Source organism: Methylobacterium phyllosphaerae, from assembly GCF_001936175.1.
In the GTDB taxonomy this organism is placed as follows: domain Bacteria; phylum Pseudomonadota; class Alphaproteobacteria; order Rhizobiales; family Beijerinckiaceae; genus Methylobacterium; species Methylobacterium fujisawaense.
Map to the genome: position 1 here is coordinate 57,672 of NZ_CP015368.1, position 86,496 is coordinate 144,167.

Annotated in this window: 70 protein-coding genes and 9 pseudogenes (1 of these 79 cut by a window edge); 41 read left to right on the plus strand and 38 right to left on the minus strand. The window is 62.0% G+C overall.

Annotated features, from left to right (window positions below):
* The 4 genes from MCBMB27_RS27970 to tnpA all read left to right on the plus strand — a co-directional run.
* Positions 1-7,902: the 3' portion of a non-ribosomal peptide synthetase gene (locus MCBMB27_RS27970; RefSeq protein ID WP_075382172.1), read on the plus strand. It extends 2,436 nt beyond the left edge of the window; the window shows 7,902 of its 10,338 coding nt (coding positions 2,437-10,338); the start codon falls outside the window, past its left edge; its stop codon occupies positions 7,900-7,902.
* Between the two features lie 67 nt (positions 7,903-7,969).
* The gene (locus MCBMB27_RS27975) at positions 7,970-8,173 is read left to right on the plus strand and encodes an MbtH family protein (protein ID WP_075382173.1); all 204 of its coding nucleotides are present in this window, start codon (positions 7,970-7,972) and stop codon (positions 8,171-8,173) included.
* A gap of 370 nt (positions 8,174-8,543) precedes the next feature.
* Positions 8,544-9,505 (plus strand): IS630 family transposase gene (locus tag MCBMB27_RS28975; protein WP_107646922.1). Its coding sequence is split into 2 segments (ribosomal slippage): positions 8,544-8,895 and positions 8,895-9,505, totalling 963 coding nucleotides; the frame shifts between segments, so codons are not numbered across the junction.
* 203 nt (positions 9,506-9,708) lie between these two features.
* Entirely contained in the window at positions 9,709-10,086 is a 378-nt protein-coding gene (tnpA, locus tag MCBMB27_RS27990; protein ID WP_075382176.1) for an IS66-like element accessory protein TnpA, read from the plus strand.
* Here tnpA and MCBMB27_RS27995 read toward each other — a convergent pair.
* Positions 10,061-10,702 (minus strand): annotated as a pseudogene (locus MCBMB27_RS27995) (IS3 family transposase); the annotation flags it as partial. The gene tnpA and the pseudogene MCBMB27_RS27995 sit on opposite strands and share 26 nt — an antisense overlap.
* A 131-nt stretch (positions 10,703-10,833) precedes the next feature.
* On the opposite strand from MCBMB27_RS27995, the gene istA (MCBMB27_RS28000) reads away from it, so the two are divergent.
* The gene (gene istA / locus MCBMB27_RS28000; RefSeq protein ID WP_075381867.1) at positions 10,834-12,072 is read left to right on the plus strand and encodes an IS21 family transposase; all 1,239 of its coding nucleotides are present in this window, start codon (positions 10,834-10,836) and stop codon (positions 12,070-12,072) included.
* Positions 12,072-12,854 carry an IS21-like element helper ATPase IstB gene (gene istB, locus MCBMB27_RS28005; protein WP_170861908.1) on the plus strand — a complete coding sequence of 261 codons (783 nt, stop codon included), beginning with the start codon at positions 12,072-12,074 and terminating at the stop codon, positions 12,852-12,854. Before istA (MCBMB27_RS28000) ends, istB (MCBMB27_RS28005) begins: the two co-directional genes overlap by 1 nt.
* 70 nt (positions 12,855-12,924) lie before the next feature.
* Here the strand turns inward: istB (MCBMB27_RS28005) and MCBMB27_RS29325 are convergent.
* From MCBMB27_RS29325 to MCBMB27_RS29930, 9 genes and pseudogenes are all read right to left on the minus strand, one after another.
* Positions 12,925-13,454: pseudogene (locus MCBMB27_RS29325) on the minus strand (IS3-like element ISMra4 family transposase); the annotation flags it as partial.
* A 220-nt stretch (positions 13,455-13,674) separates the two neighbouring features.
* Positions 13,675-13,932: a hypothetical protein gene (locus tag MCBMB27_RS29925; protein ID WP_139231686.1), complete on the minus strand. Its 258-nt coding sequence runs from the start codon at positions 13,930-13,932 to the stop codon at positions 13,675-13,677.
* Positions 13,933-14,238: 306 nt separating this feature from the next.
* The gene (locus MCBMB27_RS28020; protein WP_075382178.1) at positions 14,239-15,045 is read right to left on the minus strand and encodes a metallophosphoesterase; all 807 of its coding nucleotides are present in this window, start codon (positions 15,043-15,045) and stop codon (positions 14,239-14,241) included.
* Positions 15,046-15,405, minus strand: a complete 360-nt coding sequence (locus MCBMB27_RS28025) for a DUF6634 family protein (protein WP_075382179.1) — start codon at positions 15,403-15,405, stop codon at positions 15,046-15,048.
* Positions 15,402-15,983, minus strand: coding sequence for a metallophosphoesterase (locus MCBMB27_RS28030; RefSeq protein WP_083683954.1), 582 nt, complete (start codon positions 15,981-15,983; stop codon positions 15,402-15,404). The genes MCBMB27_RS28025 and MCBMB27_RS28030 overlap by 4 nt, the downstream gene beginning before the upstream one ends.
* A 91-nt stretch (positions 15,984-16,074) precedes the next feature.
* Positions 16,075-17,064 (minus strand): metallophosphoesterase family protein, encoded by a 990-nt coding sequence (locus MCBMB27_RS29330; RefSeq protein ID WP_075382181.1) that lies wholly within the window; start codon positions 17,062-17,064, stop codon positions 16,075-16,077.
* Complete coding sequence (locus MCBMB27_RS28040) at positions 17,064-17,663, minus strand: 3'-5' exonuclease (protein ID WP_075382223.1); 600 nt, start codon at positions 17,661-17,663, stop codon at positions 17,064-17,066. The genes MCBMB27_RS29330 and MCBMB27_RS28040 overlap by 1 nt, the downstream gene beginning before the upstream one ends.
* A 75-nt stretch (positions 17,664-17,738) precedes the next feature.
* A complete protein-coding gene (locus MCBMB27_RS28045) occupies positions 17,739-18,101 on the minus strand; it encodes a hypothetical protein (RefSeq protein WP_053622516.1) in 363 nt (120 codons plus the stop codon).
* 186 nt (positions 18,102-18,287) lie between these two features.
* Entirely contained in the window at positions 18,288-22,232 is a 3,945-nt protein-coding gene (locus MCBMB27_RS29930) for a tetratricopeptide repeat protein (RefSeq protein WP_139231685.1), read from the minus strand.
* A gap of 378 nt (positions 22,233-22,610) precedes the next feature.
* On the opposite strand from MCBMB27_RS29930, the gene MCBMB27_RS28055 reads away from it, so the two are divergent.
* The 3 genes from MCBMB27_RS28055 to MCBMB27_RS29935 all read left to right on the plus strand — a co-directional run bounded on the left by MCBMB27_RS28055 (position 22,611) and on the right by MCBMB27_RS29935 (position 24,864).
* Entirely contained in the window at positions 22,611-23,342 is a 732-nt protein-coding gene (locus MCBMB27_RS28055; RefSeq protein WP_159020403.1) for a M12 family metallopeptidase, read from the plus strand.
* Positions 23,343-23,844: 502 nt separating this feature from the next.
* Positions 23,845-24,492 (plus strand): recombinase family protein, encoded by a 648-nt coding sequence (locus tag MCBMB27_RS28060; protein ID WP_075382184.1) that lies wholly within the window; start codon positions 23,845-23,847, stop codon positions 24,490-24,492.
* 12 nt (positions 24,493-24,504) lie between these two features.
* Positions 24,505-24,864, plus strand: a complete 360-nt coding sequence (locus tag MCBMB27_RS29935) for a hypothetical protein (protein ID WP_075382185.1) — start codon at positions 24,505-24,507, stop codon at positions 24,862-24,864.
* Between the two features lie 48 nt (positions 24,865-24,912).
* On the opposite strand, the gene MCBMB27_RS28070 is transcribed toward MCBMB27_RS29935, so the two are convergent.
* Both MCBMB27_RS28070 and MCBMB27_RS28075 read right to left on the minus strand, forming a co-directional pair.
* A complete protein-coding gene (locus tag MCBMB27_RS28070; protein ID WP_075382186.1) occupies positions 24,913-25,473 on the minus strand; it encodes a hypothetical protein in 561 nt (186 codons plus the stop codon).
* Positions 25,470-26,255, minus strand: coding sequence for a hypothetical protein (locus tag MCBMB27_RS28075; RefSeq protein ID WP_139231684.1), 786 nt, complete (start codon positions 26,253-26,255; stop codon positions 25,470-25,472). The genes MCBMB27_RS28070 and MCBMB27_RS28075 overlap by 4 nt, the downstream gene beginning before the upstream one ends.
* A 246-nt stretch (positions 26,256-26,501) precedes the next feature.
* Between MCBMB27_RS28075 and MCBMB27_RS28080 the strand changes: the two genes are divergently transcribed.
* The 4 genes from MCBMB27_RS28080 to MCBMB27_RS28100 all read left to right on the plus strand — a co-directional run bounded on the left by MCBMB27_RS28080 (position 26,502) and on the right by MCBMB27_RS28100 (position 30,094).
* Positions 26,502-26,765, plus strand: coding sequence for a hypothetical protein (locus MCBMB27_RS28080; protein WP_075382187.1), 264 nt, complete (start codon positions 26,502-26,504; stop codon positions 26,763-26,765).
* A gap of 61 nt (positions 26,766-26,826) precedes the next feature.
* Positions 26,827-27,642, plus strand: coding sequence for a hypothetical protein (locus MCBMB27_RS28085; protein WP_075382188.1), 816 nt, complete (start codon positions 26,827-26,829; stop codon positions 27,640-27,642).
* A 92-nt stretch (positions 27,643-27,734) separates the two neighbouring features.
* Positions 27,735-28,055: a helix-turn-helix transcriptional regulator gene (locus MCBMB27_RS28090; protein WP_075382189.1), complete on the plus strand. Its 321-nt coding sequence runs from the start codon at positions 27,735-27,737 to the stop codon at positions 28,053-28,055.
* A gap of 1,556 nt (positions 28,056-29,611) precedes the next feature.
* Entirely contained in the window at positions 29,612-30,094 is a 483-nt protein-coding gene (locus MCBMB27_RS28100; RefSeq protein WP_075382191.1) for a hypothetical protein, read from the plus strand.
* 160 nt (positions 30,095-30,254) lie between these two features.
* Here the strand turns inward: MCBMB27_RS28100 and MCBMB27_RS28105 are convergent, their stop codons facing one another.
* Positions 30,255-31,169, minus strand: coding sequence for a LysR family transcriptional regulator (locus MCBMB27_RS28105; protein ID WP_075382192.1), 915 nt, complete (start codon positions 31,167-31,169; stop codon positions 30,255-30,257).
* Positions 31,170-31,249: 80 nt separating this feature from the next.
* Here MCBMB27_RS28105 and MCBMB27_RS28110 point away from each other — a divergent pair, with 80 nt between their 5' ends.
* Together MCBMB27_RS28110 and MCBMB27_RS29940 are read left to right on the plus strand one after the other, a co-directional pair.
* The gene (locus MCBMB27_RS28110) at positions 31,250-32,416 is read left to right on the plus strand and encodes an MFS transporter (protein ID WP_083683961.1); all 1,167 of its coding nucleotides are present in this window, start codon (positions 31,250-31,252) and stop codon (positions 32,414-32,416) included.
* 197 nt (positions 32,417-32,613) lie between these two features.
* On the plus strand, positions 32,614-33,015 hold the full coding sequence (locus MCBMB27_RS29940; RefSeq protein WP_139231683.1) for a hypothetical protein: 402 nt from the start codon (positions 32,614-32,616) through the stop codon (positions 33,013-33,015).
* Between the two features lie 48 nt (positions 33,016-33,063).
* On the opposite strand, the gene MCBMB27_RS29945 is transcribed toward MCBMB27_RS29940, so the two are convergent.
* The gene (locus tag MCBMB27_RS29945; protein WP_139231682.1) at positions 33,064-33,585 is read right to left on the minus strand and encodes a hypothetical protein; all 522 of its coding nucleotides are present in this window, start codon (positions 33,583-33,585) and stop codon (positions 33,064-33,066) included.
* Positions 33,586-34,065: 480 nt separating this feature from the next.
* Between MCBMB27_RS29945 and MCBMB27_RS28980 the strand changes: the two genes are divergently transcribed.
* The 6 genes from MCBMB27_RS28980 (at position 34,066) to MCBMB27_RS28125 (ending at position 41,976) form a co-directional block, all read left to right on the plus strand.
* Positions 34,066-35,613, plus strand: a complete 1,548-nt coding sequence (locus tag MCBMB27_RS28980; RefSeq protein ID WP_083683963.1) for an SPASM domain-containing protein — start codon at positions 34,066-34,068, stop codon at positions 35,611-35,613.
* A 253-nt stretch (positions 35,614-35,866) separates the two neighbouring features.
* On the plus strand, positions 35,867-37,966 hold the full coding sequence (locus MCBMB27_RS28120) for a prolyl oligopeptidase family serine peptidase (protein ID WP_043350109.1): 2,100 nt from the start codon (positions 35,867-35,869) through the stop codon (positions 37,964-37,966).
* An 863-nt stretch (positions 37,967-38,829) separates the two neighbouring features.
* Positions 38,830-39,378 (plus strand): hypothetical protein, encoded by a 549-nt coding sequence (locus MCBMB27_RS29950; protein WP_139231681.1) that lies wholly within the window; start codon positions 38,830-38,832, stop codon positions 39,376-39,378.
* 1,076 nt (positions 39,379-40,454) lie between these two features.
* Positions 40,455-40,601 carry a hypothetical protein gene (locus tag MCBMB27_RS29955; RefSeq protein WP_159020406.1) on the plus strand — a complete coding sequence of 49 codons (147 nt, stop codon included), beginning with the start codon at positions 40,455-40,457 and terminating at the stop codon, positions 40,599-40,601.
* 76 nt (positions 40,602-40,677) lie between these two features.
* Positions 40,678-40,959 carry a hypothetical protein gene (locus tag MCBMB27_RS29960; RefSeq protein WP_139231680.1) on the plus strand — a complete coding sequence of 94 codons (282 nt, stop codon included), beginning with the start codon at positions 40,678-40,680 and terminating at the stop codon, positions 40,957-40,959.
* Between the two features lie 105 nt (positions 40,960-41,064).
* On the plus strand, positions 41,065-41,976 hold the full coding sequence (locus tag MCBMB27_RS28125; RefSeq protein WP_075382225.1) for a phosphotransferase: 912 nt from the start codon (positions 41,065-41,067) through the stop codon (positions 41,974-41,976).
* A 73-nt stretch (positions 41,977-42,049) separates the two neighbouring features.
* Here MCBMB27_RS28125 and MCBMB27_RS28985 read toward each other — a convergent pair whose 3' ends face one another.
* From MCBMB27_RS28985 to MCBMB27_RS28150, 5 genes are all read right to left on the minus strand, one after another.
* Entirely contained in the window at positions 42,050-42,742 is a 693-nt protein-coding gene (locus tag MCBMB27_RS28985) for a nucleotidyltransferase family protein (protein ID WP_083683965.1), read from the minus strand.
* Between the two features lie 8 nt (positions 42,743-42,750).
* Positions 42,751-42,897: a helix-turn-helix domain-containing protein gene (locus tag MCBMB27_RS28135; protein WP_083683967.1), complete on the minus strand. Its 147-nt coding sequence runs from the start codon at positions 42,895-42,897 to the stop codon at positions 42,751-42,753.
* 32 nt (positions 42,898-42,929) lie between these two features.
* Positions 42,930-43,712 (minus strand): IS21-like element helper ATPase IstB, encoded by a 783-nt coding sequence (gene istB / locus MCBMB27_RS28140; protein ID WP_170861908.1) that lies wholly within the window; start codon positions 43,710-43,712, stop codon positions 42,930-42,932.
* The gene (istA, locus tag MCBMB27_RS28145; RefSeq protein ID WP_075381867.1) at positions 43,712-44,950 is read right to left on the minus strand and encodes an IS21 family transposase; all 1,239 of its coding nucleotides are present in this window, start codon (positions 44,948-44,950) and stop codon (positions 43,712-43,714) included. Before istA (MCBMB27_RS28145) ends, istB (MCBMB27_RS28140) begins: the two co-directional genes overlap by 1 nt.
* Before the next feature lie 91 nt (positions 44,951-45,041).
* Positions 45,042-45,938: an AraC family transcriptional regulator gene (locus MCBMB27_RS28150; protein WP_236953030.1), complete on the minus strand. Its 897-nt coding sequence runs from the start codon at positions 45,936-45,938 to the stop codon at positions 45,042-45,044.
* 192 nt (positions 45,939-46,130) lie between these two features.
* On the opposite strand from MCBMB27_RS28150, the gene MCBMB27_RS28155 reads away from it, so the two are divergent.
* The 5 genes from MCBMB27_RS28155 (at position 46,131) to MCBMB27_RS29970 (ending at position 50,271) form a co-directional block, all read left to right on the plus strand.
* Positions 46,131-46,574 (plus strand): cupin domain-containing protein, encoded by a 444-nt coding sequence (locus MCBMB27_RS28155; RefSeq protein WP_075382195.1) that lies wholly within the window; start codon positions 46,131-46,133, stop codon positions 46,572-46,574.
* 28 nt (positions 46,575-46,602) lie between these two features.
* The gene (locus MCBMB27_RS28160; protein ID WP_083683971.1) at positions 46,603-47,148 is read left to right on the plus strand and encodes a DUF2380 domain-containing protein; all 546 of its coding nucleotides are present in this window, start codon (positions 46,603-46,605) and stop codon (positions 47,146-47,148) included.
* Positions 47,149-47,364: 216 nt separating this feature from the next.
* Positions 47,365-47,607, plus strand: coding sequence for a hypothetical protein (locus MCBMB27_RS30945; protein WP_159020408.1), 243 nt, complete (start codon positions 47,365-47,367; stop codon positions 47,605-47,607).
* A 586-nt stretch (positions 47,608-48,193) separates the two neighbouring features.
* Complete coding sequence (locus MCBMB27_RS28170; RefSeq protein ID WP_075382197.1) at positions 48,194-49,372, plus strand: Fic family protein; 1,179 nt, start codon at positions 48,194-48,196, stop codon at positions 49,370-49,372.
* Between the two features lie 134 nt (positions 49,373-49,506).
* Positions 49,507-50,271: a hypothetical protein gene (locus tag MCBMB27_RS29970; RefSeq protein WP_139231692.1), complete on the plus strand. Its 765-nt coding sequence runs from the start codon at positions 49,507-49,509 to the stop codon at positions 50,269-50,271.
* A gap of 6 nt (positions 50,272-50,277) precedes the next feature.
* Here MCBMB27_RS29970 and MCBMB27_RS28175 read toward each other — a convergent pair whose 3' ends face one another.
* From MCBMB27_RS28175 to MCBMB27_RS29975, 3 genes are all read right to left on the minus strand, one after another.
* The gene (locus MCBMB27_RS28175) at positions 50,278-51,558 is read right to left on the minus strand and encodes a Y-family DNA polymerase (RefSeq protein WP_075382198.1); all 1,281 of its coding nucleotides are present in this window, start codon (positions 51,556-51,558) and stop codon (positions 50,278-50,280) included.
* Between the two features lie 4 nt (positions 51,559-51,562).
* Positions 51,563-52,000 carry a LexA family protein gene (locus MCBMB27_RS28180; protein WP_083683973.1) on the minus strand — a complete coding sequence of 146 codons (438 nt, stop codon included), beginning with the start codon at positions 51,998-52,000 and terminating at the stop codon, positions 51,563-51,565.
* Positions 52,001-52,694: 694 nt separating this feature from the next.
* Positions 52,695-53,912, minus strand: coding sequence for a hypothetical protein (locus MCBMB27_RS29975; protein ID WP_139231693.1), 1,218 nt, complete (start codon positions 53,910-53,912; stop codon positions 52,695-52,697).
* Positions 53,913-54,200: 288 nt separating this feature from the next.
* On the opposite strand from MCBMB27_RS29975, the gene MCBMB27_RS28185 reads away from it, so the two are divergent.
* Positions 54,201-54,470: a hypothetical protein gene (locus tag MCBMB27_RS28185; RefSeq protein ID WP_075382200.1), complete on the plus strand. Its 270-nt coding sequence runs from the start codon at positions 54,201-54,203 to the stop codon at positions 54,468-54,470.
* 90 nt (positions 54,471-54,560) lie between these two features.
* Here the strand turns inward: MCBMB27_RS28185 and MCBMB27_RS28990 are convergent, their stop codons facing one another.
* The 5 genes from MCBMB27_RS28990 to MCBMB27_RS28210 form a co-directional block, all read right to left on the minus strand.
* The gene (locus MCBMB27_RS28990; RefSeq protein ID WP_159020416.1) at positions 54,561-57,023 is read right to left on the minus strand and encodes a type IV secretory system conjugative DNA transfer family protein; all 2,463 of its coding nucleotides are present in this window, start codon (positions 57,021-57,023) and stop codon (positions 54,561-54,563) included.
* 149 nt (positions 57,024-57,172) lie between these two features.
* Positions 57,173-58,243, minus strand: a complete 1,071-nt coding sequence (locus MCBMB27_RS29980; protein WP_139231694.1) for a hypothetical protein — start codon at positions 58,241-58,243, stop codon at positions 57,173-57,175.
* A 608-nt stretch (positions 58,244-58,851) separates the two neighbouring features.
* Positions 58,852-63,003: a MobF family relaxase gene (gene mobF, locus MCBMB27_RS28200; RefSeq protein ID WP_075382203.1), complete on the minus strand. Its 4,152-nt coding sequence runs from the start codon at positions 63,001-63,003 to the stop codon at positions 58,852-58,854.
* Between the two features lie 18 nt (positions 63,004-63,021).
* Entirely contained in the window at positions 63,022-63,363 is a 342-nt protein-coding gene (locus tag MCBMB27_RS28205; protein WP_139231696.1) for a hypothetical protein, read from the minus strand.
* A gap of 53 nt (positions 63,364-63,416) precedes the next feature.
* On the minus strand, positions 63,417-63,746 hold the full coding sequence (locus tag MCBMB27_RS28210; protein ID WP_139231697.1) for a hypothetical protein: 330 nt from the start codon (positions 63,744-63,746) through the stop codon (positions 63,417-63,419).
* Positions 63,747-64,298: 552 nt separating this feature from the next.
* On the opposite strand from MCBMB27_RS28210, the gene MCBMB27_RS28215 reads away from it, so the two are divergent.
* From MCBMB27_RS28215 to istA (MCBMB27_RS28250), 9 genes and pseudogenes are all read left to right on the plus strand, one after another.
* Positions 64,299-64,565 carry a hypothetical protein gene (locus MCBMB27_RS28215; RefSeq protein WP_075382206.1) on the plus strand — a complete coding sequence of 89 codons (267 nt, stop codon included), beginning with the start codon at positions 64,299-64,301 and terminating at the stop codon, positions 64,563-64,565.
* Positions 64,566-64,592: 27 nt separating this feature from the next.
* Entirely contained in the window at positions 64,593-65,480 is an 888-nt protein-coding gene (locus MCBMB27_RS28220) for a nucleotide-binding protein (protein ID WP_139231698.1), read from the plus strand.
* Positions 65,481-65,547: 67 nt separating this feature from the next.
* On the plus strand, positions 65,548-66,405 hold the full coding sequence (locus tag MCBMB27_RS28225; protein ID WP_075382208.1) for a hypothetical protein: 858 nt from the start codon (positions 65,548-65,550) through the stop codon (positions 66,403-66,405).
* A gap of 150 nt (positions 66,406-66,555) precedes the next feature.
* Entirely contained in the window at positions 66,556-66,978 is a 423-nt protein-coding gene (locus MCBMB27_RS29985) for a hypothetical protein (protein ID WP_139231699.1), read from the plus strand.
* Between the two features lie 87 nt (positions 66,979-67,065).
* Complete coding sequence (locus MCBMB27_RS28230; protein ID WP_075382209.1) at positions 67,066-67,326, plus strand: hypothetical protein; 261 nt, start codon at positions 67,066-67,068, stop codon at positions 67,324-67,326.
* Between the two features lie 117 nt (positions 67,327-67,443).
* Positions 67,444-67,959, plus strand: a complete 516-nt coding sequence (locus MCBMB27_RS28235) for a hypothetical protein (protein ID WP_075382210.1) — start codon at positions 67,444-67,446, stop codon at positions 67,957-67,959.
* A gap of 190 nt (positions 67,960-68,149) precedes the next feature.
* Complete coding sequence (locus MCBMB27_RS29990) at positions 68,150-68,290, plus strand: hypothetical protein (protein ID WP_159020418.1); 141 nt, start codon at positions 68,150-68,152, stop codon at positions 68,288-68,290.
* Between the two features lie 398 nt (positions 68,291-68,688).
* Entirely contained in the window at positions 68,689-68,901 is a 213-nt protein-coding gene (locus MCBMB27_RS28245; protein ID WP_075382212.1) for a hypothetical protein, read from the plus strand.
* A 201-nt stretch (positions 68,902-69,102) separates the two neighbouring features.
* A pseudogene (gene istA, locus MCBMB27_RS28250) lies at positions 69,103-70,399 on the plus strand (IS21 family transposase); the annotation flags it as partial.
* Between the two features lie 146 nt (positions 70,400-70,545).
* Here the strand turns inward: istA (MCBMB27_RS28250) and repC are convergent.
* The 3 genes from repC to repA all read right to left on the minus strand — a co-directional run bounded on the left by repC (position 70,546) and on the right by repA (position 74,140).
* Positions 70,546-71,751 carry a plasmid replication protein RepC gene (repC, locus tag MCBMB27_RS28255; protein WP_075382213.1) on the minus strand — a complete coding sequence of 402 codons (1,206 nt, stop codon included), beginning with the start codon at positions 71,749-71,751 and terminating at the stop codon, positions 70,546-70,548.
* Between the two features lie 176 nt (positions 71,752-71,927).
* Positions 71,928-72,935: a plasmid partitioning protein RepB gene (gene repB / locus MCBMB27_RS28260; protein WP_075382228.1), complete on the minus strand. Its 1,008-nt coding sequence runs from the start codon at positions 72,933-72,935 to the stop codon at positions 71,928-71,930.
* A complete protein-coding gene (gene repA, locus MCBMB27_RS28265; RefSeq protein WP_075382214.1) occupies positions 72,932-74,140 on the minus strand; it encodes a plasmid partitioning protein RepA in 1,209 nt (402 codons plus the stop codon). The genes repB and repA overlap by 4 nt, the downstream gene beginning before the upstream one ends.
* 371 nt (positions 74,141-74,511) lie before the next feature.
* Here repA and MCBMB27_RS28270 point away from each other — a divergent pair, with 371 nt between their 5' ends.
* Both MCBMB27_RS28270 and MCBMB27_RS28280 read left to right on the plus strand, forming a co-directional pair.
* Positions 74,512-74,763 carry a thermonuclease family protein gene (locus MCBMB27_RS28270; protein ID WP_075382215.1) on the plus strand — a complete coding sequence of 84 codons (252 nt, stop codon included), beginning with the start codon at positions 74,512-74,514 and terminating at the stop codon, positions 74,761-74,763.
* Positions 74,764-75,538: 775 nt separating this feature from the next.
* Positions 75,539-76,029, plus strand: a pseudogene (locus MCBMB27_RS28280) (IS5 family transposase); the annotation flags it as partial.
* 101 nt (positions 76,030-76,130) lie between these two features.
* Here MCBMB27_RS28280 and MCBMB27_RS28285 read toward each other — a convergent pair.
* Both MCBMB27_RS28285 and MCBMB27_RS28290 read right to left on the minus strand, forming a co-directional pair.
* Positions 76,131-77,285 (minus strand): annotated as a pseudogene (locus MCBMB27_RS28285) (IS110 family RNA-guided transposase).
* A gap of 165 nt (positions 77,286-77,450) precedes the next feature.
* Entirely contained in the window at positions 77,451-77,738 is a 288-nt protein-coding gene (locus tag MCBMB27_RS28290) for a hypothetical protein (protein WP_075382217.1), read from the minus strand.
* Between the two features lie 62 nt (positions 77,739-77,800).
* On the opposite strand from MCBMB27_RS28290, the gene MCBMB27_RS28295 reads away from it, so the two are divergent.
* Entirely contained in the window at positions 77,801-79,078 is a 1,278-nt protein-coding gene (locus tag MCBMB27_RS28295; protein WP_083683977.1) for an IS110 family RNA-guided transposase, read from the plus strand.
* Here MCBMB27_RS28295 and MCBMB27_RS30745 read toward each other — a convergent pair.
* From MCBMB27_RS30745 to MCBMB27_RS30000, 4 genes and pseudogenes are all read right to left on the minus strand, one after another.
* On the minus strand, positions 79,056-79,436 hold the full coding sequence (locus MCBMB27_RS30745; protein ID WP_236953031.1) for a hypothetical protein: 381 nt from the start codon (positions 79,434-79,436) through the stop codon (positions 79,056-79,058). The genes MCBMB27_RS28295 and MCBMB27_RS30745 overlap by 23 nt on opposite strands.
* A gap of 213 nt (positions 79,437-79,649) precedes the next feature.
* A pseudogene (locus tag MCBMB27_RS31070) lies at positions 79,650-79,988 on the minus strand (IS3 family transposase); the annotation flags it as partial.
* Positions 79,989-80,141: 153 nt separating this feature from the next.
* A complete protein-coding gene (locus MCBMB27_RS29995) occupies positions 80,142-81,092 on the minus strand; it encodes a hypothetical protein (RefSeq protein WP_159020422.1) in 951 nt (316 codons plus the stop codon).
* A complete protein-coding gene (locus tag MCBMB27_RS30000; RefSeq protein ID WP_159020424.1) occupies positions 81,055-81,822 on the minus strand; it encodes a hypothetical protein in 768 nt (255 codons plus the stop codon). The genes MCBMB27_RS29995 and MCBMB27_RS30000 overlap by 38 nt, the downstream gene beginning before the upstream one ends.
* 444 nt (positions 81,823-82,266) lie before the next feature.
* Between MCBMB27_RS30000 and MCBMB27_RS28305 the strand changes: the two are divergent.
* Positions 82,267-83,807: pseudogene (locus MCBMB27_RS28305) on the plus strand (porin).
* A 318-nt stretch (positions 83,808-84,125) separates the two neighbouring features.
* On the opposite strand, the pseudogene MCBMB27_RS28310 reads toward MCBMB27_RS28305, so the two are convergent.
* Together MCBMB27_RS28310 and MCBMB27_RS28315 are read right to left on the minus strand one after the other, a co-directional pair.
* Positions 84,126-84,467: pseudogene (locus tag MCBMB27_RS28310) on the minus strand (integrase core domain-containing protein); the annotation flags it as partial.
* A 51-nt stretch (positions 84,468-84,518) separates the two neighbouring features.
* Positions 84,519-86,213 carry an ISL3 family transposase gene (locus MCBMB27_RS28315; protein WP_083683984.1) on the minus strand — a complete coding sequence of 565 codons (1,695 nt, stop codon included), beginning with the start codon at positions 86,211-86,213 and terminating at the stop codon, positions 84,519-84,521.
* Positions 86,214-86,316: 103 nt separating this feature from the next.
* Between MCBMB27_RS28315 and MCBMB27_RS28995 the strand changes: the two are divergent.
* Positions 86,317-86,495, plus strand: a pseudogene (locus MCBMB27_RS28995) (transposase); the annotation flags it as partial.
* Position 86,496 lies beyond the last annotated feature (1 nt).

The window sequence follows — 86,496 nt, forward strand, 5'->3', positions numbered from 1 at the left end:
TTGTACATCGCGGGCTCGGGTCTGGCGCGGGGATACCTGAACCGACCTGGACTGAGCGCGGAGCGGTTCGTGGCCGACCCGCACGGGGCACCGGGCAGCCGGATGTACCGGACCGGGGATCTGGCGCGGTGGCGCGCGGACGGGGTTCTGGAGTTCCTGGGCCGGGCGGATCACCAAGTTAAGATCCGCGGGTTCCGGATCGAGCCGGGCGAGATCGAGGCGGTGCTGGCGCGCCATCCCGACGTGGCGCAGGTGGCGGTGGTTGCGCGGGAGGACGGCCCCGGCGACCGGCGGCTCGTGGCCTACGTGGTCGGACGGACCGGTGGCGCGGTGGACGGATCGGCGCTGCGCCGTCACGCGGGCGAGCATCTGCCGGACTACATGGTGCCCTCGGCGGTGGTGGTGCTGGAGGCGCTGCCGCTGACCCCGAACGGCAAGCTCGACCGACGCGCCCTGCCCGCCCCTGACGGTGAGGCCTACACGTCGGGGACGTACGAGGCGCCGCGCGGGCATGTGGAAGAAGTGCTGGCGCGGATCTGGTCGGAGGTGCTGCGCGTCGAGCGGGTTGGCCGCCACGACAACTTCTTCGAGCTGGGCGGGCACTCGCTGCTTGCGGTGCGCGTGCTGGAACGGATGCGCAGGGAAGGTCTGCACGGCGACGTCGGGATGCTGTTCACGACGCCGAGCCTGTCGGCTCTGGCCCGTGAGGCAGGCACTGCCGAGGCCGAGCTGGAGATATCACCGAACCTTATTCCTGCGGATTGCGCGGCGATCACGCCGGACCTTCTGCCGCTGGTGAGCCTGAGCCAGGCGGAGATCGACCGGATCGTCGCCACGGTCCCGGGAGGGGCAGCCAACGTTCAGGACATCTACCCGCTCTCGCCGCTGCAGAACGGGCTCCTGTTCCATCAGCTGATGGCAGGCAAAGATTTTACTTACTTGCACTACAATCTGATGAGCTTCTCGGACCGTGGGCGATTAGACGCCTTCGTGTCCGCGCTGGAAGCGGGGATTGCTCGTCACGATATCTTCCGCACGGCGATCGTGTGGGAGGGATTGTCGGAGCCGGTGCAAGTGGTGTGGCGTCAGGCTCCGCTGATCGTGGAGGAGGTGGATCTCGAACTCGGCGACGGCGATGTTGTCGATCATCTCATCGATTGTTTCGATCCTCTTCGATGCCTGCTCGACCTTCAGCAGGCTCCCTTGATGCGGCTGATCGTAGGTGAAGCGCAAGGAAATTGGTTCGCTGCATGGCCGATCCACAACTTGGTGGATGACTACACCTCATCGAATGTTTTTCGTGCAGAGCGGCGGGTTCACCTGGCAAATAAAGCCGAGGCCCTACAAACCCCAACACCTTTTCGTGGCTTCGTGGCGCGCGCTTGCCATGACTTAAAAGTACATGAGAAGGACCACGAGAATTTTTTTCGTCGGATGTTGGGAGATGTGGAGGAGCCGACGGCTCCATTTGGGTTGTTGGAGGCGGTTGGGGCGGGCAGCTTCGCGCGACTGGGCGTTGGCGGCGATTTGGGCGCACGCCTGCGGGCGCGAGCCAGAGCTTTGGGCGTGGGCGCAGCGAGTCTTATGCACGTCGCCTGGGGTCAAGTCGTAGCCCGGACATCCGGCCAGCAGGATCCGGTGTTCGGGACGATCTTGTTCGGTCGCATGGCGGCTGGGCCCGGTGCGGACCGGGCGATGGGCCTATTCATCAACACGTTGCCGGTGCGGCTGCGGCTCGGCGAGGTTGGAGTCGAGCAAAGCGTGCGCGAGACTCACCGGCTGCTGGCCGAACTCCTCCAGCATGAGCACGCTCCCCTACTTTTAGCCCAACGCTGCAGCGCCCTCCCAGCGCAGACGCCCCTGTTCTCCGCGCTGCTAAATTGCCGCCAGAGTGGTTGGAACGCTCTGCCGTCCGATCTGAAGGCGGTCGACGTTGGGCAGGCCGAGGAGGGAATCAGGCATCTCGAATATGACGAGCGGATTTACTATCCCCTCTTCTTAGAAGTCGACGATCTAGGTTCTGAGTTCCGGCTGACGGTCCGGGCTGGAGAAGGAATAGATCCGGCGCGTATCTGTGCCATGACCCATCGGGCGTTGGAGAGCCTGGTGGAGGCGCTGGAGCGGACGCCCAACGCCCCGGTCGGGCGACTGGACGTGCTGACCGATGGGGAGCGCCACCAGATCCTGGAGGAGTGGAACGCGACGGCGCATGCGCTGCCGGCGGAGGAGACGCTGCCGGCGCTGTTTGAGGCGCAGGTGGCGCGTACGCCGGAGGCGGTGGCGCTGGTGTTCGAGGACCAGGCGCTGACCTACGGCGAACTCGACGCGCGGGCCAACCGGCTGGCGCATCACCTGATCGCTCGCGGGGTCGGGCCCGAGAGCATCGTAGGGATGGCGCTGCCGCGCTCGCTCGAGTTGGTGGTGGGCCTGCTCGGCATCCTGAAGGCGGGAGCCGCCTACCTGCCTCTGGACACGGACTACCCCGCCGAGCGGCTGGCGTTCATGGTGGAGGACGCTCGGCCGGTGTGCGTGGTGAGCACGGGCGCGGTGGCCGGGCGGCTTCCCGAGGCGCCGGTGCTGCTGCTCGACGAGCCGGGCACGCAGGAGGCCTTGGCCCGGGAGCCCGCGTACGCGCCGAGCGACCGAGACCGCACGCGGCTGCTGGCCCCCGAGCATCCCGCCTACGTGATCTACACCTCCGGTTCCACCGGACGGCCCAAGGGCGTCGTTGGTCTACATAATGGAGTAGTTAATCGGCTTCTCTGGGGAGGTGAAGTCAATCCCTATCTTCCCGAGAATCCGGTTTTAGCAAAAAGCTCGATGAGTTTTATGGATGGTTCAACAGAATTGCTTGGTCCGCTGGTTCACGGTGCAAGGGTGATCATGGCTGAGCAATCAATTTCGAAAAGTTCTTATGAACTCGCTCGGCTGATTGATCGCTATCGTGTGGGTTGTATTACGCTCGTGCCAGCACTTTTGTTAGCTATTCTCGAGGAAGACCGGAGGCTGATCGAAAATTGTGGAATGTGGATTTGCAGTGGTGAGTCCTTGACTGGGACCCACACGGCCGAATTTGCAGATGTGCTTCCAAATTCTCAGCTATTCAATTTCTATGGAGTTACAGAAGCCAGTGGCGAAAGCTCTTTTGCAATGTGCGATGGAACTGCGCCACTGATTGGCTGTCCGGTCTGGAACACGCGGCTGTACGTTCTGGACGAGGGTCTGTCGCCGCGCCCGATCGGGGCGCCGGGGGAGCTGTACATCGCGGGCGTCGGGTTGGCGCGGGGGTACCTGAACCGGCCGGGTCTTACCGCGGAGCGGTTCGTGGCCGACCCGCACGGGGCACCGGGCAGCCGGATGTACCGGACCGGGGATCTGGCACGGTGGCGCGCGGACGGGGTTCTAGAGTTCCTGGGCCGGGCGGATCACCAAGTTAAGATCCGCGGGTTCCGGATCGAGCCGGGCGAGATCGAGACGGTGCTGGCGCGCCATCCCGACGTGGCGCAGGTGGCGGTGGTTGCGCGGGAGGACGGCCCCGGCGACCGGCGGCTCGTGGCCTACGTGGTCGGACGGACCGGTGGCGCGGTGGACGGATCGGCGCTGCGCCGTCACGCGGGCGAGCATCTGCCGGACTACATGGTGCCCTCGGCGGTGGTGGTGCTGGAGGCGCTGCCGCTGAGCCCGAACGGCAAGATCGACCGACGCGCCCTGCCCGCTCCGCAGTTCACCGCAGTGAGCGCGCGCGCGCCGCGCACGCCGCAGGAGGAGGTCCTGGCGCAGCTGTTTGCCGAGGTGCTGGGCCTGGAGGTGGTCGGGATCGACGACAACTTCTTCGATCTGGGCGGCCATTCGCTGCTGGCGACGCGGCTGATCAGCCGGATCCGCTCGACCCTGGGCGTCGAGCTGGCGATCCGCACCCTGTTCGAAGCACCCACCGTCGCCGGACTTGCCAGCCGTCTCGGCGAGGGTGGCGAGGTGCGCGGCACGCTCCGGGCGATGGAGCGCCCGTCGGAGCTTCTCCTCTCGTATGCGCAGCGTCGGTTGTGGTTTCTGTACCGCTTGGAGGGGCCGAGCCCGACCTACAACATCCCGCTGGCCCTTCGCTTCAAGGGAAGGTTGGAGGCGGACGCTCTGGAGGCTGCCCTGGCAGACGTGGCTGGGCGCCACGAGAGCCTGCGCACAGTCTTCCCCAGCGTTGAGGACACGCCCCGCCAGGAGATCCTGGCGGCAGAGACCGCACGTCCGGTGCTCGCGTGCATTGAGACGAGCGAGGCGGAGCTGCCCCGGCGCCTGTCGGAGGCGGCGGGTTACTGCTTCGATCTGGACCGGGAGATGCCGTTCCGGGCTTGGCTGTTCCGGCTGGACGACGAGCAGCAAGTGCTGCTGTTGTTGTGCCATCACATCGCCAGCGACGGCTGGTCGATGGCACCGCTGGTGCGCGACCTTGGCACGGCCTACGCGGCGCGCTGCCGGGGTGAGGTGCCGGGCTGGCGGCCGCTCGCAGTGCAGTATGCGGATTACACGCTCTGGCAGCGCGAGCTCCTGGGGGACGAGGCGGACGAGCACAGCCTGATCGCACGCCAGCTCGCCTACTGGGGTGAGGTGCTCTCAGGGCTCCCCGAGCAACTCGATCTTCCCGCAGACCGCCCGCGTCCCGCGGTCGCGAGCTACCGGGGCGGTCGCGTGCCGCTGCGGCTGGAGGGCGAATTGCACGGCCGGCTGCTGCGGCTGGCGCGCGATGGCCAGGCGAGCCTGTTCATGGTGATGCAGGCGGGGCTGGCAGCGCTGCTGACGCGGCTCGGGGCGGGCGAGGACATCCCGTTCGGAAGCCCGATCGCGGGCCGCACGGATGACGCGCTCGACGATCTCGTGGGGTTCTTTGTCAACACGCTGGTGCTGCGCACGGACACGTCGGGCAATCCGAGCTTTGATGAGCTTTTGGGCCGCGTGCGGACGCGGGACCTCGAGGCCTACGGGCATCAGGATCTGCCCTTCGAGCGGTTGGTGGAAATGCTCAACCCGCCCCGCCAGTTCGGTCGGCATCCGCTGTTCCAGGTCATGCTGGTGCTGCAGAACAACGCGCGCGCCTCGCTGCAGCTTGCGGGTCTGGAAGCGACACCCCAGGGGGTGGGCAGCGAGCGGGCGCTGTTCGACCTGCACGTGAGCTTGAGCGAGCGGCGCGGGTCGGACGGGTCTGCGCAGGGGATCGTGGGTTGGATCGAGTACGCGAGCGACCTGTTCGAGCGCGAGACGGCGGAGCGCCTGGCGGCGAGCTACGTGCGGTTCCTGGAAGGGATCGCTTTGGATCCGACGCGGCGGATCGGTGATATCGGGCTGCTCTCGGATCGGGAGCGTCACCAGATCTTGGAGGAGTGGAACGCGACGGCGCAAGCACTGCCGGAGGGGATGACGCTGCCGGGGCTGTTCGAGGCGCAGGTGGCGCGTACGCCGGAGGCGGTGGCGCTGGTGTTCGAGGACCAGGCGCTGACCTGCGGCGAACTCGACGCGCGGGCCAACCGGCTGGCGCATCACCTGATCGCTCGCGGGGTCGGGCCCGAGAGCATCGTGGCGGTGGCGCTGCCGCGCTCGCTCGAGTTGGTGGTGGGCCTGCTCGGCATCCTGAAGGCGGGAGCCGCCTACCTGCCGCTGGACACGGACTACCCCGCCGAGCGGCTGGCGTTCATGGTGGAGGACGCTCGGCCGGTGTGCGTGGTGAGCACGGGCGCGGTGGCCGGGCGGCTTCCCGAGGCGCCGGTGCTGCTGCTCGACGAGCCGGGCACGCAGGAGGCCTTGGCCCGGGAGCCCGCGTACGCGCCGAGCGACCGAGACCGCACGCGGCCGCTGGCCCCCGAGCATCCCGCCTACGTGATCTACACCTCCGGTTCCACCGGACGGCCCAAGGGCGTCGTGGTGGCCCATGCGAGCGTGAGCAACTTCCTCGAGGCGATGCGCGCCGAGCTGGCGCTCGGAGCGAGCGACCGGATGCTCGCGGTCACGACGATCGCCTTCGATATCGCCGTGCTCGAGTTGTTCGTGCCGCTGCTGAGCGGAAGCCGGGTTGTCCTCGTCTCGAAGGAGACGGTCCAGGATGCGCCGGCTCTGGCACGGGTGGCGAAGGCCGCCGGTGCCACGATCATGCAGGCGACGCCGACGCTCTGGCAGAGCCTTCTCAGCGAGGCCGCTCACGATCTGCCTCGGCTGAGGCCTCTGGTCGGCGGAGAGGCTCTGTCCCAGGAGACTGCCCGCCTTCTGCAGCGGTTCGGTGGACAGGTCACCAATCTCTATGGCCCGACCGAGACGACGATCTGGTCGGCGTCGGCGTGCTTGCGGGATGAGATTACGAGCCCGCCGCCGATCGGTCGCCCGATCTGGAACACGCGGCTGTACGTTCTGGACGAGGGTCTGTCGCCGCGTCCGATCGGGGCCCCGGGGGAGTTGTACATCGCGGGCTCGGGTCTGGCGCGGGGATACCTGAACCGACCTGGACTGAGCGCGGAGCGGTTCGTGGCCGACCCGCACGGGGCACCGGGCAGCCGGATGTACCGGACCGGGGATCTGGCGCGGTGGCGCGCGGACGGGGTTCTGGAGTTCCTGGGCCGGGCGGATCACCAAGTTAAGATCCGCGGGTTCCGGATCGAGCCGGGCGAGATCGAGGCGGTGCTGGCGCGCCATCCCGACGTGGCGCAGGCGGCGGTGGTTGCGCGGGAGGACGGCCCCGGCGACCGGCGGCTCGTGGCCTACGTGGTCGGACGGACCGGTGGCGCGGTGGACGGATCGGCGCTGCGCCGTCACGCGGGCGAGCATCTGCCGGACTACATGGTGCCCTCGGCGGTGGTGGTGCTGGAGGCGCTGCCGCTGACCCCGAACGGCAAGCTCGACCGACGCGCCCTGCCCGCTCCGCAGTTCACCGCAGTGAGCGCGCGCGCGCCGCGCACGCCACAGGAGGAGGTGCTGGCGCAGCTGTTTGCCGAGGTGCTGGGCCTGGAGGTGGTCGGGATCGACGACAACTTCTTCGATCTGGGCGGCCATTCGCTGCTGGCGACGCGGCTGATCAGCCGGATCCGCTCGACCCTGGGCGTCGAGCTGGCGATCCGCACCCTGTTCGAGGCGCCCACCATCGCCGGACTCGCCAGTCGCCTGGATTGTGTGGTTGCCGAGCCTAAAACGTTCAGTCTTATTCTGCCAATCCGTGATAACTCTGAACAAGTGCCATTATTTTGTGTGCACCCCATCAATGGGCTAAGTTGGTGTTACTACGGGCTGACAGAGTATCTTACTGCAAGTTCAATTTATGGCTTGCAGTCGCACGGGTTAGCCGGCCGACTTAGGTTTCCGGAATCGTTGCATGAAATGGCGTCAACGTACGTGGCCGAGATCCGAAAAATTAGACCGAAAGGTCCCTATAATCTGCTCGGATGGTCATTTGGTGGATATGTTGCCTTTGAGATGGCAAACATGATGAACTCCATGAGCGAACGGGTTAATAAGTTGATATTGCTCGATGCTCATCCATATGGCGCCGCAAATGAATATAACTTTGAGGACTTGTGCATAGATGAAAGTATAAATGCTCTCATGGATGTTGCTCCGGGCATGATGGAAGATTTACCTATGCAGATAATTCGAGAAGACGATATGGATCTGCTGCGCAGGAGGATGGCCTTATTCGAGGCGTATCAACGCAAGCTGATGAAAACATTCAGACCAGTCCCCTATCAAGGAAGTGCTTTGATGTTCGCTTCACTAGATGCTAAAAAGGGAGCTTCCAACGACAGTTGGAAAAATAATATCTTGGGGGACGTAAAGGTCTATAACGTAAACTGTGGTCATTACCACATGATGGATGCCTCGTCTCTCAAAGAGATTGGTCCAATAATTTCCCATGAGTTATCGAAGTCATAAAGTCCACGCTCCCGAGCTGCGTAGTAATCATTTCGGTCTCAACTTCCCGAATCAATAGGTGACGATTATGACAAATCCTTTCGAGAACGAGGGTGGTAATTTCTTTGTGCTGAAAAATCATGAAAATCAGTTTTCTCTTTGGCCGGAAAAAATCGCCATTCCGGAAGGCTGGAATGCTGTTTGCGGCCCCATTGTTAAGGCAGAATGCCTAGCTTTCATCGAGAGAGAGTGGGTGGACATGAGGCCTAAAGCTCTAGTAGAGAATTTTTGATGTTGGGTATTTTTGGCCTATGTTCACAAATTCAATAATCAGTCGGTGCTTTAAAATATATATCATTGCTAACTGAAGCTGCGCTCAAATGGTATGAAACAAGAAGTGCGCTGAAATCTGCTTCGGTGATGGATGGCGCCAATATCTATAGGTCTATCCTCGACTCGCGGCAACGCGTAGTTCATGCCGTTGAAAGCTGTGCGTCGCTACACTTGGTGCACTAACGGCATTCGGAAGGCTCACGTTGGGCGTGAGCCATGCGTGTCTGACGCATGGCTCACGCCGTCTACGTGATCATCACCTAGAGCCGTGCCCGGCGGTGTTGGCGACAGGACGGTGGCTGGAGCGTTGACGGGTGAAGGAGCCAGCGATGCCTTCACCGTTGTCTGTCGATCTGCGCGAGCGCGTCGTGGCGGCCGTGACAGAGGGCGCTTCCTTCCATCAGGCGGCGGCGCGGTTCGGGGTGAGCGTGTCGAGCGCCAGCCGCTGGTCGCAACGGTTTGCGCAGCAGGGTCACGTCGCCCCCAAACCGACGCACGGCGACGACCGCCTGCCGGCGATCGAGGCGCATGCGGATCTGATCCTCTCCCTCGACGAGGCCCGGCCCGAACGCTTCCTGCGCGAGTTGCGCGACGCCCTGGCCGAGCAGGGCGTGCAGACCAGCACGAGCGGGCTGTCACGCTTCTTCGCTCGCCATGGGATCACCCGTAAAAAGGGGCGCTGTACGCCACTGAGCAGGAGCGGGCTGACGTGAAGGCGGCGCGTGAGGCGTGGTTCGCGGCTCAGCCTGACCTCGACCCCGACAAGCTCGTCTTCCTCGACGAGACGGCGGCCGCCACCAACATGGCCCGCCGCTACGGTCGCGCCCCGTGCGGCAAGCGCTGCCGGCTCCTCGTGCCCCAGGGCCATTACAAAACGACCACTATCACCGCCGCTCTGCGCACCACCGGCCTGTGCGCCTTCGACCTCGCGGATGGCGCTACCAATGGCCAGCGCTTTCGCGACTACGTCGCCAACCGCCTCGTCCCGGTGCTGCGGCCCGGCGACGTCGTGATCCTCGACAACCTGCAAGCTCACAAGGTCAGCGGCATCCGCGAGCGGGTCGAGGCGGCCGGCGCCCGGCTGCTCTACCTTCCGCCCTATAGCCCCGAGTTCAACCCGATCGAACAGATCTTCGCCAAGCTGAAAGCCCTGCTGCGGAGCGCAGCCGCCCGCACCGTGCCAGACCTCTGGAACGCCATCCGGCACGCTTTCACCCGCTTCACCCCAGACGAGTGCCGCAACAGCCTCGCCGCCGCCGGCTACGACAACGACTTGGCCGTCGCTACGTAAGCGGGAACGGCTCTAGGCTGAGTGGACTTGCCTCGCTTTAGTGGCTCTTCGTCATTTCGTGTGGGTCAAAGGTAAGCGATGTTCCGGCCCCATCTTCTGTGGGGCAACCTGACCGGGCAGTTTGACGATCCGCACGAGAGGATCATTTTGTGTCTTGACTTGACCTTAGACTTGAGCCGGAGGGGACGGTCCGGCGTTTCGAGGTGATCGACGGCGCGGTCGGCCGCAGGCGCTGGAGCGCCGACGACCGGGCGCGGATCCTGGAGGAGACGTTCGTTCCGGGTGCGGTGGTGTCAGTGGTGGCCCGCCGCCACGGGTTGACCCCGCAGCAGCTGTTCACGTGGCGGCGCGAGGCGCGCCAGGTCGCGGCGCTGCCGGCTTTCGTGCCGGCGGTGACCGCACCCGAGCCCATGGCGGTGGATCCCGCCCGGGCGGACCCGCCACGCCGGCGCATCAGACGATCCTCATCGCGCCGCCGCGCGGTGGGGATCGAGGTGGAGGCAGGCGGCATCACGGTGCGGATCGGCGACGGCGCCTCGCTGGACTTGCTCCGGTTTAATGGAGAGCGGTTTGGTGGGTGAAGCCCCTCTCGAACTGGATAGGGCTGGTGTAGCCCAGCGCCGAGTGACGGCGGCGGGGATTGTAGAAGCCATCGATGTAATGGGCCAGCGCGACGGTGGCCTCGGCTCGCGTCTGGAACGCGGTGCGCCAGACCAACTCGCTCTTCAGCGTCTTGAAGAACGTCTCGACCATCGCGTTGTCAAAGCAATTTCCCTTGCCAGACATCGAAATCACGATGCCATGTCCTCGTAGTTCTGCCTGATACTCGTTCGAACAATACTGACTGCCGCGGTCGGAATGATGGATCAGATCTGATCCGGGCTGCCGGACGACGAGGGCTCGTCGCAGCGCGGTCAGCGCGAGTTGCTTGTGAAGACGGTCGCCCGCCGCCCAGCCGACGACCCGTCGAGAGTACAGGTCGAGGACCACCGCCAGGTACAGCCAACCCTCCCGCGTCCAGATGTAGGAGATGTCGCTTCCCCACTTGCGATCGGGCCCGGCCGCCGCGAAGTCTTGATCGAGGTGGTTGGGCGCGATCGGGAAGGCGTGGCCGCTGTCCGTCGTGCGCCGGAAGCGCCGCGGCTGGCGAGCCTTGAGCCCGTTCTCCCGCATCAGCCGGGCCACGCGTCTTCGGCCTTGTCAGGCGACACGGCAAACTGACCCCCTGACGCCATGAGGACCTGACCCCCTCGATGAGCGAGGAGGTCGAGATGATCAGGAACGAAGATCAGGCTCTTCAGCGGACAGACGATCCGCGGAGGGCCGAGATGAAGACGCCGGACGACGTATCGGCGATGGTGCGGCTGAAGGCGCTGGGCTGGGGTGCCAAGCGGATCGCGACCGAGCTCGGCTGTTCGAAGAACACGGTCAAGCACTGGCTCCGTCAGGGTGATTGGCGCCCCTCTAAAACGCCTTCACGATCGAAGCGGCTCGACGGCTTGACGGACTGGTTGGCCGAACGGTTCCGGCAGCATGCCGGCAACGCCGACGTCGTGCGCCAGGACCTCGCCAACGAGAAGGACATCCACGTCAGCCTGCGCACCGTGGAACGGGCTGTGGCGCCGTTGCGGCGGGACCTGGTGATCGCCGCGCGGGCGAGCGTGCGGTTCGAGACGCGGCCAGGCGAGCAGATGCAGATCGACTTCGGCGAGCGGCGGATCGAGATCGGCGGTGTGCCAACCCGGGTCTCGCTGTTCGTTGCGACGCTCGGTTACTCGCGTCGACTGCACGTGCGCGCCTTCGGCCACGAGCGGCAGGAGGACTGGTTCGCCGGATTGGAGAGCGCCTTCCAGGCCTTCGGCGGTGTGCCGCGTGAGGTGCTGCTCGACAATGCCCGCGCCCTGGTCCTGCACCATGACCCGATCAGCCGCGAGGTCATCCTGCATCCGCGGTTGCACGCCTTCTCCCGGCATTGGGGCTTCCGGGTGCGGGCCTGCGCCCCGTACCGGGCGCGCACGAAGGGCAAGGACGAGCGCGGCGTTGGCTACGTCAAAAGGAACGCTGTAGCCGGCCACCGCTTCGCGAGCTTTGCCGCCCTGGAGGCGCATCTCGATGCCTGGACGCGGGATGTGGCCGACCGGCGCGCGCACGGCACGACCGGTGAGGCGCCGGGCGCGCGGTTCGCCCGGGACGAGGCCCGGGCGCTGCAGCCCCTGGCGGGCGTGCCGCCGTTCTCCGCCGCACGCGATCTCGTGCGCCGGGTCGGGGCAGACTGCGCGGTCAGCGTCGACGGCAACGCCTACTCGGTGCCGTGGCGGCTGATCGGCGAGCGGGTTCGCGTCACCGTGAGCGGAGCGGTGGTGCGCGTCCACCACGGCGGACGTGAGGTCGCCGTGCACGCCGCGTTGAAGGGGCGCCACGGCCGTGTCGTCGACGATGCCCATCTGGCCGGGCTTGTGGGTAGCCGAGAGCGACCGGCTCACCGGCTCGACCCGTCGCCCATCATGCCGCCGGCGCTGTTGCGGCCGCTGGCCGAGTACGAGGCGGTCGCCGGGGGAGGCTTCTGATGGACCATGACCACCTCACCCTGCTGCTCGACCGCCTGAAGCTGACGGCCATGCGCGATCAGCTCGATAGCCTGATCGACGAGGCCGGCCGGGGCGAGCTGACGATCCGTGAGGCGCTGACCCTGTTCTGCGAGCGTGAGGTCGCTCGGCGTGACCAGCGCCGCATCGACATGGCCTTTGGTCTGGCTCGCTTCCCCTTCGTGCGGGACCTGACCGGCTTCGACTTCGGCGCCCAACCCTCGCTGGACAAGGCGCAGATCCGTGAACTCGCCACCGGCCGCTTCATCGCCAATGGCGAGGCGGTGCTGTTCCTCGGGCCGCCCGGCGTGGGCAAGACGCACTTGGCGGTGGCGATCGGGCGCGCGGCGATTGTGGCCGGCTATGGCGTGCTGTTCACCCCGGCCACGACGCTCGTGGCGCAGCTGGCCAAGGCGCATGCTGAGGGTCGGTTGGAGGAGCGGCTGACGCACTACGCCAAGCCGAAACTGCTGATCATCGACGAGCTCGGCTATCTGCCGTTCGAGCCGGATGCCGCGCATCTGTTCTTCCAGCTCGTCAGCCGCCGCTACGAGCGGGGCGCGATGCTGGTGACGTCGAACCGAGCGGTAGGCGAGTGGGGGAGCGTGTTCGGCGATGCGGTGGTGGCCACCGCGATCCTCGATCGGCTGCTGCACCACAGCCACGTCGTCACCATCCGCGGCGACAGCTACCGGCTTCGTGAGAAGCGTCGCAGCGGCCTCCTGCAAAAGGCGGCTGCGGTCCCCCAACCCACACCCGTCTAGGCGTGTGAAATTAGCATAGGGGTCAGATCCTCATGACGCGAAGAGGTCAGTTCCGGATGTCGCTTGATAGGCCTGCCGCCAAACCCTGCTCACGCAACTCGTGGGTCATGCGTGGGCTGCCGTACGTCTCGTGCGAGAGCGTGAAGGCGGATCGGACATGGGCGAGTAGCACGAGGTCCTCGCGCTGCCGCGTCGAGGCCGGACGGTTCTTCCAGGCGAAATAGCCGCTCGGACTGACATCGAGGACCTTGCACAGGCGCGCGACCGGGAAGTCCTTCTTCGCCGCGTCGACGAGGCGAAACCTCATCGACTTCCCTCCTTGGCGAAAAAAGCCGTGGCCCGCTTCAGGATCTCTCGCTCCTGGCGTAGCACCTCGTTCTCGCGCCGCAGGCGCTTGAGCTCGGCGGCCATGTCCTCCTGCCGATCGGCCGGCGGGTTGTCCATCTCCCGCTCACGCCGGCCGTCGATCCAGTTGCGCAGCGTCGAGAGCCCGACGCCGAGATCGGCGGCGACCTCGCGGCGGGACCGCCCGCTCGTCTGCGCTAATCGCACCGCCTCAGCACGAAACTCGGGGGTAAAGGTTTGCTTCCGGTCTGCCATCGGAACCCCCCTCCTTCAGGAAAAGAGCTCTCCACTTTTGCGAAGCAAGTCCATCTAGGCGATGCGGCAGAAGAGCGATCTGATGACGATCCGCGACACCAACGAACCGCGTCATACAAGCCTCCACCGTCACGCCGAGACTATCAGAACCGCAGCGTTTTCACACAGCCTCCACCCTTCTCAGACGTCAATGAGGGGCAACCCAGAGGCAGACAACCCTTCAATCCTGGAGATCGGGATTGTCGAAAGCTAGACGGGCATGGGGCGACGCCGTCGTGAGGCCGACGATGTTGCAGCCGGGCCCGCGCTTCGGGGCTGGGCCGGCCAGCTCGATCTCGCCGTCGCCAGGGCCGACAAGGCGGATATGGCCCTCCACTCGATAGGGCGCAGGGGCGCAGCCGTCCTTGAACGTGCGCGCGGTCCCAATGATGCGATCGCCCTGTCGGATGCCCTCGAACAGTAGTGTTCCGCGAGGCATCGTTGGTCCACGGGGCGATGGGGACGCACCGTTGTAGACCATAGAAATCCGACCGCCGGCGCCTTCCGACATGGTGATCTGGCTCCGCCCGTGGGTCCAGTGCGTTTGAGGTGGCACGTCAAGCGCGATGGCCGGCGTTGCCGACAGAGCGAGAAGGACGGGGAAGGAGGCGGGACGCATTGCGGAGGTCTACCTTCGTGCAGTGAACGCTGGGTTTAGAGGAGGCCATGACGCTGTTAGAGCAGCGGTGCTCGGACAACCCGCCTTCCCCTTCGTCCTTTGGCGACCCTGGTCGCAGATAATGGCCTACCTTCCAGCATTAGGCCCGAACGAGGGTGTCGGGATCGGTTCATCGACCTCGACGATCAGGCTTTCGGCAAAGGCCGGGTTCGAGTCGTTCTCCCCGCGTGGGTTCGATAGGATTCGTGTTCCGTACCCCGGCACGAAGTCCACCGACCTGGGGATATGTCCGCAAATCCACAGGTGGACCGCGCCGACATCCGTGAGGTGGCCGAGGTCCGAAGCCGACGCCGCAGCTGACGGCTGATCCCAGAGGTGTCTGGGCAGAACCTCAATGTGGGGCGCGTAGTGCGTGACGACGATCCGCGGACCTTCGGGCGCTACGTCTGGATCGAGGATGGCCTCGAGCACGTCGACCTCGGCCCTGTGTCGGCGGGCTATATCTCGGCCTTTGGCTCTACGATCGATGCCTGGGCCGCGAACATCGATGGGGTCACCGAACTCGCGTGGGTAGAGGATATGCCCCGCGGGCTGGTTCAGCTCGAGATCGGTCCATAGCGTTCCACCGGCGAAATGGCCGCCGGCGACGGCCATCCAGCCTTGACCATTTAGCAAGGTGACGCCTTCCTTCTGAGCTCGACGTTCCGCCCGCTCGAGCTCGTCCTCGATTGTGCGCCCCCAGAACTCGTGATTGCCCGGAACGAAGACCGCGGGGCGGCCATCGGCGACCTGTGCGGTCCAGAGGATCGAGCGCTCGATATCCGAGTCGTAGACGTCTCCGGCGATGACAAGCGCATCGAACTCCGGCCGCACGCTGGGAAACCAGGGGGCGTCAGGCGCCGTGTGGAGGTCGGAGAGGACCCATAAGCGCATTCACCTCGCTCCCGCGTCTAGGATGTCGGGTTCGCCCAGCCGGTAGAAGCGTGTCGATGTCCGTGCCCATGCCAGGTCGATCGCGATCGCCCTGAGCGCACTTGTTCGAATCAGACCGTCGGCCAGGGTAGGGTGTTCTGAGACGATGCCGGCGAGCACCGTCTGCCGGAACCAGTTCGTGGTCTGACGCCACGCCTGTAGCACCGGAGCCCTGGCGAGCGTTTCCGGTGACGGCTCACAACCGCCGGCGATCGCCGCCAGCGCAACGGCGGTGTCCGCTTCATGGACGATATCGTGCCGCCAAAGCCGAAAGGTCGGGGCAAGGTCGCAGAGGTCGACGTTCAGTCTGAGCTGGTTCATGGCCTCGGTCCCGCCTCCGGCACCTCCTCCTCGACAGCCTCCTCCGGCTCATGGTCGGGGGAATGGAGCGGAGGCAGCGATGCCAACCGGACTTGGATCTCGTCCCAACTGGCCGGGCGGAAATCCCAGCAGTCGACGCCGACGTCCAGGCTCTGGCTGTTGCCGGGCATCCGACCATGCGAGTGCCCGAACAGCTGCACGGAGCCGCGGTGCGCCCCCATCCAGGTCCGCCCGGCATAGTGATCCAGGACGATGCCGCATCTGAGGCCCAGCTTCGGGAATGCGCGATGGCTCGGGGGCTCCATCCACGGGAGCGCTAGGGTCGGCTTTCTGTCGTGGTTGCCGATGACCAGGCGCTTCCTCCCATTCAGCCTCCTGTAGATTTCTAGGATGCGGGCGGGATGGGCGCCATGGGCAAAATCCCCGAGGTGCCAGACGTCGTCCTTGGGGCCGATGACCGAGTTCCAGTTCGCGATCAGTGCTTCGTCCATCTCCTCGACAGAGGCGAATGGCCGACCGCACATCCGGATGATGCCCTCATGCCCGAAGTGGGTGTCGGCAGTGAAGAAGAAGGTCACGCTACGCTCCCGGATCGAAATCCAGTGTACAAGATCCTATCACTGCATCAATGACACAGCATGAGGAAGCGCTTCGAAGGTATCCAATTCCCTACGGGCATGGTGGTCTATCGAGGAGATCGTCGAGATCTTCACCCGAGGCCAAGCCCAAATTGGCATGACTGGCGTGCGGCGTGCCGCCGATGTTCCTCCCCGTCGTTCTCTCTTCAGGGAGAGGATCCGCGACGTATGGTTCTGGCTCGGGAACGTCGATTTCGATCACGAGGTCTGGCCTGAAATTCGGTCCCTCTAGCGGATTCGAGATCAGGCGGGTCCTGCCGTAGGTCATGTCGTACCCACGATGAACATGCCCGGCGATCCAGATCGATGGCTGCAGTTCGGGAGGCATTTCGCGAAGGAAATCGGAGGCATAGAAGCCCGGCGCCCACCACGGTATGGGGCTGTCCCGATAGAGATCGGCAGCTTCCGCCAGCGGCGGAGCATGGGTCACTGCGACGGTTGGGCGGTCGGCTGCTTCGATCAGGCCCTGCAGGATCCTTGCTCGATCTACCGCATGGGCACCTACGGTCTGATAGGGCCCCCATTCGCCATCAGCGTTTTGGATCGAACCAGAGAACTCGCGAGGAATGGTCGACATTCTCATCGCGTGAGTAGCAGCATAGGCTGCAGCTCTAGCTGGTGGGACATCTGGCCTCCAGCGGCCAGAAATGGCCCAGTCACCCCATAGAGTTGCCCCGACGAAGACGACATCGTCAATCTCGACGATTCGACTGCCTGCGAGGATATTTATTAAATCTCTACCGGCCTCTTCGTTGATCAAGATGGCTGCTCTATTCATCTCCTCAAGAAGGTCCCGCATCGTGCGCGGATCGGCATGATTGCGCCGATAGTAGTCGTGATTGCCTGGGACGATCACTGCCGGCCGACCGCCAGCCAGCTCGGCAATGATCTCGACCGTTCGGGACGGCTCGCCTTCGTGTCCGTCTCCGGCAAACACCAGGACGTCGAAATCGGCGGCGATCGCCGGTAGCGGTAGGGTTCGCCGCTCTAGATGCAGGTCGGAGATCGGGAAGATCCGCATCAGGGCACCAGAGAGAAAGCGCTCGTGGGGTTCGGCGCCGGCGCTCGGAAGCGCGTCGCCAGCTCGCGGTAGATCGCGATCGTGTTTCGGGCGTCGACGAGCGCGCCATGGGGGCGGCCGTCAAATTCCAGCCCGAGCTCCTGCAGGGCTCGCGATACCGACGGCCGCTGGGTAGCACCCGTCAGCAGCATATAGACCTGGCCGAGATTGATGGAGGCAGGGCCAGGGAACGGGTTCGGTATCCCGGCAACCTCGCAATCGCGCTCGATCGCCGACCAGTCGTCTCCCCATGCAAGGGTCGCTTTCCGCCCTGGGCCGTAGGTCGCCACGACCGTTCGCATGACCTCTAGGAGCGGCCGGCCGTGCCGGCGGAGCTCACCGGCCGTCAATCCGGTCAGGGCCGTGCAGAACGGTGACACCTCGGACGAGGCGGGTCGAACCAGATAGCGGTCCTCGCGTACGATCTCGAGGTTCCGGGGATCAGCTTCGACGATCCCAATCTCGATGATCTCACGTCTCTGTCCGGCTGGAGGGTGCTCCTCCCAGCAGGTCAGTTCCAAATCGATGCACAGGAGGCGGTCGTAACGGAGGGCGGCCATGTCGAGAGTCTGCCTGGGACCGACGAAAAACGCCAAGTGACTGATAGATTGATAGATTTTTCCGGGCTTGCGAGCTCAGAGGTCGGGTGGCGGTTCGACGGCCTCGTCGATCGCCATTCTAAGGGCCGCAACCGCTTCTGCTTTCTGCCAGCCCTGGCTGCCGGCTCGCTCGAGCCAAATCTCGACATAGCGCGTAGCCGAAATTGATAGCCCATCCGGATCCTGGGATGGCCGCGGTACGCTCAGCTCCTCCAGGAGGTCTAAAAGCCGTTGGATCGGCGGCGGCATGGGGACGTAGGAGGCGGCATCGGGAGAGAACGACCAGCGGCGTACGGTTACCTCCGACACACCGATGTAGGTCGCGAAGGCGCGCAGATTGAAACCTAGGCGGTCCAGGCGGAGCCCGAACGTCGAGAAGCCCCTTCGTCCGCTCACCATACCGGTTGCTCCCCTTAGGCGGGACTTGTAGTGCGATATGTACTAAAAAGCAATGATTCAGTACCGATTTTGCGAAGCTCAGTTTGCTGGCACTCACTCCATTAACCGGTTCGCCATGGGCTGTAGAATGATACGGATGGTCAAACCCAACCCCATTCCCTTTGCTCTTGAAGAAATAAAATCTGCCTAAATACTATCCGCAACAAAATGACCGATCGTCCAATTGCATATATATTGGTATAGATCCGGTGTATCTCGCGCCCAAGTCAATGCGGTGCGTAGAATCTTGGCGTAATCATGGCGTCGTCCACGCAGCAATTGATCCAAAAGATGTCCTGTGACGGGTTTCCGAAATTCTGCGGTCTGCCGATCCCTCCACAAATCAAACATGCACATAACGCAGACGTTCAAATGTGATGGAGCATCAGCTTCGGTGCCGCCTATCACGCGGCTTAGGATCGTGAACAGTGATCCCGGATTCATTGCGGCTACGCCTTCTAGGCGTGCGGCGTGCGCAAGGGCCGGTGCATTCACACCAAGATAGCTGTGTCCTGCTTCGATGAGCCAAGCCGACCAGCGGACGTAGGCGTCCATGTCGATGTGCTCTGCCTCTAAGGCGGCGCCTATAACCGCATGGACCCATGCACCGTTTGTCCCGGTCAAGATCCGTTGAAACTCGCGAGCTGGCAGATCATTCGTTATAAGCAGCGTGTCGCCTTGTACTGCGAGTGCTACCGCATCGAGGGCATCCGTCCGTCGATTCTTTAGAAAGTTGCGTAGCTCGGCTGGAAGTGTATCGCCGATAACAAGCGGTGCAATTTCAGCATGGATCTCAAGCCACGCGATGGCATGATCTATGTCATCTATTAGGCCGGTGAAGGTTTCCGCAGGAGTTTCAGTTACGCTGATACGGCCATCGGGGAGGTAGCCTGCGCTTTGATGGCCATGTATGGCGCCGTCCCGCAGCCTCTCCCGCCGCGCACGGAGTCGATCAATCACGCTTCTGGGTACACGAATGGGGCCGCAGGTGGCGACAACAGCGTCCAGGGCGCCGAGCCGCCAGCAGGTCCAAAACGCTAGGAGGTCCAGTACGCATCCGCGTTGTCCGCGTTCTTGGATGGCTGCGGTTGTAGTTTCGCGTTCGACGGCGTTGCCCGCAGTTACCTTGAGCGCGACGCCGCGAGCGGCGAGGCCGCCACTTACATCGATGGTGTCCGCGCCGACGCGGTCTGCCAAAACACCAAGAAGCATGAAGCCGTTTACGTAGCTCTCTTCTTCTCTCGTGATCCAATCATGCCGCGCCTTGAGTTGGGCGATGAGGCCATCGAGGCCGTTAGGTTGCTCAAAATCAACCGTGACGCTTTTGAAGCCAAATATCTCGGGAAACCGCGTAGAGTGGTGTTCCATGACGTGATGCAAGCGAGCCACGTATTTGTGGGTCACCTGTATGATCGTCCCCTCTCGCCCGTCAGGTCCTGTAAACGCTTCGCCTGTACCGCACCCTGCTAGACATCGCGCTAAAGCATGATTTGGCTCCCAGGAGTCAGCATCGAGCCGGCGCAGAGCTATGTCAGGCTCCACCACAAAGAAGGTCTCTGTCCCGTCCACGTATCGCAGTTTAACCGCGGCGTTTGGGCCGACTGTTGTGACCGTCCATGGGCCAGGTATCTGCTCGTCACCACGCCCTTCTTCGAGGACTAAAGTTGAAAGGGTCATCCATGCCTGTGAAAGGTCCCGGTGCTCCAGGAACAGGCGATATGCAAGCGCAGCGGCTCGCTCCACGTAGCCAAAATGGCCGAGGAGTGATGCGACACGGAAGAGATCCTGCACGTCACGCCAGACGAGCGTCTCCAACGGCTTGTCGAGCTCTGCGAAGACAGCGGCGGAACAGTTCTGACGGACAAGAATTTCGAGCTTCAGCAGCCGTGCTCGCGTCTCGTTAGGATGTTCGGCTAAGATTGCCTCAACAGCCGTCAGAGAGGCTGGTAGATCATCCATATTCCAGGCATGAGTTGCTTCCACCCAGCGGATCTGTAAGCTGTTCCGTACGTTCGGTGATGTCCGTGCTAAAGCGGCGATAAATGCCTCGTCCCGCCGTGCGCCTGCCAAACTCTGCAGATAAAGTTCGGTCGCTGGGCTAGGGCGTCCTAGATCGACATGGCCCTCTAGAAGATTGGCGGCTGCATCCGGTAGGTCGTGATTACGTAACTCATCCGCCAGCTGATAACGCGCTGTCATCGAGAGGTCGGTCTGAACACTCGCCGCAAGTGCTAGCATTTTCTCTTGTGCAGGTTGCGCGTCCTCAATCCGCTTCCGGCTGCCACGGATTTCTAACAGGCTTGCCGTGATGTCTTCGGGATCGCTCGCGCGTAAAGCTGCCACCGCTCTGGCGAGCTGGTCATCGTTGCCCAGACGCAGGGCCATTTCGCCGACCAACTGCCACCTTATTGCCTGCAGCCGGTCGTCGAGGCCTTCCTCATCAATGGTGAGGATGTCTCGCAAGGCTTCTGCAGTTTGCCCCTGCGTCGCACGCAGTTCGGCGCGCAAAACCTGATTTTCGGGATCGGTATCATCGGCCAACAGCGCGAGCGCGTCTCCGGCCCGATTTTGAGCGGATTGTACGAAGGCACAGAGGCGGCGCAATTGCGGCTCGTCGCCGACCCGCGGTAGTGCCGCAAGCAAAAGTCGCTCGCTTTCTGCGAAGCGTTCACACAAGCGCAGGAGCACGGCCGCGTTGTTCACATAGGCAATTAGATCGTGCCGGTGGGCGAGTTCGATATCGAGGCAATGTTCTGCTACAGCCTTCATATCGTTGGCTGCACTGTTCAGTTCCTCTATAGTGATCGGACCGAAGCCACCTGGGATCATGGTGCCGGATTCAATCGCCAGGGCCAGAACAGCAACCCCACGAGCGCGGACGAGATCTGGAGCGTCCGGGTGACGGCGCGCGATCTCGATCGTGCGCTCAGCCCAACCTGGCAGGTCTCGCCGCCTTAAAAATTCAACTAGCCCCAGATCGGCCGCTAGGCTCCCTGCGAGATCAGCGGGGATCAGAGTTTCAGGATCGCCTTCCCAATCTGAGCGGGCAGCAGCTTGGAGTAGATAGGCGATAGCGTCGTCGACACGCGGCTCAGCGGTCATGGCAGCGCTAGCCGCTTCCATAGCCTCCGCGTATCGACCTTGTATCGTCCGGGCGAGCGCGAGGTTGGCAATCGCTTTCGGATCGTCCCTGCGCATCTGGTAGGCCGCCTCGAACCGGACGGCAGCGTCGGCTTCGCGACCCAAATCGATAGCTATAGAGCCAAGATTGGTTTCAATGCGGAAACGAGCATAAGGCTTGTCGGCGAGGTTCTCTCTCTCCAGCAGTCGTTGTAACCCCTTCTCAGCTTGAAGTGTCAGCCGTTGCTCTGTGAACAGGTCCCGAAACGTGTCGATGCGCGCATGTAGCGCCGGATCCTCATCGTTTTCAGAGCGTGGACCAATATCTTGCTGGGGGACCGGCAGCCCACCGCTGCGCATCTGCTCCATCACTTGCGCCGCAATCAACGTGGCTAGATCAGTGGTTGCAGGTGGCTCGGCATTCCGAGGCATGTGCGTCGCGAGTGCAGCCGGGAAAAAGGCATGGTAGGCAGCGTCGTGGCGGCAGATCATCTGCTGCAACTGACCCCAGCCGTAGAGAGCGATTGTGAGATCGTGTCCTTCGGCGCGGAGCTGACGTTCGACAGCGAGTGCCGCGTCGGTTGCCCCGGTGTCATCAGGGGCCGTTGTGGCAAAAATCAATTCTTTTAAGCCAGCTTCAAGCTTAAGCGCTGAGCGAGCATCGGCTAAGATTTTAGTTTGCTTCAGCGGCTTATCGTATCGGCGACATTGAATGCCAACGAAATGATCCGGTCGTCCACCGCGGCGACCTAGAATGTCTATGCCGCCTTGCGCTTGGCCGTGACGGCCATATTCTTGAGTATTCGGGTCGCCAAGTTCCTCAATAAATAAAACAACGCACTGCCTTTGGAACGTCTGCCAATCGAGTGGCTTTGGAATCTCAAAAGCTAGGCGCGTGGCTAATGGTGGCCGTTCACGCGCCGCGTCAATCTGAGGTAAATTCTTGTTTTGTTCTTTGGTCAATGAAGGCACGGGCTCAATGCAATAGGAGATGACTGAATGAGTGTTCCAAGCTTTAGGTGCTGAGTTCCAGCAGCAACGGCAACCCAACCGAGTTCCCAATATAAGCCTGATGCGAGATTGAGACCAGTGGCCTTACAGCTCTTGGTATAGCATCGGGTTCGTCGGTGCGCCTCCCGTCCCCTTCCATCTGAGGTGTGCGTTGTCTTTCTCCAAAGATGCCTACGAGGCGGCTGTCCAAGACACGCAGTCCAAACTTGCACAATTGGGCAGATGCTTGTCCGCCCAAGCCTGGAGCTCTGGCGAATAATTCGCATCAAGGCCCAATTTCAAGTTGTGATTGTCGCGGGAACTCGGCATAAATATAGTGTATGCGAGAGGGTCCCTGCAATGAGTGCATCGATTTCTGGAGAAGACCCGCACTTTGAAGGCCTTTCTAATCAGGTTGTAACTAAAGACCGATTTGGTCGCCCTGTTGTCGAAATTGACGACATGTTGTTTCACTACAAGGGCAGCAAGATGGCCGCCACTGGCGGCCGCCAGTGGCCAAAAGGGCGGATACCGATATCATTTGATGGTATAAGTGAGGATAGACAAGCGCAAATTCGGCGTGCGGCTGATTTATGGGCGCCAGCTGGTATCAAATTTCCGGATAAAGCTGCGAACGACTATGCGTATCTTCAAATAATAGCATCAAAAGAAAGAAACCTTACTACGGTTGGGTTTGGCATGGTTGGCCCGCATACGTGCGAATTAGTTTCGTGGGGTGACATTCCAACCTTGGCGCATGAACTGGGTCATGCAATAGGTCTTGAACATGAGCAATCCAGATCGGATAGGAACAATTACATCGTAGTAAATATCGAAAACCTAACAAAGTTTGGAAATGATCAATTTGCTAAGTCGTCAAGAATAGTACATCAGACAGAATACGACGTCTCATCGATCATGCACTATAAGCAATTTGTTTCAGACAAAAGGTTTGTTATCGACCCGGAAGAACCAGTTTTCTACTTGAAAGAAGGTGTTGTTGTGACCGGACGCGCTGGGATGGGGTCTGCGCCCACGAAGCTTGATCTTGAGGGTGTCGCGAAGTTCTACGGGGGGCATCTCGGATCCTGATCAACTCGAAGCGCTTATTGTGGATGGCCAAGCGGTTGAACAGAACGGCGTGCCAACTCGGGGAAGGCGATCGAGCAACGGCGCCGGGACAACGCTTGCAGTGCGCGGTCTGCAGGACCCTGCCTCCGGCTGCGATGCGTCCTTGTTAGAAGGGGCGGACACCACTCCCGGCCAAGCGTCAGTTGGACGACCTTTTGCTCCTGGTTGCTACCGAGCGCTCAGATCTCTCGCAAAGCCTGGACGTGCGGCTGATTGAGCGGACACATTATATATATGGCCGCACACAGCGGAGGCGGCCCGGCGCCTGCGTGAGGTGCATAGATGCGGTCAACTCGGAAAACGGACCCCCTTTCCGAGTTGCAATTTTGTGACTTCCCGGCGCCAATGGGATCAGGCACTTGGGAGTTCGGAAAGGGTACTCGGAAACTGGGAGGCCCAAACGGGGCTTGAAGCCGCCGTTTTCCTACCCCTAGTTAAGGGGCGGCCGGGGAATCAGGGATCGATGGCGAAGCAAGTCGGTTACGCCCGCGTTTCGACCCGGGACCAGAACCTCGACCTGCAGCTCGATGCGCTCCGGAACGCGGGAGTGCCTGACGAGCTCATATTTCGGGACATCTACTCCGGTGCCAAGGAGGCACGGCCAGGCATGCACGCGGCGATCGCCGCGGTCGAGAAGGGCGACACTCTGGTCGTCTGGCGGCTTGATCGCCTCGGCCGGAACACCCGGCAGTTGATCTCGACAGCAGAGGACCTGAAGGGGCGAGGCGTTGCCATACGCTCCCTGACCGAGGGCATCGAGACTGGCGGTTCAATGGGCCGCCTCGTCTACACGATCCTCTCCGGGATCGCCGAGCTGGAACGCGAGGTCATCATCGAGCGGACGGTTGCCGGGATGAAGGCCGCTCGGCAGCGAGGGACTCGTATCGGTCGCTCGGAGAAAATGACTCGCGATCGGACGATCGAAGCCGTTCGCATGCTTGCAGAGGGGAAGGGCTGGAAGCCGACCGCTGAGTTGTTCTCGGTCTCAACAGGGACGCTCTCGGGAGCCATCCAGAGGCATGGATTAAGCGAACAACTTGTCCGGCTCCGAAATGAAGAGGCTGTAGATCGCCGAATGATGCGGCGTCAGCAGTCTTCCATTGGTCTTTGAAGTCTGTTCGACATGCAGACTTGGCGCAAGTCTGAAAGGGAAATTAACGAGCTGCTTAGCAAACTTGTTGCAGGAGAGCTTCCCGATTCGAAGCTCTACAATTCGGATGAACTACGTCGACTCGGTTACCTTGCCGAGGTCGCATTGTTTCTGCTGGAGCCACGAGACGCAGATGCTCTGTCTGGTTTTGTAGACCGGATTCGAGCACTGGAGCCCGTCTTAGATCAAAGCACTATCGCATTGATCCCATGGAACCGCTCACGACCATATCCTCGTGGCCTGGATGAAATTGCAGATAGATGGAATATTTCTCCAGGCATCGACATCGGGCGATTTCGCTCAGAAGTAGCCAACAGCACACATCTTGATTGACCCTTTCAATTTCTAAATTGAACGATTAGTTATCGGTGGAGTGTTCGTTCAAGCGGTTGGCGGTGGGCCTGTCACAGCCTCGAATTGCTCCATCATCGAGAGTTGTCCCGCCTTGCTTGGTATCGGCAGGTCGCCTAGGCCGATCACGTTCATGTTCAACATGCGCCCGAACTTCTGGACATTCCGATCATCTGACAGGATAGCCGAGGCGCGGTTGACCCGTGCGATTGCTACGATCTGTCTGTCGTACTTGATCTTCGACCACAGCCCTTCGCCGCCGCCGCGCTTGTTGCCGGCGTCGATGGCCTGCTTCGTCATGACAGCCACCTCGAGGGCTGCTCGCTCGTCGAAGGCGGCCACCCTAAAGGAGGAAGATCGCGACAGCAGGTCGGTGTAGACCTTCATGAGGCCTGGGCCGACCCTCACTAGTGCCTCGCTCAGTGCCGGTGTCGGAACGAGGATCTTGGTTTTGGAATCCTCGATCTGTTCGATCAGACCGTCTACGCGTTCGCGCGCATAGTCGATGACGTGGCCGTCCGAGTCTGTCGGAACGCCGACGTTTCGAGAGACGAGCAGCAGCAGCGCGGTGGCGTCGAACGCGACTGTCAATGTGCGTCCTCGCCCTCGTCGTCGTTGCGCAGCTTCATGATCTCGTCCCAGGGATCGGCAACGTCCTCCCATCCGCTCCGTAGGGACCGCAGCTCGGAGACGACGCGGCTGAGAGGTTTGCTGTCGAGTGGCTCGAACCCGCCGATCAAGAAGCGGTCCAGGTTCCAGACGCCGTCTGCGTCGCGGGTCCATTTCCCCTGGCCGGTGAGGCGGAGAGGGCCGCCGAATAGGTGGTGGCCGAGTTCCCTGGCGATCTCGCGGCTCGCGAGGCACTTGCTGTAGACGGTGTCGCCGGCCTGGACGTGGACTGGTACGTTAGCTCCCGTGCCGCCTAGGCGGATCACCACCCCGTCGATCGCGCCGGCCTGCGTCACCGGTGGAAACGGCTCTGCCTCGACTGCCCACATGCCCGGGAAGTTCAGGATCTCGGCCGAGAGCTCGCCGTTGATCAACGCGCCGGTTGCCCGATCCTCGGCGAGGCGCTTGTTGATCGACCGGTAGGCGGCGATCGCCTCGACGGGGGCCGCGCCGTACCGGACCCCGCCGACGCGCGACATCACATTGACCAAGAACGCCCCTCTGTCGACAACGTGCACGATCTCGGTGCTGCCTGCCTCGAGGCGCAGGAAATGGACGTTTTCAGGGCTGCCGAGAATGACCGCGAGATCCCGCATGTACTCGGCGAGCTTCTCCATCGGGATTGTCGAAGGCGTGAACGCCCCGATCTTGAACCGGAGCGTCACACCATCAGGCAGTGCGCCGTATCGTATGAGATCGCCCACGGCCTCGAATTCTCCCGGGACGGATCATGGCCGACCCACCGGAGGCGTCAAGGCCGGCAAGGACCACCGTGACATCGCACACCCTTATCTGGTGAAACCCATATACCAAATGAGGGAGCGCGATTGAGCGCGCGTGTGGAAGTGATAGCAGGTAATGCCTTCTGCTATCCTTTTCACACAGCACTGGTGCACGACTACCGCGTCGGGGTCTAGATCGCAGCCGTCGGTTGTGGCTACCTCCAGTCCATGGCCGACGAACTCACCATCGGATCGCTGCTGAAGTCGAAGGTGATCACCCCTGCCGAGCTCTCTGCAGCCGTCGGCGCCTATCTGATGGACCCCGCCGCGGCGGATTTCCGGTTCGGGGAGGGACACGTCCTCGACCTCGCGACGGCCGTCGATGCTCACGAACCGTCGCGCAGGGCGCTGGCCGATCCGAAGGCAACGGCTGCGTTCAAGCGCACCATGGTCCAGACCGCTATCATCCTGGCGCGTCCGAGCAAGGGCTAAGCGGTCACCTCTTCGACGTGCCCTCTGCACCCAACACAGGCTATCACGAGAGAATAAGTCCATGCCCGGCACCCCGATCGATCTATGGGACGACAAGACTTTCGATGACGAGCTGATGGCGGAGCTTCGCCGCGCAGCCGGGATGATCCGGGACTACTTCATGACGGAGCGTGCGAATTACGAAGCGTACTGTGCTCCGGACAATAAGGACTCCCTCTGGGAAAATCCGCACGGCCGCGCCTACACACATTTCGTCGAGGATGTCCTCACACCCTTGATGGCGGCCAAGTCGGTCCGTGGATGGCACTACACGCGCATGACCGACGCCGAGGTCGAGCTGTTGCGCCAGCGAGGCATTTACCTGTCGAACCTTGAGATGATCCGGCACCGGCTGGACAGCCTCGTGGCCGCGGGGGAGATCACGCCGGAATTGGCCGACGTGCTGTTCTCGGATAGCCCTTTCCATCACGACGAGATGGGCGGGCGGACCGGCAAATTCTGGACGGTGTCGCAGCCGCTGCCGGTCACCCGGAGCGACGTCACCCCGCTTCTGCGCAGTTGGGGAGGCGAATCTATCTACTGGCGTGTCCAGGATGCCGATCTCCAAGCCTCGCTAGCCAGGATTGGCAGGCCGCGAGTGCTAGAGATCGCTACTCCCCTTGATGCCGGTACGGAGGCGTACTCGGCTGCCAAAGCCGTGGCGCGCACGTTCGCGATGTCGCTTGGCTGCAAGGTCACCAGGGAGCACCTCGACCTACAGGTCGTTCGCGCTCTCGGACCGGAAGCCGTTCTCGCGGTCCATACAGAGGGAGACGAGGTCTACCCAAGGATCGCCAGAGGGTATCCAGCTGGCATCATGGAGGAGCACGACGGGTAGCTCAGCACGGCGTCAATCTACGCGACGTAAGACCATCGCAAAAATGATCGTTATCCCATACATTGCGGGCCACAAGGTATGGGATAGCGATCATGAAGACGGCGGCGATCATCTCCACGGAGGAGCTCGAAAGCCTCCGGCTCCTGGGGCAGCGGGTGCGGCTGTCTCGCCTGAGGCGGAACTTGACGCAGCAGGAGCTAGCCGAGCGTATGGGTGTCGGGCGGCTTACCGTCGTCTCCCTTGAGAAGGGCCGACCTGGTGTCAGCCTGCTGACGCTCCTAAAGGCACTGACCGTTTTTGGCTACACGGAACGGCTTGGCGACATACTGGCCATGGATCCGATTGGAGAGGGAATGGAGATCGTCACCGGACGGCAACGTGCGGCTCACGTTTCCGGGGTTGCTGATTTCTAAGCGAAAAATGTGATTTGTCATGCAGATGGCAGCGCAATGATAATAAATCTTCCCACGCAAGAGAGCCTTAACAATGTTGCTCTTAAGACATACTACCGGGCTTGGGATGATTTATTGATCGTATTTTCTGAATTCTATCTTATGTTCAGTGAGTCCAAAACTATCGCTGGTGCTAGAGAGATGTATTCTATAGAATGGGTTGACTACGTAGATAATACCCAGGCCGACCTACAGTCTGTCTGCTCTTTGCTACAACAGTCCATGGAATTGGCGCTAAAAGCGAGAGTCTGCGGCATCAGTCCATACCTATTGCTTCTTAATAATGGAATGAAATTGTCGACAACGAGCAAAATGGTAGATTTCTCCGTTCTAAGAACGCTAGATGCAACGGATCTTCCGGGCGCAGTAAACACACTAACTAACGAACCGCTGTCAGATGATTTCATTGGGCGATACACGAAGCTAAGATCGCTAAGGAACAGGATAACTCATCTCGGGGAAGCTGGCGTAAAATTAGACCCTGATGACATGGTTCGACTTGCACTATCTCTATACATAGATATTTGGCCAAATAGGCAATGGTTGCCGGATCGTCTGGATTTTGCCTCACAAACGAGACATGCTTGGTTCTATGACGGAAAATATGCGTCTACACATATGGAAGTTATCCAAGAGTGGAATTTCTGCATTCAAATATTTACGAAAGGGGAATTTAAGAGTTTAATTGGCCATCCAAAAACAGAAAGACGATTCCGATGTCACCATTGTGTTTATGAAGGGGACACACGGTACGCCGGCTTTGATGATCTAGATATTGGCACTGCGTATCTAAATAAAGATAAATGCTCGGTCACTTGCGTCCTGTGCAAAGGGACATTTCAAGTCGAACAGAAAAAATGCCCCACCTGTAAAGGGACGATTATAGGCGCCGCTGACGACGATTTTAAGGGGTATTGCCATACATGTGGAACGGATACATTAGATGAGCAATTTAATACCTGATGCGCCCGCATCATGCTTCGAATACAATGAGCCAATTATAGACTAAAGTTCAGATTTAGATGACCATTCACCCAAATCAACTTGCCGCTTCCTTGCTGGCGGCTACCCACATCGCAGACCGACACCTGATTGCTTCCTTTGCCGCCAATCCCAGAACACATCTGGCGCCAAATCCATTCGCACAAACATGCGCAGGCGCTGTGCGCCAAATCTGGCGGCAGCGAGCTACTGAATTCGAGTCCTTCGACGTCCATGTGGCGGGACTTTCCTGCCTACTGAGAGCTCTAACCGATATGAGCATAGATGAAGTGCTCGTCCAAGAAATCTTAAGAGAGGGTCGACATACCGCGAATGTGTTTCATCGTGGCGATGGAGTGTGCATTGTAGGCGCGGTGCTCTACGGAAAACCGGGAATTGCTCTGCCTGTTCTGCCAGCGGTTAAAATCACCCGAGCGGTATCTGGCAGACGTAAACGGGGTATAGCGGACCAGCTCGACCTTTTTGGATGAAGCAATGGGTCCCGCCCCATACTTTCCCTTCGATCTGGTGCCGCGATGCCCATCCTGACTGACCGTCAGCGTATCGAACTCGCTGTCTCCGCCTACTTCCTCTACTCCCTTGCTAGCGCACCGGGCGTCTTCGTTCCGGCCGGTCCGGCCCTTGAAACGCAGGCTGACGCCGATGTCGCCGACCTGCGGGAAAATCTACGGGTCGCCTGCCTAGAGCCTTTCGCCGACCTAACCCCTACGAAGAAGCAGGCTCTCTTGCGTCGTCTCGATCGTATCAAGCGGCAGGCAGCCTGTGACTGGCATGAGCGTCCCGCCCTTGGCTTGATGCTCATGCTATGGTGCTTCCTTAAAGATCTAGTGGACCGCGAGGTCTTGATCCTGTGGGAGGGATCCGCGATGGATAAAGCCATGCGGAAGCTCCTGCCCATGTTTGAACATGGGTTTGAAGAGCAAAGGGAGGAGATGGCAGCCTGCGAGCGGGCATCTGCATTGCTTGGCGAGCTGCAATCAGAGGGTCTGTACCTTTAGATCCAAAGTCCGGACGTTCGGAATCGATGCCAAGCTCTCCCGCTTTCGGTCCCTCTTGGGCCTCCGTCGGCGCTTCTTCGATGCGGCCGTTCGTCAGCAGTTCGGTGACTTGCGTGCAGGAAGGAAAGCTGGGCGTCGGAAGGCTCGAGAAGCCCTTATGTTAAGCCGTTTCGCCCAGCCCTTGATTACCGAGACCGATCGCCTGTTCCGCTGATGTCACGAGCCATGCGCTGATGCACTCGGCAGTCTGATCCCGGGGATCGCGCCAGCGCGCAATCTGCATTTTCGAGCAGGTATGCACCTCGTCAGGCATCGCCACCGCTATGAGACGCCGGTGCCGTAACGCATCCGCAGCAAGCGGCGAGCGCGCCAGGGCTACACCGTTGCCGTCCACCGCTGCCTGCAGCGAGCTGCCGATGTCGCGGAAGCGGATCGCTTCATGACCGACGCGGCCCCGTAGCCAGGTCGCCCAGGACCACTCCCGCCCGGTTTCCTCACCCCGACGGCCCTTCGCGAGCAAAGGCAGCGAGTGCCAGTCTTGGTCCGCGCCTTTGGCGTCCAGCAGGCCCGGCGCAGCAACGGGAAAAACACTCTCGATCGGAAACGGCAGCTCACAGGGGACCACGAGCCGGCCGACCCGCGGCAACCAGAGCAGCGCAAGATCAACCTCAGCGCGTGCGGCCTCGGCCGCCGTGTCCCAAGTCGCAACCTCAACAGAAAGATCCGGGAAGGCAGCGCACAAAGCAGGCAGGCGCGGCGACAGCCACCATGCCAACAGAGGCCCGCTGAGGCCAAGCCGGAACACACGTTGTCCGGACTGCCCCGCGATCCGCCGCCGCATGCCTGCCAATGTACCCAGCAATGGGCCCAGTTCCTGGGCTAGCCGCGCACCCGCCTCGGTGACGCGCAAGCCCGGGTTGAGGCGTTCAAGCAGCGCAACGCCGAAGTAGTCCTCCAGGGCACGGATGCGGTGGCTGATGGCGCTCTGCGTCAGCCTAAGTTCGTCGCCGGCCAGCGTCATGCTGCCGTGACGCAACACCGCCTCGAAGGCGAGCAAAGCGGCAAAGGGCGGCATCTGGGGCGAGCGGAGCGACACATCGCATTAAATGCATTCATGCGAGGCGGAGCAATGCTCATTTGCTGCGGAGACAGGTTATGCCTCATCCCGCTGCGATGCAGCACACCGCCGAACACGACACCTGGACCAACCGGAGCCGCTTGACCGCAGCCACGATTGGCCTCGCTGCTGCTCTGACGAACTTCGATGTGACGTCAGTCGTGGTCGTCCTGCCGTCGATCGGCACCACTCTCGGCATCCATGTGGCCAGCTGGGCGTGGATCATCGACGCCTATAGCATCGCCTTCACCGTGACTCTGCTCATCGCGGGCGCTCTGGCTGATCGGTTGGGCCGGCGACGCGCGCTTCTCCTCGGCAACGCCGGGTTCCTCATGGCATCCCTCGCCTGCAGCCTCGCCTGGAACAGCCCGCTGTTTCTGGCCGCTCGAGCGGCACAGGGTGCCGCTGCAGCCTTTCTCGTGACTGGTGGCTTCGCCTCGATCGCGACGGCGTTTCCGGCCCCAGAGGCCCGGGCACGTGCCTTCGGTATCGTCGGTGTCGCCTCGGGGATCGCCATGGCGATGGGACCGACCCTCGGCGGCATCATCGGCGCCAGTCTGGGCTGGCGGTGGATCTTCCTCGCCAACTTGCCATTTTGCGCTCTGATCACACTCATGGCGCCGCGCCTCGTGGCCGAGATGCGCGACGATACCGACAAGCGGCTGGACTGGCCCGGGATTGCGATCCTAACCCTGGCGCTGGGGCTCGCCATCGAGGCGATCCTGCAGGCCCGGCACGCGCCGATCCGTCTAGCCATCGGGCTTGCAGTGAGTGCCGGACTGATCGCGTGGTTCGCTGCTCGGCAGCGCCGACAGGTGAGGCCGATGCTCGACCCGATCGTCTTTGCCAGCCGGTCCATGGTCGGCGTGACGATCCTGTTGCTTGCTGTCTCTGTCGGCTACGTGGGTGCCTTTGTCGGAATGGCGTTGATCGGGATGGGGGCTGCGCTATCCCATCCGCAGCTCTCCGGAGCCGTCATTGCGCTTGCGCCGCCGGAGGTCAGTGGCATGGCATCCGCCCTAACCGTCGTTGCGCGACAGGCAGGCTTTGCGCTCGGTGTCGCCACGCTTGGAGCTCTAACCCCCGTACCCCTCCATGTCAGCGCTTTCGTCCGGCCCTTCGGAGCTGCAGCTGCGGCAGCGGCAGGTGGCGTCCTCGCCTGCCTTCTGTTGCCCTCCCGAATGACCGTCGGCGGCAGACCCTGATATGGACAGAGGCAGCGGCTGTCGCACGCGTAAAATCAGCTTATGGAACGGGTGCGCCAAAGGAGCGGACGGCTGCTTGCGACCCCATCCAGACGCTCAGACCACCCTTGGCCATTCTCAAAAGCGGCTGTTCGTCCGCCGCCCGGGAACTGCGTGTCAGACTGGAAACCTGAACTTGAGCGCCTCATGATACCACTATGAGAAGACGCACTCTCGTTCGCTCACTTGGTGCATCGGCCATCGGGCTGATTGCAGTTCTCGGTACCTGCTTCTGGCTTAAGCGTCCTGAGCACGTGTTCTTGCCAACTCTCGCACAGGGATTGCCTGCCGAGTTCCAGAAGGCCAACGAAATTTTTAAGGCTCGTGTAAACGAGAATTTCCCGGTTGGCTCATCAGCGACAGTGTTAGTACAGCGACTCCAGGCGGATGGTTTTAAGAAGCATGGACCATTCAGGGAAAAGCCTGACAAATCTGAAATGTATTCGGCAAACTTTGTGCAGCCGGGATTTCCTTGCAAGCTTACCTGGGCGATTTATTGGCGTTCGGAGAATGATAAACTCACCTTGGTGATGAGCAGCTACACCGGCACGTGCCTATGAAAGGACTATCCTTCGGCTCTCAAATACAATTCAAGGAAAATACCAGATCTACTTAGAAAGTTTCTCAATCCGGATTTCACATCGTTCTCTCCATGTGCGCGGCAAAACATTGACTGCCGCACTCGTCGGCAACGCATAAAATTCGAGATTTCGATAACTCCAGGCGTATGGATTGCAGCCCTTGAGCGCCGCGGTATGTAGAAAATTCTGAAAATCTTGCGGGGCTTTGCGGATAGATACGAAGAATGAGTGCTCATCAACCTCGTCCGCTTCAAACGCGAGGACAGCACGATGCCTAATACTATCTGCAATTAGCCCAACAATTATGGTCGGCACAAGAATGCCAAGGACAACGAATGCCGTCGGCCGAAAGACAGTCGGGATCATGTTCCTGGGGAACTTCATGACGACCAAGGTGGAGGCCACTACGGAGATAACGGCGATCACTCGCCAGAAAGGAATACCGAGCCGGTCAGCCCACCTCGTCGCAAGACCGATCGGTTGCAATGGATCGCCGAAAATCAACACGGTGAGAGTGAGATATGAAAGCGCCGCCAACCAAAGCTTCACTATCAACCTCTCTGCCTGAGCTTCCGTCTCTAGGCGCTTCAACCTTGAGAACAAAGAAGCGCACCGTGGTCACTTAACGCGTATTACTATGAAGGTCACTATGCGCGCCACGATGCCCGCTTCGAAGCCTTGCCGCCCGAAAGCAGACCAGCGGGAAACCACCCAGAGCAGCCATCCCGCTTCCAACCCGTGGCAGGCACTATGACCTTGGTCGCCTCTTCCCCGAAGCGACCATTCCTCGTCAGTCAGGCAACTCCGGCTGGGACAATGCGCATCTTGAAGCTCCGGTCGCGCCGCGTACCGCCTATGAGGGACGGCACGGAACTCGTCAGCCCGTGATCAACGCAGGGATGCAGACGAAAAAGCGTCCCCGAAACCTGTGATCCGTTTTTACAACTTGTAAGCCATATTCCTGCCTATGATAGGCGGAAGCTTCGCGCGGCAGGGGAGTAGCCCTCAGCCTGCGTGTGTGAAGACCACATGCCGATCACGCAGCAGGCAATTAATTCAGCGAGGCGCGCAGAGATGACAAGCACTGAGCGACCCGCCGACGAATTGGTGCCGGGCCTCATCCTGACTCAACTTTTCCGCGCCGAGGCGGACTTCCTGTCTGCCGTGACGGTGACGCTGGCTACCTGGGGACGCAGGCCCGAGGGAGAGGTGAGGCTGCGCCTCTCTCGCGAGCCACACGATCTCAAGCCCCGCCTGCGCTCGTGGACGAGCGTGTTCGGATCACGCCAACGCAGCTACTATCACGCCCTAAAAAACCAACACAGGGAACCCCTTGTCGATCTGACGCTCGCAGCAGACGAGATCGCCGACAACATGTCGGTCACGCTCCACCTGCCCAAGCCAGTCGTTCGCTCTGGCGATCTGCTCAACTTGACCATTGAGGCTGTTGGTTCTCGGCCCGGTGCCGCCACCACGGCATGGTTGTCGAGTGGGGCTGAGCGCATTGGTGGCCATGTCGCGCTGTATTGTAGACAATTCGATCAGCTTGAGTACGGCCTGCGCGCCAGCGCCACCTACATACCGCTGATGGCCGACACACCGGTCCCGACGCACCTGATGTGGAGCCCGGTCACGCAGTGCAATCTCAACTGCGTCCACTGCATCTCGCGCGATACGCGCAAGACGGTCCAGCGCTTGCCAGAGACGATCCGGGACCAGATCCGGTCCTGGGCCACTGCCGGGCACCTCAAGGAACTCGCGTGCGACTACAGCGGCGACATCCTCTGGGCGGACGCGCGCCACGGCGGCGAACTCGATTTTCTGATCGGCCTCGATGTGCCGTTCGTCATCGACACCAACGGCACCCATCTCACTCCGGAGGCCAGCGAGCGTCTGTCGCGTTCGAAGCTCGACCACCTGAGCATCTCCCTGGATGCCGCGACCGACGAGACGTTCCGACGCGTGCGCAAGGGCGCCCCACCGTTGGCTGATGTGATTGAGAACGTCCGTTCCACGGTCGAAGCGCGGGGGCGGGTCGGCGGCACACACCGCATCGCCATCAGCTACGTGTTGATGCGCAGCAACATTGATGAGTTCCCCGACTTCCTCCGACTCGCCCAATCAGTGGGTGTGGAGATCGTCTACGTCCGGCACCTGATGGCGTTCACGCCGGAAATGGAGACGGAGTCACTTTGGCACGAACGCGAGCGCTTCAACGCGGTACGTTCGGACTGGATTGCGCTCGCGAAGGACCTCGGGATCAACCATTTTTTCCTGCCGGAGCCGTTCGGGGCGGAGGAGGTCGGTGAACGACGCCATTGTTCCATACCTTGGCGCGGGGCCGGTGTGCTGGGCAACGGTGACGTGCTTGCCTGCTGTGTCCCGGGCTTGAAGATGGGCAACCTGCATGAGAACACGATGGAGGAAATCTGGAACGGCCCGCGCTACCAAGAGCTGCGCTGGTCGGTGAACTCTCCGAACCCGCCTCCGTCTTGCAGGACGTGTCCGTTCGTCCGCGACATCAACGATCCTGACAGCTACCTGATTCATGGGGCGAAGGCTCGGCTGGCAGCCTGATCCATGCGCCCGCTGGGTCAAACGCTATGCCCCAACGGGCTTTACGCGACGCGGCGGGCACCCGCGATATCAGGCGACGGGGCTGTCGCCAGTATTTCCGATGCTGGACGTCCGCCGCCGCCGACGACGTCGCCAGCGGTCGGCAGTGATGTTGAGCCGCGACGAAATTCTCGTCACCCGCCCACTGCGTCACCTTAACGCTCGCACCGTCCCCCGCTCGTGATCGACGAGCGCTCGGATTATTGTGACGGGCATGAGCCCATCGACCGTGACGCCGTTCGACCCAAGGCCCACCCGCGCACGGCCCGACGACGACCCGTATCTCTGGCTGGAGAAGATCGACGGCGTCGACGCCCTCGCCTGGGTCGAGGCCCGAACCGCCGAGACGCTGGCCCGCTACGGCGACGCCGCCTTCGCCCGTGACCGCGACCTCGCCCGCGACCTGCTCGACCGGCCCGACCGCATTCCTTTCGTCAGCCGTCGCGGCGGCTTGCTCTACAATTTCTGGCGGGATGACGCGCATCCCCGCGGCCTGTGGAGGCGGACCGACGAGGCGACCTACCGCGCAGGCGATCCGATCTGGGAGATCCTGCTCGACCTCGACGCGCTCGCCGCGCGCGAGAACGAGGATTGGGTCTGGTCAGGGTCGGTGCCCCTCCGCGACAGCTACGACCGCGCGATGCTGCGCCTCAGCCGGGGCGGCGGCGACGCCGTCGTCCTGCGCGAGTTCGACCTGCCGACCCGCGCTTTCGTCGCGGACGGCTTCATCCTACCCGAGGCCAAGGGCGGCGCGGTCTGGCTCGACCGCGACACGCTGCTTCTGTCCAGCGCGTTTGGACCCGGCATGGCCACGCAGTCCGGCTACGCGCGCACCGTGCGCCTCTGGCGGCGCGGCGCGGACCCTCTCGACGCCCCGGTCGTGTTCGAGACCACCGAGCGCAGCATGGGCGTCTGGGGAGGTGTGGACCATCAGACTGGAGTCGAAAGGCTGACGTTCGCCGAGCAGATCGGATTCTTCGACACAGCCCTGCACATCGGCGACCGCGAAGGCCCGCGCCTGCGCCTCGACCTGCCCACGCACGCGGGTGTGCAATTGCATCGTGACCGCCTCTCCGTGCGTCTGCGACGACCGTGGATCGTGGACGGCTTGGAGCACGCGGCCGACACCGTCCTGACGATCGGGCTGCCCGATTTCCTCGCGGGGGAGCGCACGTTCGAGGTCCTGTGGCGGCCGGGAGATAGGTTGGCGCTCCAAGGGGTGTTCTGGTCCGCTGGGCGACTGATCGTGGGCGCCCTCGACGACCTGCGGCCGATCTACACGGTCTGCGAACGGGAACCGGAGGGCTGGACGCGGCGGCCATTGCCTGGGCTGCCCGGGCTCGGCACCGTCGGCGTCTGGCCCCTCGATGATCACGCCGAGACCGCTGACGGCAGCCTGCTCGCCACCGTGCAGGACCCCGTCACACCCACGACGCTGCTGGCCTTTCCGCCCAGTCTCGACGCCCCCGCCGTGCTGCGTCGGACGCCCCCGGCCTTCGACGCGCGTGGCCTGCGCGTGACGCGCCACGAGGCGGTCTCATCGGACGGGACGCGCGTGCCCTATGTGCAGACCGGACCGGACGGGACGGACGGCGACGCGCCGGTCCACCTCACCGCCTACGGCGGCTTCCGGGCTTCGACGTTGCCGGTCTATCGGGGCGTGCTGGGCAAGCTGTGGCTTGAGCGGGGTGGGACCGCCGTGACCGCCAACATCCGCGGCGGCGGCGAGTTCGGCACCGGCTGGCATGAGGCGGGTCGCCGGGAGGGTAAGGCGCGCGCGCATGAGGACTTCGCCGCGGTGGCGGCGGATCTCGTATCACGCGGCGTGACCCGGCCGGGTCGGATCGCGGCGGAGGGCGGATCGAACGGCGGACTGCTGATCGCCAACATGCTGACGCGCTTTCCCGAACGGTTCGGGGCGCTGTTCTGCACGATCCCACTGATCGACATGCGCCGGTACGCCAAGCTCCTGGCTGGCGCGAGCTGGATCGCGGAGTACGGAGATCCGGACGACGCGGCCGACTGGGCGTATCTGGGCGGCATCTCGGCCTACCACGTCGCCGAAGCGGGCCGTCCCTACCCGCCGATCCTGCTGGCGACGAGCCGCGGGGATGACCGGGTACATCCCGGCCACGCGCGCAAGATGGCTGCGAAGCTGCGGGCCCTGGGGTACGCGGCAGCGTTCTACGAGCCCGCGGCTGGAGGGCACGGCTACGGCAAGGACAACGCCGAGACCGCCGCTTTCATGGCGCTGGGGCTGAGCTTCCTGAGACAGTCGATCGGCTGGTCAGCGTCAGCGCTACCGGAAGCCTGAGCGACAGGAAGCTTCTCGTCCAGACACCTTGTCTGATTCCGAACCAAGTTGGGCGTGCTGCCGATTCTTTGGGCTTCCCTTCTTTGGGCCTCCTGAAAGCGGTCAGCCTGTCCCGCGGCAAACTATGAACTCGGCCATCGCCGCAATGGCGGCAGCCATCTCGCCGGTGTCCCTCGTTCGTCGACGTCACCGACCTGTCGTCGACGGCAACGTCCATCCTGACGAGAATTTCGTCACCATCCACCGTTTCCTGCCGCCGCTCTTGCGGCCGAAGCTACTGCTTGGCACCTGCCGTGAGAGGCTGCTACCGACCCATGCAAGTCATTCACATGATCCGTGCCCCTTCCGGTAAGCGGACATCCGGCGCATAAAGAGCACCATCAATGCGACGACCGCCATGAGACGACAGAGCTTGCCCTTATGATTGGAGCTATTATTTTTTTTGCGCTGCTACCTGGCGCAATTGCTGTTATTGTTATTGGTGCCGTTATAGCGGCCAACTCTGCCAATAAGGAGTGATGCCGTGGGGGATAGCATCTTACGCTGAATGCTGAGAGAGGACGCTACTTCGAAATCCGTTCGAAGTGTGCGCTGCCCGTAAACAGAAGGTCGCGAATACCCACTGAGCAGCCGTCCCGCTTCCGACCCAACGCAGCCGCCTAGAACGCCATCGGCTCTCCTCCAAAGCGGACGATGGCCCGCCATTCAGCTACTTCGGTTCGTGGTGGGATGGGGATGTTGATCCATTTCTGGCAAGGACGTTCTGCCTGCGACGATCTTAAGAGTATGGAACCAAACGTATAATAGAAGTAAATTACATAAGCACGCGGGTCATCGCAACAGCACAAATTGAACGTATAGCAATGGCAAATAGAGAGATTTTCCGCTTCATTATCAAGCCGATCGCGATCACATTCGCACTGGTAATAGGACTCCCTGCTATCGGCATCTTGGCATGGCATTATTCAACAAAAAAAGAGCGGACAGTAACAATTCCTATTGATGCAAACATCGATCTTAATTTTACGGTAATTTGGAACTGGAGAATGGACCAGCGCGTCAGCATATCACGTGGCGGAAACGTAATCGCTGAAGCGGGCGAAGAAGTTTTTAAAAAGCCTTACTGGTCAGGAGGGCCTCTTTTCTCCAGTAAGGAAAATTCACATTACTATATAGTCCTGCGGTTTGGCGCATATGACATAGACGTAATCAGCGGAACTATCACGCATCGTTGTTCGCTCGATGCAGATTTAATTCGAAATCTTTCGTATCTCGGACAGTTTAGCCTCAAAGCAATTCCTCGAGACTCCGTCCGCGGGGAGGATGTAACGTTCACTCCTGCAGGCCAACGACCTCCGGAAAGAAGTGGCATGAGCAGCGATGATCTAGAATACAAGAGCCTCTGTGGGTAAGGCGTTTTTGAGACTAGGCGAGAATGTGACGTCCGCGCCAGTGCGCCCGCTGTCAGAAAGCGGACGGGCAGAAAACCACCCCAGGCGGCCAGTCCGATGGCGGCCCAAGTTGGGCATACAAGCAGCCTATGCTGATCTCCGAAAGCCGCTATTAACTGCCACGCGGCCACTCTGGCTAACGGCGGGCAGTGGAGGTCTTATGCTGAGAGGTTGCGGGTGCTGAGGTCGTTCGTCAGGTCAATTTTACTCGTTGGACACGTCTTGTTCACTGGAGTGCTTTTCTTCGCCGCCTTCCTCTACGTTTTTGCACACACGGAATTGGAAGAACTATATCCAGGATCGCCAGTCGAGGCTGGCACTATACCCGTTGTAGCCTCCGAAACGCGAAATTTCGATGGCGAACGTTTCGTTGCCAGCCGAGCGCTAGAACTCAGGACCTTCCCCAGTAAACCCATAATCATTGGATTTAGCGAATTTATTAGAGATCGCCTTACAAAAGACGGAGTAACTATCGTTTCCAATCGTGAATTTAGCGATCAGGTCGTAATTATAGAAAAAAAGATTATGCAAAGTGATCTTGGCAACCCTAGGCCAAATTTTCGCGTAAACCGTTTGATTGATTTTATGTATTGTCGCGACCCAATTGAAGATCGCGCCGTTACGGGCGGAAAATGCGACCACATCAAATTCGAATTTTATTTCAATGGAGATTGTGATCTTACGCCGCTTTTCGAGGAATTTTGGCGAACTATCCGAGAAACGAGGCCAGTTATTTTGACTACAACATGGGCATTTCGTCCAAATCGTACCATGACACTACAATGCAAGGCGCGAGAGTAAGTTCATGATGCAGGCAAGCCGAGAGTGACTTCCACGGAGCAGACGGTGCGACAACGTCCGTTTGAGGGCTTTGTCGTTGAGAAGCGGACTAGCAGAGTTCTTCCCCAGGTGACCGTCCGCTTTCGCCGCAACTCAGCCACCGGCATCGCTTTGGGCGCTTCATAAGAGTGATCACTCGTCGTCGGTTTGGCAAGTTCGGTCTAGTGCGAGAAGCGGACCTACGCTGGAGACCGTTGATGCTCAAATCGATCATCAGGACATTGACACTCGCTGCTCTGGCAGGCGCGCTGTTCTTCGCCGCATTCTTCTACTTTATAGCGCACGCTGGCCTGAACAAGCGCAGCTGCGATGTGGGGCTGTTCATGACTAAATGTATCGAATGACTGCTTACAGCGGGAGGGAAAGCGGACGTACAAGATCTTCGTCTACCTTGATGCGGCGGTCCATCGAGCAGGCAAAATGATTAGCTTCTATCAATTTTTCTACGATTTCTTCTTGGACGTCCCGAGTTTTGGAATTGCCATTTTTCGAGGTGTAAAAATCTATCTCATTGCAATATTTCTGCTTGCGATTTGCATGTTGATGGATATCTCAGCTAAAAAATCCGCGGTCGTCATTTCGATTTTAATGTTTCTGCCGCCGCACCTAGTTTATCAATATTTTTTGGCAGCGTTCCAGGCCGAATTAAAACTAGGAGACGCCACTGCCTTGCCAATCGCTTTGGGTTGGGAGCGTAGTTGACGTCCGCTTCAATCTATTGCTGCTCGGAAGCGGACGGGCAAGAAGCCACCCATGGCGGACATAGACAGTACTCCCCGGCCGGTGCCGGGCATGGTAGGCTGCTCAATGAGCGACATCGATCTCCGCGCCCTCTCGCAGCGCTATGGGCGCGTGTTCGCCAACTGCTCATTGGTAGTCCCAGGCGCGAACCGAACCTACAGTCTCACCGCCGACGACAATGCCTACTACTTGCGCCTCTACCGGCCCACAGGCCGTTCCGCAGCCGAGATCAGGTTCGAGATGCGCCTCCTGCACGAGGTCCGGTTGACGCCGGGCATCGACGTGGCGCGACCAATCCCAACTGTGGATGGTCAGGATTGCGCGCGCGTGCCGTTCGACGGCGTAGACCGTGTTGCCGGCCTGTTCCACGCCCTCGACGGCCGGCCGATCGCCGACGCCCCGGAAGACGTAGTGCTGTTCGGCTCGGCGTTGGCGCAGCTGCATGGGGCTCTCGCCGAGATCGAAGCTGGCGGTGCGCGTCCACTCGATCTTACAACACTGTGCGCACACCCCGTCGCGTCGTTGATGCATATCTCCGGCAGCGAAACTGTGCGGCAAGCCGTAAACAGATGCCGAGCGGAGCTGCTGGGTGATCCTGCGACGCGCGATCTCCCATCGGGAAACTGTCACGGGGATGCCCGGCTAGCCAACGCAGTGGCTAAGAATGGCACCATCGGCTTCTTCGATTTCGACGATTGTGGCCATGGCCCCTACGTGCTCGATCTCGGGACTGCGGCTTGGCATTTCGTACGCGGTGATCCGGCGAAGACAGGGGCGCTCATTGCTGCGCTCCTGTCAGGTTACGAACGCGTACGCCCGCTATCTGCGTCGGAGCGGCAAGCTTTGCCACATTTCGTCAAGCTGGCCGAAATCCGTGCGCTGCTATTCCTCGCCGAATTCTGCATCCTCGGGGACGAACTCTGGTTGCGTGTCCTCGACCAGACGACGACCGTACTGAATCGCGAATTGAGGTTCTAAAGCCGCACCGCGTGCAGGATCATCGGCGTTCATCGGCGTTCATCGGCGAGCAGGAAGGCGAGGTCCCACGCCATCAGAACATTTGGACGGCGTCGCGCCTAACCGACGGCAGCAGGTGGGGCTCAAGGTTCCGCCACTCGACTAGGTCGACCCTGCGACCGAGCATCTCCTGCAGGTCGGCCTGGAGGACCGCGAAGCCCGTAAGCGAGATCCGGACGTCAGGAGAGATGTCGACGACGATGTCGATGTCGCTGTCGGGCCGCTCCTCGCCACGAGCGGTAGAGCCGAACACGGACGCGCTGACGACCCCGCGGCCTTCGAGGTCAGCCCGCCTCGACCGCAGCGTGGAAATGACGGCCGCTAGCAAGCCTGCCCGAACGTCCGCGAAGGTCCTGCGCACCTGATCCAAGACGGACTCGTCGTCCGTTTCCACCTCGCACCATGTGCTGTCGATCGCCCGGAGGATCACCCAGGGCGCTTCCTCTCCCTCCTCGAAGGCCTTGAATTCGCCCCAGATGACCTGCGCCGTCTGATGGATGAGCTCGACTAGCAGCCCACCCGGGATCCGAACTGTCGACCGGGACAGCGCTTCGAGTCGATCAGCAGCTTCCTCCCCAGTGACTATGAGTGCTTCACCGTGACGAGCGACGCCAGCGACCTCCCAATTTGCGCGGATCGCCCGTTGGCCAAGGATCGGGAGCACAGCCCGGGGATCAACGACGATCGGGGCCGTCGGTGGAACGTCATGTATCTGGAGGATCTGCATGGTGCATCTCACCGGAGGTGGACGTTCCGGCGCCACTGACTCGGCGTCAGACCGGTCCACTCCAGATAGGCTCGCGTGAAATGCGAGGCATCCGTGTAGCCGAGCTCGAGCGCAATCTTATCAAGCGACATCCGGAACTGACCTCTTCGCGTCATGAGGATCTGACCCCTATGCTAATTTCACACGCCTAGACGGGTGTGGGTTGGGGGACCGCAGCCGCCTTTTGCAGGAGGCCGCTGCGACGCTTCTCACGAAGCCGGTAGCTGTCGCCGCGGATGGTGACGACGTGGCTGTGGTGCAGCAGCCGATCGAGGATCGCGGTGGCCACCACCGCATCGCCGAACACGCTCCCCCACTCGCCTACCGCTCGGTTCGACGTCACCAGCATCGCGCCCCGCTCGTAGCGGCGGCTGACGAGCTGGAAGAACAGATGCGCGGCATCCGGCTCGAACGGCAGATAGCCGAGCTCGTCGATGATCAGCAGTTTCGGCTTGGCGTAGTGCGTCAGCCGCTCCTCCAACCGACCCTCAGCATGCGCCTTGGCCAGCTGCGCCACGAGCGTCGTGGCCGGGGTGAACAGCACGCCATAGCCGGCCACAATCGCCGCGCGCCCGATCGCCACCGCCAAGTGCGTCTTGCCCACGCCGGGCGGCCCGAGGAACAGCACCGCCTCGCCATTGGCGATGAAGCGGCCGGTGGCGAGTTCACGGATCTGCGCCTTGTCCAGCGAGGGTTGGGCGCCGAAGTCGAAGCCGGTCAGGTCCCGCACGAAGGGGAAGCGAGCCAGACCAAAGGCCATGTCGATGCGGCGCTGGTCACGCCGAGCGACCTCACGCTCGCAGAACAGGGTCAGCGCCTCACGGATCGTCAGCTCGCCCCGGCCGGCCTCGTCGATCAGGCTATCGAGCTGATCGCGCATGGCCGTCAGCTTCAGGCGGTCGAGCAGCAGGGTGAGGTGGTCATGGTCCATCAGAAGCCTCCCCCGGCGACCGCCTCGTACTCGGCCAGCGGCCGCAACAGCGCCGGCGGCATGATGGGCGACGGGTCGAGCCGGTGAGCCGGTCGCTCTCGGCTACCCACAAGCCCGGCCAGATGGGCATCGTCGACGACACGGCCGTGGCGCCCCTTCAACGCGGCGTGCACGGCGACCTCACGTCCGCCGTGGTGGACGCGCACCACCGCTCCGCTCACGGTGACGCGAACCCGCTCGCCGATCAGCCGCCACGGCACCGAGTAGGCGTTGCCGTCGACGCTGACCGCGCAGTCTGCCCCGACCCGGCGCACGAGATCGCGTGCGGCGGAGAACGGCGGCACGCCCGCCAGGGGCTGCAGCGCCCGGGCCTCGTCCCGGGCGAACCGCGCGCCCGGCGCCTCACCGGTCGTGCCGTGCGCGCGCCGGTCGGCCACATCCCGCGTCCAGGCATCGAGATGCGCCTCCAGGGCGGCAAAGCTCGCGAAGCGGTGGCCGGCTACAGCGTTCCTTTTGACGTAGCCAACGCCGCGCTCGTCCTTGCCCTTCGTGCGCGCCCGGTACGGGGCGCAGGCCCGCACCCGGAAGCCCCAATGCCGGGAGAAGGCGTGCAACCGCGGATGCAGGATGACCTCGCGGCTGATCGGGTCATGGTGCAGGACCAGGGCGCGGGCATTGTCGAGCAGCACCTCACGCGGCACACCGCCGAAGGCCTGGAAGGCGCTCTCCAATCCGGCGAACCAGTCCTCCTGCCGCTCGTGGCCGAAGGCGCGCACGTGCAGTCGACGCGAGTAACCGAGCGTCGCAACGAACAGCGAGACCCGGGTTGGCACACCGCCGATCTCGATCCGCCGCTCGCCGAAGTCGATCTGCATCTGCTCGCCTGGCCGCGTCTCGAACCGCACGCTCGCCCGCGCGGCGATCACCAGGTCCCGCCGCAACGGCGCCACAGCCCGTTCCACGGTGCGCAGGCTGACGTGGATGTCCTTCTCGTTGGCGAGGTCCTGGCGCACGACGTCGGCGTTGCCGGCATGCTGCCGGAACCGTTCGGCCAACCAGTCCGTCAAGCCGTCGAGCCGCTTCGATCGTGAAGGCGTTTTAGAGGGGCGCCAATCACCCTGACGGAGCCAGTGCTTGACCGTGTTCTTCGAACAGCCGAGCTCGGTCGCGATCCGCTTGGCACCCCAGCCCAGCGCCTTCAGCCGCACCATCGCCGATACGTCGTCCGGCGTCTTCATCTCGGCCCTCCGCGGATCGTCTGTCCGCTGAAGAGCCTGATCTTCGTTCCTGATCATCTCGACCTCCTCGCTCATCGAGGGGGTCAGGTCCTCATGGCGTCAGGGGGTCAGTTTGCCGTGTCGCCTGACAAATCTGTCCGATCGAGAGGTTTGCACCGGCGAGAAGCACCTTCGCACGCCGAGCTCGGACATGATGCTGGATGTCGACGTAGCGCGTACCGGTGTCCTCCAGCCGACGCTGCAGAGTTCGACGGGAAAGGCCGAGGCGACGGGCGACCGCGTCGATTGAGGGCCTCGCTTCGCTCAAATCGAGCTCGATCAGGTGTGCAACGCAGGCAGCAAGGTCGTCGCAGATCGGTTCGTCCTGAGACGCATCCGGATCGCCAGGTTCGTAGGGGTTCGGGTTCCGTGCATCGAGGTGAAGGGTCGGAAAAATCAGGCCGGCGCGCGGTCCGAACGCGATCTCACAGCCGAACAAGCCCTCGATCTCAGCGCGTCCGGGCAGGTGGGCGCCTGTGACAACAACCTGAGCCGGCTGCCATGCCCGGCCGAGGAAGTGCCGCACCGTGCCCAGCAGGTAGCCGAGCGCCAGGATTTCGTTCGCTTGCCGCCCACACTCAGTCCGTTCGGCAACCGCGTATCCGTAGAGGGCATTCGCACCGTCCAGGCGTACCCCTGTCCAGGTGGCGGTTTGGAGTAGGATCGGCGTCACCGCTTCTACGCGCGCCAGAGCCTCGCCAAGGGTTTCAGCAGCGCGAACCTGGACGCCGATAGGGCCGAGGGCGGCAATGCCGGCTCGGGTTGAGAGCCTCGCCGGAAGGGCGGGATCGCCGATCTCGCGGATAGCGGAATCGACCAGTTTGAGCTGGTCGCGCAGCAGGATCAGACGGTCCGGTTCGTCGAGGAGTGTCAGCGGTATATCAGCTCGGCCAAACACGCGGGCAGGCGATCCGCCAGCAGCCATCACGGCCTCTGCGATCGGCCCCATCGTCCGTGCTCTCGTCAGGCCATGTCCCGGCATGAGCGTCTCCCTCCTCGAGGGTCGAGGCGTTGGCACCAAATGGCAAGAGCGGACGGGGACGATGGCATAGGTCTGAGCAGACCTGCGAGCGAGGGGCTTGGGATCCCTGCTCCAGGACACCAGTGCCCGGAAACGGCCAAGACGCCACCGGAGGACGCCATGGCAACGCTCGCATTCGATGACCGCAACATCCCGTGGCGGACCGTCGAAGGCTTCGATCACGCCGCCTTTCACATCCTGAGCGTCGACGAGGATGCGCGGATCGTCGACCTGCTCTTCAAGTTCGCTGCGAACGAGCGGATCGCCCTGCATAGACATGGGGCAGCCTACCGAACACTCGTCCTACAGGGCGAGCTGAGGATTTACCGACCGGACGGAACGCTGAAGGAAGTGCGCCCGGTCGGCAGCTATGTCGCTGGCATGGCGGGGGGCGAGCCGCACACGGAAGGTGGCGGCGATCAGGACGTGATCGTCTACTTCACAAATCGCGACATCGACGGGCCTGTCTACGAACTCCTCGATGAGAGCCCAGCGGTCATAGCGACCTTCGGCATCCCGGAGTTCAGGGCGTTGCTCGAGGAGCAGATAGCCACCGCCACCTGACACTTTCGAGGAGCATTGGAGCGCAACGATGCGAACTGAAAGGACGACCTCCATCTCTGGCGGGAAGCGCCGCCTCAGGATCGTGGCTGCGGGGCTATTGCTGGGCCTGCTCGCTGGTCAACATGCGCCCGCGAACGAGGCGAGAGCTACCTCGCTCGTCGTGCTGCCGATCAAGCTACTCGACACGTCCGGCGAACCGACCGATCAAACTTCGCAGCATGCCGGACGGCTGATCGGCATGGCCGACGAACTGGCAACCGACCTGACCCGTTCAGGGCTGTACCGGGCGACCGTCATCCCGGCCGATCAGCTTCGGAACGGCTGCCCATCCGAGAGCGTCCCGTGCCTGCTGAAATTTGCACAAGCTCAAGGAGCGGACGCGATCTTCATCGGTGTCGTGCACAAGAGCAGCACCCTCATCATGCAGCTATGGGCCCGACTCGTCGACGCCCGGACCGGCAGAGATATCTACACCCGCGACCTCAACTTCCGCGGGGACACTGACGAGGCTTGGCGACGTGCTGAGATGTTCCTCGCCGAGCAGATCCGCGACGGTATGCCGAAGCCTCGTTGAGCTGGGAGGATCATCCGCCCTTCCCTCTCTGTTCGCCTCGACGGCTGCGAACAGCTCGTGGGCTCTACGGGACCACCCCGGCCAAGCCACAGGCGGCCAGACCGGTCACTACGACCGCCAAACCGATCAGTGCCTCCAGACTACCGATCCGCACCCAGAGTCGGCGTCTCAACGGCCTGCTCCCTTCCTGGCGAACTCCCAGATCGGGATACCCCATTGCTGGCCGACTTTGTTCCGGTAGCCGGTGAGCCGCTCGAAGAGGATCCGCTGCGCTTCGACGCCTCGGGCGGGCTCGCTTACCACCATCAGAACACCGCAGAATTCGACGCGCAACGTACCGTGCTCAGGATGGACGGCAAACAGCTCCGGTGCCGTCCAGCCAAGCCGATGCGCTTCAGCACCGAACCGGTCACAGAAGCCGATCGCATTGGCTCGGAGCGCAACCCATCTCGCTGGTGAGAGGTATCGGCAGGGCGAGCCATGTTCGGGCAGATCCTCGAGGACACTGCGCCATACGGCTGCGGCATCGGGGAGCATGGTGGGAGCGAAATCGGAAGCCATACGCCGAGCTACGGCAAGGGGCGCCTTCGCACCATGTCACCTACGTCGCAGTTGCCATTCGCAATCGGCGCTACCCCTCTCAGATGCGCTCCAGGCCTTCTCTAGACAGCCCGGTAGCCCCTTCGCAGTTTGCGCCCTCGGTCCGCCATGCGGCCTCGGCAGCCTGGGCATCGCAAGCAAACTGCTCCGTTCGCGCCCGACCAGGTGTACCGATGCGGCCCAACGGATCTGAAGACGGCTCTCGTCGAAAAGCGATCGGGTGATCGACAGGCTGCAGAAGCGGGCCATCCGCCCCGTGGGTTCGATACGCCGAAGGTGGAGCTCCGGGAGACCTGCAGAGGGAAGGGAACAGGAAGGAGCTACCGCATCGGCCACCAGCCAGTCCTCCAGATCGACCGGCAAAAAAACCGGCAATTTGGCCCCACCGGGTTTGACTTAAACCCCTGGTGTGCTTCACGATCTAACCGGCAAAAAGACCGGCAAAATGTTGACCACTCTCTACGCTATCGAACCCCTGGTCCCCGAGGACCGCCGACAGAAGCTTGAGGACCTGGCTACGGACCTTGTGGATCGTGCTGGCCGACTAGCCGGCCGTGTTCACCCGATCATGCAGGAAAGCCTCGGCGACCTCGTCCGGGCGATGAACTGCTACTACTCCAACCTCATCGAGGGCCACGACACCCATCCAGTCGATATCGATCGCGCACTGGCAGGCGACTTTGCCCACGATCGTGCCCAGCGGAACCTGCAGCTAGAGGCGCGAGCGCACATCGAGGTTCAGCAAATGATCGACCGAGGCCAAGCGCCCGCGCCGGTCGTCTCCGTCGATTTCCTGCTCTGGGTCCATCGAGAGTTCTGTGCCCGGCTGCCGGACGAGCTGCTGTGGGTGGAGAACCGCGAAACGGGCGAGCGCCTACCGGTCGTGCCGGGAGCCCTGCGTGAAACCCATGTCCGCGTTGGCCGGCACATCGCTCCGGAGCCAGCAGAGTTGCCGGCGTTCCTGGAGCGGTTTGTGGCTGCGTACGGCAGCGGCAGCCTCGGACGCCTTCGCCGCATCATCGCCGTCGGTGCTGCCCATCACCGGCTGCTCTGGATCCATCCTTTCCTCGACGGCAACGGCCGGGTGGCGCGGCTGTTCTCATACGCCCTGCTACGCGAACTGAACGTCGGCTCGAGCCTTTGGTCGGTAGCCCGCGGCCTCGCCAGGCAGCAGCAGGCCTACAAGGCAGCTCTGCAGGCCGCAGACGAGCCACGGCGCGGCGATCTAGACGGACGAGGCAATCTCTCCCTCGCAGGGTTGGAGGAGTTCTCCGCTTTCTTCCTCAATGCCTGCTTGGACCAAGTGACGTTCATGGACGCCCTGTTCGAGCCGCAGGAGCTTCTAACCCGGATGGAGATCTGGGCGACCGAGGAGGTGCGCGCGAGGCGTCTACCGAAGGGCAGCTGGCCGCTCCTGCGCGAAGCGGCTCTAGCTGGGGAATTTTCTCGCGGACGGGCTGGCGATCTAACCGGCTACGAGGAGAGGCAGGCTCGGTCGGTACTCAGCAAGCTGATCGGATTGAACCTGCTGGTGTCCAACAGCGAGAAGGGTCCGGTACGGCTGGGATTTCCGATCGGCGTGGTCGAACGCTGGTTCCCGCGCCTTTACCCCCCTCTTGGCTGATCGAGGTCCAGCGCTAACCGCTTCCATAAGGAGCCTTCCTCCCGTTCCTCTAATGACGCTTCAGATAAGTGGATCTGCCTCGATGAGCGCGCCACAAGGTTGCCGCCGAGTCGTTGCGTCCCCACGTGCACACGATGACGTCCAGATGGTTCACTGATCCCGCCGCTGCCGGTCCGGCTCCGATAAATCGCACCTTCACCCCGTTCGAGGAATCGCATTTCACCGCGATACTCGAGTTCGCCCGCAACCCGGCGAATGAGAATTGGGAAAATTTGCGCTGCCTCGACGCGTCGGGGACGGTAGTGCACGACATGTCGGTCGGCGTGAAAGCCGCGCCTTCAACGGACAAGATGGAAGCGGCGATCAAGGCCCGCACGGGCGTGCGGCAGTGGCACAACCATCCATCGGAGGACTCGCTAAGCCATTACGATTGGCAGTTCGCGGCGTGGTCGCCACACATCGAGATCCTTGTGCTGAATAAACGAGAGTCATTCTTCGTTGGACGTATCGTCAAAGAGGACGATAGGTTCAACCACATCTTCCCGTGGCTCTCTCGACTCTCAACGGATCTACATTTTGAAATAGATCGAATCGCGAAGAAACAAAAACTTGACTTTTCCCTGTTCGAGCCGCTCAGCAAGTTGACAGGTCACATCCTAAACACCGCGCTGGCAACGTGCTGTAGTTCGGTCAGATACGCCTATCACCTCAGTCCTGACGATCAGGCGGTCGTCGCAGCTTGTTCATCCCTGAGAATTCTCCAAGACGGCCTGGAATATGCGCGTTTGGCCATAGAGCAGGAGTTCGAGTGCCTACGGCTCTGGAAGACTCTCAAAACCGCCGATGATCGGGCACAGGCTCTGGAGTTCATGCGCAACGTCGGCAGCGAGGGGCGATGACCCTCGTCAGGCGGCCATGACGACCGGCAGCTCGTCGATGCGCGTCGTGTACCGCGGCGAGCGCAGCTCGAACTTGGTGGACCACGTCCGGTCCTTCGTCCATCCCGCCGAGGCTGGAACGACGGCGCCACGCCCGAAGCGACGGTTGCAGGCATCCAATGCCTCCATGAGGCGGCCGCCGATCTCTCGGTCCAGTCCGCCGATGAGCGCGCGCTGTGAGGACTCAAGGGGCATGAGATCGGTGGTGACGATGCCAGCCTTCGAGTAGCGGTAGCCATCCCGCCAGACCTTCCTGACGCCGAACGTAGCCGCCTTCGCCAGGACGAGCGTGTCGCTCGACGCCTCCGGCAGCGTCACGACCGTGGAGATCGAGCGCTGCGGGCGATCGCGGTCGTGCTCGGACGTGTGGAAGAAGACAGTCAGGTGGTCGGTTCCGAGGCCCTCTCTACGAAGCTTTTCGCCAAGGCGCGCGGCGTGCGCGGCCAGCGCCTGCTCCATGGTAGCGAGGTCCTCGACGCGCTCGGAGAACGAGCGCGTGACCGCGCAGCCCTTCCGAGTCGGCGCTACCGTCTCAAGGTCGAGGCAGGGAATGCCACGGAGCTCGTAGACCAGGCGCTCGCCGACGACGGTCAGGAGCTTGCGAGCAGCTCGCGGATCCAAGTCGCGTACGTCGGCGACGCTATCGCAGCCGAGCGCCTCCAGCTTGCGCAGCGTCGACGCCCCCACACCCCAAATCTCACCCGGCGGGATCCGAACCACCCAATGATCGTATACCTGCGGATCCGTCAGATCGCACACGCCACCGAGGTCAGGATGCGTCTTGGCGATATGGTTCGCAAGCTTGGCCAAGGTCTTAGTCGAACCGATGCCGACGCAGGTCGGTACACCAGTCCACCTGTGGACTGTTCCACGCAAATCGCTGGCGAGCTCGAACCGCTCCGCCGGCCGGACGTCGGAGAGATCGAGGAAGCTCTCATCGATCGAGTACACCTCGATCCGCGGGGAGAAGCGTCGGTACACCTCGTTCACGCGGGCGCTCATGTCGCCATAGAGCGCGTAGTTGGAGGAGTAGACCCGAACGCCCTGATCGCGGCAGAGCTGGCGGATCTTGAACCAGGGATCGCCCATCTTGATGCCGACGGCCTTCGCCTCGGCCGTACGCGCGATGGCACAACCGTCGTTGTTGCTCAGAACGATGACCGGTACCCGGGCGAGCTTCGGGTCGAACACCCGCTCGCAGGAGCAATAGAAACTGTTGCCATCGCTGAGGGCATAGGTCCGTTCCACGAAGTCAGGCTCGCCGAGCGGAACGGCGGCGCGGGCTGACGGAGCCCGAAACGACGCCCCAGACCTCGACTACGGCGTCGGGTGAAAGCTCGAACTCGGGGAAACGCGGGTTCGCAAACGCCAGCCGGACACGATGCCCGCGACGGCTCCAGACCTTGAAGCTTCGCTCTCCGTCCACGTCCACAACGACCACGTCACCGTCGGTCGGTGAGAGCGAGCGATCGACGATCGCGATATCCCCGTCGAACAGCTGAGCGAGCAGCATGCTGTCGCCGGCGCCCCGCACCAGGAAGGTGGCGGCGCGATTGGCAATCAGGAGGGACTGCAGATCGATCGCCTGCTCGATGAAATCGTCGGCCGGCGATGGGAAGCCCGCCCGAACCGGTCGCGCGAGCATAGGTAGGGCAGCGGGTAAGCTATACGTGATGACCGCCGGGAGCATGATGGGTCCTCCGCCTCGGGTGAGAACGGAATAAGAACATCCGCGTTCCTGAGGTCAATCGGCCGAGCCTGTGGAAAACTCGGACGACGTGCCATCAGAGGAAGGGGGAACGAGGTTCGGACGCTCTCTATAGGTCGACCTTGAGCTTGCGGGGCGCTGGAGGTGCGGCAGGGGCCGGAGGAGGAGAGACCTCAAGTGAGGGAGTGGCCTGTGAGGGCGCTAGGGGGCCCGAGAACGTCGCGTCTGCCGCCTTCGCGGCTGTGGGACGTGGTGTCTCAGCTGGGGTTGCCGACGCCGCTCCCGTTGTTGGGATTGGCGCAGTCGGAGCCACTGGCGGTCGGCTCGCTTCGACGGAGCTTGGCCGAGCGGCTGCCGGCGGAACGTCCGGAGCGACAACCGGGCCGCTCTCTTGGGGGGTGGGCGAAGGCAGTCCGGCCGAAGCAGCGGGTGCAGACGGCGGTATGGTTGCCCTGATTAGGGGGGCAACCGGAGCTTGAACGGCGACAGGTCCTGAAGGCCGCGCAACCAACCCCGGTGGGTTCAGGAGATGCCGCTGCAGCCGCATTTGATCACGAGCCAAGGCCTTGGCAGGTGTATCGGGCCCGACTTGAGCCATCGCCAGTCCTGGCAGCATCAGGGAACACAGAAGGACACAGCGCGAGAGCATAACCCGAATCCTACAGCGGCAGCCGCATTACATTTTCCAACTTGCTACGGTAGGCCTGTTTTCTACCGCATCCGCAGCAGCCATTTGCTCGCGAAACCGACGCTCCGAGGGAGGCATATCTACCGGCACATGTGATCCGCGGCCCTGCTGCTCGGCACGTCCTTCTTCCTTTCCAGATGCAGAACGATTCCTGGAGACCACGGCAGACGCGTTTGAGCCCCCAACAAGATCGAATTGAATCCGCTCACCCTTATCGTTGCGCTTGAATACTCCGCCTTCTCCCGACTCCTTGTAGGCGATCCATGCTTTATCCATAGACTGCTTAGCGGCATTGACATCATAGCTCAGATCGAAAACTTGCAATCTGATTTTCTCGATCTCCTTGGAATTTTGAGCCGCGTATGGATCTCGTTTCATCATATCAAGCCGATCTGCAGAAATATCCCGCTCACGACAAGCCTTTAGATAATCACGCCGCCGGTCAACATATTCGGCCGATATGGGACGATTGATCTCAGAGCCTCTGTAGTAGTCTGCGAGGCAGGACAATTTCGTGTCGTGGGCATCGAATGAATTGTCACGTTGTGATGCCGCTCTCTGATGCTCGGACTGCCATCCTGGTACGTTGCGCGCGCCCGCCTCTAGGACTCGTGTTTCAAGGGAGAAGTAACGGCTTTCGAGAACCATAGGCTCCGGAGGCGGGATATTTTTGCCAGCCTGAGAAGCTTCAAGGACGGCTTTCTCTCGATCCTTCACTTCCCACTGCGTGCCGTCCGACATAGTCAGCTTGCGCATATGAAACTTGTAGTTTCCATATTGCTCATTATGACGATCTGACATGGAATCAGAAAATTTCTGAGCGCTCTGTGATGCGCGATTGAGCTTGTGAATCTCTTGGTTCAGATCAGATCCTTCAGACAACCCAATACCATTTCGATAGTTTTCCTTCTGAAGCTCAGCGCTGCGTCCGATTTCATCGGCAGCGGCTTTTGAAATCTGCTTCAAAGCATAGGAATATTCAGCTGTATGGCGCTGCCCTGACGACAACCCATTAAGAATTGTTGCAACGCCATGCTGGAGTTCGCGTCGCCTCTCGTCAGTAGGACCGTCTGCACCTTCGCGATCCAACAACCGCAGCGTCCCGCGCACTGCATTCTGGATCGAGCGGTTTTCCCGATCCTTCGTAGAGGGATCTACGAAACGCTGAAAGGCGTCGTGCAGATGCTGATGCGCCGAAGAAGCCACCCCGTCTCTACGTTGGCCATCCTGCACTACGGACGTAACTACAGGAGCCTGTACGGGAAGTTGGGCCGGCCGCGGCGCCTCCGCGCGGCGTTCCGTAGAAGGCCGAACGTGAACTCCGGCAACGGGAGGGCGCATGTCGGCATGCCGTGTCGACGCCGGCTGCCGCTGGGACGTATCCCCTTGATGCACCGGATAGGCCGATCGAAGGTCATCCTGCGGAAGCGTCCCACGGACTGCGTTAGAGGGACGGGGAAGAGATGCCGGTACAGGCCGCGGCAAGCTCTGAGCTTGCTGGCGGGTGCCACCCACCTCAGAATCATCTGCCCTCGCGCTGCGGCGCAATTCCGCAACGAGATCTTCCTGCTTCTGCGCACCTGCGGCATGCGCAGCATCTTCAAATCGAGCACGTGCCGTCTGATCAGCCTGCTGCCGAGCGGTGAAGGCCGACAGCCGCACCGCGCCTTCTTTCGCTATGCGGGCCTGCTCTTGAACGCGTCCTGCCTCCGATTGGCGGTGCCCTTCTGCGGCCCGCCGCGCGAACTGACGGTCCACCTCTAGCCGCTTTGCCTCCTCGTAGGCTCGGCCTTCAGCGATCCGGACATTCACCGGGGTCGTGCCCTCGCTATTGGAACCCGCTGCATCCATCAATCAGACCCCCTCGAAGTCCACGACGTCGAGTCGAACGCCGCCAGCCCGCTGCAGGTAGACGAAACCGATACCGCTACCTCGATTAAGCTCTGCAGCATGTAGCGCAGGAACTTCCTTAAGACCGTTGGTCAATTGAGACTGATTTCGATCTACGAAGCGATTCCAAGCTTCCTTCATGGCATTGACGCGGGCATTCACGTCTTGCCCTTTTTCCCCCGTTGAATACTGATCGACGAAACGGTTGTCTTGTGGAATAATGTCGGCAACAAATTTGATTTGTAGAGCGAGTTTAGTGGGGACCAGTCCGTCCAAACTGGAGGTCTCTATCCGATCATAGCCGACATCGGGGTATAGTTTCTCTCTCTCGTGAATTGTTTCAAAGAATTTATCCTCGGTCTTCCATCCGAGCAGAACATTTCCAGCAAGCCTCTGACAATACTCCTGTGTCAATTTTTCCTCAGTAGCTAAGACGATTTTACTTCTAAACAAATCCATTAGATTATTTGTTGCGCTCTCTCCGATCCTGGCATTTAAGGCTGCAATGCTTTGTGTCGCTACTACTGCAAACACACCGGTCTCTCGAGCAGTATTCCAAAAAGTTTCGTCACTTTCTGCGCCTGTCGTAGCCAGAAGCTGGAACTCATCGGCGATCATCGCCACGGAAACTTGCTCCCGCGCTTCACGTCCTTCCACCTGAAGCCGTCTTTTTGCCTTGATGTAAAGACGAGTTTTAAGACAACAGGTAATGATCTTCCCTGCTATGCCAAATTCATCCTCGCCAACCGCGATCATCAAAATACCGCCGTTCAATGCATGATCGACATCGACCACGTCGTTGGGCTGGAGCGTGTACTGGCAGAACGCCTTCGCCAGTTTAGGAGACCCCGTCAACTTCTGAATGACTGTACCGATGTTGGCGAGAACGCTCGAACGCGTTTCAACCGCCATTACCATCCAAGAATTCTTGACCCAATCTAGCGCATCATTCAGTCCCGCCGGAACAGTTTCAGGATTCATGCGACTTTTAGCGAGAGCAAAATCGACACAACGATTCAGAAGTGAATCTGGACCGTTGCAATCGTATACGATCTGCGCAATACCAAGTAGCGTATAGGGAGAGGTTTTCAAGTCATCTTCAAAATAATCACGTAAAGATTCGTCTTCGCAATTTGCAACAAATTTCGCAATCGAAGCGCCATGCTGCATAGCCACGGCAGCATTGCGGACCCAAAATGTCTCTTTGTCGCTTCGCCCACCAAGTTGGGAATATATAGCCTCGAACATGTCGCCGATTTCGCTCGGCTCCATACCTTGGACCAGATTGCAGCCGTACGTTGCTACGCGAGCTACTGAGCCATCCGGTCGCCTCACATCGTAGAACCCGGCCCCGACCACGCGGATGTCAGTCCGGTCTGCAACTCCGGGTACGAACAGAAGATCCTTCCAGAGCGTGCCTTTACCATCTGTGATGTAGGCACCGATCCGGCGATCAGATCCCCAATCAGCCGTCATGATGCGCGACGAGAGCGGCCGGATCACGAGCCGCGTTTTACCTGACCCCGTGCCACCTAGGATCAACACATGCTGGCGGATGCTTTCGCCATCCAGGCACATCTGTGCGTCGCGTACCGGTGCCTGCATGATGCCTCGGGAGCGTAGCGTACCCCGAGCGCGGGCAACCGGGAGGAGAACTCGTGTAAGAGGTCGCCGCTCGTCGTTGGCTGCGCGGACTTGCCTCGTGTAGGCGAGATACTCCTCGTCCCGTTGGGTCTCCTTTTGCGCATAGACCAACTTGGAGTCGCGACACGGCAAGAGGAGCGGCGCTTGCACGCGATCGAAGAAGCGCTCCAGGATCCGGTTTGTCCCGAATAGAACGAAGGGGCGGAAGGCCAGCCGGCTCGCAAGAAGTGCCAGTCCAGCAGCTAGGCCTCCCAGCACCGCGGTATCGATAATAAGGGACAGGTACCAACCGAAGACAGGTCCGTAGAAGCCTGCGGCGGCGGCCCATTTGGGGAAACCAACGCCCGCGCTGAACACCGTCGCGGCGTATAGGAGAGCGAGTCCGACTCCGGGCACCAGCAACACGGTGCGGATCCATTTTGTCAGGATCCTAGCATTCTTCGAAGCGGCGGAAACGGCTGCAGAATACACCTCCGGAGATAGGTGCCTTCGTGCGGTCGTAGGGACCTCCTGACCACCCAACACCTTACCATCCCAGTGAATTGGGTTTCGTAGATCCGGTGGGATGGGCTGGTACAGCGTAGGGAAGCGCTTTGGGGGCCAGATCTTGAGAGAATGGTTCAGGAGATCGGCCATGTCGCCGCGGAGCAGGGCGTTCGGATGGCGGGCGTACCGCTCCTCAAGGTCGAGGTAGGCAGCCTCCCCCTGTTCGTCAGCCCAGGTATCGAGCGAGGATTTCGGGTCGGGAGACCATAGGCGCGCCTTGCTCGCCGCCAGGAACATCCTAGCTCCATCAACACGACTGCCGACCCGCTCCCCTATAGAAGCCGGGCTCCCAGTCGAAACCTTCTGGCGAACGCCTTGGATGACTCTGCCGACGTGCGTAGCGGTCGTCAGGTCCACTTTAACGTGACGCATGACCCGAACTCCAACTACTGCTCGAAGACGTAGCTGTCGGAACGACCTGAGGACGCCCGCACCGGAACGTAGACGCGGCCGTCGCTCTGCTTAGGATCAAGCGCGGCCATGTCGTAGGCGCGTTGGTCGGTGATCTGGTGGCGGCCGCAGCCAGGCAGATCCGGGCCCAGGATGACAGCGCAGTTGGTGCGCCGGTCGATCGTGACCCATCCCCATCGGCCATCGACGAAGCCGATAAGGATCGCCTCGCGGCCCTGCGCCGGAAGCGCAACTATGCCGGTGCCCAGGTCGTGCGAGTGATCCCGGAGTGCCTTCTCTGGCCTTGTCACTGACGGTTGCGCCTCAAGAGCTTGCACCGTCTTCCACGCGTCCACTTGGTCGCCCGTCCGAGCGAAATCGCTGCGGACGGCCTCGACCATTTTCCCCCATGCTGCCGACGAGAGCCCAGCTACCGGCTTGAATTCGCTCATGAATTTCAGACGAAACGATACGCGTTGGCCACCAGGGAGGGCGACTGCCGTAGCAGGATCAACCGCGAAGAGGTTGCCGATCCCGAAGCTCAGATGGCCCGGGCTTGAGCCAGCCGATCCTGCCGCAAACAAGCCGAGAAAGATCACACCGAAGGCGCAAGCCCACGCCTCAAGCCACTTGAGGATCATCCGCGGCATCAACCGATCTGACTCCGCGAGCAGTCTCTCACTAAGTGAATGACCAGGACTCACAAGGCGCAACCAGTCTTCTCTCTCTGTTCTGAAACTTTCGTATCGCTTATCTTTTGCTATGAACTGCGATACAGAGCCGACGCCAGAGATTATAGAATGCTGCGACAGGACTCGTACCATCTGGAATGGCCAAAGCACCAGATAGACCAACAACATAATGGGCTGTCTAGTTGATATTGCTGCTGCGGCAGCACCGACTGCATACAACAGCGGCAAAACTCCTACGACAATCGCCGCATTAGCTAACATAAATCCGGGGTTGATGAATTTATTGACCGAAAAAACAAACAAGAACAAAGATACAGCGGACAAACCCGCAAAAAATACCCAGAACAAGCTCGCAATCAGAAACAAAAACCCCACCGTTTTCGCCCTCCAAAGACAAGCGACATCGATCCGCAAAACGCGGGCAGCACTCTAGGCGCCAAATCTTAAATGTATGGAATCGTCAGAATGAGGTTAAGATGCAGAAACGATGTTTAACGGCCGCTTACATCCAACTCTCTTACGCTTTATCGCTCGATCCTTTGTTAGCTCGACGACGATAGTACTCGGTCGTCTCTGCCTCGAAGCTGTTACGAGCACCTTCCACTAGTTCCCGTATGACATCCGACATGGAAAAACGGCGCCCGGATTTCGCGGTACGCGCTGCCGCGACGTCCACCAACAGCTCCCGCTGCTCTTCGAGAAGAACGACGCTGGACGTGATCATTTTGCGGGACGTACCAGTTGGCTCGGAACTCACTCACATCCCCCACTATACTGAGTCACTGACTCAATGAAACAGCGTGTCGGTGACATGATTACAGCTGCGTCTACATCACTCCGACAGTTGAAGACGTATCACGGTTCAGCATGGCATTGCCAAATTCGTACTGTCACAAGGGGACAGTGAGGCAACGAGCGCTGCCGCGCCCCAGAGGATCGTCCCCTCTCCTCCCTTCTCGCTGGATAGGAGCCCACATAGGCGGTCAGAGCTTTGGAACGTGCCGCTCGGTCTGCTGCGGCTTTGCCCTTTTGTCGTCTGAGGATGAAGGGGGAGCAGATGGGGCTTCCGCGAGCCGTGCCTTGTTGCGAGAAACCTCGTCGGTGCGGCTGAGGTCCCGGATCTGGTTGTTCCAGTCTTTGTAGCGATCCTCTGGAGCCCGGACGGCAACCTTGGCGTCTGGAGCTCCGAGGTGGATCGCAGCCTTGATGGCACCGGTCCATGCCTCGCCACCCTTGTCCGCGTCCCGCGCAATCTCGAACTTGGCACTCTTGAACTCGCTCGCCTTGCGGGCAAGGAGATCGAGGGCCTGGGCGGATGGATTCCCGCAGGTCGAAACGACGAGCACGTTGCCCTTGATGCCCGCGTGCTGGACGTAGCTCATGCCGTCGATCGAGTTCTCGGCGATGACCACGTGCGCCGGCGCCCTGGTGTCACCGTGCAGGGCGAGGGTCTTGGATCCGTTTGCGCTGAACTGCGAGAATGACCGCTTGCCCTCGGACTGGATGCCCCAGCCCTTCCGCTCATAGCCGCAGATCCGTCCTTCCTCGTCGACGTGCGCGAACGCGACGCCTCCGCGGTTCGAGCTTTTCGTCCAGGACTCGGGCTCGGTCCGGATTGTCGCTCGAAACTGCGCCAGGAGCTCCGGCCTTAAACCCCGTTCCTCGACGAGGTACCGGCTGTTGTGACCAGGCTCCATTTTCGACCACGTCCGACGGATCCGCGTCGGATCGACGATCGCCGGCGTCGACTCCTGTTCGACCCGTTCGCGGAACGCAGGTTGGGCAGACGAAGTTTTAGGACCCGTACCGAGCTTGTCGCGCAAATAGTGCAGGTTCTCACCCGGCTTCTTGAGACCGAGCTCGGAGTTGGTGAAGGTCAGGATGTTGCCCGACCAACCCTGCTGATCTTTGCGGAACCAGTTGAAGAACATGTCATGATTTGAGCCCGGCGCAATGACCAGCTTGTCGCCGTTCGGTGCCACCAGCCTCCAGCCGAGCTGCGATCGACCATCGATTTTGACTGGGTCCCGCCCGATCTGACCCCGATGGCTGTAGCTGCTGTCGATGCGGTACCCGTGTGCCTGCGCGAACTCTGCGAGGTCGGTTTTCAGGAATTTCGCCTTCTCGTCGTCGCTGATGCGCAGGCTCTGCCTGGGAGGCACGACACCGGACCGGGCAAGCTCCCGGCCTCGCTCGAACGCCGCCTGGAGCCGCGGAGGGACACTCTTGGGCGCCTCGGGCGCCGACCTACCAGCCGTTGGAGGCGCTTGGCGGATCATAGGGACCCGTGCAGCTGGCGGCACGGCAGGGGCGGCCCTATCCGATACCGGGATCTGGGACTGGCGTTCCAGGCGGATCTCAGGACCACTGGGCGTCGACCGGTCGAGGATCGCGTGCCGCCCCGCTCGCAGGTGCTCGAGCATAACCCGGGCAGCAGCAGGCGCCTTTAGATCGAGCTTGGCAAAATCCGTGACGTTTCGCTTGGTCTCCGGGCTGGACCAGGTCGCGACCGCGTAGCGCTTGATATCGTTCTGGGTAGCGGCGAGCCGATCGACGTCTCCGGCGTCCGGTATCGATGCGCCGGTCCTCGACGCGGCGACTGTGACCCCCTTACGGGATGAGAGCGTGTCCTCGATCCTAGCTGTCTCAACGTAGAGCCGGGCGTCCTGACGGTGACGCGTCATAGCCACGTACAGCGATTCACGGCCCATGCCGCCCGACTCTGCGACGAACGTCCGATCGACGGTTGCGCCCTGGCTTGCATGGATCGAGGTAGCGAGAGCGTACTGGATGCGAGGCACGGGAGCCTCACCCTCAGGCCGCCAACCTGCAAACTCCGTGGCTCGGGCGAATACCTCCGCGCCTTTGTCGAGCCGAACTGTCAGCACAGGGTCCCGACCATCGCGGACCGCCACGACGGTGGCGAGATCGGCATTGTTGATGCGGTGCCCTCGGACGTTGACCCCCTCTCCAAAAAACACCCGATCGCCAACTCGTAGCTCGAGATCGACGGCTGCCCCTCCGTTGCCGCGCGCGACCGCCTTGATGGTGACAGCCTCATCCCCGAGCTTGCCCAGCGCAGCATACTCAGCACGCAGCAGCTCGTTCAGGCGGTTCACGTCGGCGTTCCGGCGCGCCAGGACGATCCGGCTCTCGTCTGGTCTCTGGCGGACGTCCTCGACCCAATCACGAGCCAGTGCGGCAAACGTCGCATCTCGACCGGCGATCCAATGGACCTTGCCGGCCTTGTCGTACAGATCGACGGCCGCTTCGATCTTCCCGGTGGCAAGATCGGTGGAGGCCTGCCGCATCCAGCCTTCTCGCTGCCGACGGATCTCGGTGATTTCGGAGGATCCGAGATGCTGCCGCAGGAGCTCCATTGGGGCTCCGGCCGCGACAGGCTTCAGCTGGCGAGTATCGCCGGCGATCACCAGCTTCGCACCGGCTTCCTCGGCGATGCGGGCGATCTCGGCCATCTCGCGCAGACCGACCATCCCGCCCTCGTCGAGGATGATGACGCTGTTCCGGCCTATATGGCGATCGCCTGATCGAGCCTCGTGGAGGAACTTTGCCACGGCACGAGCCATCTCCTCGGTCGTGTCGGTGTCGCTACGGACAACCTCGGTCGCCTTCCAGCTTGGCGCGATCGTGTGGACCTCCAGTCCTGCCTCGCGTGCCGCTTCGGCGATCGCCCCGCTGGAAAACGATTTTCCCGAGCCCGCGTGGCCCTCGACGACCGCAACACCGTCGGTGTTCAGGGCGTGCCGGACAGCGTCCATCTGCTCGGCCGACATCGTAGGCCGCGCGGCAAGCGCGGCTTCGACCCGTTCCGACTGAACGAATTCCCGCTCTCCCTTGCGGGCAACGGCAGCAGCGATCATCCCCGTTTCGAGGTCGATCATGCTCTGGGTGGTGTAGACCGGGCGGTCCTTATGCCGCCCGAGTTCGACTAGGAGACCGGACGACGAGAGACGCTCGATCGCCCGGGTAGCGCTCGGTGCATCAACCTCACACTGCAGCGCCTCGAGAGCCGTCTGGAGCAGGTGCCGCTCCTCAATGACGGTAGAGGTCGCCAACAGCGTCTCGAAGGCCGTCAAGAGGATCCGATCCTGCCGCTGCTCGAGCGTTTCGTGGGGCAAGACGGACGGGCGGGAGGGATGGAACAGGCGGGCGCCTTCCTCGGCCTGATCCCAGATCGCGGCGTAGTCGAGCCCCTCGTCGACGATCTGCCTGTGCCAATCGCGCTCCAAATCCTCGAGCGGAGCTAGGTCGTCCTTGGTCCCGCGGGACGCCAAGTTCGCATACTGTGCCGCCTCTCGGGAGGTGGCGGTATCATAGCCTCGGGCCTCCGCAATCTCTTCGATCTGCATGCGACGTTTGGAGAACATGGACACCAGATTGTCGCCGATGCCTGCAATTTCGAAATTGCGCTCCTTCCGGATAGGCTGCCAACCGAATTCTTCTCGCAGCCCCGATGCCAAGGCTGTCCGATAATATGCTCCGATGGCCCCCTGGTAGTTCAGTAGATCGATATTATCGATTGTTCCAGTAGAGCCATCGGCCCTGACGCATATATTCACGATGACAGCATGACTATGCAGCTGTGGATCGCCAGCCCGTGACGTCGTGTGCAGGTACGTTGCAGCAGCAACCTCCCGGACCGCTTCATGAGTCTCGCCGCCACTGCCTCGTCTGGTGATCACGAGGCCCTGGTCCTGCGCCCAATCCAGCGCTGCACGAACGGCATCGGCATGAATCTGCTCGATCCGCCCCCTCGCGCGCTCGTCAGCGACCGCCCAAAGAACGCTCACGGTCTTGGGTGCGGCCATCTGGCAATCATATCCGACCGTACGCCGAGCCTTGGTCTGCTGTATTAAAGCGGCACCTGTCTCAGGATCGATGCCTTGCGCTAGATCTCGCAAGCTGCCGACATCGATTTCTCCTCTATCTACCACACCATTGATCTGTCCAGACCACCCAGCGGACGCCCACCATTGGCCGGTTCTCTCGCTGGCCCCATTGTCGTGATAGTATTGGAGGTCGCCGGGATTGGGTTCGCGCACGGCATCACGCTCGGCTTCCGCCGCACGTTTTTCGTAATATTCGATGCTCGTGACGCGGTAGCACGTAAACACGGCCAGCCCTCAGTGATCCTAAACCCGCAGGGCCGCCAGATACGCCGCGCCAATCTCGTCGGCAGCGTTGCGGATAGCAACCTCGTCTTTCGCATCAAGCGTTGGGAGATCGAGGTAGCTCTCAAGGGCGAAGCGCGACGGGAGGATGTCGGTGTCTGACGGGATCAAACCGGTTTCGATGCCGGCCGCGACAACGATAGCGACGGCAGCATCGTGACGAGCCCGAAGGCGCGCCCGCAGGACGTCATCGCCAGCGGACCAGACTTCCTGCAGATGTGGAGGTGCGGTGAACCTCGCATCCAGATCGCCTGGGCAGCGTTCGCCGGTGGCCATGTATGCGGTTGGTGTTGCCTCGAACATCGTTTGCGCGCTCCTTAGGTCGTGATTTGTGTCTCGCTTGGTCGAGAGCTGTCTCAGGCCTGCTCCACGAGTGCTGCCCGGGTGTCGTATGCCACCTCGTGCCTGCCATCCTCGTATGTGCCGGCGTTGCCGATGATCGGGTTGCCTTCTGCTCCGGGCATAAGGGCCCACTGCGCGCCGACGAATTCCGCGATTGCGGCTACGCTGTCGGACAACTCGCGGTAGTCCTGATGGGAGGGTACGGGGTTGATGAGGACCCGGATCCCCTCCTCTAGGATCCGGCCTAGGTCGACTTTGCGCGCTCGTGCGATCGCCTCGGCGGCCGCGAGGAGGTCGTCGTCGATCGTCACCCTGATCCGCGCCACCAACTTCCTCCTGGCCACCCTAAGCACGTGCTCCGAAAGCGCTTTCGCGGCCCGTGGCCGCAAACACCCCACCGGAGGTGCGTAGTGTGTGCTGACAACGAACCCTCGCAAACCAAGCTTGGGCGGAGATCATGCAAGCCGCAAGGGGACGTTGTCGGAAGTGCGAACGAAATTCTAAGACGAGGCGTCGACCTCGCCCACATCGAAGCCGACAACCGTATGCACAGAGCTGACCACAATCAGGGTCGCAAAAATTTCAGCAGCGGATCGGCAGGGGTAACGTCACAGGAAAGCGCAAGGAAAACAACGACAGAGCATATCAAATTCGTTGACGGGTGCTAAACCACTCGACAACGACCCCGCATACGAAGACGAGGCTGCCATTGCGTCTTGCATGGCCCGCATCCAACCTGGACCTCAGACGGCGGGTAGGTGCGTGGACAAGCCCAAATCGCCGCGACGAACAGGAAGGCGGCAATGGCAACTCAGACGCCCAGCATAGAAACGCTGAAGCGCGGCCTAAACGATTTCGCAAGCGCTGCGACGGACCGGCCGCCGACGATCAGACAAATGGTGCACGACCTCCACGAGGAGATCGAAGCGGCACTGCGGGCGCGACGCACGTTCGCGCAGATCGCCGAGCACCTGACGAGCCAGGGCGTCAAAGTCTCTCAATCGAGTTTGCAGCTCTACCATCGCGAGCGGCGACGCGAGCTCGCCGGCGACCCGCCTCCAGAGCGGGCCCGTACATCGAAATCCTCCGCCTCAAGCCCGGCGCCGTCGGCGGCCTCCGCTCCCAACGCAACCTCAACCGCGCGCTTCAAGCGCCCTCTCTGAACCCCTCGCTACAAGGAAACCCGCGCTATGGCTCGCAAACCCGCATCCTCCCGTGCTCCGCAGAAACTGCTCCTCATGGTCGTCGGCCAGAAGGGCGGCGTCGGGAAAACCTCTTTCGCCCGTTCACTCCTATCGCATCTCCGCTACGACCTAGGCCTCGCCGTAGCCGCCTACGATGGCGACGGATCGGTGGGCGGATTGGTCAAAGTTTTCGGGGCAAAGGCCGAGGATGGCACGATCGCTGACATCCAGGATCCGGCAACCGCCTGCAAATACTACGATATTCGTTCGGAAAAAGAGCGCGACATCCTGCTAGATAGCCTCGATCAGGGAGCCGACATCGTCCTCCATGATCTTGCTGGCGGCTCGCTCGGATCGCTGACCGAGATCGTCGACAATGGCCAGCAGTCGCTCGGTCGCCTCTGCCGAGCAGCTGACGAGATGGGCTATCGGCCTGTTTTCGTGCACGTAATTTCAAACATCGAAGAGGCGTTGTACTCCGTCGGTGACTATCTCGACGCAACCGCAGCCAACAGACAGCCAGGTCCGTCCTCCGAGATGTTGGCAGATCACGTCATCGTCCAAAATCTGTTCTTCGGAGATCCGGAGGATTTCATCTGGCTCCATGGCCACGAGTTCACGGCAAAGGACGGCACAAGGAGCGAGCGCGGCGGTAGGATCAAGTCGGCGATCCTGGAACCCCTCGGCTACCCGATCGTGTCGTTTCCACGTGTCCCCGGGGGCGCGTTCGCCCTCGCCGAGTTCGAACGGGTGCCGCTGGCACAGCTCAACGAGGTGACGCGCCTCCGGATCGCGGAACGGATGCGCCTGAAAGCGTACCTCGAGCAGTTCGCCGACGAGGTCTCTCCACTCCGCGATTTCCTGAAGCTCGCGCCGGTAGCGAAGGCCGCCTGAGCCGAGGGCGTAATGATGGGCCTGTGGCCAAGGCCACAGGCCCATCTACAGAACGAAGGGCGGGGGAATGAGCGCCGAGCTGCGTAGCCTGGATAATGGGATCGCAATTAAGGAGCGGTGGTTCGCCGTCGGGCGGACCCTCTACGGCCTCCCTGACGACGAGATCGAGCGCGCCTACGAAGTCGCGAAGGCGAGTGGGATCGTCCTCGACGACGCGCTCGGCATCACGCTGTTCGTGGGCGCCCGGATCGGACGGACCGTCGACGATCTGGTCCGACTGTCGACCACCCTCCCCCCGATGCTCGATAAAGCCGGCCGGAACGCCGCCGGCGCCATACGATCCGCGGCAAAGGTCGCAACCGGCAAGGTCGTCGAGGCTGCCGTTGCGCAGGTCGAGGCCCGACATGCGGAAATGTCTGAAGCAGTCGGCGCCCAGATCGCGTCCGTAGCACGTGACATGATGCGTGAGCAGCTCGCCGCCGGCCAGGTGCGCCGAGCAGGCCTCCTTGCTAGCGCTGTCTGCATCGCGGTCCTACTCGGTCTAGGTGTCGGCTACCATCTCGGCTCCGGCTATCAAGCGACCGTGACGAACCAGATTGCAGCCTACGCCGCTAGGCCAGACGCTGCAGCCTGGATACGCCTGATGGCAGCGAACCCTGACCTGGATCAGAGGCTCGCCGCATACTGCAATCCTCGCTCGTCCAATTTCCAACGGCTCGCAAGTGGGGTCCCCACGTGCAACCTACCGATCTATCTGGAAGGCCCTCCCCTACCGACAGCCAACGTCGAGGGCACTGGTTGGATGACCCGTTTGGAGGTGACGTTCGAGAGACTACCGTGGTTGACCACGATGTTCCTCGGCGCACTGCTCCTGGCAGGCATTCAGTGGCTGAACAAAAAAGCTAACGGCAAGGCTCGCGCTTAGGCGGCTCGGCCGAGCCGTCGATTGGAGGCCATCACGTACGGGTCACCGGCAGGGCTTTACTTTGTTCGATAATTATTACCCTCGACGATCGAGCCGACATGCTGATGCCATACTCAGCAGCAAGAATACGGTAGAAGGAGAAATCTCAAAATGCCCGACGCCAGATGGTCGGACGTCGACTACGACATAAAATCTGCATTTCGGCATCTGGAAGCAGCGGCCCGGCTCTGGGCCACTGATGGCTTTATGCCATCGCCTGGGCTCCGAAGCGGAAACGACGCAGATCTAGATGCATACCGGGCGCAGATGGCACTGCGTCATACGCTGCAGTCGGCAATGACCTCTCTCGAGAACGGCCTACGACGCGTTCAAGAGATTACGGGGATGGATGCGTTCGCAGGTTCGCCTGAGATGCAACGCGACCTGCATGAAATGCAGCGTACCGTCCATCGCATCCGTCGCATAGACGTCACTTTAGCTCCTGAAGAGATCCGCACGACTGTCGAAGCAGCAGAGCGCATTCGAACCGGCACCCTAATCAAAATTACCAAGATCAGAGAAAGACTTGATTGACGGATGCAGCAGATTGCTGTATGCAATGACCCATCGGCACCAAGCCGAGGCCTTCCGGGGCGATCCGGACCGAGAATGGAGCCAACGATGACCGTCAACGCCCACGCCGGCATCGCCTACCCGACCGCCGACGCCGCCTTCCTGGCCATGATCGCGGACTGGACCTGCGCCGGAGGCTACAACAGCTCCGCCGAAATGGCGGCCTGGTTCGCCGCCCGGACCAACGCCTCCCTGGCCGACGAGTTCATCACCGATCGCGCCCCCGACGCCGAGCCGCTCGATCGTGACGACATAATCGCTGCCTTCGCCAAGCTGCGTGCCATGAGCGACCCATCCGACGCGTTGTAACGTGCACGTCGGGGCTCGCATCGAGCCCCAGCGCCTCGCCGAAACCATGGAACGCTGGTGACCCCGACGGGGCCGGTTCGCCGGCCCCGCACTCGTTCCACCCGCCTGGAGAGACCCATGACCTGGATCGTGCGCCTGCGGGCCCACGACAACGGCCGCATCGTCGAGAGCGCTACGTTTCAGGCGCCGGACGCCGCCATGGCTGCCTACCGCACCCTTCTGGGCCGCAAGGAACTCGTCGGCGAGCCCTTGGCAGCCGTGTTCAAGCCACCGCAAGGGGTCGACCCAGCCGGCAACGTGGCGACCCTGTTCTCCAGGTTCGACATGCCCGTCGGCTACGGCCGCATAGCGGCCGACGACCCGCGCCTAGACCCATTCCTGACGAAGGACGCTGGCAACGAAATTGCCCTGTCCGCCTGCCCGGATCGGCCTATCGTCGACTGGGAGACGGACCCACGTCCGTTCGGCGAGTGCCTCAAGGCCTGGCACGCCGGCATCCCGGGCGGCCGGGCCGCCGCCGCGCGCGAACTGCGCGTCCCGGCGACCACATATAAAGGCTGGTGCGATGGCCGTGGATCTCCTACAGAGGGCGCCATCAGAAGACTCATGACATACATCGACAAAGACAGCTGACGTTTCAGCTATAGAACCGACTGGTCACGAAGAACGATTTGCAGATTGACTGCAAATTCCTGTCTATTGGCAAAACAGCTAGAATGCCGGGAGGAAAGAGCGGCGATAGCTAAAAATCTATCATTCAAATCAATTCGACTTTCAGAAGACCACTGTATCACTGACTCAGTATCTTTCGAGTAAGTGATCTATGACCTTTCGCGACGCCTATTTTGAATGCGCCGGACCGATGGGTTTCTGGGTAACGACCTTCGTAGCCTTAGTGACGGGCGACCTCCTGTTCGCGGCCGCACTCAGCATCGGCATATCCCTGCTCCTGAGCGGGATCTGAAACATGGTCCGGCTCCACCCGCCCGTACCGCGTTTCGACCTCCCGGACCTCGAGTTCGAACTGGTCGTCGCCTTGGAGGACTATCTCGACGATAGCTACCTCGTCCTGCAGCCCTCTCACGCACCGTTGCGTGAACTGACAGGCGGCCGGCGCCCTGTTGTGGACATCCACCCGACCGAGGGCGTCGCGGCGATCCTGCCGGTAGCCCAAATGAACCGCTCACCCGTGCTACGAGCGATCGGCAGCCGCCAGGTCGACAGCGATCCGTACGCCGCCCACGCGCGGCTTGCCGCTATCCATGCGGAAAGATGGCTGGGGCTGCCAGGGCGCAAGATCCTGGGGCTGGTCTACGATCCTGACGGCTCGGCCGAGGTGCACTCGGCTTGCGGGCGTGGCCGATGGACGCCGGGAGCCGCCTCGAGACCGAGCGCAAGGCGTCCGATCTCGCGCAGCGCGCGGCCGCCAGCGAGGTGCTTGTCACGTACCGCATGCTCCCGACATCCAACGGACCGACATCCCGGCCGCTGACGGGTAGCCACACGATCCTGACAGCTGTCAGGATCCGGCTGTCGCCTTCGAACTCCCTGATCGACCTGCAACCCGGCCGCTGACGGGTAGCCTGCAGCGCGGCAATCAGGATGAGACCAGCGCGTCAATCAAGGTGAGAGGAACCGCCGATCTGATGATGGATGGAGGGCGGAGCCCGACCGGAGGCATCAGATCGCCGTTGGCGAGCCCCCCGAGGGCCATGCCGTCTGGTGAGAGCGGCCAGCTGGCGACGAGCAAGGACCCTCACGACGAGGAGCCTGCCCGTGCCCGGCCGCCACGTGACCGATCACCAGATGAGGCTCTTCATGCAGTTCCGTCAGAGCAACAGCGTCGCCGCGGCCGCCGCCAAGGCTACCTTCAGTCCCGCCACCGGCCATCGCATCAGCGCCGATCCGCGCCTGCCCTCGGCCAAGAAGGCCCAAGCGGCCGACGACGGCCCGATCCTCTCGCCGAGGTGTTTGAGGCCGAGATCGTGCCACTGCTCGAGGCCGCGCCCGGCCTGAGGCCGGTGGCGGTCTTCGAGGAGATCCTGCGCCGTCATCCCAATCTAGGCGAAGGGGTCCGCCGCACCTTGGAGCGGCGCATCCGGGCCTGGCGCGCCGTGCACGGAGCCGACCAGGACATCATCTTCCGTCAGATCTACGAGCCTGGCCGGATGAGCTGTCGGACTTTACCGACATGGCCGATCTCGGCGTCACCATCGCTGGCCTGCGCCTCGACCATCGGCTCTACCACTTCCGGCTCGCCTACTCCGGCTTCGAGCACGCCCACGTCGTGCTCGGCGGCGAGAGCTCCGTAGCGCTGGCCGAAGGACTGCAGAATGCCCTCTGGTCCTTGGGAGGCGTGCCGCGCGAGCACCGCACCGACAGCCTCTCGGCCGCCTTCCGCAACCTCGACAAGGCCGCCCAGGAGGATCTCACCCGCCGCTACGAAGCCCTGTGCGCCCACTACGGCATGACGCCGACCCGCAACAACACCGGCCTCGCCCACGAGAACGGCTCGGTCGAGGGTCCACACGGGCACCTCAAGCGCGCCAGCACGGACTTCCCCGACCTGACCGCCTACCGCACCTTCGTCGACGAGCTCGTCGGGCGCCGCAACGCCCGCCAAGCGAAGCGCATCGACAGCGAGCGGGCCGCCCTGGGACGATTGCCCGAGCGGCGCTCGTGCGACTACGAGCAGGTCAGCGTGCGCGTCTCCTCGGCCGGCGGGTTCCGCCTGCGCAAGGTGTTCTACACCGTGCCCTCGCGCCTGATCGGCCACAGCCTGCGCGTGCGCCTCTACGATGACCGCCTCGACGTCTTCGTCGGCGGTTCTCACCTCCTCACTTTACCGCGGGGGCGGGCTCATCCGGACGGACGGCACGATCAGGTCGTCGACTACCACCACGTCATCCACGCCCTCCGGCGCAAGCCGATGGCGCTGCTCAACCTCGTCTACCGCGACCGGCTCTTCCCGCGCCCACCCTATCGGCACGCCTTCGAGGCCCTGCGTGCCGCGCTTCCCGAGCGACAGGCCTGCCGCATCGCCGTCGACCTCCTCGCGCTCGCCCATGACCGCGGGCAGCGTGGTCGCGTAACGCTGTCTGCCCCGATGCTGGCCGACGAGATCGCGTCAGCCCGGGAGCGACCGGACACGGAAATGCAGCCCGCCGATCGCTACGTCAACGAGATCATCGGTCTGCGCGCGCCGGCCGAGTCTGCCACCTACGAGCCGTCACACGACGAGCCCCCTCCCCTCGAACCCGATAACGGAGAGCCGGATTTCGGGCCGGGTGACGACTGACGCAGCAACGCCAGCATCATCGGCCAGGGCGAGAACTGCCCTGCCCTGCTCTTCTCCGTCAGGCCGCGCAGGTAGCCGCCTGGGCTTTTGATTGCCTCGGCCCGCTGCAGGATTCCAGCGATGACGGCCGCCGCATTCTCCGGCCCCATGGTGTCCTTGGCATCCTCCCATGCCGACGCGCTGACGCCGAGCATGCCCCGGACCAGCCCGGCGGTCGAGATCAGGTCGCGCCAAGTCGCGACGCTGCCGCGATCGTACAGGACGATGTCAGGACAGGCTGATTTAACCAAAGCCAGTGGCAGATCGCGAACTGTCCTACCCGGACCCTGATCCTCGGGAGCGGGTTCAACAACAATAATACCTTCTGGTTTTGAATTCTCGATATGCACGCCGGATTGGCTGGCATTGCCGTCCAGATTCTGTGTTTTGAGCAATCCTTCCAGGGCTCTCCCCAGCTCACTTGCGAGGCTGTGGAGATCAGCCAGCAGCGGGGCCAAGCTCGCCGCGGTGACTCTCCGGGGAAGCCGGAAGCAGAGGGGCGCGAAGGCTTCGCGGTACGATTGCCATACCGCGCCCGCCGCTGCGCCAGCCTCGATCATCTTCGCGATGTCGCGACGGTATATCGTTACCCGTCCCCGAGCGAGCGCGGATGCGCGCCGTTCGGCCGCCGCCTCGGCCGCCAGATGATCGAACTCCTCGGCGCGCGCCAGCACGGGCGACAGGTCTAAGCCGTAAGCCTGCTCGACCCCCTCCCCTCCCCTCAGGGCGTATCGCTTGCCGTTCGGGCTGTCCCGGCGGACGACGAGACCGGCCTGTACCAGCGCGCCGAGATGGCGGCGCAAGGTGGTCTCCGCCATTCCGTGCGCGCGCAGCGATAGCGCCTTGTTCGATGGGAACACGACGAGATTGCCCGCTACCATCGCCGTCTCAGGCAGGCACGTCAGCAGCGCGTTGAGCACGACCAGTGTCCGGTCCGATATGCCCAGCGCCTCCTTGGCCTCCGCAATCGCGCGGAAGGTCTTCCACTTATGCGCAACCTTGCCCTCGGTCGCTCGTGCGCCGACCTGCGCTGCCACCATACCAGGCGACAGCGTTCGCCGCCCAAAGGGCGTCGTTATGTGATCCATCGTCCATGCCTCGTTTGGGCATAGAAATCCGGTCGCCGAAACGGCGTCCTGCCTTGACAGAAGTGTGCGGAAGTGGGATCTCAGCAGTCGCCAAACGAACTGAGAAAGGGCTTCCGGGCGGAAACGCTTCGGGGGCCTTTTTTCTGTGCCGGTTGCTCCGGGTTAAAGAGTAGGTATCAAGACCGGGTGGCCTCGAACTCCTGGTAGAGATCGCGGAGGCGATTGAGGACGAAGTCAGCGAACTCAGGCGACTTCTTCCGGTCGATCGACAGCGCGACCTTGTTCCCGCCAAGGGTGACCTTGGCGAGCGGTTTGCCCTTCGACATCCAGACCTCGGTGCTTGCCCTGTCGGGCGCGGCCTTGGTCGCGGTCAGGACGGCCTTGAACCGACTGTCACTGTCCATGCTGGCGAAGTCGGCATTTCGGATGGCACGGTTGATTGCGACGGTGTGATCGTCAACGAGACCGGCCAATTCTATCCACCCGCGCCGGCCTGTGCCGGGTGCCGGGCCTATCGCCTCGATGACCCCTTCCGGGATCTTCGCGACGGAAAGCATGTTCGAGAGGTCGCTCTTGTAGACCGAGAGCGCAGACATGATCGTCGCCCGGCTGAACCCGCGCTGCTCAAGGCGGGACGCAAACACGCATTTCTCGATGTACGAAAGGTCCTCGCGCTCGTGGTTCTCCTGGCCCTGCGCGATGACCAGTTCCTCATCCGACATCTCTCGAACGACGGCACGGACCTCGCGGCCGATATCCTTAATGGCTCGCAGACGGCGATGGCCGAACGCGACCTGATACCGGCCAGCTACCTCGGGATGTGGCCGAACCATGATCGGGTTGAGCTGGCCGTTTGCCTCGATCTTCTCACGCAGGCTTTTCAGAGCTTCCGGCGCGATCTCCATGCGGTCCGCCACAAAAGACGGGTCGATCAGATCGGGATCAAGTTCGACAATCGTCTGCCCTGCCGTCAGCCTGCGCTCGATCTCTTCGGCGCGTTTCGCACGCTCGGACATCTCGCTCAACGATTTGCCGACGGCTCCGACCGGCTGCGCATCTGGGATCAGGCCAGCGGACCCCATGAGTGGACGGGTGCGGCTCGGCGGCTGGGCCGAGACCGCGGGCTTCGGTGCATCGGATGCTGCCGCAGGCGGCAACGATGTGAACAGAGCTTTCCGGCTCAAGCCGCCCTCCCCCATGCCTTCCTGATCTGGGCTTCGATCTCAGCGTTCACGTTGTTCACAGACTCCAAGGCGCGGTCATACGTCGAGCGGGTGAACTGCCCGCGCTCGACCTCGAAGATGGTTTGGTTGGTCAGCCCCGCATCCGAGATCGCGGTGCTCTTCAGCATTGGATGGATCAGGACATGCTCGCCGAAAATGGATCGCAGGAAGGCGACCATCTGGTTCTGCGGGCCGTCGCCCGGCTCGAACCGGGTCACGAGATAGCGCATCCAGTCGTAGTTGGTGGACGCGCCGTGCCGGGAAACCTCGTCGAGGAGATCGCCGGTCATCTGGAGGAACTGGGACATCGACATGACGTCGAGCATCTGCGGGTGGACGGTGATCAGAACCGCCGTCGCAGCCGTCAGTGCGGATAGGGTGAGATAACCGAGCTGCGGCGGGCAATCGATGACGACGACATCGTACAGGTTCTGGACCTGTCCGAGGGCCTGTCCGATCCGGGCGAAGAACAGCGTATCGCCCGCCTGCCGGTTCTGGAGCGCGCGCGGCGTGTCATGCTCGAACTCCATCAGTTCCAGATTTCCGGGGATCAGATGGAGGTCCGGAATGTACGTCCCGCGCACGATTTCCGCGATCGGCTTTCGGTTCTCGTCGTCGTACCGGATCGCCCCGTATAGAGTTTCGCCCGGGCCGACATGAGTCTCAGGCTGGTGGCCGAACAAGGCTGAAAGGCTGGCCTGCGGATCGAGATCGATGGCGAGGACCCGGTAGCCATGCAGGGCCAGATATTGGGCGAGATGCGCCGAGGTGGTCGTCTTCCCAGACCCGCCCTTAAAATTCATGACCGTAATTACCTGCATGTGCTCCGAACCGGAGCGATGCGGCAGGTAGCGGCGCGCGCTGCGCGGACCGTGATCGAGCGTGCGGCGGAGATCCGCGATGTCCTGGACTGAATAGCTCCGGCGGCCGTTTTTGATCGTCGCGGCCTGTGCGTCGGTGGCCACCTGCCGGAGGTAGGACTCGTGGATGCCGAGCAGCTTCGCCGTTTCCGCCGGGCTGAAAGCGCGAATGGTTTTTTCAGCTTCCGGTGGGAAGGTGTTACGGTGGTGGGCAAGAAGCTGCGCGGAAAGACTGGCTCCGTGCTGCTGCACAAGCGTCTTCAGTTCCGGCAGAGAATCGGTGTTTTTCGCCGTATCGCCTGCCACCGCCAGCCTCGGTTTTCGGCGCAGAATCGAGTGATTTGCGCTTCTTACCCTGTAGATGCGATTCTCGGCCAGCTGGCAAGGCCTTGCGCGGAGAGGGCAGGGGACGACGGACGGGCGATCTGGTGTTAGCCGCGGCTAACTGGAGCGACCAGAGTTAGCCGCGGCTAACTGCGGCTTCAAAATACGCAACCAAATTTCGTGTTGCGCTTCGTATGCTGACAGCATGAAAAGCTCCTTGCTGCCTTCATTCATCTTGCGCCGCTCCCTTATGTCGCGTTCCAGGCTTTCGTCCTTAGCTCCACAATGGCGACACCTCCACACTTGCGGCGGTCCGGGCCAATATCGAAGTCAGGGTAGCGGAAGCTGGCGCAATGGAGATCGACCAGCCCTACGGCACACCAGAGCGAGACGTAATGTGCGTGATGGTGTGCGGCAAGCTCGTCGACATCGACCTGCACGGCCGTCGCTATGATGGTCTGGTCGGCTTGATCAGGGCCGGCGGCACGGACATGAGCGAAGCGATGGTCGCGGCAAGTGCAGCATGGGAATATGCGCGCTATGATAGCGATCAGACAATGCCCGGCTTCAGAGCCGCCGCCTGCCAGCAGGGAAGGGGGCTATAGGCGGATAGGCAGGCCAACCCGCCATGGCAATGGAGACGCCACCAGGCAGTCGTTTGGGATTACCTTTACCGAGACCGATCGGGCGAATGATGATGCGATCCACTGGCTGGAGCTGCTCGGCTGCAACTGGCAGGATAACCGGTCATCGTTGGACCGGCACTAATGGCAGCTTTGCCTTAAGCGCGCTCTTCCTGACGCGCCTTGTGGAAAACCGCAATGGCACTGCACGGTTAACCAAGAAGGGTAGGGGCCTGGCGGGGAGCGCAGTGCGTATCATCTAGGATGAAGCAGGCTGCTTGGTGGTGACGGCGCGCTTAGGCTAGCCATGCACCAGCAATAGATAGTGGTTGGTGCCCTCGTATCCGGTAGGTTGCAGACCACCGTCGTTTCACCAATCCGGCAATCGTTTCTGGCGAGAATGTGGCTATGAACCCATAGGGTTGGGCACTTCCGGGTGATCAGCACCTCAAGATCGGTCGCGCAATAGCTGTTTACCTCGCTTGTGACGTAGGCCGGCGCGATCGACCACCAAGACGGAGCGAAATGCGTCATGACGATTCCGCCGTGCTGAATCGCCTCCTCTGCGAACGCGACATGCTCGCGATGATGCACTTTTACCTTCTCTAAGATGATGCCGTCGATTTGGCGGAAGTCGTTCTTTCCGGACTGGCACGCTTACTCGACCAGTGTGTTGCCGCGCTTGAAGTCAACCAAGGGGGCGGTCGCGGCTAACTCGTCATGGCGCAGCGTAGCGCCGAATTGCTAGGTCGGTAGCACCAACATGCGTCCGCACCAGAAGGCGGCAGGCGCCGCCAAAAGGGGGGATCTGCAGCCGAGCGAGACGATCGTGAAGCTCTTAGCCGATCGCGTGGCGGCTATGGGACCAAGGCTTGCGTGATCGCTGACGGCGCAGGCCACGCGATCGCCTTTCGTATCGCGCCAGGGCAGGCCCATGAACTGCCGCACGCACTGCCCTTACTTGATCATCTAGCGGGCGTTCCGGGATGGATCGTGGCCGATCGGGGCCACTCCAGCCACCGCTTCCGGCAGCACGTCCGAAACGCCGGGGCAAAACCTGCCATCCCGTCCAAGCGCAACGAGGCTCCCGCGCGCTGCCCGGACTGGATCTACACCAACCGCAACATCGTCGAGCGGCTCTGGGCACGGCTAAAGGAATGGCGAGCCGTTGCCACGCGCTACGAAAAGACCGCCGCCAGCTTCAGCGGCGTCCTCTGCCTCGCCGCAGCCCTCGATCACCTCAGGTGACGACAGACCCTAAAGATCGCCGGATGAGGCCAAAGGGGCAATCGGTCCGTTCAGCTGGACCGCCAGGGCTGATTGGGTCCTGGGGATTGAGGAGAGGGGTTTTATGCCTTGGTCATGACGGCCCCCTCGATCATGACGCCGCTGACAGCGCATTTCGACAAGGCGACGAGTCGCTTCCGAGCCAAGGCGACAATGGCAACCTTTTTGACCCGGCCGCCGCTCCGGCTTACTCGCTCGTTGAACCAGCGCGACAAGGCTGAGCCTGGCCGGTGGCGGAGGCAAAGCCACGAGAGCTGGATCATCGTGTACGCAATCTCGGATTTCCCGCTTTCGAAACACCTTGTTCGCGATCGATCGAGCCGCGGCGCCATGGCGATGGGGCCAGCCCGGCATAAGCGGCGACCTGCCGCCTGTTCTCGAAGTGCCGGAACAGCCCCTCGCTTGCGAGCGTGCTCGCAGATTCCCTTCCGATGCCCTTGAGAGGGCTGAGCATGGTGCGAGGGACAGTCTCCCCGTCATTCTCGATAAGGGTATCGCGTTCCGCTTCGACGAGTTTGATGTGTTCGAGCAGTAGTTCGAGCCGATCGAGTTCCCAGATCAGCTGCGCTCTGAGGCGGGCGGGAAGCGGCCGGGCATCTCCGGTCCGCAATCCATCGAGACACTTGCGCCGATCACGGCGCATCGGTTCATATCCTCGGATGCCAACGCTGAAGAGAAGCCCCTTTTATGCGATTGACGTGCATGACGCGCTCTTCGATCAGCGACTTCCGCTCACGCCCTATTCTACGGCAATCTTCATCCTCAAACGTTGGCACACGAACCAGCGAACAAACCCTGGGTTCACCACGCATCCACGCCATCAAAGTGCGAACCAGTGCCCCTCCATCGATCTTATCGGTTTTGGCTCGGCGATGCCGGCGCGATACCTCAATTGAGGCGGCATCTACTACGTGGCCCGTGATCCAATCCTGTGTATCGAGGGCTTGGTGGATCCAAAAACCGTCTAGTCCAGCTTCTTGGATCACGATGATTGGGTAGAGCTTTCCATCGCGCGCGCGTGTCTTCTCACGCAGGACTTGCAAGCAGCTCAGCAGCGCTGAGAGCTCCCCGCCGTGAACCGTGTGGCGAGAGATCTTTTCGCTACCCGGCGAAAGTGACGTCACCAGTCAAGTTGGTTTCGATAGTTCCAGCGAAACGAATATCGCGCTAAGGTCAACGCGGATGGCAACATGCGCTCGATGTGAGGTTGCTGACATAGCAATTCCATCCAGAGTGGTTGTTAGCGAACCGACGTTGCTCTCATGCAGGCCGCTGTCCACTCATCATGGGATCTAAAGACCGGACAGGATCTCCTGGGTTGATCGGGCGATGAACTCGCGTGGCGCGCGGTAGCCCAACGCGCGATGAGGGTGAAGATAGTTTTAGTGCGCCAGCCAAACGGGAAGCTGGCGCAGCACGCTCTCGGCATCCGGCAGGACCGAAACACACACATAGTCGCGTTTCAAGGTTCGCACGAACGCCTCGGCCATGCCGTTGCTCAGTAGACTCTCCAGCGGCGTCGTCTTTGGTATCAGACCGGGCTCGTGGGCAAAGCGGCGCGTGTCGCGGGCCACGTAGTAGTTACCGTAGCACATCGGGAAGATGGCTCGACGGTTCTGGGGCGGCGCGCGAAGCCATGCTGAGCGCAGCGCGCCGCCCTGGGCGGTCATGGCCGATCGGCAGGTCTCTAGAGTGACGGTGTTCGAAGCCTCATTCCGGAGACGGATCGACCATGACCAGACAACAGCTTACGCCGCCGGCCGGCGTTCTCGTAGCCATCGACGTCGCCAAGGCCCGCAACGAGGTCCTCATCGAGGTGCCCGGCTCCGGCCGACGACGCCGGTTGAGCGTCCTCAACACCCGCGCCGAGCACGACCGTCTGATCGCGCTGCTGTCGGACCTCGGTCAGCCGGTGACCTGCGGCTTCGAGGCCACCGGCAACTATCACCGCCCGATCGCCTGGCGCCTGCTCCAGGCCGGCTTTGCCGTGCGCCTGATCTCCTCCGTGGGGCTCGCCCGCACCCGAGAGGCCCTGCACAACGGCTGGGACAAGAACGACCCGAAGGACGCCCAGGTCATGCTGCACATGATCCGCATCGGCGCATCGCAGGTCTACCACGACCCGCTCGCCGCCGGCATCAACGACGTGCAGGAACTGTCCAAGACGCACGACGCCGTCTCAAAGGCCAAGACCGAGGTGCTGCATCGGATCCTGACCCACTACCTGCCGCTATACTTCCCGGAGGTCGACCGCTTCCGCCATAACAGCCGCTCGGACTGGTTCTTCGCGTTCCTCGATCGCTTCCCCACGCCCGCCTGCATCACCACGCTGAGCAAGGAGGCCTTCATCGCTGCCGCCTGGGATGTCGTCGGGCGCAAGGTCGCCAAGGCGCAACTGCTCGGCGACATCTACGAGACGGCCCGCAGCTCGATCGGCCTGCCGGTGCCGCCTGACGCTCCGGCGGTGAGCATGTTCCGGCTCGTCATCGGCGAGGCGCGCGGGCTGATCCAGCAGCGCGATGCCATCGAGGCCACGGCCGACGCCCTCCTGACCGACAGCTCCGACTACAAGCTGCTGCGCCGCATCCCCGGCATCGGCCCGATCAACGCCCTGACCATCCTGGCTGAGGCGGGTGACCTGCGCCGCTTCGGCCATCACCGGCAGTTCCTGAAGTTCTGCGGGCTCGATCTGGCCACCCAGCAATCCGGCACCTTCCGCGGCCAGACCAAGCTGTCGAAGTACGGCAACGCCCGGCTCCGGCGTACGCTCTGGCTGGCCGGACAGGTCGCTATCCGGCAGCGGGAGAACGGCTTCCGCGACAAGTTCGAGCGCTACATCGCCCGCGACCGGCACAATGCCGACCTGCGGCGTAAGGCGCTGACCGCGATCACCGCCAAGATGGCGCGCGTGGTGCACGCCGTCATCAAGACCGGTGCCGACTACCGGCCCTTCGTCGAGGGGCCGGTGCCAGGTGGGAGAACCCCTCTCAGCAGAGCCGTGAGGGCGTGAGAACCACGACCCTGTAGATAATGCTCGGGTCTCCTGCCTGGATCGACATCTCGTGTTGAGGACGGTGAGGACCACGGTGCCGCGTGCATCGGCTGGATCCTGTGTTCGCTATGGCCGAGAGTTCATCCGGATCGGCAGGAGCCGCCTGGATCGACGTTGACGACAAACACACCGCGGGCGCATGTTCGCGGACGGAGACCTGTTGCCTAGCCAGCCGTCCTTCCTCGCTACGTAGGACGTTATCAGTCAGCCACTCGATCAGGCTCGGCAATTGATTGACTGGCCCGAAGCGGTGTTCGACGGCGGCCACCATCAGGTCGCGGACGTCCTCGCCCGTGATGCCCGCCATGGTCGCCACGCAGCTCATCGCCTCCCGGTCGCAGCAGTGGAGCGGGCAAGCGACCCACACACGCTCACCGTTCTCCGCCGCGATCTCCAGCCTGTCCGAGCAGAGGGCATCCCACCCAGTGGGAGACCGGACGGGCAGCCGCCCAGCGGGTGTTGCGCGTGGCCACCGCCACCTTGCCCTCGTGACAGCGCGTCTCGGTTCCCCCGCATGTCGCTGGAGCAGGAGGCCGTGCACCTTCATGACCCGGTAGATCCGCTTTGCGTTCGGTGCAGGCCGACCGTCCCGCTCGGCCTGCCGGCGCAGAAGGGCATGGATGCGCCGATAGCCGTAGGTCGGTAGATCCGCGCTGAGCACCTGGATTGCACCGAGTAGCTCAGCGTCGGATGCGGGCGGAGAACCGCGTCGGCCCATAGGTTGCTGGGTTGGGGAGGCACTTCGATATGGAGCTATCTCACCTCGGATCGTGCCGGATATGTCGAGGCGGTCAGCCCCGATGGGATCACAGTTGACTAGCGGCCCCAGCCAAGGGAAGGTGGGCCCACGCGCGTTTCGCCGCTTCATAGCGAAAACTTCTACATCACCTATTCGACACAGACTTGGCTCGGTACGTTGACCATTTCCGCCGCACGAATCGTTTCTGGAAGGAAAATCTGCTGTTTGGGGAAGGCTGTCTCAGTTCGGGGCAGTTCGATTCGGGCGGTCTTGGGCATCGCTCTATGTCGTCGCAGCCGCACTACGCGCTTTGACGGACCGTGTGGTTCTGGCGGTCGGGGCTGGCGATAGCAACGACTCGCATGCCACGACGTCTTGATCGAAGCTTGAATCGCAGTTTGCGCATACCTGCGGCAGGGCATCGGCTCTCGTCTTACGAGATAGCGAACCACACGTCGGGCACCGAACCGGCGACTCGGCTTCGAGCTTGTTGAAGGCGATCTTCCGCTTCTCGGCTTGAAGCTTGAGCGCACGAATGAGTTCGGACGGCGCAGCTATGCGCCGGTAATGACCTACACGGTTCGGAACGAACGGACTCTCTGATCTTGACGTTCTCCGAGCCGCGATCTCTCCAACCTTCACATCGTTGACGATAACCTCGGAGGCTTGATCGAGTGCTTCGATGATCTTGTTCTGGTAGAAGTGATTCCTATGCCCAACAGTCTTTCTGTGGTGATTGCGCAGCCACTCTGTCAGCCGTTTGTGCCCCTTGCGCCAAGCCCAAAGGTCCATCCCAACGTTCTCCCTGGCCTGCAAGAGAAAAAAATCACTCTCGCAAAATTTAGCGAGATCGACAGGCCGCTTTTCCGAGATTGATTGGAAGTCACGGAGTAGATCCTGGAAAGGTTGCGCAAAGGACCCAAGATTTGCGCTTTGAAGCATCTCAATGCCCAGCCGATTGCTGGCCTGTAGTCGGCTCCGCAGCTCGTCGATCAGCGAAAAAGACTCGAGCATCGATGCGGGAAGTACGATGAAGCTCGGCGACTGTCCCGAGATGACGACCGTCGCGACCCGCAGGCCATCTGGAACGCGACGCCAGCCGACATCGATTGCTATTCGTTTCGCGCCAGTCGGTTCTGGGACTGCTCGATCAGCCTGTTGCGTGCATATGAAGCTCGCAGCCCATCGCCAGCTATTACCGTGACGGCGACGCGTGATGATGACCTCCTTCACGCGGCAATTGGGCCGGGATCGGCCGATGCATGATCATCGGCCAAGTCACCGTGCGGCGCTCGCCATCTCGGACAAACACGGTTGCGGAAAGGAAAGTGCGCTGAAGCCGGCGACGCTCCCCGCGGATCTCGGACAACCACGCGCGCGCCGATATCGGGCGCACCATGATCTGGCTCAGACTTCCATCGAAGAGAGCCTCGACAGCGGCGCCACCCTGGAGCGTATTGGTGATCCTGCCGTCGCCTCCACCGGAACGACGATGCATGGTTTGACCACCTCGAATCGCCGCACTTCGAGCCCTTTCAAATGAGCGGACGAGCGCGTTGTAGTTGCCCCACCATAAACCACTCTCTTGGCGCGCCACCTTGACCTCCTCGCGTCGAGAAGTTTCCAACGCACGAAGTGCATCGGCCATTCGACGAGCTACATCCTTCTGGATGATGGCGAGTCGGCGCTTAGACGAAGCAATGTCGGATACCGCAGCGCTTGCCGCGACGGAATTGTCGTATTGAGATTTAGCCTCTGAGAAATTCTTTTCTTGACACATCAGACTGATATACTTAGAAATATATTCGTCATTAATATAAACGAGCTTATTCCACAAATCATCCATAAGGCGCATCTCGCTTTCGCAATCTTCCGCCCAATTTGTTGGCTGCAGAAGCCCGTATTTTCGGATCACGACTTCAGTCTTGATGCCGCCGAAGGGCGTCGTCGACGTCACGGTCATCAATTTTGCCCATTATTGGAGAAACGGCGAAGATTTGCTGCCGACATCCAAGTTCGGCCAATCTCGGGCCTGCAACATAACATCACACCGATTTTGTTCCGGAGACACGCTGCGTTCCACACCGCCCACCTTGACGTGCCGCGAAACGCAGCAGGCGTGCCGAAAAGTGATGCGCCCCTGTTGATACAGCAAGCCTTTGCCGGCAAATACCTTCCCGAATTGTGGCACTCAGGCAACAACGCTTTGGAACTGGCGAAGGAAGACGAAATCAGCGTTGCTCCCCAGAACGTGTTCGCACATGGTGATCGTGCACGGGGGCATCGCCAAGCGAGAGCCCGCAGGAGCCCGCCACTTAAGACGCGGGCCAAACCTACAGAACGTGCGGCTAGACCCGGACAACCGGGCACGTCCGCATCATTGGGTCTCGAAGCTTTGGAGATGTCTATGAAGCTCTTGAAGAGCTCATTGCTCGGGTCTGCTGCTGCGTTCGCGGCGGTGGGTGCTGCTCATGCCGCCGACCTGCCGGTCAAGAAGGCGGTCCCGATCGAGTACGTCCGCGTCTGCGGCGCCTACGGCGCCGGCTTCTTTTATATCCCCGGCACCGACACCTGCCTGCGCATCTCGGGCCGCGCCCGGTTCGAGGGCGGCTACATGACCAGCTACTCGCGTCAGGGCAGCAACGGCGACACGTCGGGCTACCAGGGCCGCTTGCGCATCAACATGGATGCCCGCACCCAGACCGCCTACGGCACGCTGCGCGCCTTCGTCCGCCTCGATGCCGGCTCCCGCACCGGCTACTCCGGCGTCGGCACCTCCGGCACCCAGCAGCGCATCGGCCAGGCCTTCCCGGGCCTCGGCATCGACCAGTTCGGCCGCGCCCAGCAGTACGTGAACGTCGACAAGGCGTTCATCCAGTTCGCCGGCATGACCGCCGGTCGCGCCTCGTCGTTCTTCGACTTCTACGCCCACGACTTCGAAATCATCGGCAACACGCTCGGCTCCGACGTCGCCTCGACCAACTTGCTCGCTTACACGGCGACGTTCGGCAACGGCCTGTCCGCCACGATCTCGGCCGAAGATCCGGTCTTCCGCCGCAGCGTGATCTTCTCGCAGACCATCAATCCGGCTGGCGTGACGGTCAACGGCAACCTCGCGAACTTCGCACAGACGTCCTCCCCGGCCGAGGTGTTCATCGGCTACACCAACGGCGTGCCGACCCGGTACAGCTTCGTCGACGTGATCCAGCGCTCGCGCATGCCCGACTTCGTCGGCGCCCTGCGCCTCGACCAGGCCTGGGGCTCGGCTCAGGTCTCGGCCGCCGTCCACGAGCTGAACGTCGGCAACGTGGCGAACGGCGCCGGCACCGGCACCGGCTCGAACATCAGCATCCCGCACGCCAGCAACTCGTACGGCTGGGCGGTGCAGGGCGGCCTGAAGATCAACACGCCGTTCATCGCGCCGGGCGACGCCCTCTGTACATGAACGACGCGACGCTCAATCCGTTCACGGGTCAGCTGGAGCAGTCGACGAGCTTCACCGCGACGGCCTCGTACCTCCACTATTGGTCGCCGGAGTGGCGCTCGGCCTTCTTCGGGTCGTACGGTGAGATGAGCTACGGCAGCGGCGCTCGTCTCGCCCAGGGCGCGGCCTTCGCGCTGGCGAACAACACCGGTGGCAACTCGTTCGGCGTGAACGGCGTCGGCGTGCCGGGCACCCGGTTCTACCAGCTCAGCGAGGCGCTGCGCGACACCTACCAGTTCGTGGCGGGCGGCAGCATCATCTGGTCGCCGGTGAAGGACCTCGATATCGGTGTCGAGGGCTTCTACACCCAGATCGGCGTCAAGAACGGCCGCGTGATCGACCGCGACAAGAGCCCGACCGCTTACGCCAACGTCGCCGGCATCAACAACGGCACCTTCGTGCCGCGGACCACGACGGCGGACAGCGTCTCCACCTTCCGCTTCCGCGTCCAGCGCGACTTCTAAGCCGCTTCACCGGCGCCGGGGCTTCGGTCTCGGCACCGGTCCCCGTGCTTCAGGAACCTCAAGGCTCGGCTTCGGCCGGGCCTTTTTCGTTATGCGCGGGAATGTGTCGATGCTGGATGAATGATGGGCAGAGGCGCCGCTGAATAATTGCCGGTCCCGCGCGCCTCCGCTGAGGCGGACCCGCAGAACCGGGCAGCCGAGCGTCGTCACCTCTCTGATGATCAGTCCTCGCGAGCGCACGAGGAGCATTGGCGATGGTCCAGCTCGGGGGACTCGTCATTGACCTGACCGGTATTCTGGACCGAGCCGATTGGGAGGCTACTGCATGGCCGCTGCCATGAGTAGCCGGAAGGCCAGATCCGGGTAGCTGACAGGCGCGGGCGGCCGATAGCCCAGGGACGAGTGCAATCGGACGCGGTTGTATGTAGTTTGCCAAAGACCGATCACGATCTGCGCTTCCTTCAGAGAGTAGAAGATCTCCTGCCTCAGGCACTCATCGCGAAGCTTGCCATCGAAGCTCTCACAGTACCCGTTCTCCCACGGCGAGCCCGGCGCGATGTACTGGATCTGTGCTCCGGCTTTGGCGACCCATTTGCGCAACGCCTTGGAGATCATCTCAGGGCCATTATCGCAGCGGATGTTCTCCGGGATGCCGTGCAGGCACATGGTGGACTTGCTTCGCAAAAGTGGCTCTTCGTCATTTCGTGTGGGTCAAGGAGCCAGAAGCACGCGACGGCGTAGGAGGTCGAAGCCGGCCCGGCCGTACATCAGTCGCTTGATCAGCTTCAGTTTCGTAATCTGGCCCTCGGACTGAGCGTTGCTCCACGGCATCGTCAACGCCGCCCTTACCGCGGCCGCATCAACGACGAGCCCGCTGGCGAACGTCTGCGCGGCGCGGATGCCGCTCGCCTTCGCCTCGACGATCCAAGCCTCGAACGCCGCCAGACGTCGGATGCCATGGGCGGACGATCCGTTCCCCTTCCTCCCGGCCTCGCGTACGAACCCGACGAAGCGCTGGACCAGCCCGTGTAGCGTGGCCGCGTCTGGATCCTGCACGATGCGCGCGAGAAGCGCGCTATCGGCCGGGCTCAGCCGGTCCGGCGCCACCGTCATGATCCAGGCGAGGACCTTCGATCCCGGCAGTTGCTCGCGCCGCGCCGGCAGCTCGGCCCAGCCGGGGGCCGTCATGCCGGGAACGGCGTCACGCCAGCGTCGCGGCGTGGTGATCGCGACCTTCGTCCGTCGACTCTGCAGCCATTTGTGGACCTGCCGCGAGCCGCCCGCGTAACCGCGTTCGAGCAGCTCTCGCAGGAGCTGCAATCCGTTCTCGCAGCCCTCGGCACGGCGGCGCTCGAGATAGGCCAGCCAGGGGTCGAGCTGGCTTGGTCCAATCCGCCGTTCGCCGCGTTCCGGGGGCCTCTCCATGGAGGCGTAGCGCCGCACTGTTGCCGGTGCCAGAGGGATCGCGCGCGCGATTTCCATGATCGACTCGCCGGCCGCGCGGCGGCGCTGCACCTGTGCATGACGCACGGCCCTCCAACGTTGTGCCTCCTGCGCGGCAGTTTGATCTGTGCGGCTGCGCGGGAAAGCGTGGTCGCGGGCGTAATTGGGAACGGGAGCCGCCGCGCCGGAGGGGACGGGAAGGGCGCGCAGGCGGGCATGAGCGCCGACCAACCAGCGTTCCAGCATCTGGCGCGCGTTCAGAAGGAGGTGCCAGCGATCCGCGACTTGCTGGGCACGCGGGACGACGGCCTGGGCCGCACGCGCGTAGCCTGTCGACCGATCCCGTGCGACGATCTCCAGATCGGTGTGCGACGCTAGCCAAGCCTCGAAGGTCGCCGAGTTGCGGTCGGGCAGAAGATCGATGGCACGATGATGGTCGAGGTCGACGACGAGCGTGCCCCAGGCGCGCCCGCGACGCCAGGCCCAGTCGTCGACACCGATTGCCCGCGCTCGTGCAACGCGCGGCAGGGGCGCGGCGTGCATGAGGCGCAGCAGCGTCGAGGCGCTCGCCGGCATGGAGAGATTTGCCAGCAGGCGCGCACCGGCTCGAGCGTTGATGGCCAAGCCGACGCGCTGCTGGGCCTTGGCGAGGCGTCGGGTTCGTCGGGCGTGCGGAGCCAGGAGAGAAGGGGCAGGAAGGCAGAATGTCCGTCGGGGACAGGAGGGGTTGAGGCAGCGCAGACGCCGGACGGTGAGGTCGAGCCGAACGGCGCGTCCAAGGGAGGGTAGATCGGCGGGGTGCCGCTGATAGGAGCCGTGACGGGCGGTGCTCAGCGTGCCGCAAACGGGACATCGTCCTGCGCAGCGACAGCCGCGAACGTGCATGACAACGCTCGCCTCATGCCCGTCTTCGATGGAGAGTACCCGGCAGCCGGGAACCTCGTGCAGCCGCGCCATCGCCAAGCTCCGTCCTTCTCACACGAACGGAGAACGCACGGGGAAGCCACACGAAATGACGAAGAGCCGCAAAAGTGGAGAGCTCTTTTCCTGAAGGAGGGGGGTTCCGATGGCAGACCGGAAGCAAACCTTTACCCCCGAGTTTCGTGCTGAGGCGGTGCGTTTAGCGCAGACGAGCGGGCGGTCCCGCCGCGAGGTCGCCGCCGATCTCGGCGTCGGGCTCTCGACGCTGCGCAACTGGATCGACGGCCGGCGTGAGCGGGAGATGACAACCCGCCGGCCGATCGGC

Bases quoted from the DNA above. Each gene is read 5' to 3' on its own strand.
- MCBMB27_RS27975 (WP_075382173.1), top strand. From the start codon at position 7,970: ATGACAAATCCTTTCGAGAACGAGGGTGGTAATTTCTTTGTGCTGAAA.
- istA (WP_075381867.1), top strand. From the start codon at position 10,834: ATGAAGACGCCGGACGACGTATCGGCGATGGTGCGGCTGAAGGCGCTG.
- istB (WP_170861908.1), top strand. From the start codon at position 12,072: ATGGACCATGACCACCTCACCCTGCTGCTCGACCGCCTGAAGCTGACG.
- MCBMB27_RS29925 (WP_139231686.1), bottom strand. From the start codon at position 13,932: ATGCCTCGCGGAACACTACTGTTCGAGGGCATCCGACAGGGCGATCGC.
- MCBMB27_RS28020 (WP_075382178.1), bottom strand. From the start codon at position 15,045: ATGCGCTTATGGGTCCTCTCCGACCTCCACACGGCGCCTGACGCCCCC.
- MCBMB27_RS28025 (WP_075382179.1), bottom strand. From the start codon at position 15,405: ATGAACCAGCTCAGACTGAACGTCGACCTCTGCGACCTTGCCCCGACC.
- MCBMB27_RS29330 (WP_075382181.1), bottom strand. From the start codon at position 17,064: ATGCGGATCTTCCCGATCTCCGACCTGCATCTAGAGCGGCGAACCCTA.
- MCBMB27_RS28040 (WP_075382223.1), bottom strand. From the start codon at position 17,663: ATGGCCGCCCTCCGTTACGACCGCCTCCTGTGCATCGATTTGGAACTG.
- MCBMB27_RS28045 (WP_053622516.1), bottom strand. From the start codon at position 18,101: ATGGTGAGCGGACGAAGGGGCTTCTCGACGTTCGGGCTCCGCCTGGAC.
- MCBMB27_RS28055 (WP_159020403.1), top strand. From the start codon at position 22,611: ATGAGTGCATCGATTTCTGGAGAAGACCCGCACTTTGAAGGCCTTTCT.
- MCBMB27_RS28060 (WP_075382184.1), top strand. From the start codon at position 23,845: ATGGCGAAGCAAGTCGGTTACGCCCGCGTTTCGACCCGGGACCAGAAC.
- MCBMB27_RS29935 (WP_075382185.1), top strand. From the start codon at position 24,505: ATGCAGACTTGGCGCAAGTCTGAAAGGGAAATTAACGAGCTGCTTAGC.
- MCBMB27_RS28080 (WP_075382187.1), top strand. From the start codon at position 26,502: ATGGCCGACGAACTCACCATCGGATCGCTGCTGAAGTCGAAGGTGATC.
- MCBMB27_RS28085 (WP_075382188.1), top strand. From the start codon at position 26,827: ATGCCCGGCACCCCGATCGATCTATGGGACGACAAGACTTTCGATGAC.
- MCBMB27_RS28090 (WP_075382189.1), top strand. From the start codon at position 27,735: ATGAAGACGGCGGCGATCATCTCCACGGAGGAGCTCGAAAGCCTCCGG.
- MCBMB27_RS28100 (WP_075382191.1), top strand. From the start codon at position 29,612: ATGCCCATCCTGACTGACCGTCAGCGTATCGAACTCGCTGTCTCCGCC.
- MCBMB27_RS28105 (WP_075382192.1), bottom strand. From the start codon at position 31,169: ATGCCGCCCTTTGCCGCTTTGCTCGCCTTCGAGGCGGTGTTGCGTCAC.
- MCBMB27_RS28110 (WP_083683961.1), top strand. From the start codon at position 31,250: ATGCCTCATCCCGCTGCGATGCAGCACACCGCCGAACACGACACCTGG.
- MCBMB27_RS29940 (WP_139231683.1), top strand. From the start codon at position 32,614: ATGAGAAGACGCACTCTCGTTCGCTCACTTGGTGCATCGGCCATCGGG.
- MCBMB27_RS28980 (WP_083683963.1), top strand. From the start codon at position 34,066: ATGCCGATCACGCAGCAGGCAATTAATTCAGCGAGGCGCGCAGAGATG.
- MCBMB27_RS28120 (WP_043350109.1), top strand. From the start codon at position 35,867: ATGAGCCCATCGACCGTGACGCCGTTCGACCCAAGGCCCACCCGCGCA.
- MCBMB27_RS29950 (WP_139231681.1), top strand. From the start codon at position 38,830: ATGGCAAATAGAGAGATTTTCCGCTTCATTATCAAGCCGATCGCGATC.
- MCBMB27_RS29955 (WP_159020406.1), top strand. From the start codon at position 40,455: ATGCTCAAATCGATCATCAGGACATTGACACTCGCTGCTCTGGCAGGC.
- MCBMB27_RS29960 (WP_139231680.1), top strand. From the start codon at position 40,678: ATGATTAGCTTCTATCAATTTTTCTACGATTTCTTCTTGGACGTCCCG.
- MCBMB27_RS28125 (WP_075382225.1), top strand. From the start codon at position 41,065: ATGAGCGACATCGATCTCCGCGCCCTCTCGCAGCGCTATGGGCGCGTG.
- MCBMB27_RS28985 (WP_083683965.1), bottom strand. From the start codon at position 42,742: ATGCAGATCCTCCAGATACATGACGTTCCACCGACGGCCCCGATCGTC.
- MCBMB27_RS28135 (WP_083683967.1), bottom strand. From the start codon at position 42,897: ATGACGCGAAGAGGTCAGTTCCGGATGTCGCTTGATAAGATTGCGCTC.
- istB (WP_170861908.1), bottom strand. From the start codon at position 43,712: ATGGACCATGACCACCTCACCCTGCTGCTCGACCGCCTGAAGCTGACG.
- istA (WP_075381867.1), bottom strand. From the start codon at position 44,950: ATGAAGACGCCGGACGACGTATCGGCGATGGTGCGGCTGAAGGCGCTG.
- MCBMB27_RS28150 (WP_236953030.1), bottom strand. From the start codon at position 45,938: ATGGGGCCGATCGCAGAGGCCGTGATGGCTGCTGGCGGATCGCCTGCC.
- MCBMB27_RS28155 (WP_075382195.1), top strand. From the start codon at position 46,131: ATGGCAACGCTCGCATTCGATGACCGCAACATCCCGTGGCGGACCGTC.
- MCBMB27_RS28160 (WP_083683971.1), top strand. From the start codon at position 46,603: ATGCGAACTGAAAGGACGACCTCCATCTCTGGCGGGAAGCGCCGCCTC.
- MCBMB27_RS28170 (WP_075382197.1), top strand. From the start codon at position 48,194: ATGTTGACCACTCTCTACGCTATCGAACCCCTGGTCCCCGAGGACCGC.
- MCBMB27_RS29970 (WP_139231692.1), top strand. From the start codon at position 49,507: ATGACGTCCAGATGGTTCACTGATCCCGCCGCTGCCGGTCCGGCTCCG.
- MCBMB27_RS28180 (WP_083683973.1), bottom strand. From the start codon at position 52,000: ATGCTCCCGGCGGTCATCACGTATAGCTTACCCGCTGCCCTACCTATG.
- MCBMB27_RS28990 (WP_159020416.1), bottom strand. From the start codon at position 57,023: ATGTTCCTGGCGGCGAGCAAGGCGCGCCTATGGTCTCCCGACCCGAAA.
- MCBMB27_RS28205 (WP_139231696.1), bottom strand. From the start codon at position 63,363: ATGTTCGAGGCAACACCAACCGCATACATGGCCACCGGCGAACGCTGC.
- MCBMB27_RS28215 (WP_075382206.1), top strand. From the start codon at position 64,299: ATGGTGCACGACCTCCACGAGGAGATCGAAGCGGCACTGCGGGCGCGA.
- MCBMB27_RS28220 (WP_139231698.1), top strand. From the start codon at position 64,593: ATGGCTCGCAAACCCGCATCCTCCCGTGCTCCGCAGAAACTGCTCCTC.
- MCBMB27_RS28225 (WP_075382208.1), top strand. From the start codon at position 65,548: ATGAGCGCCGAGCTGCGTAGCCTGGATAATGGGATCGCAATTAAGGAG.
- MCBMB27_RS29985 (WP_139231699.1), top strand. From the start codon at position 66,556: ATGCCCGACGCCAGATGGTCGGACGTCGACTACGACATAAAATCTGCA.
- MCBMB27_RS28230 (WP_075382209.1), top strand. From the start codon at position 67,066: ATGACCGTCAACGCCCACGCCGGCATCGCCTACCCGACCGCCGACGCC.
- MCBMB27_RS28235 (WP_075382210.1), top strand. From the start codon at position 67,444: ATGACCTGGATCGTGCGCCTGCGGGCCCACGACAACGGCCGCATCGTC.
- MCBMB27_RS29990 (WP_159020418.1), top strand. From the start codon at position 68,150: ATGACCTTTCGCGACGCCTATTTTGAATGCGCCGGACCGATGGGTTTC.
- MCBMB27_RS28245 (WP_075382212.1), top strand. From the start codon at position 68,689: ATGGACGCCGGGAGCCGCCTCGAGACCGAGCGCAAGGCGTCCGATCTC.
- repC (WP_075382213.1), bottom strand. From the start codon at position 71,751: ATGGATCACATAACGACGCCCTTTGGGCGGCGAACGCTGTCGCCTGGT.
- MCBMB27_RS28270 (WP_075382215.1), top strand. From the start codon at position 74,512: ATGGAGATCGACCAGCCCTACGGCACACCAGAGCGAGACGTAATGTGC.
- MCBMB27_RS28290 (WP_075382217.1), bottom strand. From the start codon at position 77,738: ATGACCGCCCAGGGCGGCGCGCTGCGCTCAGCATGGCTTCGCGCGCCG.
- MCBMB27_RS28295 (WP_083683977.1), top strand. From the start codon at position 77,801: ATGACCAGACAACAGCTTACGCCGCCGGCCGGCGTTCTCGTAGCCATC.
- MCBMB27_RS30000 (WP_159020424.1), bottom strand. From the start codon at position 81,822: ATGACCGTGACGTCGACGACGCCCTTCGGCGGCATCAAGACTGAAGTC.